Raw genomic sequence first — 112,429 nt, forward strand, 5'->3', positions numbered from 1 at the left:
ACCACCACCACAGACGAGACCACCACAACCGACGAAACAACCACCACCACAGACGAGACCACCACAACCGACGAAACAACCACCACCACAGACGAGACCACCACAACCGACGAAACAACCACCACCACAGACGAGACCACCACAACCGACGAAACAACCACCACCGATCAGACCACCACCACAGACCAGACAACAACCGACCAGACCACCACGACCACCACGGGCCCGACCACCACGACCAACACCGCTCCAATCGTCATACCGCCAGTGATCATTCCCCTTCCGGATATTCCGGGCGTACCACCGGTGATCACGATCCCGCAGATTCCCGGCTTGCCCAATGTTCCAGGAGCACCGGAAGCACCGGGCGCGCCAGGAGCACCAGGTGGGCCAGGAGCACCGGGTGGGCCGGGAGCACCGGGCGGGCCAGGAGCACCAGGAGCGCCGGGCGGACAGATCACGCAGGTACCTCAGGGCCCGGTGGAGACCGGTGATGGAAGTACCGCCGTCCATGCCTCGGCCGACGGCGCGCCCAACGGCACAGCCATCGCGATGGTGGTCACATCTGCCGCCGTCGGTGCCGGGATCCTCGCAATTCGCCGCCGACGCTGATCAACCATGAAGATGACACCACTCAGGCGTAGCGGAAGTCCTGAACGCAGCTCCCACGTGGTGACCCGGTTCAGGGTCACCACGGCGGGGGCTGCGGCCGCGGCGATGCTCATGGTGCCGCTTGTCAGCGGATGTGCGGGTGCACCGGATTCGAGTCCTACGGTGCCGTCGGCGACCTCGCCGACGACCTCACTGAACGAGCAGGCGAGCCCGGGTACTACAGGTGAACTGGGTGCGCCGGCGCTACCTCCCGGCGACGAGGCGCTTGCTCAGCCGAACGGCGAGGCGCTAGCTCAGCCGTACAATGCCGCCGCAGCCGTCCCCGTCGCATCCTCCGTTCCGGTCCGAATCCAGATACCGTCGATCGGGGTCGACTCCGACCTGATGGGGCTCGGGCTGCAATCCGACGGCACAATGGAAGTCCCGCAAGGCGGGTTCCCCGGTGGTTGGTACACCGGCTCACCGACACCTGGCGAACTCGGCCCTTCCATCATTGCGGGCCATGTCGACTGGGGCGGAAGTCCCGGGGTTTTCTACCGACTGCGGGAACTTGCGAGCGGCGACTCCATCACGGTCACCCGCGAGGACGGCAGCGTGACGGTGTTCGTGGCAACCGACATTCGGCAGTATCCGAAGGCCGAGTTCCCGACGCAAACGGTGTACGGCGATATCGATCATGCTGGTTTGCGTTTGATCACGTGTGGGGGCGCCTTCGACAGCAGCGCCTCGAGCTACGACGACAACATCATCGCCTATGCCGCCCTCTCCGAAACGATCATCCCGTAACGCAGCTTACGAACCGGCCTTACACGTCGCCGAATCGATCAGCTAGTTCACGGTTGATCTCGACGAAACGCTCCAGGAAACGGCGCTCGTCCAGTCGTTTCCGGCGCAGCCACGTGGTGACCTCGGCATTGCACTTGCTCGCATTGCACGACGGGCACACCGGAACGACGTTGCCGAGCGTGTAGCGGCCACCGCGCGAGATCGCCTGGACGCAGTCCTTCTGCATCGAACTCGCATCAGCACCGCAGTACGCGCAACCACCCCACGCCTGCTTGATTGCGCCCCATTGAGCGAGAGTGAGGTCATTGTCGGCGGTCGCCACTCGCTTCTTTCGCCGACGATCGGCACGCGCTTTTCGACTTCGAGCGACAACCATGCGGCCACTCTATTCGCGCGATGCCCAGCAAGCCGATCGCGGTAGTAGCCGGCCTCAGTTCGACGGGGCGTCGCGATGGGTCACGGGATGCTGACTGAGGATCGAAATCCGGTTGAACGCGTTGATGATCGACGCCGCATGCAGGAGCACTGCGAGCTGGTCGTCAGAGAGTTGCCCACGGATGCGGGCATAATCCGGATCGGCGAGGTGGTCGGTTGCGACGTTTGTGACGGCCTCGGCGATTTCAAGCGCGGCCCGGTCGATCTCGGAAAACACCTCGGTCTCCCGCCAAGCCGGCAGCACACCGAGTTGCTGAGCGGTGACGCCTTCCTTCACCGCCAACCGGGTATGGAGGTCGAGGCAGAAAGCGCAACCATTGATCTGCGAGGCACGCACATTCACCAGTTCCAGCGTTGCGCGGCTCAGGCCGATCTCGGCAGCCTTCGTACGGCATTCGCGTGCCGCGGCAACGAGCGCCTTGTAGATCTCGGGCTGCTGCTTGTCTGCGTAGATACGACGGTCGTCGCTCACTGGGCCGGCGCTGCGTTGTCGAAGTCGTCGTCGACGAGCACGACGGTCCGGTCCGCGCGGTCGAGGATCGATGCGGCGATCGACGCCCGGTAGCCGGAGGCGCAGTGCACCCAGATTTCGCCTGCCGGTACGTCGCCGACGTGGTGCGGGAGCTGGTGCAGAGGGATGTTGACGGCACCGTCGAGATGCCCGTCGGCGTATTCGGACTCCGCCCTGGTGTCCAGCACTACGATGTCGCGCTCGGCAGTGGCTGCGGCGAGACCGTCGAAGTCGGAGACGCTGTAGGAACGCAACTCTTTGTCGCCGACGAGTGAACGGACGTCGCCGACGGCCGATCCGGATGGGCTGTCGATGCCGATGCGGGCCAGTTCCCTGGTGGCATCCAAGATCTGATCCGCATCCTCGCCGATCAACGTCAGCGGGGCGCCCCATTCGTAGAGCCAGCCGAGGTAGGTGACGAAGCTCTCGGACAGTTCGAATCCGAGGCTGCCGCCTACGTGTCCGGCGGCGAATGCGGTACGAGCACGCAGGTCGACGACCCATTCACCGGCGTCGATCCGGCTGCGAAGAGCCTGCGGGTCCACCGGTTCGGGCATCGACAGGTCGATGGGCCTCGGCCCTGCGGTGTTGATGACACCCATGTGCGCGTAGTAGGCGGGATACGCCCCCAGCCCGGCGATCAGCTCGTCGACGTAACTCTTTTCATCCTGTGTCAGAGCGGGATTCGAGTTCTGTTGTTCGCCGATTGTCGAGGATTCCCCAGTGGTGGGGGTGGCCGAGCAGAAGCTGCCGAACCCGTGGGTGGGGTACACCTCGGTGCCGGATGGCAATTCGTCGGCGATGCGCCGCACGGAGTGGAACTGAGCGTGAGTGAGCTCGTCGGTGTGATCGGATCCCAGCAGATCCGTGCGGCCGGTTGATCCGTAGAGCATGGAACCTCCGGTGAACACCGCGACGGGCTTGTCTGCGGCGTCGCGCAGTACGTAGCTCACATGGTGATGCGTGTGCCCAGGGGTATGCATGACCTGCAGAGAGACCCCGCCCATCGAGACGATGTCACCGTCGGCCACCGCTCGCCGCTCGTACTCCACCGGATCGCCCTCGGGGACGACGTACTGCGCTCCCGTTGCGCGGGAGAGCTGCAGCCCGCCGGTGACGTAGTCGTTGTGGATGTGTGTTTCCAGAACGTGCGTGATCCGGACGTTCTTCTCGCGGGCGAGGGCCTCGATGCGGTCGATGTCTCGTTGCGGGTCGACCACGGCGCCAGCACCATCATGGCTGATCAGGTAGCTGCGATCACCCAGGCTCGACGTCTCGATGATGGCAATGTCAGGTTCCAGTGTGGTCATGGTGGTCCTCTCAGGCGAGAAACTCAGGCCAGTGCGAGGAAGAGCTTCTCGAGTTCTGCTTCGGTCATGGGTTCTTTGCTGTCTGCGGCCTCACCGCTCATGCATTCGCGCAGTCCGGTCGCGACGATCTTGAAGCCCGCTTTGTCCAGCGCATGCGATACCGCGGCGAGCTGGGTGACAACGTCCTTGCAGTCGCGTCCGTTCTCGATCATCCCGATCACACCGGCCAACTGGCCGTGGGCGCGTCGCAAGCGGTTCAGTACGAGTGCAATGCTGTCTTCGTCGCCGATCATGATGTTCTCCTTGTTGTATCCGGAAGTTTGTATCCGGAGCCCCCAGCGTACCCCTGGGGGCATAGTTCTCGTTATCCCAGGAAAATCAGGTCGACGAGGATGTAGCCCGCCACCAAGAAGACCAGGTACGCGAACCATTTCCGCAGCCTGTCTGCGTCGATACGCTCACTGAACCTGCCTGCCAACAGCGACCCCACAACCGCCGCCCCGGCGAACAGACCGGTCAGCAGCCAGTTGCCGCCGAGTCCGTCCGCCTGAGCGATCAGCCCGGCCGCCGAGTTCGCGACGATGATCACCAAGGACGTTCCGATGGCGATGCTCATCTCGATCCCGAGCAGTAGTACCAGCGCCGGGATGATCAAGAACCCGCCGCCGACTCCGAAGAGTCCGGTGAGGATTCCGACGACGAATCCTGTTGGAATGGCCCGCGGTGCGCAGCGTCGCCAATTGATCTTGGACTCCCCTGTAGAGCAGGCTGTTCCGACATTGTCGTTGCTGGTCAACATCCGTACTCCTGCGACGATCATCACCACTGCGAACCCGGCCAGGACGGCCGCGTCGGGCAGCTGGCGACCGATGATGCTGCCGAGGAGCGTTCCCGCGATGCCGGTTACAGCGAAGACGCCCGCGAGCCGCCACTGGATCCGATGTGCCCGCATCTTGGATACGGCGCCGGTGGCCGCTGCGATTCCGACGACGAGGAGCGACGTCGGAACAGCCTCGGACAGGGGAAGATCGAGCGCATAGACCAAGACCGGGACGGCCAGGATCGATCCTCCCCCGCCGAGCAGCCCGAGGAGTACCCCGATGACAGCACCGAACAGCAGCGCCAGCGCCAGAGTCATCAGGAAGCGGAACTAGCCTGGCCACCGAGCGCGTCGATTGCAGCACGCAACTTGGCAGTCGCTTCGTCTGCTACCTGGCGCAGCCCGGGTTCACCGGTGACCTCGACCATGATCTCGGGGTTCATCGCTTCGACGATCACCGCTCCCGGTGTTGCGGTGTCTTCACGGACAACCACATTGCATGGCAGCAACAAGCCGATCTGCGGCATGACGCCGACTGCGCGGTGTGCCAGGTTCGGGTTGCAGGCGCCGAGAATGCGGTACTTCTCCATGTCCTCGCCCAGCTTCGCTTTGAGCGTGGCCTGCATGTCGATCTCGGTGAGAACGCCGAAGCCCTGTTCGGACAAAGCCGCGGTGACCTTCTCGATGGCGGTGTCGAACTCCGTGTCGGCGAGTGTGGTGGACAGTGCGATGTTCATGCTTCTCCTTGGAGTCGGTATTTCAGTGCGCGAACTTGATCGACGGCAGAATCTTGCGCAGCCAGGCTGGGGACCACCATGCCGCGTGCCCCGTCAGACGGAGGAGCACAGGTAGCAGAATCAACCTTACGAGCAGTGCGTCGAGCAGAACCGCGACGCCGAGGATGATGCCCATCTCTTTCGGCGGCAGCGGGTCGGACAGAGCGAAAGTGAAGAACACCGCAACCATCACCGCTGCCGCGGCGAGGATGACGCGTCCCGAGTGCGCAAGTCCGTCCACCTGTGCAATCCTCGCATCCCCGGTGCGTTCGTAATGCTCTTTGGCTGTGGCCAGCAGGAACACCGTGTAGTCCATCGCTATCGCGAAGATCATCGCGAAGAAGAACACCGGTCCCCACCCGTTGAGGAACCCCTGCGGGGTGAAACCGAGCAACGAAGCGCCGTGACCGTCCTGGAAGACGAGCTTGGCGACACCGAATGCTGCTGCGGTGGACAGCAAGCTGACCGACGTTCCCAGGATGGCTATCAGCGGTGCCTGCAATGCCACGAGCAGCAACAGGAACCCGAGCACGAGGATGACTCCGACGACCAGGGGCAGGTAGTCGTTCAGTGCCTGCTGGAGATCGAGGTTCTCCGCGGGTGCACCACCCACCAGCGCTGACTCGGGGAGTTGGGTACGTAGGTCGTTCATGATCGTGCCCATCGACTCGTCCGAGGGATCCACCGTCGGAATTGCCTGCAGCAAGGCGTAGCCCGAGCCGTCGGTAGCGACCTGCGGCGGAGTGACCATAGCGATGCCGTCGACCTGCGATGCGGCCGCCGCGGTGGCGTCGGCATCGGCTGTGGACGAGACGATCTGGAGCGCACCGGGCGCACCGTCGCCGAACTGCGTCTGGACCAGTTCGTATCCCTGACGCACCGGGGCATCCTCCGGCACCACGGAGATCGACGGCATTGCGACCTTCAAGCCGAGCACCGGCAGCGCAAGCACGATCAGAATTCCCACCGAGGCGACCGCGAACGGGACCGGATGCTTGTGCAGCAACTCACCCCAGGCCGCGAACTTCGGTGAACGGTGCGTCTGACGCTTTGCATAGGGCAGGGATACTGCGTTGACTTTGTTTCCGAGGCCACCCAACGCCGCGGGGAGCAACGTCATGGTCGCCAGCAGCACGAAGGTGACGGCCAGCATGATCCCTACGGCCATGGTTCTCACCGCAGGTGCAGGCACCAGAAGCACCGCCGACAGGCTGACCAACACAGTAATTCCGGATAGGACAACGGCTTTGCCCGCCGTATCCATCGTCACGCCCACGGCCGTTCGGGCATCGGCTCTCTTCAAGGCGTCACGGAAACGAGCGACGATGAACAGCGCGTAGTCGATACCCAGCGCCAGGGCGAACATCATCGCGAAGTTCATGGCCCACACCGAAATCGGAGTGACACTGTTGAGAAGAACGAGCCCACCAGCCGATGCGACGAGACCGGCGATGGTCAGCAGCAAAGGCAATCCTGCCGCGACAAGCGAGCCGAACGCGAGAATCATGATGGCCAAAGTGACGGGCCAGGAGACCAACTCGGCAGCGATCATCGCGTCGTGGTTGGCCTTGTTGAAGTCCGACCAGAGCGCCGACGAGCCCGTCGGATAGACCTCGATCCCGTTGCCCGACAATGCCGTCAGCTCGCCCTTGACCTCGTCGACGGCGGCAACCATCTCGTCGGTGGTGCCGTCTGCGCCAGCGATGAGGATGCCGGTCCGACCGTCGGGGCTGATCGTCATGCCCGGTTGCGGCGGAATGATCTCGCCGAAGCGGTCATCGGCGGAGAAGATCGCGGTGGCCTCTGTCAGCGTCTGCTGCACGGCCGGATCATCGATCGTTGTGTTGTCCGCGTGGACCACCACCTGAACGGCAGCCGACGAGTTCCCACCGAAGTGCTCCTGCGCTAGTTCACGCACCTGCACGGACTCGGAGCCATTGGCCTGCCATCCCGCGCCCGCCAGGGACGTGAACACGGACGGGGCGAAGGAGCCCAGCACAACCAGCACGAGCAACCATGTGCCGAACACCCAGCGGCGTCGGTCGACCATGACACCACCGAGGCGACCCAGCAGGCCGGGCGAGGTGACTTCGGCCGGTTTGGGCCGGTCGAGCTGCGTATACATCTATCTCCTTATACGGGCATGGGTATATTGACGAGCAAAAAATTGGGCGCTCAGCGACGAAAGAACGAGCGCTAGGATTCCGCCGGAGCACAGGAGCAGCGCTGCCGCTCCCGAACGTTCAGTCCGCATCCCGACCACGTCGTTCTACCGCATCGATTGCAGGCAACGGCTTGACACATAGCAGACCTCCTTGTCCAGGGCGTGTCCCCACTGTGCCACATACCCTAGGGGGTATGCAAAACGGGCGGTCCTTGATCGTCACAACACCACCTCTTGTTCACACCCGAAGCTTGCGCTGTAAAGAGGTGGACGGGTTGTGACTACCTGGGTGTAGCCGACTTCCTCAGCGCAGCGACGTACCGGTCGGTGAACACTTGCTGGACAATGCGAGCGACCGGACCACCCAGCCGCGTGTACCACCTACCCGGACGCGAGAAAGCAGCGATGACGGCATAGACCCCGTCGTCCGACGGATCGAACTCGACGACGAACAACTCCTCACCCATCTCCGGGTGCCCGGGCAAAGTTCCGTAGGCAAACCCCGACCGATTGTCCTCCGCCACAACGTAAACGACGCGGCACGGAATCTTCACCGGCCCCAGCTTCAACGTCACGGCGGAATCCACCTCAGCAGTCGGCGTCGACGCCTGCACACGCAACCCAGCCCCGCGATGCATGTCCCACCTCGACAACGCCGCCGCGGCCGCGTCGAAGGCAGCGCGCCCGGACGCTATCCGAACCCTGCGCTCGACGTGATGAAACCCTGCCGGAAGCGGGCCGCGAGTGCCACCGACCTCGTTGTACGTGAAGTCCATGGCACCAGCATGCCAGGGGTGGTGCTGGCAGCTCGCTATACGTCCGGGGACCAGCGCTCCATCAGATAGCCGTGCAGGAGCTCGAGCACAGCCTCCGAGCACAAATGCTCCGGATACGTGATCGCCTGCAGCGTCAGACCATCGATGAATGCGTGCAGCTGGGCCGCCGACCGCTCGTCGATTTCAGCACCGAATACCTCCTCCGCCGATCGCGGAAGATCGATGCCTTTCAAGTGCGCCCACGCCACTCTGCACAGGTAGCGTTCGCCGAACCATCCCGCCGTCTTCAACGTTGCAAGGCGATCATCGAAGCGTGCCCGAGTGAGAGCCTCGAGCCACACACTCACCTCGACCGAGCGGTCGTCGTCGAGTGGAAGCATCTCCTCGAGTACCCGCTGGGCGCGCGCGAGCCCATCCCCCTCGTCAGGATGGCTTTCGAGTCTCGCGACTATTCGCGATGTCATGGCCTGAGCTGCAAAGATGAGCAGTTCGCCCTGGTCGGAAAAGTAGTGCCTCAGCGAACTCGGCGAGACGCGTGCCTCGGCGGCCACACTGCGCACTGTCGCGCTGTTCATGCCGGACCGCGAGATCACGCGCCAGACAGCGGCCACTAGCTCGGCCTTCCTGGCGTCGTGATCGACAATTTTCGGCACGTGATGTTCCTAGCACAATCGCTGTTCGTGTTTTATAGTACAGCTGTGCGAAATAGCGCTCGGGGCAGATCACCACACCGTTGTTTGCGGTCGGCCTCGCGCTGAGCGAAGGGAAAATCATGGGCAATTCGGCGATTCGTTCCGTTTCCATCATCACTTTCGGAGCCATCCTGGCTGCCTTCTTCTGGGACCTGGACGTTTTCTGGTTTCAGGGCGGTCCCATCGGACTGTTCCTGATTGTCCTCGGGCTATGGGACCTCTGGGAAGCCCGACCTGGCCGCCCGCCCCGACGGGGAATCTTGCAAGAACTTCGCGACGAGGTAGTTGGGCCGATCCGAAATGATCTGGACGACAATCAAGACCGGCACGATCGGTAGTCCTCGAGCAGGCCCAAGTAGGCATCCAGCTGCGCTGCCCCGTTGAGCAGGTTACGACTACGCGCGGAGAATCGGTCCTGCCACTCGTCAAGGAAGACTGCCAACGCTGCCGCTCCTCCCGCCTCGCGAAGCGAGGAGACGAACTGCGCGATTCGACGCAACGGGTAGCCACCCCGGCGCAACTGACGTGCGACCTCGGCGTCGCGCACGCACTCGGCGTCGTACATGCGGTATCCCGTGACTCGGTCGCGACGAGGGTGCACTATTCCCGCAGATTCCCAGGTGCGCAGGGTGGCAGCGTGCATGCCGAGGCGCCGGCCAAGCTCGCCGACCGTCAGCGACTGACCTGCGGCCGACCGAATTGCGGTGACCGTGAGTCCGCCGAGGGCTGCCGCCGACTCGGCTCTCCTCGCACGTTCGGTGTGCAACTCGACGTGAGCGAGATCGATGAGCCGGTACCCCGCATCGGTGTCGCCGCGGTTGACCGCCCGCAGAATCTCCACTGAGCGCTGATAACCGTGGCCTCGGCGAAGTGCGAGGAAGGTGCGCAATGCTTGGGCGTGGACCGGGGTGTAGCTCCGATAGCCCGACTCGCTCCGCGCTGCCGGCGGGAGGACGCCCGCCTCCTCGTAATTGCGGATCGCCTGCGTCGACAAAGCGTGTCCCCTCGCCAGGTCGACGGGTCTCATAAATCACCTCGGTTTGAAGCTTTTCGGACAGATACCTGTACAACAACCAGAAAGCCCCAATGGAGCACTCAACGATAGCGTCGAAGGCAGCCAGAAGGGAACAATCATGTCAATCTCACTGCTCGACATCGCACGACAGGTCGACAATCCAACGAGCCTCGGCGCTGCCATCGACGAACTCCTCGCCGATCAGCCAGTGAGCCTGCTCGGCCTCGGCGAACCGACCCATGGGGTTGCGGCGTTCCCGTCGCTGCGCAATGAGCTGCTTGCGTGCCTTGTCACCCGGGGATTTCGGTCGGTAGTACTGGAGACCGACAGTTTCGCCGCATCGATCGTCGACGAGTACGTATGCGGTGGCAACGTGCTTCTCGACGAGGTGCTTGCCACTGGGTTCAGCCATGGATTCGGCGCGCTACCGAGCAACCGCGAACTCGTCGAATGGTTGCGCGATCACAACTCCGGTCGGGCTCCTCAAGATCGAGTCCGTTTTCGCGGCTTCGATGCGCCGGTCGAGTATTCGGGTGCGCCGAGTCCGCGGACCGCACTGGAATCACTGATCGGTTGTCTCCCATCAACTCTCCTGCCCGACTCCATCCGCGACCTCGATGCGCTCATCGGAGACGAAGCCGACTGGACCAACCCGGCCGCCATGTACGACGCGTCGGCCTCGATCGGCAGATCCGATCGAGGCCGACAATTGCGCATCATGGTCGACGAGCTAGCCGAGATCCAGATCCACTCGGAACTGGCTGTCCCCGAGGCAGATCAGGTCGTCCGGACCGCACTGGGCTTGCTGGGCTATCACGAGGCGATGGCGACCCCAGGGCCCGATCGCATGGACAGACTGCTCAGCGTGCGCGCCGAGATGATGGCCGAGAATCTCCTCGCCATCGTCGCCAAGGAGGAACGCGGATCCACACTGGTGTTCGCGCACAACGCACATCTGCTGCGCGGACCGGTCGACGGCGGCTGGGTCAGCGCCGGCGCTCTGGTCGGGCAGGAATTGGGTTCGAGCTACATGTTCATCGCAACCGACGCCAACCCCGACAGCAGACCCGGCACGCTCGCAGGATTGCTTTCCGACGCCACCGCCCGCCGCGCTCTGTTCTCGACTCACGCTCTCCTCGAAGTCCTCCCGCCGACGGTGGAGGTGGGCCAGCCGATGCTCCCCGGCCACCTGCCTCTGAAGCCGGCAGACTTGGATGGGGCAGACGCGGTTCTATTTCTCTCGGAAGTCGACGCGCAGCGACACCAGTACTGGTAGTCGAGCAGGGCTGGCCCTTCTATCAACTGCCCAACGCGGGCCACCGGACGGCGGTAATTACCTGCCACAGTGGATCCTCGGGCCCGATGTCGAAGGTGCATTCCTGCGGCCTGGGGTCGGGGACGAATGCCCACAGCAGCGCCCCAGCCGTACCGGCGGAACGTTGGCCCGTGATCTTGGTTTCGATGCTCGTGGCTCGCTCACCGATATCCTTGCATGACCCCGCATTTTCGCCGATCTCGGCGACCAGCAGCGGTTTACCGACGTCCGACGACTGGGCTATGCGTCGCGCAAGACCGTTCCATTGGTCACCGGGCAGCGGAACGCCGTCGGCGCCGTAGTCGTGATACTGCAAAACGTCGACGAATGGCGACTCTGCTAGGTATCCGTATTCGTCGCCCTGACTCCCGCACTGTCCACCACCTGTCAGTCCCGCGGTGATCAGCGTTTGCGAGTCGTGGGCGCGCAGTCCGGCGCCTGCCGAGTCGAAGAAATTGCGCAATATCGCGGCCGCGTCGGGTGTGCAAGTGCGGGTCCACCATGAGCACGCGGCATCTGTGCAGGTACTCGTCTCCGGTTCTCCGATCAACTCCCAGGCGGCCAGCACTGGCGAGTCCTTCCACCGATCGACAGCGGTGTTCATCCACTGTTCGAAACTGAGCAAGGCCGGCGCCGTTGGCGGGGCGGTCCAACCGTCCACGTACCACTGCCGACCCTTGAATACATCGCCTTCGCATGCCCCGTCCTGGGGGGCCAGCACGGGGATCAGCAGTTGATCGTGAGCTTCCGCGGCGGCGAAGACGGCGTCCATGGGTCCGAAGTCGAGTTGCCCGGTGAAGCGGTTGATCGCGAGCGCTTGAAACGCGTTGAACCGCGTCAGCGAGTGAGCCGGCAGAGCGGAGAAGAAGCTGTCGAGATCGACCATGGCCCCGCAGCCGGCGTTGACCGACCAATCCGTGGCCAGTTGATAGGCGTTGAATCCGGTCGGCCACCAGGGCTCCCCGTCCAGAGATAGGCCTGCGGAGTCGGCTGCGACACGGCTGCCCGGGTCGGGCGCGGCCGAGACCGGCGCTGCGGTCGAGAGCACCCCGGTGAGGAGGATCGCCGCAGCTCCAACCACAAGCGATCGCAGAACATGGGTGCGCGTCATTGCATGAGACTAGCTGGGCATGCGGGACCTTGCCGTTCGATCGACGGTTCCGAAAAGCCCTGCACATCAGCGGGAAACAGACCGTGAGCACGCAAAATCGTGCGCTTGCGGGGCGTTCACGTTTCTTTGCCACTCGTTTCAACCGACAACAACGGCAACGACGTCGAATCCGGTGCATCTGAACCAAATTCATCGTCCAGGGAGTCACAGCCGGGCCGGAACATGGGTCATAATCGATCGACACCAGGAACCATCTCCGCTTCGAAGGCCGGGTCTATTCTCCTATGTCGCCATTCACTCGCGTTCGCTCTCGTGGCTTCGTCCGAACAATCGCGGTCTCTGCCCTGATGGCGACAGTGCTGGCACAGTCGGCTCCTGCAATGGCCCAGGATCAGGACGTCGAGATATCACCGTCCGCTGAAGCGACATTCGGCCTCGACCAACTCGGCCTCGGCAGCACAATCGAACTGAGCGCCCTCGGATCACGCACGCAGTTGACGATGCCAGTGCCCGAAGGCACCACTCCTGCGGAACTGACGGCGATCGCGACCGTCCCGGCCTGGCTGAGTCGCGGTTGGATCGACATCGAAGCTGCTGGCAGGCCGCTCTCCCGCATACTCCTCGACAACACTGCGCCGACCATGCCGGTATCGATACCCCTCTTCGGAGCACCCATCGTGGACGGTGCCGTCACCGTCGACTTGTGGTCGACTCTGATTTCGGACGACCTCTACTGTCCCGACTTCGATGCCAATCCAGTACGTCTGTTCGATGCCGTCGTCACATACAACGGCACACCCTCCGTTCCGCGAACCATCTCCGAGTTCCTGCCCCCGCTGCTTCGTCAGCTGACAGTGTTCGTGCCGAGCGAACCCGACCGCGACGTCATCACGGCGGCAATGTCGTTCACCACGTCCGTCGTCTCGTACTACGGCGCACAACCAGTACGCGTCGTGGTTCGTCCGGCGAACGAGTTGCAGGGAGCCGACGTGGACGGCCCATTCGACCGGTCCGTTGTGCTGGCGTCGAACACCGATCCCGGTGCCGAGTTGATCTACCCGGACGATCAGTCGCCACCGCGGTTGTTCGTCACGGGGTCCGGAACGAGGCTGATCGATCAAACACGACTCATCACCAGTGCCATTTCGCAGCTCGCGGTGACCACCTCCGCTCTGGCGGGCGCCTCGGCTCCCTCCCCGATCCTGGCGCCGGACGTCACCACGCTCGACGATCTCGCCATCGGAACGGTGACCGGCATCGGCAGTGGCTCGGCCACCGCATCGATCGCGCTGGATCAAACCCGTCTCGGACGTTCGACGTCCGGGCTTTCCGTCCATCTGATCGGTAGTTACAACCCGGGCCCTGGATCAGTGACTGCTTCTATCGGGGGTACGACGGTCGCCGATTGGGCTGCCGACGACATGGGACGCATCGATCGATGGATCGACATCCCAGATTCCTCCTTGGGCCGCGTCACTACCGTCGACGTCACAGTCACTCACCCCGTCAACGGAGCGCTGGAATGCGGAGCCCTGGTCGGCGCCAAGGTCACCATCGACGGTTCGACGTCGGTACGGTCCACGAAGGCGTCGCCGACGACGACCCTCGGATTCGATTCCATGCCACAGTCTTTGATGCCACGCTTCAACGTCGCGCTGAGCGATTACACGTTCGCCGATACCGTTCGCGCGGTGACGATCCTGAACGGGTTGCAGCGCCTGTCTACCAGGCCTCTTCTGCCGAACGCAGTATCGATCGACGACGCACTCGACAGTTCGGATCCCACCCTGATCATTGCGCCCGGCGGAGACCTGCCCGATTCGATCACGCTGCCGCTCTCGTCCGCCGACGGCGAAACCTTCACGGTCACCGGAACCGAGAACAGCGCCGAGCTATCTGTCGACACGCAGCTGCCCTACGCCGCCCTGCAGGTCGCGGCACGGAACGATGCGGCGCTCATGGTCGCCTCGTCGGCTGACGCACCCGCGGAACTCGACAGGCTGTTGGCCTGGCTGGACTCGGACCCGACGCGATGGTTCGAACTCTCCGGCGACATCTTGTTCTCCGCACCGGAGATCGAGCCGGTTTCTCTGTCCAGCAACGAACTTGCGAGCTCGGAGACGAGTACAGCGACGGACACCGAGGACAACGGAATGGGTCGCGGCGGGCTGATCGCACTCGGGATCGGCGCACTCGTTGTATTGGTTGCCGCCGCGGCCGCACTGCGCTGGAGGCTGCGATCGGATCGAGGCGGTCACCGTCGCGGTGACACACAGGCACCATGACCGCGGCCACGAGCACTGACACGGTTGCAGACCGAGGACCACTCCCGCGGTGGTGGGCTCGTCCCGCCGCGGTAATCGTTTTCCGATGGAGCTTCCTACTGGGATACACGGTGGCGGCGTTCATGCCGACCTGGCTTCGGCTGGCGCGCGAAGCGTCCGATGGCGCTATCACCGCTTACATCTTCGTGTTGCCGCTGCTGGCCGCAGTCGCCGCACAGGGTGTTGCGCGTCGCCGCTATGGAGAGCTCCCGATCCATGATCGTCAGACCGACAACATCGTCGGCGGGTTGGCGTTGATCGTGGCAGTGGCAGTCAAGGCCCTGTGGATGCCGCGCTACGCCGACCAGTATGCACTCGCCCATCTCGATGTGTTGTCGGCACTGGTGTTCTTCTTCGGTGGATCGATCCTGTTGTTCGGGCTTCGGCCAGTGGGCAGGTTCTGGTCCGTATGGCTACTGTTATTGACGTTGAGCCCCTTCATGTATCGGCTGATTGCCATCGGCCTCGGCGGCGGTCGCTTTGCCTACGGGTCGGTCTTGGTGCTGCTGGCAGGACTCGCCGGTGCCATAGCAGTGGGGCGCACCCCTAGGCGCGGTTGGCTCGGCTTCCTGTGCACGACCTTCACCGGACTTGCACTGTTGATCGTCGTCTTGAGGTACTGGCCCACAATCGACATCGTCTGGTTGCAGATCCTCCCGACGGTAGGCGCCGCCGTCGCCACCGGTAGCGCATTCTATGTCGCCGCTCGACGCGGTGTACTCGGTGAACGTCCTCGGCGACGACTTGCGCCGTCGACAGCGAAGTGGTCGCTGAGCTCCTATGCGGTCGTGCTCGCGGCGGCGGTCGTTCTGTACGTGATCCCACTTCCCCCTACGGTGACGGTCTCGAATACAGTCGGCCCGCCCGGATCGACCTCTGTTCCGCTGGCTGCACCGACCGGCTGGACCCGAACCGATATCGAGGAATTCGACTGGGTGCGTGCCTTCTTCGGCCAGAGTTCGACTCTCGTACGCGAACGCATGCGTGCCGACGAGGGAAATCCCACGTGGGACACCCATTCCCGGCCAAGAACAGTGGTCGTCGATGTGCTGTCGACGACCAATCGCGCAAGCCTGGCGGTGTACCCCGAGAGCACGCTGTACCAGTTGTCCGGAACCCGCACGAGTCCGAAAGTCCATGTCGCGCTAGGCCACGACGTCACCGGCCAGCTCTACACCTCTGTCAGCGAGGCATTGCTTCTGAGTTGGACCAAACTCGTCTTCACGTGGGTGCGAGGTGCCGTCACGCAACGGGTGACGATCATCAGCGTCGACAATCACGAGGACGACGCCGAGTTTCCTCAGCCAAGACCGTCGATGACGTCGAATCTTGGCACCAGCATCTCGACCTTTCTGCGCGGAAATGCGATCACCACGGATGCGAATCCCGAATACAAGGACTTCGATCTTCTGACGTCGTTCGCCACCGCGCTCGTCCGGGCTCAATGGCTCGCCAACCCCGAGGCCGAGCAGTGAGTAGACCACGCGTCGGCGAGGAGTCCGAGGAGTTTCGGGCCGCCGCGCTCGACGATGCTGTCAACGGCCTCGCGCGCCGACATCCGCTGGCCTCGGCCGCAGTGGCGTTCGTTCCGTGGCAGAAGTACACGGCAATTTCCGTCGCCGCACTGATCGCCATCAGCGCCGTACTGGCTCCGCTTCCCACTCTCATCACCTTGACCGTGATCTGCATCCTCGGGTACACGGCCATGATGATCGACAGACTGTTGATCTTCTCGCGTGGGCTCGACGCGTCGGCCATCGTCACTGTGACCGACGAACAGGCGCGTGCCGTGCCCGACCGAGACCTGCCCTGTTACACGATTCTCGTTCCGGCCTACAACGAACCCGAGGTAGTCGGCGACCTCATCGCTGCGATGACGAGCCTCGACTACCCGGCCGACAAACTTCAGGTTCTCTTGCTACTGGAGGAAGACGACGACGTCACCATCGAGGCGGCGAAAAACAGCGGCGTCGGAGACGTCGTCGACATCGTCCTGGTACCGGCAGGCGATCCTCGTACCAAGCCCAAGGCCTGCAACTACGGTCTCCATTTCGCCACCGGATCGATCGTGACCATCTTCGACGCGGAGGACCTCCCTGAGAGGCTGCAGCTGCGGCGGGTGGTCGCTGCCTTCGCGTCGCTGCCCGAGACCGTGGCATGCATTCAAGCAAAGCTGGCATTTCACAACGGTTCTCAGAACCTGTTGACCGGCTGGTTCACCGCCGACTACGCGTTGTGGTTCGGCTATCTGCTGCCCGGATTGATGAGAAGCGCCTCACCGATCCCACTCGGCGGAACGTCGAATCATCTGCGCCGAGACGTGATCGAGGAAGTTGGAGCGTGGGACGGCTTCAATGTCACCGAGGATGCTGATCTCGGTGTGCGGATCGCCGCATCTGGCTACTCCACGGCGGTGTTGGATTCTACGACGCTCGAGGAAGCGAACAGCGACCCGATCAACTGGGTGCGCCAACGATCCCGCTGGTACAAGGGCTACCTACAGACATGGCTGGTGCATATGCGTCGACCGCGCGAGACGTTCCGCGCCCTCGGACCGGTCGGAACGTACAGATTCACTCTGCTGCTGGCAGGAACACCGATCACAGCCTGCATCAACATGATCTTCTGGTTCACCACCGCGGCATGGATTCTCGGGCAGCCGGACTTGATAGCAGCTCTGTTTCCGCCCTACATCTACTACTTGTCGCTGGTATCACTGATCTTCGGCAACATCGCCACGATCTACATGTACTTGATCGCCAGCCGGGAGAGCGACAACGCCTATCTACTGGTTCCGAGCCTGACGATGCCGCTGTACTGGGTGATGATGAGCGTCGCTGCGATCAAGGGCTGCTGGCAGCTGATTCGCAACCCGTCCTATTGGGAGAAGACATTTCACGGCCTGTCCGTTCCCGGTTCCACAAAAGAGACGATCGACGAGCCGGCATCATGAGCCGGCGTGAAACCTGGACCGTGTTCGCGGCGTCTCTGGCGGTCTATCTGGGCGTCGGACTGACATTGAGCTTGCGCTACGGATATCTGCTCGGTGACGCACTGGCCCGTACCTCGGCGGCGCAGGCCGTACTGTTCAGCAGAGATCCGCATGTTTCCGCAATCGGGTATATCTTCACGCCGTTGACCGCGCTGGCTCAGCTTCCATTGGTTGCGTTCTCGTCGTGGCTGCCGGCCATCACGCGCTGGAATATCTCCGCGATCGCGGTGTCGGCGTTGTTCATGGCAGGTGCCACCGTGATGATCTACGGCATCTGCCGCGACCGAGGGCTCACGAAACCGTACAGTTCAATTATCGCAGCGGTTTTCGCGCTGAACCCGATGATCGTCTTCTTCGGTGCGAACGGCATGAGCGAAGCGCCGTTCCTGTTCTTCGCGTGCTGGGCAGCACGCCGACTTATCCGCTGGGTGCACACAGACGACGTTCATGACCTCGTTTTTGCAGGAATCGCGCTGGCGCTCGCCTATCTCACGCGGTACGACGCGGTGGCCGCGATCGCCGCGACAACATTTCTGGTAGCAGGCGTGACCGTCATGAGGCAGGGGCGAGCGAAGTGGCGGACAATGCGGCGACGCGCGCTGCTCGACGCAGTGCTCGTGGCGGGACCTGGCTTCAGCGCTTTCGTGGTGTGGACTGCCACGAGCTGGTTGATCACTGGGGAAGCTCTGGCGCAGCTGTCGTCGAACTACGGCAATGCGGCCATCCTGGAACAGTCCGGCGGCGGGGCGACGGGAACGCTCCTCGGCAACACCGCGTTTGTGGTCACCGCCATCGTGGTGCTGGGCCCGACGCTACTGATCGCGGGACCGGTTGCTGCGGTACTCGCGCACCGTCGACGCGACCTGGAGTTCCTGGTGGCGCCGGTCATGTTCGGTAGTGTGCTCGCCTTCCAGGCATTCAGCTACATAACCGGATCCACCTTCGGGTTCCTCCGTTTCTACATCTGCGCGATACCCCTCGCCGCCATCGTGGTGGTCCAGATATTCGCCCCGCAAGGCAACCCCGAAACCCGCCGCACGGGCAAGTTCCATCGCTCGCGGTCCGAACATGCGACGGCAAAAACCGGTGTCAGTGCGGCGCTGGTGGCGCTGTCGGTGGGGGGCATGATGGTGACCGGGTGGGCAATGCTGCAGCCGAGCCTGTCCGCTCAGCAGTACGCACTGCGGTACTTGTTCGACGAAAACCCCTCTGCAGACGCGGACGCCTTGGCAGCACGGCGCATCATCGACTCGTTCTCCACGGAACGAGAACTGGCCGCCTACCTCGACTCTCAGAATCTGCCCGAGGGATCGATCCTCGTCGACACCGTCTACGGCTTCGCCGTCGTCGCGGCGTCCTCGCGACCCGACCAGTTCGTCGTTCCCTCGGATCAGGATTTCACGACGATCCTCAATGATCCAGCCGCCGCGGGCGTGCAGTACCTATTGACCGTTCCCAACAGTGGACGCGGCGAATCGGACGCAATCAACCGCCGCTACCCCAGCATTTACGACAACGGTGCTCTGGAATTCTCGTTCGTATTCGAAGCGCCCAATGACGGTGCAGATCAGCCCGACTGGAGGCTGTACGAGGTGTGATGCGGTGTTGGTGGGAGACCGTCACCGTAGGAACTTCTCGAACAACACCACCTCGAATCTTCCAAGATCTCGAACGCCAACCTCCGAGAAACCGAAGTTGCGGTAGTACCGGCGCAGCGCCGGATTCGTTTCGGCGCAGTCGAGTCGGAGGGTCTCCGCGCCTTCATCGCGCGCATGGCGCGCGGCCCATGTCAACAGGTCGCGTCCCAACCCGACGCCGACAAGACTACGGTCGATGACCAACCCGTGCACGTAGGCCGCCCGGACTGCGCTTTCACCCCAGATCTCGGGATCGGACCAGATCAGCCTCACTGCCCCGATAATCTGAGCAGATCGAGAATTCCGAGCAACGAAAAATTCTCCCCGCAGCACTTGCTTTTCGATCACCGTCAGAGGTACCTCCCGCGGTGTCCATTGATCGATGCCCCGTGCCCGAAGCCAATCCTCGGCGGCGTGCCGAAGCGTCAGTATGGTGACGGCGTCGCGCGCGATTGCGGGATGAATCTCCACGGCAACACCTTCCTGATGATCGGAATTCAGCGGACACCACTCTCGAGGTCTCTGCTTCCTACTCCGAAACGTTGGCGATACGCCGACGGTGTGAGCCCGGTTTCGCGTCGCATCAAAGTTCTCAGTGTCGCGGTGGTTCCCAATCCAGCGGCGCTGGCCACAGCGTTCAGATCCATATCTCCTCGCTCGATAAGACTGCAGGCCAACCGTACTCGCTCGCGATTGAGCCAGGAGTGCGGCGTCGTATTGAGCTGGGCAAGAAACCGTCGATGCAGTGTTGCGGTGCTGACGTGTGCGCGCCGTGCAAGATCGGCGACGGTGATCACTTCACACAGATTCTCGATGGCCCAGTTCGTGGTCGATGCCAGCGACTCGTCGGCGGTCACAGGAACGGCTTGTTCGATGAATTGCTTCTGACCACCGTCGCGGTTGGCGTTGAAAACCAAGCGTCGGCTCACGGAGTTGGCAACCTCTGTGCCGTGATCACGTCGCACCACATGCAAGCCCAGGTCGAGCGCAGCTGCGCTGCCTGCAGCGGTGAGGATGTCGCCGTCGTCGACGAACAACACGGCTTCCTCGAACACGACCGTCGGAAAACGATGCCGGAATGCAGCCGCCCACTGCCAGTGCGCAGTTGCTCGTCGGCCCTCGAGCACCCCTGCTTCTGCGAGTGTGAATGCACCGCTGCAGAATCCGATGAGCCTGGCGCCACGTTCATGGGCCCGCCGAACGGCGGCAAGCACTTCCTCACGACGTGGCACATCGGTGTCTGGACGATTCGGAACGATCACAGTGTCGGCTTCCTCCACTGCGGTGAGATCCTCGACGCCGGAGAGCGTGAAGAATCCTTCGCGCATCCTGGTGTGCGTCTCCGGCGCGCACAGCCGAAAGTCGTACAGCCTCCCTCCGAGTTCGGGTCGGTCGATTCCGAACACCTCGGTAGCGCAGCCCAGTTCGAATGGGTTGGAGTTGTCGTCGACGATCACCACCACTCGGTGGAGGCCATTCCCGCCGCCAGCCTGAGAGGTTTCTTTCGACACATGCAATTTATAGCCCTCACGGCACGGGCGCGGCTGGCATGAGGATAGTAGCCATGACTTCGAACCCGGTCGATCTACACCGCGCCTTTGCTTCTTTCGATACCGAATGGAGCCCGCACATAGTCACGCGCGTCAACGACTTCGACGTCCGCATCGTCAAGATTCGCGGCGAGTTCGTCTGGCATCGCCATGTCGACACCGACGAGTTCTTTCATGTGATCAGCGGCGACGTCGACATCGCGCTGCGGGACGACGACGGTCGCGAACGCGTCGTGAACCTCACCGAAGGTTCGGTGTTCACCGTTCCGCGAGGGACCGAGCACAAGCCATCATCGATTTCCGGCGCGCACGTTCTGCTGTTCGAACCGTCGGACACCGTGAACACCGGCGACGAGCACGACGACATCCCCAGTCACATCTCCTCTACAACCGGACGCGTCATGTCGGCAGGGTGACGCGGAGTGCGATGGAGATCCACGAGAATTGCTACTTCGGTACGTCGTAGACGAGACAGTATCGCCAGAACAGGCGACGCCGGATGCGGGCACCGGGGAGTATCCGTTGCACCTCGCCCACTATCTCTGACAAGCTCTCGCGCGGCTCGAGCGTGGGTGCTGATACGTCGGACGGCAAAGTTCCCGCCCTGCGGTGATTCTTGATGAACCCGAGGATGGGGTTCGAGACCACAGAGATCAGGCCGAAGGCTGCATCGACCGGACCGGCTTGCCGGTAGCAACCGATGACCACGACTCGACCACCGGGGTTGGTCAGCTCACGGAGTCGCGCCAGCGCCGACGTCAACGGTAGGTGATGTAGAACGGCGACAAGAACGACGGCGTCTGCCCTGAGGTTTCCGTTCACCTGATCGAAGCTACGCTGCTGGATGGTCACTGCTTCATCTTGTGCAAAGCGGTGAGCGGCGTAGCGCGCACAGTGCGCGTCGGGCTCGATGCCGATCACGCGATCAACTCGATGTCTCATGAGGTCGACAAGATTGCCGGTCCCGCATCCGATGTCCAGCACAGTCCGCGCGTTCGATTCAGCGACCTTGTTCGCGACCCATGGTCCGTAGAAGTCGTTGTGACTCCACGGGTAGCGCTGGTTCAGCTTGTCCAGCCAAAGCAGTAGCGACACCGCGCTAGTCCTCCGAGCTCCGCCGCAGAAGTTCGAGTATCTCCTCGTTCTGCCGCTTGATGTGCGCGATGCCGTCGACGAGGGTGCGTGTGGGCACGTCACTGGTGGGGCCGTCGCCGAGCTGTTCCCACCCTTCGAAATTGGGTCCGCCACCGAGCTGAGCGAGGATGACCGAAACCGCCTCGGCGAGGAATCGATTGCGGCTCGGGTCGGTCTCGACGGCCCGTCCGAGGATCTCGAGCCCCCTACCTTCGGGGCCGAACAGTTGCCCTGCGATGGCTGCTGCTTCGTCTGCCATATCGAATCGCTCCTCGGGGTACTCATCTCCGAACAATGCAGCAAGTTTGCGGTCGTTGCCGCGGAATGCGTTGACGTCGATCAACTGTCCGGCAACAACACCGGACTCCGAAAACTGCAGAATCTCCACTGGTCGACCGCCCATGTCGGCCCATCCTCCGCGCCCCCCTCCGCTCCCGCGCAACGGCGCCCAGTCATCACCCGGGTACAACCGGGACGCGTAGTCACTGCCGCTGACATAGTCGCTGTTCCAGATCCCCATGGGGAGACGATCGAGCGGAGCGCGGCCCATTCGACTTTCCCAGAACCAGCGAGGCAGATACACGGGGAGGAAGCGCTCAAAACCGACGGCTCGATACGCGTCGATTCTGCGCAGCAGATCGTCCACCGAGCCGCCGTTGACGGTGTCCTCGTAGTCGACCTGCAGTGGAAAGTCCGCGGAGCCTGCATGCTCGCGAAGAACGCGGGCTTCACTGGCCGGATCGGTGTTGGTTCGGCAGTAAACGTACCCGCCCCAGCGTCCGGGAAAATGGCGCTCCATCTCACCGCGCGCCCTCGGCCAGTACGAGTCACGGTAGCCGCTGCCCTCCGAGATCTTATGAGTGGCAAACGAGAATCCCTCGCGTCGAGCAGCAGCAAAGTCGAAGTTCCCCTGGTGATTGCTGACGTCGATGCCGAACAGGGTCATGGCCAAAGCCTAGCGCTGCCGTCCGACCGCCCCCAGCTTCTTCCACGATGGAGGTCGGTATGCTTTACTCATTCCACTAACACACTAGTGGAATGAGTAGACCATGATCGCGTATCGGATCGACCGGCATTCCGGCATCCCTGCGTACGTGCAATTGGTGCTGCAGACCAAGCAGGCACTGCGCATCGGTGACCTTGTCGTCGGCGATCAACTGCCGACCGCCAAGGATGTCGTCGGCGCACTGGCGATCAACCCGAACACCGTGCTCAAGGCTTACCGAGAACTCGAGCGCGATGGCCTGGTCGAACCCCGGCCAGGTCTTGGAACCTTCGTCATTGCCTCCTTGGCCAAGCCTGGAATGGCCGAAAAGACCGCACTGACCAACGAACTGGACCGCTGGGTTGCACACGGCATCGCGGCCGGTTTGGACAGGTCCGACCTCGAGGCACTCATCGCCTCCGCGCTGGACGCTCGATACCACGACACAGGAGATATCGAACGATGACCGACACCGTCCTGTCCATGACAGACGTCGGAAAATCATTCCGACGCAACAAGGTTCTCGAAAACTGCACCTTCGACATCGAACGAGGCAGCGTCACAGCTCTTGTCGGATCCAACGGCGCAGGCAAGTCGACGCTGATGTCGCTCGTCGTCGGGTTGCTTTCCCCTGACACCGGACAGATTTCGGTGCTGGGAAATCAGGTCGGCCAACGCGGCATCGCGTCGGGCTTGTCGTACCTGGCACAACACAAACCGCTGTACCCGCGCTTCACAGTCGGGGAAATGCTCCGCTTCGGACGCAGCACCAACGACCACTGGGACGACGCCTATGCCTCCGAGCTCGTCGACGCGGCCGGCGTCTCCACATCCGCTCGGGTCAAGTCGCTGTCGCCGGGCCACCGCACTCGCGTCGCCCTGGCCCTTGCGCTCGGTAGACGCCCCGAGGTGCTTCTGCTCGACGAACCACTCGCCGATCTCGACCCCGTCGCGCGACGCGAAGTCGCGCAGACACTGATGCGCGACGCCGCCGAACACGGCACCACGATCGTGATGTCCTCGCACGTGCTGTCGGAGTTGGCCGATATCGCAGACACGTTGATGTTGCTGCGTAGAGGTCGCATTCAGCTATCGGGTGCGCTCGACGACATCACTTCCGAGCACTACGTCCTGATCGGCGAAGGTGATCCATCACAAGCGGTCGGCGACGGCAGCGTCGTCTCCGAGGCCATCGGTTCGGGCGGAAAGTCATTCGTCGTCCGCGGAAACCGGCCGGCGTCGGCGCCAGGCTGGCAGGTCGACAACGCGACTCTCGACGACGTCGTATTGGCGTATCTCAGTGATCGGAGCGCGGCATGATCTGGGTGACCTGGCGCCAGTTCCGCGGCACGATCCTCACAGGCATATTGACGCCGCTACTGATCTCCGCAGTCATGATGGCCACGACGCTGGTGCTCGACGGAGTTCGCTCCTTCGGAACCGTATTCTTCTACTGCTTCGGCTACCCCACCACCGAGTGCGTGGCGGAAACAGCGCTCACGACAGCATCTCTCGCGACGATCGCGCTACCGGTTCTGCTGGGCGTATTCGTCGGCGTCACCGTATTTTCCCGGGACATCGAACGCCGCAGCCATGTACTCGGTCTGACTCAGGCAGTCAGCCGTCGGCGATGGTACTGGACCCGCATTCTCGTCGTGTTCGGTCCCATTGTCCTCGCCATGGGAGTCCTCGGTCTGGTGTCGTACTGGGTGCGGTTCCGCTCGTTCTCGGGCGCCTATGCCTTCGTCGGGTACTTCGATTCACGCCTTTCATTCCCGCTGTTCGGCGCGGCAGGCATTGCGCCTGCGGCGTACACCGCACTGGGCCTTGCCGTCGGCAGCGCACTAGCACTGTTACTCCGCAACACAATTGGCGCAATGATTCTAACGCTCGTAGCCATGGCCGCTGTACTGCTGGTGTTACCGACGGCCATCCGCGAGCACTATGCGTCGCCCGAAATCGAGAAGATCGAGTTGGCGGACAACTTCTACGGTGGCGATTCCGCGACGTACTCCTCCAGCCCAGACGCACTGTCGCAGCGTTGGCTCATCGGATCCGATTACATCGATCTGAACGGCGATCCCGTCACCGTCGCCTGGGACACCTGCCCGCCCAATCACGACAGTTGGCCGGAGGCCCGCCCCGAGGAGACCACCGCCGAATTCGATGCCCGCGTATCCGCTTACGACCGAGGCGTAGCGGCCGAACGGATCGACTGCCTCCGCGGCCTGGGTATCGACCACTTCGAGAACCGCTACCACCCCGACAGCCTGTTCTGGCGCTTCCAACTCACAGAGGCTGCGCTGTGCCTGCTGCTGGCAGCGCTTCTCGCCGGCGTCGCTGCCCGACTGACGAGGCGGTTGCAGCCGTGATGTGGGCAGTCTGGCGCCAGAACCGCCGGAGCCTGATAGCAACTCTGACGCTCATAGTCCTTCTCACTGCGGTGACCGTGGCTGCCGCAGTCGTTGTCGAACAGAACGATTCGACGTGGACTTTCGGACAGATTTGTTCACGTTGGAATGATGTCGGCCAGTGCCGACCCGAGACGGCCCTGACGTTGACGACGCTGTTCGCCCTCCTCCTGCCGCTGGCGCTGGGTTTGTTCGTCGGCGTTACTGCGTTCTCCCGCGATATCGAGCAGCGGACGCACGTGCTGGGGATGACGCAGTCCGTCAGCCGCCTGCGCTGGTATTTCGCCCGGGTAGTCGTAGTCTTCGTGCCTATCACTGCTGCGATGGTATGTCTCGGTCTGAGCCTGCGGTGGGCTGCGACCGCGGGTGGCAATGCTCGCGCGTTCGCCGAAGACGGCGCGATGACGGGTATCGCGTTTTCGCTCTACGACTTCCCGTACTTCGAGACGACTGGCATAGCCATCGGTGGGTACACCCTGCTCGCAATGCTGGTCGGGGGTACCGCCGCGATCTTCCTCCGATCGACGGTCGGCGCGATGGTGACCACCGTCGTCGTGTTCTTGTTCGTTCCGGTCGCCTTGACCTTGATTGTGCGGGAGGACTACGGAGACCCGCAGATCGAAGTCGAACCGATCAGCGGCTACGCTCGCGCAACGGAATACGCACCGAATCCGTACTTCACCACCGATGGGACGTGGGTTGTCGCGGCCGGCTACGTCGACAGCGATGGCACACGGGTCAGTCCCGACGAATCCCGTTGCGCCCCTGTGGCTGAACCAGACGACCGTGCCAGGCGTCCCGACGAGACCGACGATGAGTACACCGAGAGAAGACAGATTCGACAGGAAGCGACGTACGCGACCTACGACACGTGCCTACGAAATCAGGGTGTCGACAGGTACGAGATCGCCTTCCACACCGAGGACGACTACTGGCGCTTCCAAGTCACCGAAACCGGTCTGACGCTTCTCCTGAGCGGGACCGCCTCGCTCGTCGGCATGTGGGGTGTCAGGCGACTCGGCCCCTGATCGAGATCAGCCCGTCGACACCAATTCCACCGACAGCGCATACGACACCACGTGGTGCGCCGGCGGGATGTACCCCACGGGCTGAAGCACTTTCGGCCCTTCGTAGGTGACGCTGAACCAACCTGGATGACTCGTCGGCGCCTGTGTTGCTCGCTGCGTCACTGGATGACGAGAGATGACTGTGGCTCGCCCCGACGGGCGAGTGCGGTAGTCGATCCAGAGGTACCGATCCCAGACGAGGCATCCGTTCAACGTGACGAGTCCGTTCCCCTGGATGTGTGCCGGAAGTAGCGTGGTGAAGCCGTGCGCGAGGTGCGCTACCCGTTCAACTCCAAGATCGGTGACCACCTCCTCTACCTCGGCACTGACTTCGCACGAGAGTTCGGCCGACAGCCCGACATCGGCTGGTGCCGCCCAATAAGTGGTCGGTGAACACATATCTCCGACCGCCGGGGCGTCCGGGAACGGCTCGAGATCCTCGATCATCCACAGGACGTTCGACCGCACGCTCACAGCACTACGGTGACGTTGATCCGGCAAACAACGAGCCTCATCACAGGTTCTTGATCTTCTCGAGCGGATAGCCCCCGACGATCACAGCCAGAAAGACGTAGGCAGCCAAACCGATCAACTCCCAGACGCTTCTGTAGCGATGGAAGTCCGAGAAGATCCAGGCTATCGGCGCCACAAGCAGCATTGCGGCGGCAAGGCACCACACCTTGAATGCTCTGTTCGCCTCTGCGCGCAGCAATGGATCGGCCTTCACTCGGTCGGATACCGGTTCGCCGTAGTAGTCGAGGTACAGCGCTTTACCGCGAAAGCCCACGCTGGCAGCGTATGTGAACGCGATGACGCCCGCGAGCAGCAGAAGAACTAGCAGTGTGTTTTCCATAGTTCAACTCCGCTCGCGCCGTAGGCAAGGACCACGAGCAACGCCCCTCTCATCGGTGTCGCCACGATAGTCAACTCTCTCATGCAGCGGAGCGATACGCCTGTTCAGCTGCAGGCTCATTCAGGCCGCGAGTCAGTCGGCTACCAGCTGGGGAGATTCGAAACCGCCGAATCCGCGCTCACGTTGGCGTCCGATGACGTAGCGCCCCGGTGCTATTCCGGTCGCCCCGTGCTCCGGGTGGATGAGGTATGCCGTCACCTCGGTGTCGAGGATGCCCAGCGCGAGGCGTCGGGTGTCCTGCACGCCGGTCGACCAAGTGCACAAGCCTTCGTCGGCGACGAGAGAGTGCGGGTTGCCTCCAGCCGCGCTGCGCAGCAGCTCGATTCCGGAGAGCGGGACGTGGACGTACCGTGACCACGACACCGTTCTGACCGAATCCGCCAGCAGAATGTGCGGCACGACGATGAGGTCGCCTTGCGCTTGCATACCGTCGATCACGGGTACGGACACTTCCTGGTCGAGATAGTCGAACACGTCGAGGCCGGTAAGGGTGGTGAGAGCAGACAGTGTCATGGTCGAATTCATGGAGTTCACCTTGATTGAGGTAGGAGTCGATGGGCGGTGTTCAGGTGCGACGAGCGAGCCGGGCGTAGTCGTGCCCTCGGATGCCGTAGGTCCAACCGGCGGCGTCGAGCGACGACGAGATCCACCGTGGTACATGCAGACCGTAGCGGCGGCGGTGTCCGTCTCGTTCGAGTGATCCGTTGACGGTCAGTAGGATTCGACTGTTGTTGCGCCACTGCTGCGGCGCGTCGAAGAGTTGCAGTTCGCAACCGGGGTTCCCTGGGTCGTCGGAACGATCGACCATCTTCAACCCGGCCATGTCGATATAGGCGTCCCAGCCGATGCGTTCGATGGCGGTACGGCGGACCTCGACGTTGCGTTCCTGTGCAATGCGCTCGACGGTGGGGTCGAGGACAACCCATTCTGGGACGATTGCTCCGTGCTGCACGTAAACAGCTGCGCCGTCAGCGAATTGAAGAGCTGGAGCGTCGGCGCTGTGCAACCTGCGTTCATTGTGGGTGCCTCCGGGCGTCGGCTCCGTGTCCAGGATGACAGGTCGCTCCGACATGACGCAGACCTCGTCGAACGTCCACCACCAACCGGTCGAGCCGACGAGAGCAGCGAGGATGTCCAGCATGTTTTCGTCGTTCGAACGAAATGTGGCCAGGCCGGTTGAGCGGTAGAACTCGTAGAACGCAACCCGGTGCGCTTCCTGCTGCCCGTACCAGGGCAGCCCTCCACTGACCGGCGGCAGTAGCGTCCGAATCGATGCTGCCACGCCATCGAAGAGGCTGGTGCGCAACGAGTCCCACAGTGTAGCTTTCACGATGGCCGGCCGGCGGTGTATGCGCTGGTCCATCCGCGTACGTGAGTTGACGATGTCTCCGGCGATGCGGACCGGCGGGCTGTGGATACGGTCGCAGCCGAGAGGCATCGGTGTCGCCAAACCAGTGGCGACGAAGTATTCCGCCACAGCGGGCGGCGAGGGCAACCAGATGAATTCCGGTTCTCGGAACCCGCTGCGCCGATAGAGCTCTGCTACAGCAGATTCGGCGGTGGTTCGATCGGAAGGCTGTGCACACAGCCCCTGGGCGAGCCATCGGTCACGCTCGGCTGAAAGCCCGAGCAGAAGGTCATCGATCTCATGAATGCTGCCCCGAATTGGATACTTCGGGGCAGTCGATACGGCGCTCACGCGAGAAGGGCGGAGTCAGCCTTTCCTGTTGTCATGTATTCGAGGATGACACGTCAGTTGCGCGAACGCAAGGACAACCCACTCTGGAGATCAGGAGTGGCCTGCGTCGACATGGACCGCATTGCCCCCGGATTGTTTCGCGGTGTACATCGCAGCATCTGCCCTGTTGCAGGCGTCTTCGATGCCGATCTCGCTCAGAACTGCCCCATCCGTGTGACACATCCCGATGCTCACAGTCGCACTTGTCCCGTCGTGTGACGCCAGCCGAACTCGCAGAGCATGAGCCCGTTCGATCGCCCTCACCGGGTCTCCAGGGGTGACGATGACGAACTCCTCGCCCCCGGTGCGAGCAGTGACCGCCGGCGGTACGAAGAACTCGTTGATCGTCGCCGCGATGTCACGGAGAACGATGTCGCCGTGTGCGTGGCCGAAGCGGTCGTTGACGAGCTTGAAGTTGTCCAGGTCCACCACCATGACGGTCACCGTCTTGCCTGCTTTGTCACCTTCGGCGACGGCGGCGTCCAATCCCCGTCGGTTGTGCAGCCCGGTCAGGGGGTCGTAGAAAGACGACACGGCATCGCCGCGCAGCAGCAGAAGGAGCGCCTGGGTGAGCACCGGTCCGGAGAACAACACCAGGGCCACCACGATTGCGTAGAGACTGTCGAGAACAAAGTCTGTGTCGGGGCGTCCGATGGCAAGGACGAACAGTGTCCCTACAATCAAAACGGACCAGAACTGATGGAGGACGAACAGTTTCTGCCCGTGAAATGTACCGATGTAGCTTCCGCACACTCCCAGTGCCGCCGCACACGGCAGCGCCACCAGCGGATCCGCGAGAAGCAGCAACGTGGCGGCCACGCTGATCTCCAAGAACGCAACGAATGCGCGCGACCAGTTCTCGTCGGGCCATGGCCCACGGATCCACATGCCCCCGACCACCGCAGCTACGACGGCGAGGACCAGCGCGAAAGTGCGACCTACACCGTCGGGAAGTCCCGCGGGCGTGAACGTCAAGAGGACGCACAGTATCGAATACAACAAGCACCACGCACCCACCGCGTAGTGCGCGTGCCGCAACAGCGGGTCGACGCGGTGATAGGCCGCAGTCCGCGCATAGTCGGTGGGGTGCGTCCACCATCGACGGATCAAGTGCATACCGGTGAACGCCTTCTGTGCATGTTGCTGTCACCGCAGCCCGATATGACTATCGGGCCGACCCCAACACGCGGTGACCTTGACTATTCAAGCAGAATTCGGACATGCCGACACGACAATTGAACCGTTTTGTCAGCCGCAAGCTACTACCGCAATCCGATACGTTGGGACGATGAAGACGCTGATCGCGACGTCGTGGATCTCGGTGTTGTGCGCTGCCTCCATCGGGCTCTTCGCCGTGCCGCAGCTGGTGGGCAACGGCGTCGTAGAAACGGGTCCGCTGATGGAGGTGATGGTGTTGCTTCCGACGCCCATCGGTTTGTTCGCATCACTCGTCGGGGTTGTGTCCGGTATCGAGGTAGTCGCCCGCAGCGCCGAACCGTCTCGGTCACCGATAGTCCTGACGATCGGTCACGTGCTCACCTGTGGCCTTGCCGTCGCGATCGTCGTCTGGGCCATCAACGGCTCTACCGGCTGGGAGCTGATAGTGCTCCCGACGTCGCTCATCGTTGGGCAGCTCGTGGTGCTGACCGGCCTGCTCACGTTCTGGTGGCGCCTGCGTACCCCAGCACGATAGTCACTGGGCGAGCGTGCCTGGTAAGAAGTAGTCATGAAACTCATCAAGTCCACGAAAGGCCTGTGAGCGCCCACAGCTCTCGCAGGTTCGTACCCGGTCAGCTCGCCGGCCACGGGTCCGACCTCTGGATTCTCGATACAGGAAGACCGTGCTTGCTCAGACGAGCGCACGACGGATCGACGACGGCGCACACCGTCCCCGGCGTCAACCGCGGCTCGGGGATCGTCGGCCACGTGCCACGGTGGCTGCATGCCGACGACTCGGGGTGCTGGGTCATCGGCGCCGACGGCATATCCCACTGCGACCACCGCGGTTCCGTCACCATCGTCGAACCTGACCCGATATCCACTTCCGCATTGTCCGACGGTGTACTCGCCACGGCCAGACCACTCGGTGACTCACTGATTCTGCGCACTCTCGGCGCGGGTATCCACGCGACCGTGGAGTTACCCGCCGAAGTCGAGGCAGTCAATCCCACCGACGGCGGGTTTCTCGTGTTCATGCGCACGGGACACTATTCGAGCACTGCGCCGCAGTTCGGAAGGGGGCCATGGTGCGCGCGGGTCGGTCACGATGGGACGTTGACGCTCGGCACCGCATGGGACGTCGATGCCTGGCGGGGAATGACCACGGTGGTCGATATGGGCGGCCCCGTCGCCCTCGGTAGACGCGTGAAGCATGCACAGGTACTCGACGGCGAACTGAAACCCGCTTTCGCGCTGCCGCTTACGTCCGACTTTCCGCCCTGGTCGACTTCATCGGGGGTCTGGATGGTGATGCGAACATCAACTCTCGTTCACGCACTGCGCGATTCGACATACGCCGTTCAGCCGACTTTGCATGAGCCGAACTTCACCTACTTCCGACTCGGCAAAGCGCTGTTGACACCTGATCAATGGGCCGCGGCGCCCGGCTTTCCGGTGGGATTGGCACTGGTACCAGATCTCGAGCAGCTATGGATTTCGACGAGCACGGGCACTTTCGTCGGCGAAATGACTTTCGGTGCCCTCACACTCCAGGAGGCCGAACTGGACCACCTACCAGAGGTTCCTGTGACCCCACCTCTCGAGCTCGGCGATCCTGACGAATGGACCGAACGGCAACGCCTGCGTCTGCTCGACGAGAATCGAGCAGCTGGCATGCTCGACATCGAGATCGACGGCTGGTTCCCGACCACATGGTTGCACTTGATCTTCCGAGTTCGAGAGATCCAAGGAGTGACTTTCGCTCGGGCGATGTCGGTGTTCGACCGAGACGGCCAACCGCGCATCTGGACGGGTGCGCCGACGCTGATGGAGTGGATTTCCCTCGACATCATGGAATCGGGCGGACTCGAGCGTCTGAAGAAGAAGGAGCCCGGCCGCTTCGGCTACGTGTGGATCTAGCGTGGGCGCGCCGAAACGCAGACAGGGCCCCGTGGTCTGGACAGCCAAGGAGGAGCGGAGCAGTAGCGGAGAAACGCTCCTGCTCCGCGTCGGTGTCACACAGACGCGCGGTCGTAGTCCGGTCGAACCACCTGTGGCTCCTCAGCCGAACAAGAGCGCCTACGATCGATGACCGTCAGCGCAAGTGCGGCCACAAGGGACACTCCGCTCAATACGTACAACAGCGTCGGGCCACGAGAAGTGAGCCAGGTCAGCTTGTTTGCGCCATCGCGTGCGGAAGCGAGTTGCTCGGCGCGTCCATCTTCATCGAGTGACAGGTTGCCGCGGAATATGGTCAGCTCGGGGACCTGCGGATCTCTGGCGAAATACTGGTAGGGCGTTTCCTTACCCCACACCAGGCTTCCGCTCATCGGCTCGATGTAGATGTCGCGAACATTCGAGTACCACCGCTTCATCGTGATCGAGTCCTCGCCGTCACCGACTCCCCACTTCGATGCCGGCAGGGTGACCGAATTGATCGGCGACTGTGTGGTGGTCGACAAATCGAATCCATCTACGACCGAACGGAAGTGGTAGATGGTCAAGCCGTCCATGTCCATCTGCTCGACGAATTTCGCAGGGAAACTGGTCCACGCCGTGGCGTCGTACACCGTGTAGTCGATCTGCTGAGTATCGAACGGAAAGCGGTGCTGCAGGCCAACGCGTGGGAGCGGAATAGCAGGTGCGTCGACATTGGTCTGCAACGAGCCTGCTGGTTCGACGGGCAATCCCGTACGCCGGTCACTCGTAACCCTGTCGACCGAGGCAGTCAGCAAAGCGGAATCGCCTTCGCGATCGCCACGGCGGACCGTCGCTCCCGCCTGAAATGTCAGACGATCTGCGTCCGAGGGCTCCTCGATCGTGATGAACCGCTGCAGAATCAGAGGGACGTTGTCTGCAACCTCCAGGGGCCCGGGCGCGGCGATCGTCGTGGCGTCCAACACCTCACCGCCTTCACCGGGCGCAGTGGTTGCCACAGTGGTGGTGCGGATGTCCAGGGGGGTTACGGCCAATCGGTCGTACACGAAAGTCGGCAGAAGAATCGCGACCACCAATGCAAACGATGCCATACCTACCAAGACGCACGACACAGCTCGCATCGCTGACATTCACCTTCGACTTCCACACTCGGCCGGTCCCGGACACGGGACCGCATCCTGACAGACCATGATGCCGGGCACATCCCCAGAAATGGCGGCAATGGCTTAGTGAGATGTCCGAACTTTCTACAACACTTTTGGGGGGTTTGCCCGATATTCCGACGGTCCCAATTGGGCCTCGAGCACCTTACGCTTGCCGCCGGACAGTCGGATGATTTGAGGAGCGGCGCCACATGACGAGCGATATCGACCAGAAGAGTGCGACGCCTCGTTCGGCGCGATGGCGAACCATCGGCACCCTACGGACCGGCCCAGGATCGTCGACGCTCCCCTTCGGCTGGGCACCTGCGATCGTCTTGATCCTCGTCGCGTTCGTCGATCGAATCGAATTCAGTCTCGTCGCCGCGGTTCTTCCGCAGTTGCAGGCCGAATGGGGCTTCGGGGACGCTGTGGCTGGATCCTTGCCCACTGCATCCGCCATCGCGGCAGGAATTCTGGCGATACCGGCGGCGTATATCGCCGACCGTCACGACCGCGGAAAGATTGTCACGATCGTCGTAATCCTTTGGTCGATAGCTACGTTGGGTTCCGCCCTTGCGCCTACCTTCCTCATCTTTTATCTGGTACGCGTCGGCCTGGCTGCCGCGGAGGCGATCGACAACCCAGCCAGCGCAAGCCTTCTCGCCGACTTCTACCCACCAGCCACCCGTTCCACCGCATTCGGTTGGTGGCGAACATCGGCGTACCTCGGCGGCGCGGGCATCGTGCTGGGAGGAATTCTCGCGGAATGGCTCGGCTGGCGAGGAGCTTTCGTCGTCATGACCATCCCCGGGATTCTGGTCGCCATTCTCGTCTCCCGCCTTCGCGAGCCCGAACGCGGGTTTGCGGACCGATTGGCATCCGACGCCGATCCGATCCGAAATACTCCTACTCAGACCGCGCCGCTTCGGGCGCAGATCTTTCGGGTCCTTCGGATCAGAACACTCTGGTACACCGGTGCGGCGTTGACCGTCATGAGTATCTCCATCGGCGGCCTCACGTTCTGGATTCCGAGCCTGCTACAGCGCGAGTTCGGATTGTCGGAAGCGGCCGCCGCAACGTTGGGTGGCGGACTCACGCTGCTGGGAATCGTCCTCGGCACCTTGGTCGCCGCGCGCGTAACCCGGCGCGCCGTCGTAGGAACACTTGCCCGCTGGCGAGTGTTGCTCGGCGGCATCGGAATTCTTGTCGGGAGCATCTTCATGACCGGCGCATTGACCGTCGAGACGACCGTAGTGTTCGTCGCCCTGCTGACGCTCTTCGCGTTCTTCTCAGTGTTCGCGCTTCCGACCCTCACTGCGTGCGTCGCCGACGTGGTCCCGGCACGTGACAGAGGACTCGGTTTCGGGCTGCTACAGATCGCCGCGACGGTCGGCGGAGCCGTCGGGCCATTGCTGGTCGGTGTCGTCTCCGAGGCTGCCGGCTCCCTCAAGACCGGAATGGTTCCCCTGCTTCCGCTGCTGGTCGTCGGCGGCATCCTTGCATTGCGGGCCTACTCGCACGTCGACCACGATTCACAGAGAGTGCTGGTCGCGGCGGCGGCGGAGGACTGATCGCTGTAAACATCGCTTGGTCATCTGAGCGGACGATACCAATGGGTGTGGGTGTTGCCCGCACACAGGTCATCGTTGGGGTATAGCTTTCGAATGTGAAGCTCACTGGGACTGCCGTTGTCGACCACCACCAGTTCGTTATCGGATCGCCGATGTCCGAGACCTACGAGCCGTCGGAAACCGGCAGTGTCATTGAGGTCGGGGCAAACTTCGTCACCATCAAGACCGGCATCGCGTACGGCCCCGCAGCCTTGGCACTCGAAGTGCTCGACCGCGAACCTGCCGGACTCGACACCTCCGCCGAATGGGAAGTCGTCGAGGAAGCGACGATCGAAATCAGCAAGCCGATCAGGGTGGTCACGCTCGACGGACGATTGTCGACTGACTTCGATCGAGTACCGATCACCAAAGGGCTCCACACATTCCGTGTGTCCGCTCAGGGGCGGGACACCAACTGGGACTCGCCTGCCACTGAACCCACCGAGTCGTACTTCGTTCAGATATGGAAGGCTACGCAGCCCGCAAGCATGCGCAGACTGCACAAGACCGATACCGCGTGGGACGACGAGATCGTCACACACAAGGTGCGAAACTTCTGGGATCCCGATCCGGCGGGCGACGCAACGCTCTACGTGAAATACGGATACGAGCAGATGGCGATCTGGGCCAAGGAGGAAGCCATCCGGTGGGGCGGGCGGCCACCGACCGACAAGCTCCGAAAGCAGAGCTACGCACAGGAATTCGCAACCCACGACCGGATGCTCGTGGACGCGATCGCCCGTTGCCGCGCGCCGAAGCTCAGACTCATCGCAGCTTGGGCTGCTCGTCGTGCCTACTCGATCGCCAACATTGCGGAGATCGACTGGATTCGAGACGGCCTCGAGGCGTTGGAGCGGGGCGAGCAGCTGCCGTTCCCATTCGACGATCGGTCCGGATCACACGTACGGGACGCCTTCGACGCCGAACCTCGAATCGAACTGTGGACAACAGACGACGTGAGCGGGGCGCGAGCAGCAACGCCCGCACAGGATGCCATCCACGCCTTGACCGACGCCAGCAACGAAGAACCGCTCACGGCGGTCTTCAGGTCCCTCCGGATCGCTGCACTTACTGATGGATCCGACTATCTGCAGCTCATCACTGACCTTCGCCGTAGGTTCTTTCCCAAACTCGCGCCGGCCGATCAGTATGAGCGCTGGATTGGCCACAGCATCTGAATGCCTTGCGATCTTCATCCGAGGTTGACGTAGCAACGGTGACTGACGCGCACAATCACCAGAGATAGACCGGGTACGCCGTCTTGTTCACGCGGTGCGCGGACGCTCCGACGATCACCAGTAGCAGCGCTGATACGGCTACAAGGACGACGAACTCCCAACCAGCAACAGCCGTTCCGGTGGTGCCGATGACTGCGGTCGCTGCAGCTGGGGAATGCGCCATCCGCGCAAGCATCATTGCGCCCAGTGCGAGGGCACCCGACAGCGCCCCCGCCCACAGGGCACTGCCTACCGCGAGGCCCACAAGGACGCCCACGAGTGCGGAGATCACCTGTCCCCCGATCACGTTCCGTGGCTGCGAGAGTGGCAGCTGCGGCGCTCCCGCGACCAGCGCCATACTCGCGGCGAGCGGGGGAATCAAGAATGGCTCGGACGTCAGTTCTGTCAGTCCTGCCAGGACCAACAACGCTACCGCACTCGCGGCAGTGGCAACCGCGACGGCTTGCGTGCTACTCCGCGGCGGAGCAGAACTCGCCACCAAGGCGCGTAGCCGACCAGTGCCCGACTTTGCGGTGACTTCAGTGCGCATGCAGACTCCCGAGTTGTCGACTAATGGTCATGGCATTAGTTCACCACAGGCGTAGGCTAACGGCAAACCAATTAGCATCGTTCACATCGCGGAGGCGCACCAGCCGATGACCCGAGCCCAAGAAATCGACGACGGCGTCCTCCTCCGACCGTTCGAGTCACTTGCAACCAATTTCCTCAGCAGCCGCTACTACAACGGCCGTCAGATCGTCGACCTCCTCGACACAGCGGAGCAGGCAGAACACTGGATGCGCGTCCTGCGGGCGGCACTCAGCGGGCCCAGCCCATTCTTGCCGGACAAGACACAGTTGGATAACCTGCGAGTCAACCGGTTTCAGATCGAAGCTCTCTACGAGAAGACGGTCAACGAAACACTGGACGATCCGGATGTCGTCGCCTTCAACGACACCCTCGGCGCCCTGCACTTCTCCCCGCGCCTACGCGTCGGTGGAACCGGTAGCGTCGACATCTCGTGGCTACGCAGCGACACCGCCGACATTGCATCCGACCTGATCGCCGCGGTTTCGGTCGCGGCGATCGACACAATCACCGGGCCACGATCGCGGCTACTTCGCAGATGCCACGCCCCCCGCTGCGTGCTGTACTTCACCCAATTCGACTCACGGCAGCATTGGTGCAGCAATGTTTGCGGGAATCGCGCGAGAGTCGCTCGCGCATCGGAGAACAAGCGACGTTCGACGTGACAGTTGCCGCGTTTCCGCTAGCCCGAACAGCCGCCCGGTGTCGTGTCTGCGGCCACCCGGGTGATCGGCACTCTTTGATGACCAAGACGACAGGGAAGGATCGGGGCTACGTTGGGCCCATGAAGGTGGTGTCGGTTAATGCCTGGGGTGGCGCGATGTTCGATGCACTGATCCCTTGGCTGAGAGAGGTCGATGCGGACATCGTGTGCCTGCAGGAGGTGACTCGCACCTCCGGCGCATCTGGTTGGGCGACGTTCACCGATGGTGAGCGGACGCTTCCGCAGCGGTTGAATCTACTTCGCGACGTCTCGTCCGCATTTGCCGGCTATCAGCCGTACTTCGTGGCGAACGATGCAGGCCCAGTCACCGATGACGACGGCGTTGAGTGGCGGCAGGACTTCGGAATTGCGACATGGGTCCGCGATGACATCCCAGTGGTTGGCATCGATGCGCGAAATGTTCACTCCACGTTCGTCGATCATTCGGAATGGGGCATCGATGACCGCCCACGCTCTGCGCTGACCCTAACCGTGCGAGATCGCCTCGGTGACAGAAACGTATCAGTGATTCAACTTCACGGACTTCGCGACTCTGCCGGCAAGCAGGACACACCTGCACGTTTCGATCAAGCAAAACGACTGGCGCAAGTTGTCGAGCACGTTCGGTCGGATAGCGAGATCGTCGTGCTGTGCGGCGACCTCAACCTCCTGCCGAGTAGCGAAACGTTCGCCGTGTTAGGGGAACTAGGAATGGTCGATCTGGTCGGACACGCCGACACTCGGGCGTCGAGCTACCGCAAGCCTGTTCGCAGCGCCAGCTACTTGCTCGTTTCGTCGACGGACGTGGTTCGCAGCTTCGAGGTTGTCACGGAGCCCGAGGTGTCGGATCACCGCGCGCTCCTGCTGGAGCTGCACAAACGTGAACGTTGACATCCGCCCCAGCTCGCCTCATGACCCCGACGCTGTGCAACTTGTTCACAAGTACATGACGGAGGTCGCTTCTCGCTGGTACGGGCGGCCTGCAGAGGACCATGAAGTGGCTCGCGCGCTTTCCGAAGAGCCCGCAACCGATTTGGAGGATCCCACTGGCTGCTTCGCGGTGACGTATGTCAGGGGCACTCCGGTTGGTGTCGGTGGGGTGCGCTTCGTCGATGAGCATATTGCAGAATTGACGAAAGTGTTCACCGTCCCCTCAGTACGTGGCCTGGGTATCGGAACGGCGATGCTCAACCACCTCGAGCGCGTAGCGGTCGCGAAAGGACGCCGGACGATCCGACTCGACACGAGATCTGATCTCTCGGAGGCATGCCAGTTGTACGAACGGCGAGGATACGAGAGAGTCGCACCGTTCAACGATGCGCAGTACTCGGATCGTTGGTACCTGCGTCGCTACGGGGAATGAGAAGTTTCCGAGCGCTCGACGAGTGATGACATGCTGGCGGTTGAAAGGCCGGAGCAAGGTGTACGGCCGACGGTGCCCAGGAGAGTCGCTGAGGTTGCACTTGCAGTGCCCGCGACATGCGAATCACGGAACTGGAACGGCCGTGTTCTGGCCGCACGCGATGAGCCACTGCCCCTCGCGTCGGCACCAGATATAGCTGGGAAGTCCTTCTTGGCGCGGCAACAACGGATCACCACTTGCGTTCAGGTACTCCTGGTGCACCGCGGTCAGAGCGATATTCGGGGCAATGAACCTGACGTGTTCCACGTCGTAGCGCACGGTGCCGTCGGCGAATGCTCCCGGCAGTACCTTCCTCGTGAACGCAGCGATGGCTGCCCGGCCAATGAGCCGCACACCCCCGGCACTCACCCACACCGCATCGGCGTCGAACAGAGCCAGGAAGCCGTCGACGTCCTCCATCCGTTGGACGTGCTCGAGCTCCGCCACACGCTCGACTAACTCCTGCACATCGTCGTTGAACTGACCTTCGGGTGTGATCGATATCGTCATGCTGACATTGCAATTCATCAAGTGCACTCGAGGTCAAGCGTCCGGCAAGTGGCTAGAGTTTCGAGTATGACGCTCGCCGACGCGTGGAACGCGTACATGTCATTGCTGCACGACCGTGCACCCGCAACCGCGGCCTCTATCCGTCCACCACGCGCCATCGCCGACCGGACGGCTGCCGAGGCGGCAACTACACCGTGGACCGCGGAGCTCCGCGAATTCTTTGCACTGCATGACGGCCAGAACGATTCGAACGGGCCAGACGACTACGTAGGCACAGTATTTCCCGATCTGACTCTGATGTCCCTCGAGGAGGTGCTGTACAAACACAAGCTTTGCCGCGAGAACCTCCATCCGATCGACGATCTGGGCGACGACTGGCCAGAGGTCGTTCGCACCCAATCGGCCGGCGAAACGGCTGAGATGTTTCTCGACTTCTACGTGCCTTTCGCCGAAGACGGCGCGGGCGACTTTTTCTACGTCGACACTCGACCGGGAGACCTGCAGGGATGCGTCCGCTACTTCGCTGCCGAAGCCGCCGACCAGGGCCAAGCAGCCTACGACTCCCTGACGGACTATCTGACCGCGGTTCGTGTCGCCGTCGAGAAGGGGTCGGACCTGTACGGCTTGGTCCCAACTGTTCGAGATGGAGCGCTGATCTGGGAGTTTCAGCTGCCTGAGCGACATGATCCAGTGCCGAACTTGGTGAACGCTGTTCTTAACCTACCGTTCACCCCCATCGATTTTCTACCTTCGCAGGTGTCTGATGCAGACGATCTGATCGATCTGAACGTTGTGAAGCGGAAGGTGATGGACACTGCGCGATCGATGCACCCCGGAGCGATCGTGGACGACGCACAGACGGTCTACCAGCGTGTACCTCGGCAACGCGGAGCGAACATGAACTGGTGGGTTCGGATCAATGGAGCTGAGGCCGTCTACACGACGTTCGTGACCGGAGACGCGGATGAAGTGATCGTGGTCGAGACACCCCTCGGAGGGTACGAAATAATGATCGGTGAACAACAATGAAGACGTCGGGCTCGATCCCCCATTGCCGCGCACACTTGAGACGCCCCCTGTCAGGAATAGCGGTAGCGTCAGATTCTGTCGATAGGGCTGGGTAGTGGAGTCATCTGATTTGCTGGGGCTGACGATCTCGCTGACTCTGTCGATGCTCCTCATCGCGTTCGTCGCTGGTCTCATGCCGCGTCTCGTCGGTGACGAACCGAATTCCGTTGTGGGCATTCGCACGAAGGCGACGACGTCGAGTCCCGAAGCGTGGCAGTTGGCCCATCAGGTTGCGCGGCCGTTTCTGCTCCGGACGGTGTGGACAGCCGTTGCGGGATTGTGCATGCAAGTCGTGATCGGCGTCGTGGCAGGTTTCGGATCCGTGGCGTCAGCCGTCACTGCCACGGCCGTTTTTCTAGCAGTGTGCATCGTCCTGATCTACGCAGGGCTGAAGGGCAACACCGCAGCGAAGTCCTTGCGGTGTTGATCCAGTCCTTCCCCAACACTCTCCAATCCTGTCCGATGTCGACTGATTCTGTTCGCTGGGATGACTCACGAATAGGCTCACTGCATGCGATCAGGCAAGGCACGAGAGGCACGAGGATCGGCTGACGCGCAGTCGGTGCATAGGCCGGCCAAAGCGCCCGGCCCGATCCTCTTGGTGTTGACCACAGTGACCGTCGCCGTGTGGCTCTGCCTGCACTACAATTTCTGGCCATCGCCGTTCGGCCGACATACCTGGGCGGATCCGCTACTGGCGGCACTAGCGGCCGTCGCGACGTTCGTCGTCCTGGCTACAGTCTGGGCGATCAAGACTCTCTACGTCGTCGGGCAAGATCAACGCTGGTCGTGGTGGATTCTTCCCGCACCGGTGGTGGTCGCAGCGGCAGCTGCGAGCATGATCTTGGCTCCTCCCCCGACATTCTCCGATGTGCGCGACGAGTTCGAGGTGGTAGCGCGCGAACTCAGCGACACACCCGAAAGCTCTGTCGAAAAATTCGAGATCGGTCCTTTCGACATCCGCTCCGCGCGGTCGACTTCTTCGGGCTCGGTCTACTTCTTCGACAACGACAGCATGTTCAACACCACATCAGGCTGGGTGTATTCACCGGACGGTCGACCATCGGGTTTCGACGACTCCACTGCAACACACCTCGACGGGCCGTGGTACCAGTTCAAGACCGTGTGGCGCGACTGAACGACCAGTCGGCGCAATAGTAGTCAATCTGGACGATATCCGCGGCTCGGCCCCTACCGTGTACATCGACGGATACAACCTGGCCATCGACGGCCTCCTTCGCCTTCCGGAAATCGAAGCCTGGCCAGCACACGCCGATCAAGTAGTGTCCGTCGCCATCACTCCCCAGACTTCCGAACACGATCCGGGCCGTCGCCGCCGGGCTCGGCCAGCCGGACCTCGAGTGGATAGACAACGACGAGACCGTGGAGCGCTCGTAGTCGTGGTCGCGGCCAAGCGCGGCGAGTTCGGCACATTCTCGCGCGGGGGCACGGCCTACGAGAGCTGGCAGCACTAGCCGACGGCGAAGGGCAGGGCCCGCTTCTCGTGAAGAGGAGATGCGAGATGCGACCTCCGAAGGAGCGCTAGGCTGCGGCAATGACGGCCTGGATCGAAGTCCTCAAAGCCCTGACCGATGGACCGAATCTACCGGTCCGAGGCAGCATCTACGAAGTGCGAGCCGAAGGTACTCCAGAGTCGTTTGGACACGAACCGGGCCACAGCGGCGGAGGTTCGATGCTGGCGGTGCCGGACACCGGGTGTCGTGTCTGGCTGCAGGGGCGTCGAGTTCGTGTCGAGAACGTCGATGGCAACCCCATCTTCATCAGCGATGGTAGTCGCGCCTGGGACTTCACCGGCCATGTCGACCGACCCCGTGTCGGTTCGCTCGCTCGGGTTGTCTATCTCGGCCCCAGCCAGTTCCTACTGCAACGTCGAAGCACGGCCGAATGGACCGGCAGTGATTTTGCTCAACCCGTGGACCAGGTCGAGACGACAGATTTTGCTGGCCGTCGTTGTTGGACCGTGCGACTCGCACCGCCAACCGGGAAGCCGCATCCACTACGCATCTGGGTCGACATCGAATCCGGCCAGATGCTCGCGAACCGCCTCGAGGAGACCGGAGTGGGTTCAGAGTTCGTAGACTTGGTGGTCGGTGAGCCCTTGGATGAGACGCTGTTCGTCTGGGACGGCCCCGCCTACACGTCCGAGCAGTATCAACAGATTCTCCGAGACGAGCGTAGGGAACATCAACTACAGCAGGCGCAATGGTTCGCCGAGAATGTAACGGCGACGGCGTTGACTACCCGCGTACCGATCGACTTCACCCCGGTCGACGCTCGCGAAACCGACCCGGACACGGGCGGATTCGATGCACAGAACCGCAGTACGATGCTATCTCGCCGCCGTCGCCGCACGGAGGGTTGGGACCCGAAATGGGGAATACTGCACTATGCATGGTCCACACCGGAGTGGGATTGGGCCGCAGGAGCGAGAGAAGTCGATCTTGACGACGCTGCCGTCGACGAACTTCAACAGAGGCTGCACCCCAGTGAACCCGTGGACCGTGTGCGAAGAATCGATCCCGCGGGACGACCGCGTCGTCGGTGAGCAGTAAGCGCTCGAAGACAAGATGTCGCTCCTCTGGCGATCTGGCGGCATTCCGGGGACAAGGATGCGCTGGATCTGTGGAAGTTGTTGAAAACAACGCACATTCCGTCGAAAATTAGTTCGCTTCAACCGTGCAAATGACGGACGATGGAGCGATGTCGACCAAACTGACCAAGGATTTCGGGTCGCCACTTCCGATTGGGTGGACTGCGCTCGATCACAGTGCGCAAACGAAGCACTGGACCACCTTCGAAAGCAAGTACGGCTTCCGGCCCGGAACGAAACCAGCATCGTGGCCGGCCATCGCTGAACCGACCCCCTCGATGACATTCGACCTCGACTGGCACAGCTTCTCCACACTGGCATCCTCGGCCGCGCGAGTCGACGCCGTAAACGCCGAAGCCCTCCGCTGCTTTGTTACCGAATTCGCCGACGACCCCGCTTTCGTGGTGCTCGACTGGCAACACACCTGTTACAGCTTCAACGCAGAAGCACACGCCAGCGCCGCCGAGGATGCCGAGTGGCGCGTTCCTGTCTACCCGAACGGCGACTACTACATATTCGCTCGCGACGGGTTCGATGAAGGAACATTCGGCCACCCGTGGGAACGCACGCTATGCATCTTCGGACCGCGGATGGTTGCAACCTTGGGCCGCACGCTGGCGACCTGGCTTCCTACAGTCCGTATCGACGGCTGCATGGTCGAATAGCGGGCCAGATGGAGCGGTAATTCTCACGTTGTCCGGTGATCGACGCAAAATGACCTCCCACTTGCCGGTACGCCTCACCGATCCCTCTACCGGCGTGCCTCTTTCGCAGCTCGGACCGCTCAGCTCGTCACCGAGATGGCCCTGTACCGAGCGCCGTCCTGGCTTTCGTCAGGGCACTTCGCGCTCGACGCCATCGCCATCGAGTCGGAACACTCGATTTCGCCACAGATGCACCCAGTGACCGTCGTAGTCTTGCCTGCATGCATCGGCAACGGGCGCGTCGAAGATTCGGTGTTTTAGCAGTGGTCCTGGTGTTGGCGATCGTTGGTTGCTCGTCGGTGTTGAGCTTCAGGGAAAGCATGAAGGACTCCTTCCCCGACGATGCAGTAATTGTCGACCATCCAGATTGCTGGCTCCCAGACATCCGCGCCCAGCTGGAGGAGTTAACCGAATGGAACACCGGTAGTCCACCGCCTACGGTGCCGCGCGGGTATCCGCCCTCAGCGTTCGGCACAGTGGCAGTCGTTCGGTGCGAACGCGGTCAAGACGTCTCTGGATCCCTGACTATCGATACTGTCCGACTCGGCGGCGATATCGCCGCCGTCGTCGATGCGTTCCGGACTCCGTCGAGGCGATTCACAGACGAAAATACGACGGTGAGTTGCGCCATCCGTGAGTGGTCACCTGCAGGCCTGTGGTTCGTCGACGCCACCGGGCGGGCGATCCGTCCGCAATGGCCGCTGCATCCATGCGGCTTCTTGCCTGACCCGTCAGCGCCACTTGCCGCTTTGAACGAGATCGCACGAACCAAGGAACCCGTCGAAGGTGTGTCTGCTGACAACCCCGGACGCTGCCAGCCGTCATACGGTCCGCCTTTCACCGTCACCTCACAGGAAGATGTCGATGGGGCAGCGGCGAGGGAAGATCAACGCCCGGAATTCGTTCCGGGCCAAAGCGCATTGGCCACCCCGATTGCCAACGTCGGGCGGCTACAGGTGTGCCGTATCGAATCCTCACCCGAGGGCTTCGTCGAAGAGTCGCGTACGCGGTTGACGTTGACAGACAGCAGACAGCTCATGCGGGCCGTAGCAGAGAGCTCAATTGCGCCTCCCTGCAACGAGGTTGCCAGCCGCATCGCCGAGGTCGAACTGCGCCGACCCGACGGATCCGGGGGCACACCCCTATCGGCCGAACTCGACGGTTGCCGCCGAGTCGCATTTGGCGGATACCGAGCGATTCCGGTCGAGATGACCAACCTGTTGATCTCCGCTGAGTGACCGCGACTTGTGCCTGGTTCGAAGCAGCAACGTGCAAACCTACTGCGCGTTTGACGGGCGTCCACTTCTGAAGACCAGCAACGAGATCGCCACGACAGTGATACCCAGAACCAGCAGCAGTGTTGCCGTCCAGTCCACGACGAACGTAGTGCTTCTCTCGCCGGTCTCCGCCCACTCGATGGTGCATCTAGCGGTGGGTAGAGGCAGGGGTGCTCGGCTGGAATCCAAGGTCGCCGACGAGGCGTAGGAGGGTTCGCGGTCTGCGCACAAGTTCGCAGGCGCGATGAGAATAAACGCGAAAAAGCAGATCACTGACCCCACCAAGACGCCTAGGAAGCTCTCGATCCATCGCATTGGGCCAACGCCTTTCAGGTTGCGGTCATGTGCGATCTGCCGCGCACCAAGCCAAGATGGCAGCAACGAACCGCATGAGCAGTAGGCGAGAAGTCCTCCGTCATCGAACCATAGTCGCTCGCCGAATGGGCCTGGCTGCATCACCGATACGTCGAAGTTGCGGCTCTCGCGGCACGGTGGTCCCTACCCTCTGGCAAACAGGTGGCCCACCTCTCCAAGTCCGGCAACTCAGCACGGAGCATCAGACACGGTCGCTATTCTCTCTTGCTGACTACCGGTACTCAGTGTTACTTTGTACCGGTAGTCAGCGTCACAGACTAGACCGAAGGTGAGTGATGGGCAATCAGACGACGGAGATGCTCAAGGGCACCCTCGAGGGGATCGTCCTTGCAATTCTTGCCAAGCAGCCGGCATACGGCTACGAAATCACGGCAATGTTGCGGGAGCGGGGGTTCTCGGATCTGGCCGAAGGCACCGTCTACGCCTTGCTCGTCCGAGTCGAGCAGCGGGGCTTCGTGGATGTGGAGAAGGTCCCCTCGGAGAAGGGGCCGCCACGGAAAGTGTTCTCGATCAACAGGCAAGGGCGCGAACAACTCGACGAGTTCTGGAGGACATGGAGCTTCCTCGCAGAACGTATCGAACAGCTCCACGAAGGAGAGAAGTGATGGTACCCAACTGGATCGAGACTTTCACCGGATCGTTCGAACAGAAGAAGCAATACAAGCAGTACCAAGCACGCATCGATGCCCTTCCAGAACCGTACGCCGCCACCGCGAAAGCGCTTCAGCGCTATCTCATGTACTACGGCAGCCTCACGAACGGTGCGACCCTCGTCACGATGACGGGCGATTTGGTCGACCTGTGGGAGCGAGCCGCCGTAGACGGCACTCCGGTACGCAAGATCGTAGGCGAGGACCCGGTCGATTTCGCCGAGACGTTCGCCCAGGCGTATAGCGGCGCGCAGTGGATCGACAAAGAACGCGTCCGCCTGACCAAGGCCATCGAGGACGCGGAACGAGGGCAGCAATGACAACGGGTGTAGCGATCCGGGTGCAGGGCTTGGAGAAGTCGTACAAAGACCTTCCGGTCCTGCGCGGCGTCGACTTCGACGTGGCGTCGGGCAGCATCTTTGCCCTGCTCGGTTCGAACGGATCCGGCAAGACCACAGTAGTGAAGATCCTCGCCACCCTGCTCAGACAGGACGCCGGAACAGCCACCATCAACGAGTTCGACCTCGTCACACAACCCCAGCATGTGCGCGAATCAATCGGTCTCACTGGACAATTCGCAGCCGTCGACGAGATCCTCAGTGGGCGAGAGAATCTCGTACTGATCGCACAGCTACGACACCAAAAGCACCCGGGCAAGATCGCCGACGAGCTGCTCGATCGCTTCGCATTGACCGAGGCCGGTGACCGGAAAGCGTCGACCTACTCGGGTGGAATGCGCCGTCGTCTCGACATTGCGATGAGTCTGATCGGGAATCCCCCGGTGATATTCCTCGACGAACCGACCACCGGACTCGACCCCCAGGGGCGCATCGAGGTGTGGCAGACGGTGAAGGAACTCGCCGACAACGGAACAACAGTGCTGCTGACGACACAGCACTTGGAAGAGGCCGAGCAACTCGCCGACCGGATCGCGATCCTCCACCAGGGCCGAATAGTCGTGAACGGCACCCTCGCCGAACTCTCGGCCTTGCTGCCGCCCGCGAAAGTGGAGTACGTAGAGAAGAAGCCCACCCTCGAAGAAATCTTCCTCGCAATCGTCAGCGACGACAGCGCAGGTAACACCACGAACAGCGAGGGAAGGTCATGACGACGACGTATACGTACGCGGACACCGTGGTCCTGACGAGGCGTTCGCTGCGCCACGTCCTGCGCAGCCCCGACACCATCACCACCACGGCGATCACCCCCGTCGCGCTCATGTTGCTGTTCGTCTACGTTTTCGGCGGCGCGATCGACACCGGATCGGAGTCGAATCTGAACTTCATGCTGCCCGGCATCCTGCTCATCACGATCGCATCGGGCATCGCCTACACCTCCTACCGGCTCTTCATGGACATGCAGGGCGGGATCTTCGAGCGATTCCAGTCCATGCCCATCACCCGATCCAGCGCGCTGTGGGCGCACGTACTGACCTCGCTGGTCGCAAACGCGACCTCGATGGTAATCGTCATCGGCGTCGCCCTCATCATGGGCTTCCGCACAGGTGCCAGTGTTCTGGCGTGGCTCGCGGTCGCAGGCATCCTGATCATGTTCACCCTGGCCCTGACATGGGTCGCGGTGATTGCCGGACTCTCTGCGAAAAACATTGACGGTGCATGCGGTTTCGCTTATCCGCTCATCTTCCTACCGTTCGTCAGCTCCGCGTTCGTACCCACCGACACCATGCCCGGCCCGGTTTCGTGGTTCGCCGAGAACCAGCCCGTGACCTCCATCGTCGACACGATCCGCGCGCTGTTCGCACAGCAGCCAGTGGGCAACGACATCTGGATCGCCCTCGGCTGGTGCATCGGCATTCTCGCCGTCGCCTACGCCGCAGCGACGGCCATCTACAAGAGCAAGATCAGCTAGCCAGGTCGCTCCGTCAGCTTGCACCATCGGACGCCTGCAGAATTTGTTCACCCTCTCCGCTCGCAAGGAATTCTTCCCCGACGACATCCCAATCGGTGCTGCCCGGCCAGCTCGTCAACGCTCTCGCGGATGCCGATCGAACAACCTCGGCTGATCCTGGATCAATCCCGGCTTCGCGGCTCGAGGTGACTATGTGCTCCAGAAATGACAGGCACATGGAAAGCGCGGTGGCGTGCAGGTGTGCGTAAACTGCCTGCGCCGGTGCCGGATCAGCACCGCGCCCGCCCCCACCACCCCAGCTACGACGAGAACCACGCCAGCGGCCACACTGGCCACGCGACCGGGCCACGGCATGATCGTAGGAACGCTGAACATGTCCAGATAGAACGGCTCGAGCATCGCCCCGGCGGGGACGACGAGACTCGCAAGCAATCCCCATGGTCCACTGCGTCGCGCTGCAGCCCCAATCAGACCCAATGGGCCGCCCGCGACAAGCGCTAGCGCGAACCACATTTGGTTCCCCGCCCACACGGTGGCATCGAACATCCCGAACAGCCGACCGACACCGTAATGCACCAGCAGAGCCATCAGACTCGCCACGATGCCCGCCGCAAATGCTTGCAGCGGACGGCGGACGAGCCAGCCGGCCAGGATCGGGAGTCCAGCCCACACGGCCCCTGAATTCGCCAACTTGCTGATTATCGAGCGCACAGCCAACAGTGTGTTGGACTCAGCAGACAACTGGCTTACGCTCGTGACGTTCGAGGCCAGCGACACAAGGGCCACGGCAACCGCAGCTGCCACGACAAGCCCCCACCACCGTCGCGCCACAAGCGGATGTTACACAGGTATCGTTACATTCGCTCAGGACATCGAGACCTCGCCGCGAGTAGGGCGAGCCGCAATTGGCGATTCATCGCTGCGGCTGCGCGCTGGCATTCGACGCCTGGATTGCATTCCGCATCATCACAGGCCGCTTCCTCCGCGGAAATACCGTTCATTTGTCGAACCTGACCCCCACCTCGCACGTCAACCGCAAGACATCGGAGAAAACACATGCTCGGCAAGACACTCACAACTGGCCCCGAACGCGCAATCATCGAAAACATGCTGGACCACAATCGTGAAGCTCTCATCGAGACAGTACGCGGCTTATCCGAAGCCGACGCCCATCGACGACTCGTCGCGTCGCTCACAACACCGATATCGTTGATCAAGCACGCTGCGGCTGCCGAACGCATTTGGTTTCAACGGTTTTGGGCTGGACTCAGCGAATCCGACTGCGACGGGTATTCGCGCCGCGACGAGGGCACCTTCGCCGTCACCGACGACGAGTCGCTGGCCGACGTCATCGTCGAGTTCGAAAGCGCCAGTCAGCGATCACGCGAGATCGCAGCGCGTTTCGAACTCGACGACACCACGCACGATGCCCAACAGGGAACCTTCAGCATGCGATGGACCCTGCTACTCATGATTCAAGAATTCGCCAGGCACGCGGGGCACGGTGACATTCTGCGCGAGCAGATCGATCAACCGCTGGACCGCTGATCCCATCAACCAAGCGCGACTGGGAGCAAGCCTCGAGGCGTGCGCGAGGCACCGAATTGCAGCACACGTTCAACAAAGCGGGGGCAGATCACATGACGGCGGTTCCTTCGAGCTCGACCATCTGGCCGGGGATGGCGAGCCTGACTACCCCGAGCATCGTGGTGGTGGGGGCCACTCCGGCGGCCCCGATACGCGCCGCCAACACCCCGTAATGAGGGAAGAGCGCATCGACGTCGGTGGTGTAAACATTCAGCCGGACGAGGTTCGCCAGGCCCATTCCGGCCTGGCCGAGCACTGCCTCCATGTTGTCGAGACTCAACGCCAACTGTGCGGCCATATCGCCATCGTACTGCGGCCGACCGTCACTGCTCATTGCTGTCTGACCCGAGATGAAGAGCGTTCGAGTATGACCCGAGACGACCTCGCCCTGGTTGAAGCCCATCTCCGCCGACCAGTCCACCGGATTGACTGCAGTTCGTTCCATAACGACTCGATCCCTTCTTTTGGTTGATGAGACGAGCTTGTCAGCGAATCACGACACCTTGTGTCATGTTTTTCGGATAGAATTTCTCAGGTGCGCGCCGATCGGCTGGTTTCGCTTGTCCTCCTGCTGCGCCAACGTGGCAAAATGTCTGCGGACGCGCTGGCCCGCGAGCTCGATGTATCGACTCGAACGGTGCTGCGTGACATCGAGGCCTTGTCGACCGCAGGGGTTCCGGTCCATGCCGAACGCGGTCGACACGGTGGTTTCGCGCTGCTGCCGGGCTTCCGCACCGAGCTCACCGGTTTGAACCACGACGAGGCTTTGGCCCTGCTGACCGCGGGATCGAGCCAACAGATCTTCGGTCTCAGCGCAGCCCTGGCGTCAGCCCTGCGCAAGGTGGTCGACGCGCTGCCTGACAGCAATCGCCTCTCAGCGCACGACGCCGCGCAGCGATTGCTCATCGAACCCGAGACGGACCTGCTCTCACGTCGGCAGACCAACGAGGAAATCCCGGCCGCGATACTGAACGAGGTCCGAAACGCAGTGCTCGCCGGGCGCAAGCTGCGCATCCTGTACGCGTCACCGGACCGAGACCCGACCTGGCGCACAGTGGATCCACTCGGCCTGGTCACCGTGCGCGGCAAGGGCTACCTGCTGACCACGACGGATGGCGCAGATCGAACCTATCGCCTGTCACGAATTGCGGATGCCGAGGAGCTCGCCGAACCTGCCGAGCGAACGGGCACCGTCGACCTGGAACAACTATGGCAACAACGCAGTACACGATTTCGATCCGGCGGCGATCAAGTGGCGGTGGGGCTTCGACTGAACCCGGCGCGGAGGGAGGAACTGTTGGCAACCGCGTTGGCCGTACTCGCCGAGGCAGTCGACGCCGAGGGGTGGCTGCGGATGGAGGTGACTTTCCAAGACTCCAGGCATGCCGAATGGGCGCTCTGGCAACTCGGTCTCGACGCGGAGGCACTGTCCCCGAAGTCGTTGCGTACCGCCATGTTCGAGCGGGCGAGCAAGATTGCTCAACGCTACGAAGATTCGTCATGACAGCTGGAAAGACATCGTTGATGTTGACGAGTGCGGTTGGGCGTGGTGCGATTTGCGAACTGCCGTCCCCGAGTCCTTCGTGTCCGACACCGTACTCGGAGAACCGAATTCGACTGATATCTGCGCAGCAGCTGACTAGCAAGCACTGTCGGAACTCCACCCCGAGGCGTGCAACCGTTCGACGCCGTCGAGCCACAGGTCGAGGGCGAACTCGAACTCGAGTTGGTCGTCGCACCCGGGTCCGACAACGGTGTCACTGTTGTGTGCGGCTGCGGCCGCAACCTCGGCGAGGCCGGGGTAGTGCTCGGCCAGACCCTCCGGGATCGCCGCGGCGGAGTCAGGTCCGGGCGGAGGCGCGGGAAACACATCGTGGGTGAATCCCCACATGCGACTACCCAGTGCGTGCAACGCGTGGTGAACCAGATCGGCAGACAATCCTCCGGCGAGCAACGCGGTGGCGAGAGCGTCGATGTGCATCAGCGCCGACGCCGGCGGCGCGGTCCTGGACTCGATAGCCGCCGCAGCCCACGGATGTTCCAGCAAGGACCGGCGAGCGGCCAGAACTTGCGCCCGCACGTCGTTCTTCCAGCCGTCCGGGGTGACAGGCCTGTCGATCGCCTCCAGAATCAGCTCGACCATCCCATCCAAGACTGCATCGCGATTGGCTACGTGCCGGTATAGGGCCATCGGAGCGACGCCGAGGTGCGCCGCGAGGCGCCGCATCGACACGCCGTCGAGGCCGTCTCGGTCAGCAACATCCACCGCGGCACGGAGGACACGGCTGCGACTCAGACCCACACTCGCCCCAACCGGCCTCGTTGACATGTGTACAGCGTACGCCTATCTTGTGTGTACACCGTACGCACGATGAGGAGTCACGCTATGAGTCGACCGAACGAACGGCTGGCAGGAGTCCTCCTTCTCGCCGGAATCATCACTGCGCTTGCCTCGACTGCACTCTCCCAAGGTCATACCGCGCCACCCGACGGCCTCGCCGGGATCGCTGACAACCGCGGGCGGTTGCTCCTGGCCGCCACGCTGCAAGTCGCCACGGCCATGGGCGCTGTCGGCATCGCGTTGGCGCTCTACCCAGCCATCCGGCGGCACTACCCGACTCTTGGAGTCAGCTCTGTTGCCTTCCGAGGTGTCGAAGCGACCTTTCACGCGGTGGCCGCACTCGGTCTGATGGTGCTGGTCGGCCTCAGCCATCCCGGCGCTGGCCTACTTGCATCGGACTCGGCAATGGCGTTGGGCGCATTGGAGATTGCTCGGAACGCAGCCACCTACGTGATCTCGGTGATCGCTTTCGCGATCGGCTCGATGTTGTACTACGTCGCGATGTACCGAGCCCGACTCGTGCCGCGCTGGCTGGCTGGCTGGCTGGGGGATTGGCGGGAGCATAGCCATCCTCGTCACCGCTGGCGGAGTCTGCGTCTTGTCCGACGACTTCGCCCTCCGAGGTGCCGGGCAGCTCCTTGCATTACCGATTGCCTTGCAGGAAATCGTGCTCGCAGCCTGGCTCCTCGTCCGCGGGCTCAGGCACGACGGCGGTTGAGTAGCAGGGAGCTTCCGATGTCGGACCGATCAGTCGATGCCCGGGATGAACCCCGGAAGGCAAAGTGTCCCGGTCCGCCGCCGGGGAGTCCGGCAGTCGTCGAACCCGGGTGTTCAGGTCCAGTTCGACCAGCTTGTGGGGGTTGCCATCGCTGTCCGCCTGCCAACATTCGAGCAACACTCCGTGAAATCCGGTGCAGACCATCCAAGTACTGTTGCCGTACAGCGAGGTCAATCGGTTCTCACTGACGAACGGGTACGCGCTAACGGCGATCGCGCTCGAGTAGTCGATTCAGGAAATCTGCAGCCTGTTCGGAGTTGCGAGCGGTAATCACCGTCCGCCTTCCACCCTTCCTGTTGATACTCAATCCCGCGCCTGAGCGCAGTACTACAGCCGAGTCACCCATACCGTTGAACCGAAGTCCCCATCCGGCCCAATCCCGCAGAGGACGGACGTCGACCACCGCCGCGCTATCAATATCCGCTGTCGCAACCGATATCCGAGGCCAAGCATATGTAGAGCGTATTTCCACTTCGTGTTCGTTGATCTCGACAAACCAGAATGATAGCGATCCTGCTATGGCCATCGCGACGACGAGTCCAATCAACGGCCAGTTGCTTTCCAGAACAACGAAAACAGCAACTGCGATAGTCAGCACCGAAAGAACTGCCGCCAACTTTCGGCTTCCGGCGCTCCCGCGCCAGTACTCACCCTCGCCGTGGGCAGCGGACCTCTTGCTCACTTCACGGCCTCGACATGTCGAACCGGTGCAACTGTCGCGGCGGTTGCGTCAGCGATGAATGCCGGCTTCGCGACGAGCTCGGCGTCGACGTCCGCACGAGCCAGCGGAGTCAACCTGCACGCAGCGTTGACGAAGTCTACTCCGGTGTACTCGAGCACAACCCGAAGCGATTCGTGCGCACCCGAGGCTTGCGTAGCATTCGACGAAACACCGAGCCAAGCAACGGGTTTGTCGACCGTTTCCATTCCGCCGACGGTCCAGTCGAACAGGTTCTTGATGGACCCAGGTAGCGCACCGGCATACAAACCCTCAGCCTCGACGTCGGGGTTGAAATGACGCAGGTCGTTCATTCCCCGATATATCTCCGCACACCAACCCGCGGGTAGAGCCGTCGCGGCTGTGTTGATCGCAGCCGTGTTACTGGATCCGTTCCGGAGGGAGCCTGACAGCAGGAGCAGAGACTTGCCGAACATGAGACCCTTTCGACGAATGAAACGGAGCATAGAGCGCGTTCGAGTTCAACTCTGCGCGATACGAACCCTGGCCGTCAATGACACCTGGCCAGAATCAGACGATCTTCACGCTGCGAGGAGCGAGATGCGCACGACAACGATGGGCACAGCAGGCTGGACGGTACCTGTTCAAGGGCTGGGATGCATGCGGATGGGCGAGCATGACAGACCCGAGGGCGACGCGGAGGCGGCCGACGCGTCGAGGAAATGATCCCCGTATGCGCCGAACGTGGGTGGGAGTTGACCCCTATTCTCTTCAGGCACAAGGACTCCTGAACGCACCCAAGGCGCAGTCCCAACTAGCCCGGATCTCCCCGGCCTACGCCACACTGCCTGGGCTGCTGGCGGAAGTCGGCCGCAAACACCGCGCATGGCCGGGCCAGATCGCGCTTGCCTGGGTGCAGCAGCGAGCCCAGGTGTAGGGCAGCTCGGTGACCCCCATTCCGGGAACCACGCGGATGCTGCACCTCGAAGAGAACATCGCCGCTCTCGACATCACTTTGGACGCCAAGGACCTCGATCGACTCGACGTGCGCACCATTGGCGGGAATGGTTGGAGACTCTGAATCGGCTGCTGACTCACTGGATTCGAATTGAGGTCCGTAACTGACCGCAATTGCAGCGAGGCTGGCGTCATGACCATCTCCGACGCGATCGACCCATACCGCATCGCCATCAACGAAAACCTCCTCGACGATCTACACGAGCGTCTCCGACGTTCCCGGTTTCCCGAGCCGCTGCCCGCCGACGATTGGAACACTGGCGTCCCCAGTACTTATCTGCGCCAACTGGTCGACTACTGGCTCAACGAATTCGACTGGCGCGAAGCCGAAGCCGAGCTCAACGACATCCCTCAGTACCGCACCCTGATCGACGGAACTCCGATCCACTTCCTGCACGTACGCTCACCCGAAACCGGACGCGTTGCCGCTTGTCCTCACCCATGGATGGCCAGGATCGTTCGTAGAATTCGTCGATCTTCTTGGGCCGTTGAGCGATCCACGACGGTTCGGGGGCGATCCGGCCGACGCCTTTCACGTTGTCGTGCCGACGCTTCCAGGTTTCGGCTTCTCCACCCCACTTGGTGACGAAGGTTGGGACACTGACCGCATAGCTCGCTGCTGGATCGAACTGATGAACCGACTCGGCTACCACAAGTTCGGTGTCCAGGGCGGAGACATCGGTGCGAGCGTATCGCCGGCAATCGGTCGTGCAGCGCCAGACCGGGTGGTCGGAGTCCACGTCAACGGTAGCATCGGGATGCCCGTCGAAGAGGTGTCCGACGAGGAACTCAGTTCCATGACGGACCTCGAACGTGACCGTGTGAATCGTGTCCAGGCCTTCATGCGCGACGAGTTCGGATACATCGCCATCCAAGCGACACGACCCAGCAACGATCGGGGCATCGTTGGTCGATTCTCCCGTCGGTCTCCTCGCCTGGATCGTCGAAAAGTTCAAAGCGTGGACGCACCCACCCGAGGCCCTACCAGACGAGATCATCGGGCGAGATCGATTGTTGACCAACGTAATGCTGTATTGGGCCACCGCTTCCGCGGGTTCGGCCGCGTACGTCGGGTATGCCCAGAACGTTTGGGAACCGACCCCACAGTCGTCAGGCACACCGACAGGGGTCGTCATGTTCGCGCACGATGTCGGAATCCGGCAAATCGCTGAGCGCGGAAACAACATCACGATGTGGACAGATGTTCCAGATCGAGGCGGACACTTCGCGGCCCTCGAAGAACCCAGTATCCTGACAGGACACATCCGCGAGTTCTTCCGAACAGTTCGTGCCCAAGGAGGATCGTCGGGACAGGTCGGTGGACCGCATTGAACGGGGTCCGGTCAGATCACCAGCTGCGACATCCGACCACCTTCGGCAACGGGCATTCGCCCCGACATCCTGAGTGCACAATGCCAAATCGCGTCGACATCCCCGAGCGGAGACTGCAACATCGACTCGACGATCCGTCGGGCTACATCCGAAGCCGGTTGGTAGGAGAATCCCATTGCGCTCGCTAAATCCCAAGTATGAAGAACTGTTTCGTTCACCTGATTCTCATACACAGCACCAACCGTGACGTCGACGTCGTCCATATTGATGCGCAACTCGGCGTCGGAAACGGACGCAAAGGCGTACTCCATCCGTCGAGCCGCCTGGCGGTATCGCTCTTCGAACCCGCCCCCGTACAGGTTTGCTGACGCATCAAGATCCGATCTCGCTATCGCGTCAGCCCGCAGAGGGTCGAGAACTACCGATTCTTGAGCAACAGCTGCAGCGATGTCGGAGTTTCGGCCGATGAGATGCAGATACAGGTCGCCGACATCCCAGGCAGGCACTGGCGTTGACTGGCGAAGATCGCCTTGGGTCACCTCGGACAAGAATTCGGCGAGGGTTTCAGTAGCGGCGTGGAGGGTGGAGACGTCCATGGAGTGACCCTTCCGGCACAGCCAGCACGACTCACCCGACTGCCCGGCGCGGGTGTCGTCGAGATACGAAGAACTGGCTAGGTGTGAATTAACGTGAAAGCGCAAACTGACAACGGGACTATCCTCTACCGCCGTAGATGAATTATCCGTCTACTACGGTAGACGATTTGTGGAAGGCTGTCCATGACTGGTTCCCGAAATGCCCCGGGCGACGAGCCCGACCTCGCCGCTCTCATCTTCCGTGTGCTGCCGCGCCTCGGAGCGTTGGAGGAGCCCGTCCTACGCGACGCAGGCCTTTCGATGTGGGAGTACGCGATTCTGACCGAGGTCGCCTCGGGCGCCGCTGTGTCCCAAAAGGAGCTCTCGCGCCGGACACGCCGTGATCCCACCCGGTTGGGTCGGCATCTGGACGAGTTGGTTTCGCGAGGGCTCGTTGGTCGAGAACGTTCGCAAGACCAACGCCAGCGCACCGTCGAGATAACCGACACCGGACAGTCGCTGCTCGATACGGTCCGCGGGCGAATCAGAACAGTCGAGGACGAGCTTCTCCACACAGCCTTGCCAGAAAGCGATGCAACGCGCCTCCGGGACCTCCTGGCTAAGCTTGCCGCTGCTTGCGAATGAGGGCGGATGACGCCGCCAGCCGATTTCGCGTCGGCGGCGTTTGCTTCCCCAGACGACTGACGGTGGGCGCCGGCGTATTCAATCAAACGCGCTCGGAGAAGTCGAGACCGAATCCCGCTGGCGCGCTAGCATTATCGATGACGCAGAACCGGTTTCCTCCAGTGTCGGCCAGAACCACGAGGTCCGCTCCCTCCGGGTAGTCCCATTCGAGGCTGCGCACGCCTAACGGGATCAAGCGGTCGACCTCAGCTTGCTAGCCTGCGGCACGCATACGAGCGACTCACGGCACCGCGACGCTCATGCCCGCGAGCAGAGCGTCAAGAATCGCACGGGCATGCTCTAGTCGCGCTGAGCTAGGTAGAATTCTGCAGGTTGTACGTCTCCCGTCATACCACCCCAAGTGAGTTTTGGCGGCACGCCGACGATACGGACCAGCAAGTGCGCGCCGCCGCCCACGAGACTCGCCTATTCGGGCTCCAGGGGTGGGACGGGCAGGTCATGGTAGGCGACTGGGAATGGCAGAACGAACGATTGATGACGGCCGGTCTCGCACACGGCACCCCTGACGATGACATCTCGGTCCAGATCCTCACCGTCGCCGGGGACCCTCACCCTGAAGCTGTGCGAAGTATCAGTCGAGCAACTGGGGTCTCGCCACTGGAGCCAGGCTACGAATCCAAACGTGAAGCAATCCGCGATGCCCCCGGTGACGTACTCTCGATTTTGGTCGACGGTGCCCCTGTCGAGTTCACAATGTGGGGAGGCCCAAGCAGATGGTGGGCCGCCGGTGACGTCAACGACGCCGGCGTCATGATCGAAAGCCGCGACATCCGATCGAACGGGTTCATCTGATCGAGATCGCCGATGTCGAGGCGTACCTTTCGGAAAGGCATCAATACCTCCGCGCCTGCCGCGGAGAAGACCCGTAGAGGGCTTCGCTCGTGGTGGATCGCGGCACCATTGACACCAACACCGATCGGGTCCGAACCGGCGACTGGTGCAACCCTCGCGCAGTCGCAGCACATCCGGGCGTCACACCTCGAAGAACCGGTCCATGGCCCGAGTCAATCCCTCGACATCTAAGCCGTTCGCCCGATCATGTTCGCGCACAGTGCCATATCGACGACGCTCCCCGGCCTCCACTCCGATGCCCGACACACGGGTTCGCATACCGGCCAACGCCCGATTCACCTGAAGTACAGATATTCCAGCGAGGTAGGGCTCGACCAGCATGACGTCGGGCGTCGTCAGAGTGCTGCGCAGGGTATCGGCGTCGAACGGCCTGATGGTCGACGCGTGCAATACGGTCACATCGCGTCCACGGGCGGCGGCCAGCACCCGGTCCGTCATCGGACCAACCGACACGACCGTGCCCGACTTGCCCTGCTGCAGAACACTGAAGCCGACCTCACGCGCGTAGGGCCGTTCGTTCGATATCCCATCGAGCCGGATGTAGACACGATCGTCACCGGCCACCGCGCTGTGCAACATCCAGTCGACCTCGTCTACGTGCCCGGGAACATGCACGGTCCACCCGTCGAGCGTGTCGAGCAGGGCCACGTCACGCTGACCGAAGTGCGTCTCACCTCCCTGCGGCCACCCGTACGATCCACCCGAACTGACGAGGACCGCGCCGACTCCCTGATGCCCCAGATCCAGCTTCACCTGTTCGAAGGGCCGCTCGATCAGGAAAGGTGGGAACGTGTGCACGATCGGTCGCATTCCCGCCAAAGCCATTCCGCCCGCCACCCCGATCATCGCTTGCTCGCGTATTCCGACGTTGACCACACGCGGACGCACCTCCGGTGCGATGTGCGGTTCGAGGTAAGCGGCGCCGATTTCTGCTATTACCAACGCCAATCGTTCGTCGTCGGCCAACAACTGCGGTACCAGACGGTAGAAGATCTCGCGCTGGTCGAGGCTCTTCTCCACGGTGATGCTCATCAGTTCTCCTTCTTCTCGACATGGGCGACGACCACATGAGGGGCTCGACCGCGTTCACCGCGAAAAGCTCGCCGCAGCATGTCGTGATCGCGACCGTCGACATCAGACGTCGACCACCCTTCGACAGCGAAACGCGACGCGATCCCACCTGGCCACCCCAGCCCTGCCGAATCGTTGTCGATGACAATCGCGGTGAGGTTCGATAGTTCGCAACGCCCCGCGAACTGGATTGCCTCCATGTTGCTGCCCTCGTCGAGTTCGGCGTCACCGATCAGCACGTAAACATGCGCGAGTCTTCCCTGAATGCGCAGTGCAACAGCAGTTCCAGCGGCTAGGCCGAGTCCGTGCCCGAGAGACCCCGACCCGATGTCGACTCCGCGGGCCAGCGTCCGATCCGGGTGACTTCCCAGAGGTGAGTCATATGCTCCGAATGTTCGAAGTTCCTCGCTCGTCAGAAATCCGCGGGCTCCGAGGACTGCGTAGTACGCCATCGGGCCGTGCCCCTTGGACAGGTAGAACCGGTCGCGGTCTGGGTCGTCAGGATTCGCCGTATCGACCCGAAGGATGTCGGAATACAGCACCCACAGCACATCGAGAGTCGAAGTGGCACTGGGGCTGTGTTTCTCGTCGCCGGTCATCAGCGTCAAGAGATGAGGAAGCTCGTCGTAGGTCGTGTGCATAGTTCCACCATGCAACCTCGAGTTATATTGAGGTCAAGCGTCGATCGTGCCGGGCAGTCAGGACCGACGGCGATCGAGGACCCAAAAGGTTCCTTCGAAGAGGACCACAACGACCACGGAGATTCCGGCGGCCCACCAGTACGAGAGACCGGATTCGATCACCAGCACGACTTGAACGACGAACATGACGCAGAAAGTGATCCGCCACCAGATGTCCTTGCGACGCGCGCGTGGGTCGACGGGCACCTCGGTGACCTCGACCGGCCTCATGGGTTCCACTGTGTCACCGTCTCACAAGTCCGACGTCAGCTCACATCACGGCGCGACCAAGCAGATCGGTCCGACGGAGATTGCCGGGTTGACCGTCACGGTGGCGACCGGACCGCCTGCCGAGGTTTCGTATGCCATCAGGGAATGCACACCGGGCGCGGTGGGTGTCCACAGTGACACTTTGTGACCGAGGACCACGGGCGAGCTCCAGTACCCGTCGAATTGCCACATGAACTCCTCGATCGGCATGACCGCGTCGTAGCCGCCCGGTGAAATGCCGACACGTGGACCCGACAAGTCCGCCGTACGAGCCACTGCAACATATGTGCATCCGACGCCGAAGGGAGTGGTCGGCCCGAAACTCAGTCCCGGCAGAATGTCGAGGTCGACGACCTCGGCCGACGCGGAAGGGGCGGCGAGTAGCGCAACACCGGCACAGGAGACGAGGGCGGTTGCGAGGCGGGTGAACGGCGACAGGTTCATGCCAGTTGGTCGGTTTTGTGCTCGTCGGCGTTACAGCGTCAGGTTCCGGAATCGCACCGCCGGGCAAGCGCCGTCCTCATACGTACAACACTCCGTCGACTGCCTGCGATGCGGGCGGATACGCGGTCACCCCATCCTGCTCCATCAGCAATTGTGGAATGTACTTCATGATGTCTTCGAGTCGCTCCCCTTGCTCGTCGTACATGTTCAGTCGTGCGACCAGGGTCAACGTCGGGAATCGCTCGTGGCTGAACGACAGGTGCATTCGCCCATCAGGCCACTGCCCGACGTATCGCGCTCGCACATTGCTCACCGCATCAGAGAAGGTGTAACCGTCCAAGCGCCGCACGCAGTATCGGACGTACGACTCGTGATCCAACGGCTCAGGTCCGATCGGCCAACAATGCAAAGAAATGTCGACATCGTGGACTGTCTCGACCCGCCTGACAGTGGCGTCGTCGATGTCGCAGCTCAACAGCTGACGGTCCCCGCCCCCGATTGCCTCCGGCGCTGCAATCAACCACAACTTGCCGCCGCCCGCGGCACCGCCGGCAACCCGGTAGCCATCGAGTTCGAGGACACGCGACGGGACGATTGCATCACGACGGAACGCCTTGATCACCGTCGTGCTGCTGTGAAAGTTGCGCTCTCCCCAGTACCAACTCACTCCGTCACTCAACGCTCTCTTGCGTCGATGAGCCTGGTTGTACGAAACATCTGCGTATTCACTTGTTTGCCAGCTTGTTCCGACGTCGGGCGCGGGCCGTGAGGATAGATACTTCTGACGGGTGATCACGTCGGGAATGGGCTGATCGAAGGGCACTCGCAACCACGACCTGCTGTATTGCAGGACGTACTCGTCGGGGACGATCTTGCCTCGATCCGAGGTGCGTGGCACTCGCGTCCAGGGTGCGTGCTCGACGCCGAGTATCAGCTGCTTCGTCGAAATCCACTGCAGCCAATACATCCTCGACCCGGAAGAGTCGGACGCCGCCCCCAGGTGGGGCCAGTAGCAATTCCGGCCGAGGCACAGGATTCCGCTGCGGTCGAGTGTCTCGCGTTCGCGCGACGTCGTTGCGCTTGTGGGGTAAGGACACGGCCCAGGCGCCGGTCGGTCCCGCACACAAGAGAACGTGATGCTCGGTATATTCAGCGTGCTCGATGCCATTGGGCGTTACCCGAACGAGCGGGCCTTCGGAGTGACTCTGAACCCACAACCCGTGGTCGTCGGAAACGATTTCGCCTGCTCGCGTGCCGGGTGGCCTCGCCGGGAGCGCGGACCACTCGACGATTTTTTGAACCTCGTAAGTGTCTGGCTCGAGGAGTGCGGCAACCGGCTGAGTTTCGTCGACGATCCACAGGTAGTTCGCGGCGAAATGTACATGGCGGGGGCGCAGCGCTCTGCGCACCGTCGTGGCGGCTGTCATGCGCCTTTCTGCATTGTCATATCGGCAACGATACCGTCGAGATTGCACAGAATCCCACCAGGCCGCCCCCAGCCAGGTATGCGAAAGTGACCGGGTGACAAAGGACAAGATTCGACTGACGGCATTGACTACCGCGTTCGGGGCGCTGCTGGGACTGGTCGCCGCGGGCGTATGGGCGATGAACGAGCCAGACCTCCCCGGGGAAGCGCTTTACGTCTCCGACTCGGAGGGTGAACTACCGGGTCCGCTCTTTCCGTCGGACGTGCCGGCGACGTTCAGCGGTGCCGGTTTCTGGGACTTATCACCCGTGCCCGACGATCGACTCCCTGTCTCCCTGTGGGTGGCGCTGCCGCTCGCGACGGCAGTGGTCGGCGGCGTTGTTGGCGCGGTCGGATCGGCAGCAGGAGTGAGAGTCTCACGCGGCTGAGCAGGCGAAAGCAGGTACGCGAGAACGTAGGTCACCAGCACGACTACTGTGAAGAACAACCACGGCGTCCATCGAGTATCCGACGAATACGTAGGGCGCGTGGACATCGCCCATCCGAGCAACGACGCCCACACCAAAGCGACTGTTGCCGCGTTGCACAAGGCAAATCGGTGGCGCCAGCGAGTCACCGAACGCGGAGGCCACGACCGCGCGGTGACTTGCGCATACCATCCACCCACGACGGCGACGGCGCCGATGAGCCAACCCCCCAGCGCCCCCAAGAAGCCACCGAAATACAGGACCCCCCATGCGCCGGCACCTGCTGCTGGGAACGCCACCGCAACACCGGTGCACATTCCCAGCAGGATCGCCAGCAACAGTTCTTTACCGACCCAGTTCATATGGACTCACCCCTGGGGCGAGGATACCTGCCACTGCATCCGGGGCGAACCAGCCGGGAGCTTCGGCCAAGAAGTCTGCGCGGTCCATGGCCTCTACCTTCTCCGGCAGCCGCCCAATCAACGGCGCACCCGTGACCACACTCAGCTGATCGAGGTTGGTTCGTGCCGCGAGATCTGGCTCGGTAGACCAGGATCCGATGATCAGTCCGGCACACGCGAGCCCGGCCGAGGCCAAGGCGAGGGTGGTCAACGCAGCATGGTTGAGCGTGCCGAGCCCAGCCGCACAAACGACGACCACGGGCGCATCCAGCTCACGTGCGACATCGACCAGGGTGAACCCGTCCTCGCCTAGTCGTACGAGCAGACCGCCTGCTCCTTCCACGAGCACCAGATCGGCCGTCAGAGAACGAATATCGTCGACAACCGTCTCGAGAGTGAGCAGCGGCATCGACGCACGACGCGCCGCCACATCGGGTGCAAGTGGGTCGGGGTAGCGCGCCGACTCTCGCACATCGACGACGCCAGCCAAACGCTGGATCTCGGCGAGGTCGCCCGGTTCACCGTCGGCGACACCTGTCTGCACAGGTTTGGCCACCGCTACCGTCGCACCCATCTTCATGGCTGCCGCGGCGAGTGCTGCTGTCGCGATTGTCTTTCCGACGTCGGTGGACGTGCCCGTCACGACGAGTATGGTCACGCGGGGACGCCTCGAAGGATGGATCCGAGCACGTCTTCGACCGTCTCGAGATCGCGCTCGGTCAACGTGGCTCGGGCGGTGAGCCGCAGTCTGGACGTACCCTGCGGCACCGACGGCGGACGGAAGCAGCCCACATGGAGCCCCCGCCGAAACGCTTCCTGCGCAGCGTTGTACGCGCGTTCGGCGTCGCCGAGAACGACCGAGACGACGGCCGACTCAGGCTTGTCGACGCCGACGATCGAGGCGAGGCGAGCGGCGTTGTCACGCACCGCCTGTGCACGCTCGGGTTCCCTTTCGAGCACGGCCAACGCGGCACGGGCAGCACCCACCGCGGCAGGAGCAAGACCGGTGTCAAAGATGAAAGGGCGAGCGGTATCGATCAGATGATCGCGCACGACGCTCGGGCCCAGGACTACCCCACCCTGCGCTGCAAGGGATTTGGACAGGGTCGCGGTGATCAGGATGTCAGGCTCACCAGCCAAGCCCAGTTCGTGCACGAGTCCGCGACCACCCGCGCCTCGGACGCCGACACCGTGCGCTTCGTCGACTACGAGGAGCGCGGAGTGGCGCCGACACAGCATGTGCAGTTCGCGCAGCGGCGCGAGATCTCCGTCGGCACTGAATACCGAGTCGGTGACGACGATCGCGCGTTCCTGGGTCCGTGTGCTCAGGAGCCGGGAGACCGAGGCGAGATCCCGCCGGTCGTAGACCTCGACGTCGGCGCGAGAGAGCCTGCAGGCGTCCACGAGTGAGGCATGGGAGGCCGAATCGGACAGCACGAGGGACCCGCGACCTGACATCGCGGCCACGACACCGAGATTGGCGGTGTAGCCGGAGGAGAACACCAGACCCGATTCTGCGCCGACGAAGGTCGCCAGTTCCGACTCCAGCGCGAGGTGCAGTTCGGTGGTCCCGGTGACGAGCCTGGACCCCGTCGCGCCGACACCCCATCCGCGGACGGCAGCGCAGGCGGCGTCCTGCACCTCCGGGTTGCCACCCAGCCCAAGGTAGTCGTTGGAGGCGAGGTCGATGACCGCGTTCGATCGACTGCGCAGCGTTCGGTGCAGTCCGCGAGCAGCGCGCTGTTCCGCGGCATCGGTCAACCAGTCGAGAGTGTGCACGCACACGACCCTACTTGAACGGTGTTCAAGTCTGCGATGCGACTGCTCTCATCGCCGCGACGATTCGGTCGAGGTCCTGGTCAGAGCAGATGTAGGGCGGCATCGCGTACACCAATTTCCCGAACGGACGCAGCCAGACACCCTCGCCGACGGCCGCGTCGGTGGCCCGTTGCATGTCGACGGGCTGCTCCATCTCGACGACGCCGATGCCGCCCAACACCCGCACATCGGCGACACCCGGCAACGACTCGACCCCGGCCAAACCGTCGCGCAGCCGTCGTTCGATGTTTGCCACTTCACCCTGCCAATCGCGGCTGAGCAGGAGCTCGATCGCTGCGACCGCAACCGCGCAAGCCAGCGGATTGCCCATGAACGTGGGGCCGTGCATGAGACCGCCGCCGGCCCCCGCACTGATCACCTCGGCGACCTGCGAGGTACACAACGTGGCGGCGAGGGTCATGTAGCCGCCGGTCAGCGCCTTCCCGACGCACATCACGTCCGGGGTGACGCCGGCATGATCGGAGGCGAACAACGCGCCTGTGCGGCCGAAGCCGGTCGCGATCTCGTCGAACACCAGCAGCACGTCGTGCGCGTCGGCCATCCGGCGCAGCTCGGTGAGATAGGCGGCGTCGTGGAATCGCATTCCGCCCGCGCCCTGAACGATGGGTTCGACGACGATTGCTGCGATCTCATCGGCGTGCGCCGCGAGAATGTCCTCGAAGTCCCGCACATAGTCGGCGTCGAAATCTCGGGGAGGCGCCGGCGCAAAGATCTGACGAGTCAACACCTCTGACCACAGCGAGTGCATTCCGCCATCGGGATCGCAGATGCTCATCGGCGCGAACGTGTCACCGTGATAACCGCCCCGCCACGTCAACAACCGGCTCTTACCTGGCTTCCCCCTGCTGCGCCAGTACTGAATGCTCATCTTGATGGCGACTTCCACCGAGACCGATCCGGAATCGGCGAAGAAGACCTTGTCGAGGCCGTCGGGTGTGATCTGCACGAGGAGCTCGGCAAGGCGCGCGGCAGGTTCGTGGGTGAGTCCGCCGAACATGACGTGACTCATCCGCCCGAGCTGCGTGTGCGCCGCGGCGTCGAGCACGGGGTGCCGGTAGCCGTGGATCGCGGCCCACCACGAGCTCATGCCGTCGACGAGCTCACGCCCGTCGGACAGCGTCAGCCGGACGCCTTGGGCACTATCCACGACCAGCGGCGATGTCGTCGAGGGGAAGCCCCCGTACGGATGCCAGACGTGACGGGAGTCGATGAGGTGGATCTGTGAGGTGTCGATGCGGGAGACCATAACCAAGGGATCCGCCCCGCGTCGACCAGCCCTCCCTGCGGACAGCGCGGACCCCAGCGCACAGAATCGTTCGATTGCGACGGGATTCCGTCGACCGGATGCGACTTCGTGCAACCCAGTCCGCGCGGGCCCCGCCGCTTGGTTATTCGAAGCTAGCGGTCAAGTCGGTAGCGAGCCAACCAGAGCCGGTCGACGATTTCTTCATCCCGGACATGCATGAATCCCAGCGACTCGTACAGCGCGCGAGCCGGCTTGTTCTCGCGACCGGTGGCTACCGCGAAACGTGACTCGGCGGTGGCGTCGAGTAGCGCAGTGACCAGTCCTCTCCCGATGCCTTGGCGGTGCATGAGCGGAGAAACGACGAGACGCGCTGCGTTGAATGGCTAGCAGCTTTGCGGCGAGTGCGTGATGGAGATCGGGCCTTGCGGAAACGATGCGTATCTGCGACCTCATTCACGCCCCACTTGATCCATCCCGTTGGACGTAAGCGAAGTTGATTCGACGCGGCGCGTTGGTGTCTCGCGGCGGGATCTTCTGCGCCTCGAAGGCCGCGGCCAACCAACCACCGGAGGGAATTTCGATCTCAGGCGTTGTGCGATTGTCGATATCGATCTGCTGGGCAGTCGCCGGGTCGACCTCGTCCCACAGCCAGGTCACCTGGTCGACAGCTGACGCGAACGGGCTCGCGTCGAGCACTAGTCTCGTCTCGTCGATACCGAAATGCGGCCAGGCGAAATAGACGTGCAGCTCTCCCTCCGGCGGTACCGGGGACAGGATGAGGCCAGTCCTGTGGTGCGTTCCGCTTCCACTGCTGCCGTTGGCGCCCAACCCTGTTCGCCTACCGGGCAGATTCGTCGATCGAGTCCCTTCCGCATCTTCGAACCCGAGGAGCATCGGAGGGGTGCGCCCCGACTCCGGTTTGCCGAAGCCGTACATTCCCAGAAATCGATCGGTAGATCGCACGCTCGATTCCACCGAGAACGTCATGCACGTGCTGTAAACGGAGGCGCCCGTCAGCCATATCGCTATGGCGTCGGTACGAGCGAGAACCAGACGCAAAGGAACGACAACCGGGATTTCATTGGTAGGGACGCCTCGAAAGCGAGGTGCTGCCGGACCTGTGCGTTCATTGTTCACGGAGACCACTCTCCACCGGCTCGCGAGGTATCCGCAACACTTCGGCAGTGACTGCCGTCAATCCGAGATAGCGAACTCTCCGGTGGTGCGAGCGGGGTCGCCTCTCGTCTGCACAGCCACCGAGGGTGATGGACTTTGCAGCGTCGACCGATTCCATGTGCGGCAAATGGTTGCCCGCACTCAACGCGTCGTTGCCCAGTTGCGGATCGCGGCGATGAACTCCTCGGGCGCGTCGGACTCCACGTAAGTGCCTGCGCCCTCGACGATCACGGTCTTGTGGTCGGTGAATATCTCTTCCAGTCGCTCGCGCTCCTGGGGACGGAAGGCGATGTCGGCGTCGCCCCATACGATCAGTGTCGGCAGGTGGGCGAGCTCGGCAAGGCCGGCCTCGACCTCGGCGAAGAAGGCCCGACTGGCGAGGATTCGACCAGGAAGCACGGCGGAGGCCTGTCGTCGCTCAGGGGTGTCCAGCGCCCGCCGGTAGTGGTTCATCTCAGCGGAAGTCGGCGTTCGCCTTCGGTGGCCGGTGGGGATGAAGGCGTTGACGAGGAGGTTGAGCCGCCGGACCAAGAAGCGGATCGGAAGCCCGCCGATGATACGAGAGAAGGCCTCGAAATGGAGAGTGCCGTTGACCGGCCAGGCCCAGGTGTTGACCAGCACCAGCCGATCGAAAACACCCGGCCTCCGCTGCACAGCCGCAAGGCCGATCGGGCCGCCCCAATCCTGCCCGACCAGCGTGACGCCCGCGAGGCCGAGGGCGTCGACAAATTCGGTGACCACTGCGGCGTGCTCTTCGGGGTAGTAACGGTAACCGGGCCTCGGCGTGGAGAGCCCGAAACCCGGGTAGTCGAGGGCGATACATCGGAAGTCAGCTCGGAGTGCGCTGATCACGTCGCGCCAAAGAAACGACCAAGTTGGATTGCCATGTAGAAGTAGCAGGGTTGGGCCGGATCCCTCGTCGACGTAGTGCACGGTGTGACCGTCGATGTAGACGAAGCGACTCTCGAACGGGAACAAATCGTCGTCCACCCAGGTGGGCCGTACTCTCCCAGCCACATCATCCATGACGCCCCCTTTCGACTCAGGCTTGCGGTAAGCTTGAGTTTGTCACGTGCACTTTAATTTATCAAGCGGATGGAACAATGCGAAGCTACGGCCAGTACTGCGGGCTTGCCCGCTCCCTAGAGGTCGTCGGAGACCGTTGGAACCTGCTCATCGTCCGTCAACTCCTCATCGCCCCCGCTCGCTACCGTGACCTGATCGACGGCCTACCGGGCATCGCGACCAACCTGCTCGCCAACCGACTCCGCGACCTCGAGGCATCGGGGGTGGTCGAGCGTCGACTGACCAGCGAGGGCAGCGCAGTCGAGTATGTCCTGACGCCGTGGGGCGCCGAATTACGCCAGCCGATCGAAAGCTTGATCCGCTGGTCAACGCCACTGATGGTCCGCGGCCCAGAAGGCGACTCGTTCCGCGTCGAGTGGCTCGCCCTCGCCGTCCCTGCGCTACTGGATGCAAGGGTCAAGGTTCGGCCCTCCGCGACGGTCGGCCTCGAAATGGGCAACGAAACATTCCAGCTCCTTGCGACGAGCTCCGGCTTCGAGATCGGCCCACACGACGGCCGAGAACTCGACGCCACCGTCCGAGCAGATCCCAGCTACGTTCTCGGGCTTGCCGCAGGCGCCCTCACTCTCAGTGACGCCCGCACCCTCGGCCTGATCGAGATCGACGGCGACGAGTCTGTCGTCCGTGCCGTGTTTACCGCCTGACCTGCCGCCTGCCTTCAGATGTAGCTGGCCGTCGACACCGCGACCCGAGATTTGCGAACGAATTACAGACGTCTCCGCACTATCAGAGCGGTGCCGATGCCGCCAACGAGTACGACTGCGACAACAGCACCGATGGCCAGATTCCGCCCACCGTTCCCATCACTTCCGTCGGCAAGGGTGGGGACGGCAGAGGGAGATGGGTCAGCGGTGGGCGAGACGCCGGAACTGGCGGGCCACTGGTCGGTGAAGGTTGAACTCAGCTCATCGAGAGGTGCAGTCGGACTGCACGCACCGTCGGCATAAGGAGCCAGCTTCGCGAGATCCACACCAAACGTGGAATCTCGATCGGACGTCGATGGCGCCAGGAAGTACCGTCGATCTATCTCGAAGGTACGAGAAATCGAGCTCCCCTGTGCCGCAGCAATCTTTACAGTGTCACCGGCCGCTACTCCCTGAATCCCGGTATCGATGGTGAAGGTGTACACGCTGACCGCGGCACCTCCGGACAAGGGCCGCGGATAGTTCTCGATCGCTGTCGGAGTTCCAAGCGCCACCAGTGCCGCCCGATCACGAGCGGTGTCGACCCTCTCTTTTTCCGAGCCGTAACCCACGCAGTCCGCGGACGCGGTGGGAGCCACCAGCAGACAAAACGGCACCATCAGCAGCGCTGTCACCGCGGCCCTGCGCACCCACGACACAATTGCCCGGCAAGGCGACAAACGCAATCCCGACCGGCCGAGACCTTCGTCGAGCACTCTCACTGCACCCCCGTCACCAGTGGCTCACCGACTGAGACCTTACCCACCGGAGCACCCCTCAGGACTCGATGTTGATCGGTCCGGGCGTCCACAGGCCTGATCGGGTGGTCGTACTGGTGACGATTTCAGCTGGTTCCGCTGCGCTGTCGATGGGAACGAACTGCTCGATCGAGCCCCAGTCCCTGTCCCAGTCGTCCTGCAGGTAGGACGGTATCGTCCGAGCACCGAGGAGCAGTTGCGTCCACCCGAGCGGGCCGCCTCCGTAGTGGTCCTGCCACAACCCCGTGACCACGGCGAGCGGGCGGTCCGGCGAGATCCGATACGCGGGGATCTCTGAGACGCCGTTGCTGTGCAACATCAGGTGCTGGCACGGAAAATTCAGGCCTACAGCCCAATCCAAGAGCACCGAAGTGTCGCGGCCGACCACTTCTTGCAGCGTCCGAGTTTGCGGCACACGAGGCGGCGTGAAGGCTACCCACTGACCGACGCTGATGTCCGCATCCTCGGCAACGACGCGGACCACGTCCGCTTCAGCCGGCAACTCCCCCAGCGGCACACGCAGATTGCGCCACGACGGCGTTGGTCCGATGTCGATGGGCACTATCGAACCCAACGTCGTAAAAGCCTCGCTGCCTGAACTGGTGCCGTATTCGAGTTCGAGCTTCTGGCCGTAGGTTTCGATGCCGTCGGAGTCGATGGAACGAATACGACCAGCCGCCGAGATCGACACAATATCTCCACGTGAGCCCGTCGAATCAGGTTCGGGTAGTCGGAACCAATCGCTTGTGGCCGAGGCTGCGCCGGGCGCGTCGAAGCTTCCCACTACCGGTGTCGTGGCGGGGTCGAGTCCGAAGGGAAGCGCGACCGTGCTGCCGTTGACGCCCTCCCCGCCCACTCCGCCGCCAGTGCCTGCTGTGCCACCCGAAAAATTCTGGCCCGGATTGGTGGTATCGACAGTGTTTGCGGTGCCGGAGGCGACGTCTTCCTCGTCTGGAGTCAGATCCGCTGCAACGCCATTGGGACTGAAGTCTGATGCGCCACCTGCGGTCAGTGCATCGGAGAGGGGCGCCGACATCGGCTGCAACATCGAAGCATTGGGATCTGTTTCCAGGAGAACGTCGTTGGCGAGACCACACGTCGATCCGGTGAGAGCATCGATGTTCGAGCGGGCGATCGAGTACGCGGGATACTGAGCGACCGCCCCCTTTGCGAGCGACAACACTTCGAGGACAACCATCACGCCCGCGGCGATGGTGAGCGGCGGAACACGCCACAGACGCGACGGCGGATCCGTTCGAACGGAGGCCACCGGATGGATATGGAAGAACGCCGCTACAGCCAACAGCAACCCGGCCACGGCGAGGAGCGCCACCCCGAATCCGTTCCCGGCGATCGACGGGGCTTTGTCCCACCACGGCACGCCCCAGCTCGAAACGTACCAATATCCGTTCCGTCCAACGAAAGACATTGCCACGACGCCCATCACGGCCGCGGCGAACAACGCTCTGTTGCGGCGCGAACGTAGAACACTCGGCGTGACAGCGACAGCCGCCACCACCGCGAGGGAACCTGCCAGTCCTGCGTAGATGCCGAAGTGATGCGTCCACTTGGTCGGCACGAACATCATCAACACCATCGCACCCAGCGTGATCCCGACGATTCTCCCGATCGGCCCCCGTGCGGTGCCCGGTATCTGGCCGCGCCGCAGCATCGTCAGCGATACCGCGAGCAGGCACAGAATCATGGTGAACACCGCGAAACGTCTTGCCAGCGAACCGTCGACCGAGTCCTGGAACAGCCATTGGTAGCGCATGTACTCGTTGAACCATGGCTCGCTGGGTGAGATGACGTGAACGCGCTGCATCTCGCGAACAGCAGCCAACGTCTGATCCGCGAAAACAGCAACAAGTACGACGAGACCCGCAGACAACATCGGGAGCAGCGAAGCGGCGTACCCGGTGACCCGCGCGCGATCGGCGATGGTCTTGGCGATGGGGCGCGCACCGGCAATCAAGGCGGCAAAGCAGATGATGCCCGACGGTCCGGCCGTAACAGTGACCGCACCGATGAGAATGGCTGCAGCGGCCGGCAGCAGTCGACGGGTTGCGATCGCACGTTCCACCGAGCACCACGTCAACAAGACCCCGGCCGCGACGACCGGTTCGGGACGCAAACCGTTGTTGAACGGCAACCAGAAGGCCAAAAAGACAAAAGCACCCGTCCACAGCGGAAGCGAGGAACGACGGGCGGCGACGCCGACGCGTGGGGCTACCTCGCGGCTCAGCAGCCACCACGTCAGCAAACCAGCCGCGAGCGCGGGGAGACGCATCCAGACGCTGGCCGTCGAAACGTGCGTCATAGCAGCGAGAAAGTCGTAGAACGGCGTCCCGAACGGCGCCTCGGGCACTCCGAACCAGCGGTAGAAGTTGGACATGTACCCGGCTTCGCCTGCGGCGCGGGCCATACCGAGCTGGTAGCCGTCGTCGGAGGTGTTGGCGCCGATCATGTGCCACAGCCCGAGGACGCCAACGACCACCGCGTCGATCCGTGTGAACGACCACCACGAGGCTGGCAGCATTCTGCGCGAACGGCGACCGTCGGCGGTATCGAGTCGGTGCAGTGCCCACAGAGCCACCGCCGTCCCGAGGACAGCCGTCACCATCGCGACCAACTTCAGTGGCGTCGGCGAGGTCGTGAAACGGGTGTCGAGTGTGGCGTCGAGACGCAGGCCCTCCGGGGTCGCGCCGGTGAGGTCGGAGAACACGCCGACCATCTGTGGACGCAGGTCGCGATCGAAGACTTGCTCGACGTCGTTTCTGGTGCTTCCGGTGATCGCGGCGGTCGTCTGCGCAGGGTCCGACGACACTGTCACGGCGCAAACTCCGCCGTCCAGGCCCGTGACTGGCGCGCTCAGGAGAACTGTGTTTCGAACGGTCACGTCGACACGGTCGCCTGTCACCCGCGCGGACAGCGCCCAACGATCCGGTTCGGCGGCACCGATAGGCGCCGTCGATACCAATGCGCCACCGCCCGATTCGGCCAAGTCCCCGATGGCCGAGCAGGGGATCGTGAGCTCGAATTCGGTCGGTGTGTACGACACCAGAGGCGCAGTCACCGCTGCGATCGCGCCGCCCTCGGGCCACGAGATGCGCGCCTCTGTTTGCTGAACCGGCAAAAACGGAATCGCCAGAGCTGAGAGGATCGCGCCCAGCGCGGCCACCATCGCCAACAGCCGATATCGACCGAGGCTCTCGTCAACGTACCGTTTGGTGTCCTTCACGGCTCGCGACCCTACCAAGCGACTCTTACCGTCCGTGATTCGCGACGAGCCGGTCCATGGCTGCCGGCAATCGCGCTACTGCCCACCGCCGACGCTGGGCATCTGGGCACTGATCGACCGCGGCGTCAGCCGTTTCTGATCGGACCCGTCAGGCGCCATCGTTGCTAGTTCTGGGCTGCTGGGAGTGCTGATGTCGGTGACCAACTCCCCGGCCAGCGTCGTTGCCCTGGTGTAAACGATGCGGGAGCCGTCGGGCGTGAACGCCGGATGCACGGAGTACGTTTCGGTCAACGGTGTGATCTCGCCACCACCGGCAGGCATCGAGTAGGTTTCGGACCCGTTGCTGCCGCCTCGATTGCTCGAGAACAGCAGGGTGGACCCGTCGGGCGAGTACCCCGGGTCGGCGTTCCAGAATTCGTCCCGCAACAGCACCTCCGATTCGCCGCCCGTGACCGGCACTTCGAGGATGTAGCCGCCGACGGTGTAGAGCACTCGCGATCCGTCTGGCGAGGAAGCCTCCATCAACGCTGCTTCCTCCTGCGCGATTACCCGAACGTCGGACCCATCGGTGTTCATGAGGCTGATGCTGCCGCCGCTCATGAACGCAATGGTGGACCCATCCGGCGGGTAGACGGGCTGGGATGCGCCGCCCTCATACATGATTCGCGTTTCGTCTGTGTCGAGATCCAGAACGGCGATCGAGGCACCTCGGATGTACGCCAATTGCTTTCCATCCGTCTTGAAACGAGACGATCGCGGGGTCGGGGACCGGTGGCGAAGTGTCCGAGCACCCCGTCAATACGCCAATAACGATGAGTACAAACAACAACCGGGCGCGGCGCATCTACTGATCCCTGCAGACGGCAAAGGAGTACAGCAGGCGACCCGAGGCATCCGCGACGCCTGCTGCTGTGTGAAGCGCCATTCATCAAGGGAATTCGATCGTTTCGGCACGGACAGCACGGTTGTGCGCAACGCTGACCACCAGGGCGGGAAGCAGTACCGCCGTCCCACTCGCAAGCCCGGCGAAAAGCATGCGATGCACAAGTTCGAGGTCCCACGGCCCATCCATCAGGACGGCAGCGCCCATTCCTGCGCACCCCGCACCGGCCCCTCGATACGCCATCACCCGCATCGACGGTTTTACCGCATAGCGGGCAGTGAACACCGGCAGCTTGTGTCCTCGATTCAAGGCGGACAACCGAACTGCACACACCAGATTCAAGCCCACGGCAGCGAGGAGCAGTGCAACTGCGACCCCGATTCGCACGCTCATTCTCAAAGCGTACCTTCTGGTCCGCTGTCGAAGGCTGGGCGATCCGCGTCGACCAGCCCTCCTCGAGGACCGCGCGGAACCCAGTGCACAGAATCGTTCGATTGCGACGGCATTCCGTCGATCGGATGCGACGTCGTGCAACCCGGTCCGTTGCAAACGCCTACCCCTGCGGCTGAAGCTTCCGGTTGTGGACAATGGTGATGAACAGGCTCGGCGCCCCATTGACTACGACAATGACAGCAATCGCAATTCCCATACTGAGCCACGGTTGGGTCAGCCAGAAAGAATCGGCGATTCTCAATGCTGCGTAGATGCTCAGCAGCCACCCAGCGGTCTGCGCTTGGCGTGCCCGCTTGGCCGGCCTGACTCGATACGGGCCCGTCACGTGCGGCAAGATGCTGCCGTCGTTCTGCCGCGCTGCGCTACGGGCCGCTTGGGTGTGGAACACGAGAGCAAGCAGAAGCGCAAGCACTGCGTAGGTCATTCTCGATCTCCCCACTGCCCGCGGCCATCCGGCGCTTCTCAGCGTATGTACCAACGGTACGACACGTACGCTATCCGGCCACGTCGGGCAGATCCGACCTCACATGTCGGTGCTCATTCGAGTGTCGCCCGACTCAAGCCTGTTCTCCCGGCTCTTGGGAGAGGCTGAACTCTACGCCCTGATCATCGACACAGTGAGCGAACGCTCCGGACGGAATTGCCACGGGATCCTCAGCGATACCACCTAGTTCGCGCACCCGCGCTACAGCGGCGTGGATGTCTTCCACGGCGAAGTAGATCCGTGGGTGCCGCGACGAATCCTCGTGGGGCGCCTTACCCATCGGCGTAGGACCGTCGATCATCGAGTAGCCCGGAAGGTTGCCCCCGCGGAAGGTCCAGCCGAACAGCGAACCCCAGAACCGCTGGGTCGCTTCGATATCGCTACTGGGGACCTCGAAATACGTGACGTTGCCGACCATAACCCTACCTCCTGATGTCAGTGTGTTGACATCGAATGTATGTCAAACTGCTGACATGAATCAAGAGCCAGTCGGGGAACTGGAGCTCTCAGTGGGCTACGTCCTCAAGCAGGTGCATGCCTCGCTGCGCACTGCGATGGACGAGACACTGCGCCCCCTGGACCTGACCGTCCCCCAGTACGCCTGCCTCGAACTGCTCGGGCAAGACCCTGGACTGTCCAACTCCGAACTGGCCCGCCGCGCCTTCGTGACCCGACAGTCCATGAACCTGGTCCTGCGCCGACTACAGGAGCGCGGCCTGCTCACCCGGCCCGATCAGGCCCCTTACGGGCGCGCGCTACCGAGCGAACTCACCCAGGACGGGCTGGATATCCTGCGCCAGGCCAGCATCGCGGTCCGTGCCGTGGAGAAGCAACTGTTCGCTCCCTTGGCCCCAGAACAGCAACGTCGCCTACGCGAGGACCTCGCAGCGTGCCTCCCCTCCACGGAGAGCAACTGAACCCGCGCCTGATCGACCCACTCGCTCGCCAAACTGGTGCCGATACCGTCCTGGCGAGCTACGGCCCCGCAGCTCCCCCGTAGGTAGCGATTTTGTACTCGGTCGCCACCAGGGACAGTTGCAGTTCGCGGATCCGCAGTCGGACGGTGTCGCGATGCTCGATCAGCAAGTCAAGCCTTTCGGGTACGGTTCCCTCGCCGCGGTCGACGAGTTCGACGTAGTGCTGTAGATCGCGCATCGGCATGCCAGACAATCGCATTCGCGTAAGGAAGACCAAGCGTCGCACAGCTGCGGCGTCGTAACGTCGGTGATCGTTCACGTCTCGGGCGACGGTGATCAGTCCGCATCTCTCGTAGTAGCGCAGAGTATGCGGGGAGACGTCGAGCAGTTCGGCGACTTCGGAAATCCCGAGCGGCTCGGTCACCTCACCTGGATCGAGCAGGCTATGGACGACGTCGGTCACCGAAGCATCGAGGTCGGTCAACGCTGCCAGCGCCTTAGCCATCAAATCAACGGTAGCCATGAATAGACGGTAGTCCTCTCAGCTGGTTCAGACCGGACGGACAGACTCCGGAAGACCTGGAAAGTCCGCGCCAGCGCTCACATCTGCGTACTGCTCGAGCTCGGCGAGGCTTCGTCGGTAGGAATCGCGCAGACGTCGTACGGCTTCGCGCCCGAGTGGAATTCGTAGCGGCGCAGTATCGGCGGTGATCAGATCTCGAATGATCTCGGCCGCACGTACCGGATCGCCCTCCTGCTTCCCATCGACCGCGAGCATGTCGGCCCGAAGTGCCGAGAGCATGTCCGCATATGCGTCGATCGGTGCCGCGACTTGGAGCACGTCGGCACCGTTGAACCCTGTCCGGAAGCGGCTCGGTTCGACGACGAGTACGCGTATCCCAAACGGTGCGACCTCCCCCGCCAACGCTTCCGACCACCCCTCCAGCGCAAACTTGCCCGCCGAGTACGAACCTGCGCCGGGGAACGAGATGCGTCCGCCTTGGCTGCTGACCTGCACGATCGTCCCCCGACCCCGCTGCCGCATCCCGGGCAACACTGCCCTCGTGAGCGCAGCGGGTCCAAGCAGATGCTGCTCGAGCATATTTCGCAGTCCGGCGTCGTCGACTTCCTCGGCGGCTCCGATCTGCCCGACGCCACCGTTGTTGACGAGAACGTCGACCGGGCCGAACCGGTCGATCGCCGCACCGATAAGCCCTGACGCTTCGGCCGTGCCACGGACATCGAACGCGACGGGCAGGATCGTGCGGGGATAGGCGTCGAGCAGGTCGTCGATCCTCTCCGGCCGGCGCATGGCGGCGACGACGGTGTCCCCCGCGGCCAGCGCTGCCTCGGTCAGTGCCCTACCCAATCCGGACGACGCGCCTGTGATGATCCAGCTTCGTTGTTCCATGCCCGCAAAGCTATGGCTTCGAGTGCGCTCGAACGCAAACACTCATCTGAAGCCAGAGACAATGGTGATCCCGTCGGTGCCGAAGGTGTACGACAGACGCCTGGCTCCCAAACAGAAGACCATCTATTTGTGCTCGACCACAACGGGATTGAATCTGCGAGCCCTGATGCGGACTCGGTCCTCGGACAGATCACGAGGTACTCCCCGCCCGCGCCGATCGCTGTATTCTCGGCGCGTGTTGAGCTACGGTCTTCGGCAGGGGTGAGGTCGACCTGCCGATGCGCGGGTCCGGATTTTTGGGGGAGTATCAGTTGACGAAGCAATGGGTTCGAGCTGCCGTGGTGTCTGCGCTGGCTATCGCGCTGTGTCCGATCGGATCAGGATCCGCAGCACCGGCACCCGCGCCTGCACCGGCGACCATCATGGGGTCCATCGACAACGGCCCGGGCAGCTTCAGCGTCTTCCGAACCGTCGACAGCGGGCTGCGACCCACCGACGCCGACAACGCCGCGTGCAACGACTACTTCGGATCTCCGCGCTCGCTCACCGTGGTCGAGCGACTCGACGCGCGGATGTACACATTCACCAACGATCCGTCGACGGGCTTCCTGCAGAACTCCACCGCACAGAACGTCGGACCAATCTACGTATGCGACGGGCTGACCATCGACGGCCAGGCGTTCCTCGATCAGTGGAGCACACTCACGGCACCTGGCCTGGGTCAGCTGTCGATGTACGGGCCATGTGGGCTCGAGTTCATGATCGGCTTGCCCGGACGTGCGGCGGTCGATTGTGTGATGCGCGTGAACCCCAACGCTTCGGGCGTCACCGACGGTGTCGCGACGAGCAACTCGATCGCCAACCCAGCGCGTCTGCCCGACGGCCGCACCGGTTCGCTGTGGACCCTCTACACACTCGGTGAGGGCACCGCACCGGTGAACGAGCCCGTACCAGGCACGCCCCAGCCGACCGGGTCGGTGAAATACAGCGTCGGACGCGAGGTGAACTCGGTGTCGACGGGTGCCACCCACGCCTGCCCGGGTGGTGTGCGCACCACCGAGATCCACGCAGTCGCCGTCGACCCGGTCACCGGTGCAGCTTCCACCGAGCCGTCCGAGGACGTCGCAGCCACCGCATCGATCTGCTACCAGAACCCGTCGTCCCCGGACTTCGGTGCGTCCCTGAGCATCACGTCGTTCGGGGTCACACCTGCGCTCACGGCCACGTCCACCGGACAGTGCCGTCGTACCGATCTGGACATCGAGCCCGGCACGGTCCAGCAGTCCTGTGGCTTCACGTTGCCACCGCAGCCCGGTGTCGGTCTCAGCGGCGGTCAGGTGACGCTCAACGGACTGGTCCCGACGAACGATGCTGCAGGATCGGCCAACTCGTCCATCTGGACCACGTCGTTCCTCGGTTCGATCACGCCTCGATGAGTGGTCGCGGGGTTGCGCGGGCCCGAAAGAGGAAATACTAGACAACGAGTCCGCGCAGTCCTGTTCCTCCACAGCTCAGGTGACTGACTCTCACCACCTCACGACCGGCCGCGGACGGGTGATCGTTTGGCCGTGCACGACGCCACGCACCATCGGCCTCGTCAAGAACTCGTGGGGGAAACCCAGGTCGATCGCGCTCACGGCATCGAGTCGCTCGACGTGCTCGGGACCCAGTTCGAGATCCAGGGCCGCCAGGTCCTCGTGTAGCTGTTCCGGTGTCCGCGCGCCCACAAGGGGGCTCACCACCGCCGGGTTCTGCAAGGTCCACGCAAGCGCGACGTGTGATGGCCGTACACCCAATTCCTGAGCGACACCCACGACGACATCGGCGATCGACAAGCCGCGTTCAGTGAGGGTTCGGTTGACAAGCGCGTGATCCCGGCGCGAACCACCGGGCCGGTCGGCGTCCGGTGCGTCGAGGTCGGCCGCCGAGTACTTGCCGGTGAGGACGCCCCCTCCAAGCGGCGCCCACGGCACAACCCCGAGGCCGAGTTCGGCTGCCATGGGGATCAGGTCGCGCTCGGTTGTACGCTCGATCAGGCTGTACTCGACCTGCAGTGCCACCAGCGGCGCCCAGCCACGGAATTCAGCGATGGTCTGCATTCTGGCGACCTGCCACGCAGGGGCGTCCGAAATGCCCAGATACAGCACCTTTCCCGTGCGAACCAGGTCGCCGAGGGCCGCGATGATCTCCTCACCCGAGGTCAATCCGTCCCAGGCATGAACGTAGAGCAGATCGATGTAGTCAGTTCTCAGATTCCGCAGGCTCGCTTCCACCGAGGCGACAAGGCTCTTGCGGTTGGTGCCACCGGCGTTGGGGTCGGTGGGGTTGCGGGTGCCCGAGTACTTCGTCGCGATGACCATCGATTCACGACGTGCACCCAGAAACTCGCCGAGGAATTGCTCGGACTGGCCGTCGGTGTAAATGTTCGCGGTGTCGACCATGTTGCCGCCTGCGTCGAGATAGCTTTCGAAGATCTCGCGGGCGGTGTCCTTGTCCGCGCCCCACCCCCAGGCGTCGCCGAACGTCATGGCACCCAACGACAGCGGTGATACACGCAGCCCAGACCGCCCCAGCAGTCGGTATTCGTCGAGACTCGTCATTGCATTCTCCTTCGTCACCGAGCACAAGTTCGTGCACATCGACAATGCATCGCCTGACGCAGGTGAGGCAGTCCGAACTCAACCTGGGACAGGCTGTACCAGGCTGATCCCCGCCCACTGGCTTAACCTCGAGGAGTGAGTGACGCGACATCGACGGCCCGTCGGGAACTGGCGGCACTACTACGCACCCGACGCGAGGCGCTGCAGCCGGCCCAGGTCGGGCTACCCCCACGCGTGGGAGCGTCGAGAACCCCTGGTCTGCGACGGGAAGAAGTCGCCGCGCTGGCCGGAGTCAGCGTCGACTATCTGACCCGACTGGAACAGGCGCGAGACGCGCGTCCATCTCCCGGCGTCGCCGCCGCGCTTGCGGCTGCCCTTCGACTCGACGACGACCAACGCGAATACCTCTTTACCCTCGCGGGCCATCGTGCGCCGCAGCGCACCGTCCGCACTGAGCTGCCGGAAAGTCTGGCCCAGTTGGTGCAGGACGTACATCCGCGGCCTGCAATGATCCTGAACCACCGCCTCGATATCTTGGCCTGGAACGATGCCATGAGTGCCCTGCTGCTGGACTTGGATGAGCGCACGGCCCACATGCGAAATGTGCTGCGGATGTGTTTCCTCGACGATCGGTTCCGGGGCTTCTACTTGGACCGTGACGAGGTAGTTCGAAGCGCGGTCGCCGATCTCAGGGCAGCGTGGGCATCACACGCCACCGATGTGCAGCTCGCTCGGCTCATCGACGAGCTCGAGCAGAACAGCCCCGAGTTCTCGGAATACTGGCGATCACGCGCGGTAGCCATCCGAGCTCGGGGCCTCAAACCGATGAACCACCCCGCTGTCGGTCGCGTCACCGTGTCGTTCGACGTTCTCAATCCCCTCGGCGACAACGATTTACGGCTGATCATCTACCGAGCAGCCGACGCGCAGTCGCAAGCGGCGCTGGACGAACTCACTCGACCTGGCACGCGAGCTCCAGACCGACACCTGCGCGTGCTCTGACAACCGCCAGTCTCAGCCAGTCTTTCGAAACTCTTCGCTACCGAGGCACGTGTCCGCAAGCCCGTCCAGTGACAGTGGCAGTACGCGAGCCAGTGCGGCGACCGTGGTGAACGCGGGAGTAGGTAGGCGTCCAGTCTCGATCTTGCGCAGGGTCTCCGGGGAGATACCTGCAGCTCGGGCCACCTCGACGAGGGAGCGATCACCTCTGGCCTGGCGTAGTTGCTCGCCGAGCCGTTTACCGGCGGTGAGCTGCTCCGCAGTGAGTGGGTTACGAACCATGCCGCCCATACTAGCTTCCACCGGTATAAAAATCCCGGTCCTGCGCTAGGGTGGTATTTAAATACCGATTCGAGAGAGGCCTAGTACATGCTCGAACTGAAAACGCCCCGCGAGATCGCGGCGATGGACGTCACCGGCTCGTTCATCGCCGAACTTCTCGACGATCTCACCGAGCGCGCGAAACCCGGAGTCAATCTGCTGGATCTCGAGATGCGTGCCCGGGAGCTGGTCGAGCAGCGCGGCGCGACATCCTGCTACTGGGACTACTCGCCGTCGTTCGGTCGCGGTCCGTTTCGCAACGTCATCTGCCTGTCCGTCAACGACGCTGTGCTGCACGGTTTGCCGCACGACTATGTACTGCGTGACAGCGATGTGCTGACGATGGACATCGCGGTCTCCATCGACGGGTGGGTTGCCGATTCCGCGCGCACCATCATCATCGGCAGAGCACGTCCGGAAGACGAGCGGCTCGTCGAAAGCACACAGAAGGCGCTCGAGGCTGCCATTGCAGCCGCGGTGCCCGGGAACAGGCTCGGCGACATCTCAGCAGCCATCGGCGCTGTGGCAGCCGACTTCGGCTACCCCGTCAACACCCAGTTCGGCGGCCACGGCCTCGGCCGCACCATGCACGAGGACCCGCACGTGGCCAACACCGGGCGCGCAGGCAAAGGACTGAAACTGCGCCCCGGTCTGACACTGGCACTCGAACCATGGTTCGCCGCCGGCACCGACAGGATCGTCTTCGACGCCGACGGCTGGACCATCCGATCCGCAGACGGCTCACGCACCGCACACAGCGAGCACACCATCGCCATCACCGAGGACGGGCCGCTCGTGCTGACCAACCGCGAACGCGTCACGTAGGGAAGGGCGGTCGAGCGGTGGTGGTCGATTCGTGCTTCACGAAATGACTTCGGAGACCGCCAGCGCGATGGACTGCAAGAGCACCTCGTCGACGGTGCCGCCCTTCATACTCACCAGCACCAGCGTCCCTGACGGCTTGACCAACGTCACGTCCGTGATCGGCTGTCCATCGAGTGACCAACCGCCGGAACCGGCAGCGCTGCTACGAAATTCCGAACCGTCGGGCAACCTCAGGACGTCCATCTCGCTGGACGGCATCGAATACCCGGCATCGGCCACGCTGACCGTGAGAGTTCCGTCGCCCGCCATGACGGCACCGCATGCATTTGCAGTGCCGGAGGACGCAATGCGCATCGAACCCAACGGACGATCCAGCACAACGGGCTGATCGATCGCCTGCCAGAAACCGTCGAGTGCGGCGTTGATTCGCCGCACAGTCGCAGCAGTGAACTGACCGTCGCTGAATCCGGCTCTGTTACATGAAATCGGCAGCAGCGGGTACCCGTCCGGGACCCGTGTCGACCACTTCAGATCGTCGAGCATCACGATGGTGCGCAGCTCTTCCATCGACAGCGGAATCATTCCGGTCGGAACGAAGTCATCGTCCTGATCCGATGAGGACGCGCGGATGCGCGTGCCGTCCACCGCGTAGAGGCGCACCGAGTTGGTGTAGACGCGTTTCCCGTCGTACTCATTCCAGCCGTTGTAGGTATCGACAATAGTTCCGTCGGAGAGTGTTTCGCGGGCGTCGAGCCGGCCTGCACGGCACGGTTCAGGTCCGTCGTAGAGACGGGACACGTTCACACGAACTGATCCTGCCACGCCGTTCCGAACGACAGTGGCGTCCGCGGACGTGCCTGGATCGAACTCGGACATGTCCATATCCGGAACGGGCTGGAAGACGAACGGCTCGCCGCTGAAGGGGCCACGCGATCCGACCACGATCTCGACATCTGCCGGCAACGCATCCTGGATTGCCAAAGACATCGCGTTCGCCTTGGACGACGTCAGCCAGGGGTACGCCGGGTTGTCGTAATCCACCATCCCGGTGGTCGCGTACCCGTAGAAGACAGTGTCCTGCGGCGGTTCGACCGTCTTGCACCCCGGGATGTCCACCGGATACTCGACAGGTTGGCTGACGTAACCCACCGCGGCGTCAGGCTCCACCGGGTCGTTCGTCACCCAGGCGGCACCGATGCCTGCAACCAGGATCGATCCGATTACCACAACGTCGGTCCACGGTGAGTTCTTGTTCATCGCTGGTTTCTTCGCGCAAACTTCGTTTTTTGTTACCCCCTCGACAGCACCTCGAAGGCTGTCCACATCCTCACTCGGGCTTTCAGTTTCGCCAGCACATGTACTCGTATGTCATCAGCGGCCGTGTTCCTCCATTCCCTACGCGACTCGGGCACCGACACATCCGACTCCGAGCAGAACTACGGACTCCTGCGTAGCGACTTCAGCCGGAAACCGTCGTTCGCTGCCGTTGCGGGCTCCTGACGACCGCCGTAAACACGCCGACCACCAACGCCGCCGCGGCGGCAGTCCACCCGACCGTCGCGTTGTCCAACTCACCCGCGAGCCGCCCCTGCGCTATCCACATCAGCCCCCAGACGACAGCGAGACCTGGAGCGATCGCGCCGCGGGAATACGTGGCAAGCCCGACGCCGACCAACGCGGCAACAACGACAACTGCGACAGCCCAGAACGTCGCCCCCGTGGAGTAACCGAGATCCACAAGCCATGCGGTGACGTTGGCAATCGTCGCGACGCAGACCCACCCGAGGTACAGCCCCATCGTGCCGTCGGTGACCACTGCATCGAGCGTGCTCTCCGGCCTGGTGCGCTGCGTCAGAACGAAGACTCTCACGAGGACAGCCAGCAGAGCGAAAATGGTCACCACACTCAACCACAGCAGGCCTGCCTGAATCGACAGAATCCACGCCGCGTTGAGCAGCATCGACACCGCGATGGGCAAACGCAACGCTTCTTGCCGCTGACCCGCGAAGAATTGCCACACGGCATATGCGATGAAGCCGACATAGATGACCGTCCAGATCGAGAAAGCCGACCCAGACGGTGCCACCAGAGTCGACGTCGCGCTGAGGGCACCACCCGCGGCCTCCGCGATGGGCGTGCCGACCCATGCCCCCGAACCGATGAACGAGCCGATCACTGCTGCGACAGCGCATACGAACACCGCGACCTTCATGAACCGGTGAATGCCCCGCTTCGGGAATTTGCAAACAGTGCACGCGGGGAGACGGTTTTTGTCAGTGGTGGGTTGTACCTTCCCCGGCATGGAAGAAGTTGGGGGCTTCACCACAGCACACACGCTGTCCGACCAGGACATCGTGACCGCACTCGCGCGCATCCACACCACCGAAACCAGCATGGCCGCATCCCGACTCGCCCTACTCGCCGAAGCCGAACGCCGAGGACTCGCCCTCAAACTCGGACACTCCTCCATCAAACGCTGGTACAGCAACGCCGTCCGCATCCCCGAAGGCAACGCCGCCCACCAAATCGCCCTCGGCTACTGGCTCGGAGCCCACCCATCCGTCGCACATGCACTCTCCAACGGCACCATCCACATCCTGCACGCCAAAGCCGTCGCCGACGGACACTCCACCATCCTCACCGCCGACCCCACCCTCACCGACACACACCAAGCTGATGCTGTAACAGTACTGCTCGACATCGCCACCCGATCCCTGCCCAGAACAGTCACCGACCGCGCCCACGAACTCGCCCACCAAGCCGCTTGCGATGCCCGAGCCCGGCACGAAACCGAACGACGACGCCGCGAAGAAGAACAACGCCACAAGGCCTCTGACAAGAACTCCCGTCCCGACAGCAAGCCCGGCGACCAACCACCTGCGCCACCTTCCTCACCACCTGTGCCGCCGCCCGGCCCACCTATGCCGCCGCCCGTGCCGGTCGCCGAGAACACCGCCCTCAACACCCTCGGCATCTACCCACTCGCCAACGGCCGCAGCAAAATCGACGGCAACCTCGACAAACTCACCACCGAAAAACTCAAAACAGCCCTCTCACCCCTGACCGCACCCACGCCAGCACCCGACGGCACCCGCGACCCCCGAACCCCCAACAAACGCAACGCCGACGGACTCGCCGAACTCCTCGACCGCTACCTGAGCGGACACCACAACACCGGACCCAGTCGTACCGATGTGAAGCTGATCGTCCCGCTCACAGAGTTGATGGAAAAGCCGCCACACCGCCGGCCCGACGAGAATCACTCCGGGAACGGACAGGACGGCGGAGGAAGAGGCAACGGCGGCGGAGACGGCGGCGGCAACGGCAACCGCGGTGGCGGTGGAGGGAACAGCGGTGGCGGAGGCGACCGGGCTGCTGGTGACCGGGCCGCTGGTGAACGCACGGCCGGTGACCGCGCGGGTGACCCGCCGACACCCGACGACCCGCGCTGGCCGTTCCACCTCGACTGGACCGGCCCCATCAGCCGCCACCTCGCCGAACTACTCACCTGCGACGCCGACCTCACACCCATCATCGTCGACGCACACGGCGTCCCACTCGCACTCGGACGCACCATCCGACTCGCCACACCAGCCCAACGCGAGGCCGTCATCATCCGGGACCACTGCTGCGTCATGTGCGGGCGCCCAGCGCAATGGTGCGAAATCCACCACATCACGTATTGGCAGAACGGCGGCGCGACAGACCTGAACAACCTCGCCCTCCTCTGCAGCGAATGCCACCGGCAGATCCACAACACAGACTGGCAACTCGCGATGGGAGAAGACGGCCACCCGCAGGTCATCCCACCCGCCGAAACCGATCCCGAACAACAACCCATCCCCAGCTACCACCGAAGACGAAAACACCGAGTACGAAAACACAGCGCCTAGAGCCGGCCGACGCGCCACACTCGCCCACGCGAGTCACACACCGCACCCGGGCCGCGGTCCACCATCTGCACCGGGAGTCAACTGACGTGCGAGAACCGAGTGCCAGGTCATGCGACGGCACAGAGCTCTCCGACCTGTTGGCGGCAGCGACGCCACACAGTCCGGTCACCGCATCACCTGGGCCAGTTCGCGGCAGCGGCGAGACACCCAGCCGTTGGCACCGGGGATCACCCGCTACCCAAACCCCCTGCACACCTCGGCGGCCAGGGACGCCGACCCTGTCAGGCCAGCTGAACCGTCGCCGTCGCGCGGTGACCGAAGATGCGCTTTCCCTCGAACGTTGCGCTGAGCGCGATGACAGCGGTACGCGCCTCGGTGTCGAGCGACTTGATCTTGCCCCCGAATTCGATTTCGGCTGCCCTGTGCGTGTCGACAGGAATCGGCGCAGTGAATCGCACCGTGTAGTCCTTCACCGCGCCCGGATCACCCAGCCACTCCGTGATGTAGCCGCCGCCCAGTCCCATCGTGAGCATGCCATGGGCGAGAACATTGTCCAGATCGATGAGTTTGGCGAACTTTTCGCTCCAGTGAATGGGGTTGGCGTCGCCGGCAACACCCGCGTAGTTGACGAGGTCGCCGCGCGTGAGGCGGAACGTCTTACCCGGCAGGGTATCTCCGACAGATACGTCCTCGAACTTCACCGACGGTGACGAGCGGTGGTCCACGGTCACCAGAGGTGGGTGCTCGACCTGCTCCTCGTCGTCATGGTCCGATGCACTCGCTCGCGCGGCCATCGTGGTCGCGCCATGCATGACGAGGCTCTCGGCGGCCTCGATGATCCCTTTGTCGACATCGCCGTCCCGGCCGATCAGCAGCGTGGTGTACGTGATCTCGACCAGCTCGTTGCGCTGGTTGGACACGATGTTCTTGGTGACCATCATGTCCTTGCCCATCACTTCCCGGTAGGAATCGAGGGAGACATCGCAGTACAGCTGGTCGCCGGCAACGATCGGCTGGTAGAACTCGAGGATCTGATCCGTCTGCAACATCTGGCTGAGGTCGAACCCGACGGCGATCTTTTCCAGCAGGCGTCGCTGCGCGAGCGTTCCAACGAGCGACATGAAGGTGAGCGGAGCGATCACATTGCTATGGCCGAGGGCTTTGGCCGCGTCGCCGTCCCAGTGCAGCGGGTTGAAGTCCTGCACCGCCCGCGCGTATTCGCGAACCTTCTCGCGGCCGACCTCGTAGTAGTCGGCGGTGCGGTAGTGACGGCCGATCATGGCCCGAACATGCTCGGCCGGGTCGAAGTTCTCGGTTGCTGCCACGTTCTCACTCATTCGTGGCAACCTACCGGTCGGGACGTCCCGAGTACATGCGCACCCTCGAGCTTGTGCAACGTCATAGGCATGCCTCTGTAAGTCTGGGCGAGGACCATAGTGTTCAGGCGCTGCTGCGATGGCGGGCCATCGGGCCGTACGTCGGGGTGTCGTAGGTGGTCGGCGGAACTTCGATCGTCTTGACCGACACGAGCGGGCGACGCGTCCGGCGCCGTGCTGCGTCGGATGCGAGCAACGCCGCCCCGTGTGCGGTGAGCGACTCGGGCATGTTGGGAACGAGCACCGGCAGCCTGAGATCTCGTCTGAGGACGCGACGCAATATCGGCAGGTGCGCGCACCCACCGACCATCACGAGCGCGTTCATGGACTGGGGCGCGTCGACGATGACGCTGGCGGTCCAGCCCTCTATGTAGCGGACCGCTGACTCGACGATCTCGTCGAAAGAGCTACGCCACAACCGAACAGCGCCAGCGACGAACGGCCCGGGGATCTCGGCCACGCGTAGGCTCGATAATTGTTCGCGCGCGAGACCGATCGCCACCATGAGTGCGTCGACTCCGCTGCTCGACACCAGCTCGTCGGCCCCGTACGTCGACAGCAGATAGTCGCGGACGGCGTTGTCGCACACCTTTCCGCCGAACAGTGTTGTCCGTCGAGAGATCAGGACGCGGCCCGTCGCGGGTTCAGCGAGGGACACCGTCGTGCCCGAAGCCCCGATATCGCACACGGCGACGGTGCGGATTCCATCAAGTTGACCGGTGCCGCGAAGGAAGCGTAGTTGCGCACCCAGTTCCGACACCACGGTGAACCGTTCGGCCTCGTGCATCGCGTAGGCCGAGCGCTTCGCGCGTCCAGCGGGGTCGTCGGGGACGGCAATGACACGGTCGGCGGGGACGACGTGTTGGGCTGCGGCCGTCGTTTCGAGGAGTTGGACTGCTGCGGCGACCTGGCCGGCTGCCCCGAAGGATCGGACGACTCCAGCCGAGCACACTGATTCGTCGGCGATCGCGAGGGCGGCAGCTCGAGCTGTGGTGGAGCCGACAGAGACTCCCAACACCGTTTTCATGGCTTCCTCGGCTTCGACAGCAGGCATTCCGACCGTCGGATCGTATCGTCATCACCCACCCTTGGGTAGGATAATGGGCCAATTTACAATCCTCAGGTTTGTTTGAGCTATCGGGTGACTACTCGGCCTCTGTCGTCGATTCGGGCGCTTCGACGGTGGGCTCGGCAGGGACCTCGTCCGACGGTTCGGGCTCCTCGGTGGCGCTCTCCGTCGGATCCGTTGTCGGATCCGTTGTCGGATCCGTTGTCGGATCCGTTGTCGGATCAGGCGTCGGATCAGGTTTGGGATCAGGTTTGGGATCGACCGGACCTGACCCACCACCAGGAGTCGTGGGGTCGCTGGTCGCGGTGGGGGGCTTCACGGGACTGCCTGGCGTCGTCGAAAAGGGCGATCCGACGGTCGGCTCGACCACCGGCGGCACCAGCACGGCACCGGCGCCCGACGGGTAACCGGGGACGACGTCGGCACCGAGCCCTTCGGGTTCGGCCGGATCAATAGGGGCCGGCGCGGGCTCGGGCGCGACCACACGCTCCGGGTCGGCCGTCGCCCCGGCTGCGCCCGACGGGTAGACCATTTCGTTGGTCGGGGTCGACTCGCTTGCCGGTTGCGAGGTCATCGCCCACGCGGTGACGCCGCCCAGCGTGGCCAGCACACAGGCCCCCACCGCGGCGACGGGCCATGTGCTGCGGTGTTCCACGCGCGAAGGCGGGGGAGCAGCGAGCGGCTGCACCTCACCGACAAGCAGGGCAGCGCTGACATCCGGGGTGAACGCATCCGACAAACTCTCGTGAAAAATATCGACGACGAGCGGTGGCGTCGACTCGGTCTCGGCCAACGCGTCGGCGATGATTTCGCGTTGCAGCGCGTTTTCGCAGACCACAGCAGCGCCGTCCACGTGCAGGTCGTTCTGCATCGCCTGTACTCGCATGAATCCGAGAGCGGCGGAGACCGCGCCGCCGATTCCACCGGGCGCAGTGGCCACAGGGACGATCCGACTGGCGACGGGGCCAAGCTCGGGGAGCGAGGTGTCGACGAGCGACGCCGTCACCTCGTACGTGCTGACGTGCACGCCCAATGCAATACGCATGGCTGTTGCACTCCCCCGGTTTCGTCGGACACCGCCCCCCGCAAAGAATGCGGACAATCAGTCGGTTTGTTCGGCGATGAGGTTACCCCGTACCGAGGAAATCCGTAATTCCTAGAGATCGAACGCAGCGATTTCGGCCCTGGCGTCGCTGGCGGCCTGCAGTTCTCTCGCGTAGAGCAGGCCGAACGAGAAACCGTTCTCACCCGGCGTCACACCTGCTGTGCGTCCGAGTTCGAGCAGTGCCGCGGCCGCGACCACTGCGTCCTGGTGCTCTCCGAGAATCTCCTGCACGGACGTGAACCGCTCGATTCGCGTCTTCGCCGCCTTCTTCCCGACGATGGGCTTGACCAGTTCCGCGGCGTAGCGGGCGCGTTTTGCCGCTTTGCGGGCCCGATGCATCGCCTCTACCTCGCCGCCGTCGATGGCCTGTGCGACGCGCTTGGCGGCCTTCTTTTCCGCCTTCCGCGCCATCTTGTCGAGATCGCCTTCAGTTGTCTTCGAGGCGCCCTCGTCGAGGGGTAGCCCACGAGAGTACTCACGCAGCTGCGCGAGCAAGGCCCGATAGCGATCTCCGTCGAGTTCGGTGGCAATCGCTTCACGGGCTCGAATCTGCGCGGCCAGCAAGTCGTTCTCGATTCGGGCGGCGACTGGGCCGAGCAGCAGATGATCCGGCATGTCGTGCACGGACTCGGAGAATCGGGCGCGCAAGACCTGGCGGTCGCGAACCTCACCGAGCACGCTCGCGTACCAGGTCAGTTCGGCATCGAGTTGGACGGCGCGATCCTCGTCGAAGACGTCACCGAAGACGCGGAGCGTACTGCGGTAGCGGCGAATCGCCACGCGAGTCGAGTGGATGGGATCCATGCCGCGGCGAAGGTAGACGTCCCCGGCGAAGATGGCTTGTGTTTGCTGGTCGAGGTACTCCGCGACGACGCCCAACGCTCCGGTGTGGGCGGGCTCGGAATCGGATTTGAGGGCGCGATGCAGTTTGGACGAGTGCGCGCTGCGCACTGCCCCGGCGGCGACGAGCGCTTTGCCCACGCGCTTCAATGTCGACTCCGACCCGGCCGGTCCGAGTTCGACTTCCCATTCACGCCAGCCGTGACCGTCGGCTCCGGCGAGATCGACGGTGACTGTGTCGTCGGCGATCTCGGCGACCACGGACCCGTCTCGATCGAGCAGGCGGTGCGCGCGTCGCAGCGATGTCAGCGTCGCCACCCGAGCCAACGGCTTGCCGAGTGCGGCCCCGACGAGAAGGCTTTCCATTTCGTGCGGGACGGACGAATCCTCACCTGTTCCGAGTGGCAGTCGAATTTCGGTGCGCGCCTTGTCTGCTGGGACTTTCGCGTGCCATCCGGTGTCGGTGTCTCCGCGCCGACGCCGCACCGTGATACCGCGAGCAAGGAGGTCGAGTTCCTCGGTGTCGAAGTACGTGCTGATCAACTGCACTTCCGAGGTCTCCACGGACCCGCCCTCGGGAATCACTTTCTCCAGCGAAGGTAGGACGAGTTCTGAGTCCGCGTCGAATTTGTCCTCGCGTTCGGTCTGTATCGAAGCCATGAGAGGAGTGTGCCGGAAAAATGTGAACAACCGCCAGCAATCATCGCCTTCGCGTCGTGATCGGCGCTGCGGTGGTAGCGGTCGTCGTCTTCGTGGTAACAGGAGGGGTGGTCGTGATCGGATCGCTCTCACGCGTCCGGGTTTCGCGCGTGGTGGTCTCCGGCGACGAGGTCGTCGTGGGGGTGCTCGTTTCGCGCTGCCGCCGAACTGTCGTGGTCACGTCCACGGTGGGCTCGTCCCGTTCGGTGCTGGACTCCCGATACGAGGGAGCTGCGGGAATGTCGCTGACAGGTGAGGAGGGCAGCACGGTTGGCGTCACCGACACTGCATCGGACGAGGGTGCGGCCGGCGGCAGCGCTGGGGACGTCTCGACTTCGGAGACGGTGATCACAGGAGTGAATTCGACCACCGGGGACGCGTCGGGCCCATTCGACGTGGTCCCCGCCGCCCCGGCGACACCACCCGCGGCCATCGCGATGACGGCCCCGCCGAGGTAGCGAGAACGTCGCAGCCGCGTGATTCGTCGTGACGAGGTGTCACTGTGCCGGGGTCGGTCCGAGGAGCCCCGGGGGTGGCCGGCAGCGGGCACGGCTGCGAACCCCCGCGCCAGTCCGACGGCTCCGCGGGCGGCGAGCATTTCCGGTCGGCGTGGCACGAAGATCGGTACTTCGATCGTGTCGAACAAGATCTGCCGGACGATCTGCATGTTGGCGCCCCCGCCGACCGCATACAGTGCGTCCACGCGTGGGCTGTCCGCGAACACCGAACGTGCCAGGGCGACGGCGCCGCGCACGTTCTCGCGGATGAGTGAGTCGAGTTCCGACCGATGCAGAACCACACTTCCACCGGGGAACGGCCCGGGCAGCTCGACGGCGGTGACGGAGGAGAGCTGTTCTTTGGCCGCGCACACTGCCTCGATCATCGAGGTCCGCTCCTCGGACCGGTCCGGTTCGGTACCGAGGAGGAACGTGCTGATCGCGGCGTCGCAGGCATCCCCGGACAGCACGGCGCTGCGTCGACTTGCGTGGACGCGACCGGACTCGACGTCGACGACGGAGACGGTGACGCCACCGGCACCGACGTCGAACAGTGCGACCGTGCGTTCACTGACGATCTCACCCAGTTCTTGCAGCGCGCCGATCTGCGATCCGATATCGGTGACGAGCGCCAGACCGTCGGAGTATTCGACGCCATAGGCCTCGGTGGGGTCCTTCTCGCGCAGCGCGAGGACAGCGGTGGTGGAAGCGTTCTGCTCACGCGCAAGTCGGTGCACGGACCAGGTGACCGAACCCCATGGGTCCTCGGGCGACTGCGCTGGCTGCAAAAAAGACTCGGTGCTATGCGGTTGCTCCGCAGACAGGTGCTGGGACACGGACAGGTGCTGGGATACGGACAGGTGCTGGGACACCGCACGCAGCCCCGCCACTCCGAGGGATGCGCCCAGTACGGCAGACATCGAAACCCCGCTCCGGTAGGTCCCGACCCACTTCGGCAAGTGCCAAGGCTACCGCCAAAACCGGGAACGCACCATGTTGCGGGCTCCGGAAAAGACCTTTCGACGGCTCAGTCGGTGGGTGACCGAACGAAGTTCAGGTATGCCTTCGACGGTGTCGGGCCCCGTTGCCCCTGGTACTTCGACCCCACCGAGGCGCTTCCGTACGGGTGCTCGGACGGACTCGACAACCGGAACAGGCACAGCTGACCAATCTTCATCCCTGGCCACAGGGTGATCGGCAGGTTCGCCACATTGGACAGCTCGAGGGTGATGTGGCCGCTGAATCCCGGGTCGATGAATCCGGCCGTCGAGTGCGTCAGCAGGCCGAGTCGCCCGAGTGAGCTCTTGCCCTCGAGCCGGCCGGCCAGGTAGTCGGGAAGCGTGGTGAGCTCGAGTGTCGACCCGAGTACGAACTCCCCGGGGTGCAGCACGAACGGTTCACCCTCGGCCGGTTCGACGAGAGAGGTCAGCTCGTCCTGCTGTTTCGACGGATCGATGTGGGTGTATCGGGTGTTGTTGAAGACGCGAAAGAGCTTGTCGAGCCGCACGTCGACGCTCGACGGCTGAACCATCGAGGCGTCGAACGGGTCGATGCCCAGGTTGCCGGCGGATACTTCGGCTCGGATGTCGCGGTCGGAAAGCAGCACAGCGGAAGGTTAACGTCTGCACTGGTGGATGGCCGGACCGGCCGCGCGACCACACCGTTCAGGGCACCCGGGGGCGGTGCTAAAGTAGTCCGGCGCAGGGCCCCGGCTCTGCCCGCGCCGGTGTAGTTCATTGGTAGAATGCGACCTTCCCAAGGTTGAGAGGCGGGTTCGATTCCCGTCACCGGCTCTCCCCGCTCGGCCCTTCACGGTCCGATCCTTGCCAACACGAAACAAACCGCTACTCGGCAGTCGGCAGCGGAATCGGAAATACTGACCGTAAATTCCCAAGCGTTTCCCACCGTGCCGATGCACAATTGTTTCTTCTTGTCTTTCCGATCATTGATTGCATTGACTTCGTGCTAGACCTTTCTCATGCATTTGTTCCTCCACAATTGACATGACAGGAATACGCTCATGAAGTGGATCGCGCTCGCAATGGCACCGGTCATTTTGGCTGCCCCCTACACATATCCGTTCAACCCGCCGCCGCCTCGCCCGACCGTTTCATTTCCTCGCCTGGAGAATCCCTTTTATCCCCGTCCGACCACACCACCTACCCCCACCACGACACTCACGACGACGCAGCCGCCGGTGACCACTCCGCCGGCGCCGACGACGCTGCTCTGGGAGGACCAGTTCAACGGCAACGGAGCGGTCGATCCCAGCAATTGGGGATTCCAAATAGGCCGGTGGGGAGCAACTTCGGGTGAACAGCAGTACTACACCGATTCAACCAACAACGCATCGGTCAATGGCGGGTCGTTGAACATCACCGCGCGCAAGGAAAGACCACCGGACAGGAAAGGTACACCCAACAACTTCACCAGCGCCCGGGTCGTCAGCATCGGAAAACAATCCGTAACCCCGCCGGTGCGCCTGGAAGCATCCATCAGGATGCCGCAGCAGGCGGGGCTGCTCCCCGCATTCTGGTTATTGGGCCTGGAACCGGGCCATGAATACAGTTGGCCGCGTCAGGGCGAAATAGATATCGTGGAAATTCCAGGAACATACGGACCGTCCTTCAATATTCATGGGCCCGCAGTAAACAATTCGAATACAGATATCAAGACCGGTAGCGACATCCCCCCACTTTCCGACGGATTTCACACATATCGGGTCGATTGGTACCCGGATCGAATTACGTGGTTCGTCGACGGCACCGCGCACTATACGGTGACGAAGGCCCAGTACGAAGCAATGGGCGGGAACTGGACTCCATTCTCCGGCGCCTGGCCGCACTACGTGTTGTTCAACCTGGCCGTCGGCAATGATTGGGTCGGCAAAGTTCCGGCCTCTACGCGGTTCCCGCAGACGATGAGCGTGGACTGGGTCAAAGCGAGTCGCATCAACTGACTCGCGTCAGGTGCGGGCGCACAGCTGGTGCGCCCGCAACCCGACGAACAACTCCGAGGCCTGAATCGGGTCGAGGAAGTCGCGGCCGGTCAGCTCGCCGATCCGCCGGAGCCGGTACAACACCGTGTTGCGGTGGTAGTGCAGCTGGGCGGCAGCGTCGCTCGTCGACCCCCTGGATCGAAACCACACGTCCAAGGTAGTGAGAAGACTGCTTCGCTCCTCCTCGGGCAGGGCGAGGAGCCCGCCGAGGATCTGTCGCGACGCGATGCGGGCAGCGACGCGATTGCCTACGAGCAGCAGCGGTATCGGGACCGATTCGTAGCGGGTAGAGGCCCCGTCGTCGACGACGGCACATGCGCGCGCCAGCCGAGCCTGCTCGACAGCCCTGGGTATTGCGGATGATGACCCGAACACCGCACTGATGCCGATGTTTCCAGTTCCGTCCGCGATACCGTCGATAACGGCGTCCAGCGCTGCGTCCGTTTGGGCGAAGAACAGTCCGACCACTCCGTCGACCGCGGTATCCCAGACCGTCTCGACGCCGGGAGCGGAGATCTCGGCGCATCGACTTCTCGCGCACCGCGCATCCGCGAACACGACGACGAAGCTGCCGCGTTCGGGTATGCGGAAGGTTCGCAGCGCGTCGGCAACGGACGCTGAGTTGGCTCCCTCGGCGAACAATGCACGCACCAGCCGGCGCCTACTGTCGGCATCCTGCTCGGCGCGGGTGTCGACGCTGATCCGGTAGGCTTCGGCGGCTGCATCGGAGCAGACGTCGACCAGTGCCCACACTTGAGCGGCCATCCCGAGCAGGGTGCGCGAGGCGTCGCCGTCGGAGCGCGTCATGCGTTCTTCCCAGATGAGGCGACCGCCCAATCGAAACGCGTGCAACAGCGCGGCGAGCGGCACTCCCTGCTCGGCTTTGAGTCGCCCCGCGGCTCTCGCGGCGTCGAGGTCGACCGGTCGTTCGCCTGCCAGATCGCCGATCATCTCGGTGATATTCGCCAGGCAGGCGCCGCGAAGTTGATCGGTGCTCAACAGCGTGGATTCAGCGTAGGCGTGCTCGGCGGACAGTATGCGGCGGACCAATTCGTCGGCCATTTCCTCCACGGCGTCCAACAGGGGCGCGGCCAGCTCGCAGGCGCTGGGTGCGATGACCGAGTTCGTGTTCGCCATCGGCCCAGACTAGCCCGCCTACTGTGCTCCGCGCCACACCCAGCTTGTGCCATCGCACAACAAGATCATCGAGCTGAGCTGCGGGCGCCTATGGCGCCGCAACGACCGAGGAGACGACAATCACAGGCACCTGCGACGCCGGACCGAACGAGACGAGTGAGCCGAAGTGACCGATCGAACCGACAGCCATCTGCACGTCGCCGAAGCCTCCGACGCCGAGACCCGCACCGGGATCGACTCGGCACTCGAGGACTTGCACGGCGGTGAAAAGACCTGGGCTTCGCTGTCGTTGCGCAAGCGACGCGAGCTGATCGAGCGTGTCCGTGACCTCACCGTGCGGCACGCGGCGGAATGGGTCGCTGCTGCGGTCGCCATCAAGGGACTCGATGACTCGTCGCCGTTGGTGGGTGAGGAATGGATATCGGGACCGTATGCCTTCGCCGGCGGCACGGCCACCATCGCGCAGACGCTTCGCGCGCTCGACGAAGGAAACAGCCCGCTCGAGGGTGCCGAGTTCGGTTCTGCCCCCGGAGGCCGCACGACGGTAGAGGTACTCCCGCGAGGAGTCTTCGACAAACTCCTGCTCAACGGTTTCAGCGCGCAGGTCTGGCTCGAACCCGGAGTCGACGCCGACACCGCGAAGCAGACAGCGGGTCTCGCGCAGCTCACACCCTCGGACACACAGGGCATCGGGGTCGTACTCGGAGCGGGCAACATCATGTCGATCGCTCCGCTCGACACGCTGTACGAACTGGTCGCCAACAACCGGGTCGTGGCGTTGAAGCTCAACCCGATCACCGACCCGATGCTGCCGGTGCTGACCAAGATACTGGCTCCGCTGATCGCTGTCGGAGCTGTTCGAATACTGACGGGCGGAGCAGAGCTCGGCACCTATCTCGTCGGTCATCATCTCGTCGATCACGTTCACATGACCGGCAGTGCCGTCACGCACGACGCGATCGTGTTCGGGCCGGGTGAGACCGGTGCCGCACGCAAGGCCGTCGGCGATCCGCTGCTGACCAAGCCGATGACCAGCGAACTGGGGGGAGTCTCGCCGACGATCGTACTGCCCGGCGAATGGAGCAGCGCGGACATCAAGTATCAAGCCGAACATGTAGCCACACAACGACTTCACAACGGTGGATACAATTGCGTGGCTTCGCAGGTCGTCGTGGTTTCGTCCGGGTGGAAGCAGCGCGACGAGTTCGTCGCCGCAGTGCGCCGCGCACTCGCGGCGGCGCCGGAGCGCCGCGCCTACTACCCGGGCAGCAACGGACGCGTGGAGTCGGCGGTGGACAGCTACCCCAGCGCTCACCGACTTGCCGGCGGCCGCATTCTCATCGAGGACCTCGATCCCGGCGAGGAGACCACCCTGCTCAACACGGAGTACTTCGCGCCCGTGCTGGGGATCGTTGAACTTCCCTACGAGGGAGACCAATTCGCCCGTCAGGCCGTCGCCACGGTGAACGAGCAGTTCATCGGAACGCTGGGTGTGAACGTGATCGCACATCCGAAGACAATCGCCGAGATGGGTTCTCGGTTCGAGAACATGCTCGCAGACCTGCGCTACGGTTCGATCGCCGTCAACGCGTGGACCGGTCTGGCATTCCTCAGTCCCGCCGCGACGTGGGGGGCGTTCCCCGGGCACACCATCGAGGACATCCAGAGCGGAATCGGCATCGTGCACAACGCTCTTCTCATCGACGGGGCCGAGCGAACGGTTGTGCGGGGACCATTCCGTCCGTCGCCACGCTCGTTGCTCAACCAGGAGTGGACCATCTCACCGAAGCCGCCGTGGTTCGTCACCAATCGCACGGCAGCGACGACCGGGCGCTTGCTGACCGCTTTCGCCGGAAGTCCGTCCTGGGCGAAATTGCCCGCCATTTTCGCGTCCGCGCTGCGGGGGTGAGGAGAACCATGTCCGATCAGGCGATAGCTGACTACGTGGTGGTCGGGGCTGGATCGTCCGGCGCCGTGCTGGCCAATCGGTTGAGCGCAGACCCGCGCAACTCCGTCGTCCTCCTCGAGGCCGGCCCCGAGGACAAGAACAAGTTCGCGCACATTCCTGCCGCGTTCTCGAAGCTGTTCCGCAGCGACGTCGACTGGAACTACGACTGCGAGCCGCAGCCGGAACTGAAGGGACGCAGCATCTTCTGGCCGCGCGGCAAGATGCTCGGCGGATCGTCTTCGATGAACGCGATGATGTGGGTGCGCGGCTTCGCCGCCGACTACGACGAATGGGCATCGCTGTCGGACTCGACATGGTCCTTCGAGAACGTGGTGCCGTACTTCCGCAAGATCGAGAGCATCGAGAACACCACGGCCCTCGACGCCGGGCAGGCGGGGCCGTTGGTGGTGTCCAACCAGCGAAGCCCGCGCGCATTGACACAGTCCTTCCTCGAAGCCGCCCAGCAGGCAGGCTTTCCCGTGGAGGAGGCGAATCTACCGGAGCCGAAGGGCTTCTCGCAGACCATGGTGAACCAGAAGCGCGGTGCGCGGTGGAGTACCGCCGATGCGTATCTGAAGCCGATCCGCAAACGATCGAATCTCACGGTGCTGACCGAAGCCCATGTAACGCGGGTAATTTTCGACGGATCCGCCGCCGTCGGCGTCGAGTACGTCCGCTCCGGTGTCACGAGAACCGCCCGGGCCGCCAAGGAAGTAGTGCTGGCCGGCGGTGCTGTCAACACACCTATGCTGTTGATGCACTCCGGGATCGGCGACCGAGAGCAACTGGCTGCGCACGGCATCACCGTCAAGCATCATGCACCGCAGGTCGGCAAGAACCTCACCGATCACCTGTGCGCACTGATCGGCTGGAGTGTCGAGCGCGACTCGCTGTTCTTCGCCGAGAAGATCCCGCAGCTGATCAACTACCTCGTTCGGCGCCGCGGAATGCTCACCTCGAACGTTGGCGAGGCCTACGGCTTCATGCGAAGTCGCGACGGTCTGACGTTGCCGGACGTCGAATTGATCTACGCACCTGCGCCGTTCTTCGACGAGGGTCTCATCGCCCCCGATGCGCATGCTGCCGTAATCGGATCGATTTTGCTCAAGCCGGAGAGCCGCGGTGAGATCAGCCTCCGATCCGCGGATCCGACAGCCAAACCGATCATCGAACCCAACTACCTCAGCGATCCCGAGGGCGCCGACCGGGCCGCGATGATCGGGGGCTTGCGCATGTGCACCTACATCGCAACGCAACCGGCGCTGAAAGGGCTGCTGGGCAACATCGTTCGCCCGAGCGGAGACCCGGATGATCTGCTCACCGAGGCGTTGGAGCAGAACGCACACACGCTGTACCACCCGGTGAGTACATGCCGGATGGGCAACGATTCGACGAGTGTCGTCGCGCCCGATCTCCGAGTTCGCGGCGTCGACAAGCTTCGAGTGGCCGACGCGTCGATAATGCCGACCATCATCCGAGGCCACACCCACGCACCTGCCGTCCTCATCGGGGAGAAGGCCTCGGACCTCATTCTGAGGGGTTGAATTCTGGGGGACCGAAGCGCTCCGGGCCTGTCGCGACCGGGCGCTTCGGGTCGTTCGACCACTGCGACCACGACCCCGGGTAGAGCGCGGCGTCGACGCCGATCATGGCAAGAGCTGCGATTTCGTGTGCCGCGTTCACCCCGGAGCCGCAGTAGACGCCCACCGGTCCATCGAGATCAGCGAATCGTTCACTCAGGGCGGCGGGGCCGAAGAACAGTCCGTCCAGGTCGAGGTTGCCCGCGGTCGGGGCACTGACGGCGCCCGGGATGTGCCCTGCTCGCGGGTCGATCGGTTCGGTGATGCCGCGGTAGCGCTCGACGGCTCGGGCATCGAGCAGGGTGCCGGACTCGGCCCGCGCTGCTGCCTCGTCGGCGGTGAGCGTCGGTAGGTGGCCCTCGCCCAGTTCGATGTCTCCCTCTACGAGGGCATACTCCTGACCCGCAGCCGTCTCGTAGCCGGCGGCCGTCCAGGCACCGAGTCCGCCGTCGAGCATGGTCACGTCCTTCAGCCCGGCCCACCGCAGCAGCCACCAGGCCCGCGCGGCGGCGAGGTTGCCGGCGTCGTCGTAGACCACCACCGGTACTCGCGAACTGATGCCCCACCTGCGTGCCGCAGCCTGCAAGGTATCCACCGACGGCAGCGGGTGGCGTCCGAGTTCGGGTGTCCCGGGTGCGGCGAGCTCGGTGGGCAGGTCGACGTACACCGCGCCGGGGATGTGCGCGTCGAGGTAGTGGCGGTGCCCGTCGGGATCGCCCAACGCCCAGCGCACATCGAGCAGAACGGGAGGTGCCAGGCTGCCGAGCGCTGCCTTCAGCTCGTCGACGTCGCGCGTGACTGTCATTGATTGCCTTCCGAAGACCGATCCGATGGCTCTGAAGCGTATCGATTCGTTGTCGCGGGAGGCATATTCGAGCCCCTCGCGCGCGTTGAATAACGGTTCCATATCGGGCCGGTCTCGAACACGACACGGGCCTACTACGAGTAGCGAAATCGGACATTCCGTACACATAAGACCCGAAAACCGTGGCAACCTGGTTTTACGGAGGCAATCAGCTGCACCCTTCGACATAAGAACGACGACTCACGACCCTGAGCTTCGCGGGCTCAGCACACGCGAATCGCCGCACTGAGCGGCAGTTGTCGGATACAACCCATCCAACCCGGCCGCAGCGGCGAATAACCCATAACGCTCAAGACGTGAGCAAACGAAAGGTAGAAACGACATGATCTCCATCCGTAAAGTCATGGCCGCCACCGCAGTTGGTGCAATGACCCTCGTACCTCTCGCTGCCTGCTCGAGTGACGACGCAGAATCGCCAGCGGCAGAAACAACTTCGGCAGTCACGTCCGAGGACAGCATGACCGAGACCGAAGACATGGTCGAGCCTGTAGCCGAGGTCGACGACCTCAGCAACGGCGTCGACACCGCCGTGGCACTCGACATGGGCTTCACCGATGCGCTGACCACCCTCGGCCTGACCCCGGGCACCGTCGGAACCGCGGCTCTCACCGACGGATCCCTCATCTTCCCGATCACCGGTGGTGAGGTCACCTACTACGAGCCCGGTTCCATCGATGGCCCCTACGTTCAGGGCGAGATCATGCACGACGGAAGCGGACTGTCCCTCACCGCAGGCGAGACCGTCGTCCAGCTCACCGACTTCGTCATCGACCCGGGCACATCGGAGCTCATGGGCACCGCCACCGTCAACGGCGAGGTCGCAGCCGAGGACGCCGTCATCTTCGACCTCGACGGCGCAACCCTGCAGCCGCTGCGGACCGAAGGCGACAACGCAATTCTGCAGGGCACCCAGGTCTTGATCTCCGAGACCGCGGCCGGCCTGCTGAACGACACGTTCGAGACCGACGCTGTCACCCCCGGCCTGCTGGTCGGTACAGCGACGATCACCATCGCCACCGCGTAAAGTGTCGAACATGCCCGGGCGCGAGCGTCACCGAAAGTGACCACTCGCGCCCGGGCGCGTTCTGCCCGCTTTCGCAGCCCTCTCCGGGGTCCATGGTTCACCTCGATCCTCGGCGCCGTACTGCTCGTGGGTCTTCCCATCGTCACGGTCACCGGCCTGCTGTCCTACATCGCGTACGGTCCGCAGTTCGGCCAAGCCATGCCTGCCGACGTCGGTTGGTTGCGACTCCCGCAATTCGATTGGCCCACAGACCCAGCGTGGCTCTATCGCCTCACCCAGGGACTACACGTCGGCCTCGGACTCGTGCTGATTCCGATCGTGCTGGCCAAGCTCTGGTCGGTCATCCCGAAACTGTTCAGCACGCCGCCGGTTCGATCGCCGGCGCAGGCTCTCGAACGCCTGACGTTGATCGCTCTGGTCGGCGGCATTCTGTTCGAGATCGTCACCGGCATACTCAACATTCAGTACGACTACATCTTCGGCTTCAGCTTCTACACCGCCCACTACTGGGGCGCCTGGGTTTTCATTGCCGGGTTCGTCAGCCACGCTTGCCTGAAAACACCGTTGATGATTCGCACTCTGCGCGGTCGCTCGTTGATGCAAGTACTGCAGGAGAAGCAGTTCGAGCAGGAGAGCGGCACCTCGGACCTCATCGCCGACGATCCGTCGGAGCCGACGATCAGCCGCAGAGGGGCGTTGGCACTCGTCGGAGGAGGTGCACTGTTCGTCGGGATCCTCACCGTCGGGCAGACCACCGGAGGTTTCCTCCGCAATGCCGCCCTTCTGCTACCCCGAGGTAGATCTTACGGCGACGGCCCCAACGACTTTCAGGTCAACAGGACAGCCGTGGCCGCGCAGATCTCCGAGAAGGACACCGGCGCAGACTGGACGCTCGACCTCACCGGCGGCTCCACCCCGACCATCCTCAGCCGCGAGGAACTGCTACGCATGCCTCAGCACACCGCTGTACTTCCCATCGCCTGCGTCGAAGGATGGTCGACGACGCAGACCTGGACCGGCGTTCGACTTCGTGACCTCGCCTCGCTGGCCGGCGTCGCGAATCTCGTTTCGGCACAGGTGACCTCGATCGAGGAGAACGGCCCCTTCCGCCAGGGTGAGCTGCAGTCCAACCAGGTACTACACCCCGATTCACTGTTGGCATTGAAGGTCAACGGCGTCGACCTCTCGGCCGACCACGGCTACCCGGCGCGGATCATCGTTCCCGCGCTTCCAGGTGTCCGCAACACGAAGTGGGTCCGTTCCATCGAGTTCAGGCGGGTGTGATGAGAGCTTTCGCCCGGTTCTACGGTGCACACCCTTTGCACCTGCTCACCATGGGCTTCGCCTTCGCACTGGTGGGATACGTGGTGCACGTGGCCGGCATACAGACCTTCTGGAATCGCGATGTGTGGTGGCAGTCCATCGGAGTCTGGTTCGTCGGAGCCGTCCTCGTCCACGACCTACTTCTCTTCCCTCTCTACGCCCTTGCGGACCGATCGCTGAAGACCGGGCTGATCGCTGTCCGCGGACGCGTACCCCAGCTGCAAGCATCGATATCCCCGCTCAACTACATTCGTGTTCCCGCCCTGGGAACGGCACTGACCTTCGCGCTGTTCTTCCCCGGCATCATCGGTCAGGGGGAGGTAACATTCACCGCGGCAACGGGACTGACGCAAGATCCATACCTCGGCCGGTGGCTCGCGCTCACGGCATGCCTGTTCGGGGTCAGCGCGCTCATCTACGCTGCCCGCCTTTCACTGCTCAGGAGACGGACATGACCGTGACGGCCGACGAGATGTTCCGCCGCGCCTCCGCCGGACTCCCCTGCTGGATGGGTCACGCCGACGGGTCCCGCGAAGCTCTCCCCATCGCCCGGTGGATGGGCGGCGAGGCGTCGAGCATCGAAGATCGTGCTGTCGATGCGTCCCTGCTCGGCCACTGTTCGGGCTCCACCCTCGACCTCGGTTGCGGCCCCGGCCGTCTCACCGAAGGACTCGTACGACGCGGCATCTCAGCACTGGGCGTCGACACCTCACGCGAGGCGGTCGACATGACGGTCGGTCGCGGCGGCAGAGCGGTACTTCGGGATCTGTTCGAACCACTGCCCAACGCCGGAGAATGGGAATGCGTGTTGCTCGCCGACGGCAATATCGGCATCGGCGGCGATCCGGTTCGGCTCCTGCGCCGAGCAGCCGAACTCATTCGCCCCGACGGCGCGGTCATCGCCGAAGTCGACGGCCCGGGGACTGCACTGGTGCAGCCCAAGACCGTGCGCTGGGAGACCGAGACCATGGCAGGTGACTGGTTTGCGTGGGCCAGCGTCAGCGTCGACGCGACAGCCGACCTGGCCCGCGCCGCCGGCCTCACCGTCGTCGACATCGTTCCCCTGCACGGCAGGTACTTTGCGCGCATGGAGAACGCGGCGCTCACCAGTTCGTGAACAGCAGATGATTGATCGCCAGCGCCGCCGTCACTTGCAGAGCGATCCAGAACCTGTGGGTGCGCTCGGGCAACACCGCGGGCGCGAGCAGCATCCACATCGCGAACGGCAACCAGATTCGCTCCACCTCGGCCTTACTCAGCTGACTCAGATCCGCGGCAGCGACGGCAGCGATGGCGCCGATCACCAACAGGTTGATCGGCGCACTCCGGGTGAAGATGCGCGGGAACGCGGCGGGTACAGCGACACCGACCGCGCAGAAAAGAGCCGCGATGTTGGCCCAACCCCAGTATGCGAACGGCCGATCCGTCGCGATGCCCTGGTAGTACCGCTCCTTGACCAACTCGTAGCCGTCGAACCACCAGAACCCGTACGCGGAGAAGATCGCGGTGACGATCAGAGCGCCGATGACGGCCCCGATCATCGGTTTCGCCGTGCGAGCAGCGATCAGCACCGCCACCGCCGGCAGCCCCATCAGCACGAGCCCGTAGTTGAGGTGGATTCCGAAACCGAGCAGCACCCCCGCCCCGATCGACGCCGGCCACAGGTACTTGGTCGTCGAGACCGCGAGCAGCGCGATACCCCAGGCCACGACTCCCATGAAGAACGCATCTGCCGAGGCAGCGATCCAGATCGCCGTCGGTGCCAACGTGACGAACGGCGCTGCTCGACGGGCCATGCTCTCGTCGCCGAGAGCCCGGACCGCGACGAGGACCGCGGCTGCGGCGCTGGAGCCGACGAGCACGGACAGTCCCGACGCCCAGGCTCCCCCGCCGAGGCCGATTCGATCGAGCCACACGAACGTCAGCAGGGCGCCAGGTGGGTGACCGGAGACGTGCGTGGTCCACGAATCGGGTTGGAAGTCGAGGATTCTGCTGGAGAACTCGCTCAGGGTCGCCGGGATGTCGGTGATGCTCGGGACCTCGTGCAGGTACTCGTCGTTGGAGGTCAACCGGTCGACGAATCCGCGTCGCCACCCGTCGACCATCGCCAGCGACATCGCCCAAGCAGCGGACGTCGCCCACACCACCAGCAGCAACCGTCGCCACGGCAACCTGCGTGCCAACTCGGGCCCCCACAGCACACCGGCCACGGCGATGAGGACCGCGAACGGGGTGCCCCAGCCGAAGTGAATCTCACGGAACCCGAAAAGCGGTGCAGCGTCGGCAAAATCACGCACCTGCTGCGGTGTCCTGTTGATGATGGGGGTGATCAGCTCGTTGCCCAGGTACGGCACGACGAACGCGACCGCCACGAGGGCCACAGCCAATACGGCAGCGAGAGACTCTCTCCAATAGCGGATAGCGTTCACCTAACGTCGAAACGATTGTGACGATGCTCAGCATAGAAGAGGGCGGAACAATGCAGGCCATGACAACGCAACACCGAGCCGATGTCGCCGTGATCGGGGGCAGCGGCTTCTACTCGTTCTTCTCCGCCGATGCCCGAACTGTCTCGCTCGAGACTCCATATGGACCCACCAGTGGCGACATCACTATCGGCGACGTCAACGGTCGCAGCGTCGCATTCCTGCCTCGGCACGGCGCCCGGCACGAGTATTCGCCGCACACCCTTCCATACCGCGCCAACATGTGGGCGCTTCGGATGCTCGGTGTGCAACGGGTTTTCGCTCCCTGTGCGGTCGGCAGTCTCGTACCCGAGTACGGTCCGGGCACCGTGGTGATCCCGGATCAGCTCGTGGACCGCACCAGCGGACGCAATCAGACGTACTTCGAAGAAGGCGGCGTGCACGTAGAATTCGCCGATCCCTACTGTCACGAGCTTCGCGGGGCGGCCCTGCAGGACGGCGTCGTCGACGGTGGGACGATGGTGGTGGTCGAAGGCCCACGCTTCTCGACCCGCGCGGAAAGCCAATGGTTCGCCCGGCAGGGCTGGACGTTGGTGAACATGACCGGTCACCCCGAGGCCGTCCTGGCCCGCGAGCTCGAGCTCTGCTACACCCCGATCGCACTCGTCACCGACCTCGACGCCGGAATCGAGGCCGGTCAGGGTGTACGCGCCGTGGACGTGTTCGCTGAGTTCCAGAAGAACATCGAGCCACTGAAAGCGCTCGTTCGCGCGGCCATCGACGCCGCCCTCATGGGACCGTGCGAGTCGTGCCGGGTGCACGAGGGCATCGATCTCCCGATCGAGCTACCCTGATGCGCATACTCCTCACCGGCGCAGCGGGATTCATCGGCCGCCATATCCACTCGGCCCTATCGCCCGACCACGAGGTGATCGGCCTCGACGCGCTTCTCGATTCCGCCCACGGTCCGATCGACGCCATGGACGGGATCATCCGAGCCGACGTCCGCGATCACGACGCGCTCGTCCAACTCCTCGGCGGCGTCGACGTGGTCTGTCATCAGGCGGCCGTGGTCGGGGCAGGTGTCGATGCCGCCGACGCACCGGCCTATGCCAGCCACAACGATTTCGGCACGGCCGTGCTGTTGGCGGCGATGGCCGAAACCGGGTGCCGACGGCTGGTGTTGGCCTCGTCGATGGTGGTCTACGGCGAAGGTAGGTACCGAAACACCGCCGGCGACATCGTCGTTCCCGGCCCCCGGACCGGTCTCGCCGAGGGCCGCTTCGACAACACCGATCCGGAAACCGGGGAGGCCCTGGAGTGGACGCTGGTCGAGGAGGACTCTCCGCTGCAACCGCGAAGCACCTACGCGGCAAGCAAACTGGCACAGGAGAATTACGCTCTCGCATGGTCCTTGGCCACCGGCGGATCGGTGACTGCATTGCGGTACCACAATGTGTACGGTCCGCACATGCCACGCAACACACCGTATTCCGGGGTGGCCGCGATGTTCCGGTCATCACTGAAATGCGGGTTGGCTCCGCAGGTGTACGAGGACGGCAAGCAGGCCCGTGATTTCGTGCATGTGCAGGACATCGCCGCCGCCAACGTCCAGTCCATCGAAGCCAACTTGCCCGGATTCACTGCCCTGAATGTCTCGTCCGGACACCCGATCACCATCGGTGAGGTAGCCGCCACCCTGTCCGAGGCGTGCAACGGACCTGCCCCCGAGATCACCGGGAAGTACCGCTCCGGCGACGTACGACACATCGTCGCGAGCCCCGAACGTGCCCACGCAGTGCTGGGATTTCGTGCGACCATCGGTCCGGTCGAGGGACTTCGCGACTTCGCTACCGCACCACTGCGCGACGCCGAGGGCACCGGTGCGCCCCGTGTATGAACCGCGCCCCGTGTTTGAACCGAATGCGGTCACGGTCGTCCTTCCGTGCATGAACGAGGCCGGGTCGCTGCCCGGCGTACTTGCTCGCGTGCCCGAGGGCTACCGCGTGATCGTCGTGGACAACAACTCCACGGACGAGACAGCTGCGGTGGCAACGCAGCTCGGAGTAGCCGTGATTCGAGAGGAGACCCCCGGGTACGGTTCGGCGGTCCACGCCGGGGTGGTCGCGGCCGACACGGAGGTGGTCTGCGTCCTCGATGGCGACGGTTCGATGGACCCGCAGGACCTACCGCGTCTGGTCGCCGCCCTCACCGACGCAGATCTTGCGGTGGGCCGACGCGCGCGGGGACACTCACCGCTCCACGCACGCATCGGCAATGCGATTCTGTCGATGCGCCTGCGCACCAAATACGGCCTGCCAGTGCACGACCTCGGCGCCGTGCGCGCTGTACGCAGGCAGCCGCTCCTGGATCTGGGCGTGGCGGACCGTCGGTCCGGTTACCCGCTGGAACTGTTGGTTCTCGCCGCGCGAGCCGGGTGGACGGTGGTCGAACTCGACGTCTCCTACAACCCCCGAACCGCGGGCGTGTCCAAGGTGTCCGGCTCGGTCAGGGGAACCGTCGTCGCCGTCCGAGACTTCTGGAAGGTTCTGTCGTGAACGTGACTGCCCTCGTCGTCGCGAAAGCCCCTGTGCCCGGTCTGGCCAAGACCCGACTCGCGGCGACGCTGGGCGACGCGGCCGCCGCGGATATCGCCGCCGCTGCGCTGTTGGACACCCTCGACGCGGTGGCTGCGGCCGAGTTCTCGGCTCGGATCATCGCCCTGACGGGTGACTTCGCCCAGGCGAGCAGGCGTGAGGAACTGCAGGCGGCATTCGCGTCGTACACCGTGGTGGAGCAGCGCGGCGACGGGTTCGCGGAGCGGCTGGTGCATGCGCACGCCGATGCCGCGGGTGCGCCCGTGTTCCAGATCGGCATGGACACGCCGCAAGTGACGCCCGCGCTGCTCGATTTCTCCGCTGCCGCCCTCTCCGGCGGGGGTTCCGTGCTGGGCATGGCCGAGGACGGCGGCTGGTGGGGCCTCGGCTTGACGGACTCGGAACTCGCCCGCGCACTGCTCGATGTTCCGATGTCGACGCCCGATACCGGCGCAAAGACGAGGGCTGCGCTCGAAGCCCTCGGCGCCGAGATCCGGTTGCTGCCCGTCCTCCGCGACGTCGATCACGCCGAGGACCTGCAGCCGGTGGCGGAGAAGTGCGCGTCGGGCAGTCGTTTTCGCCGGGCCGTGCAGCGGTACATCTGAGCCGACCGTTTCCGATCGGTTACCTTTCCAGCGTTGTATTGCAACAATCGAAAAAACCGTTTTCGCAGCTTTTTCACAGGGCTGAGTGCTAAAAACGTTTTGTGACCGTACTACTGATAGGCGCAGCGATCTGGATGGTGATGGCATTGCTGGTTGCCGTCGTCCTCGGCCGCGTCTCCAGGCGTGCCGACACCGAGGAACTGGGCTCCACTCGGTGCTGGGACACCAGTGAGATCGACGAGACTCTCCAACACGACCGATAGGCTCACTCGACCCGTTCGACGATCGAGTTCACGATGTCGGCAGCTCGGGCCAGGGTTTCACGCTGCTGTGGTGTGAGCGCACCCAATTGATCGGCCAATAACAGCTCCCGTTCGGCGATGTCCTCGCTCGCCATGATTCGACCTCTCTCCGTCAACGTCAGCAGCACCTGGCGCCGGTCGGTGGCATGCGAAACCCGTTCCAGCAGGCCCATCTGCGCCAGCGCATGTGACGACCTAGAGATCGAGGGCGGCTTGATCCGCTCTCGCATCGCGAGTTCGCCGGTGGTCATCGGACCGTCCCGAAGGATCGCCGTCAGAATCGACAGCTGTGCCACGGGAACGGTGTCGCCGGCGTGCGGCAGACGGAGTCGTCGGACCAGTCGCATCGCCGACACCGCCAGGTCCCTGGCCAGGTGCATGTCCGATTTGTCGCTCACCCGCACAGGCTATCGTGCGCCCGAAGCCGCATACTCGAACCATGGACGCCGAAGCGTGGGATACGAAGTACTCGGCACACGATCTCGTCTACGGCGCACCTCCGAATCAGGTTCTGGTCGAGTTCGCAACGGCACTGCCGCGTGGACGGGCGCTGGATCTCGCGTCGGGCGAGGGTCGGAACGCGCTGTGGCTGGCGACTCGAGGCTGGGAGGTCACGGCAGTGGACTTCTCCGCCGTGGGCTTGAGAAAAGGGCACCGCATTGCCGAGCGCGCCCCGAAATCGGTACGCGACCGGTTGACCTGGGTGCACGCCGATGTGACCCAGATTGCACCCGATCCGCAGTACGACCTCGCACTGGTGCTCTACCTCCACCTACCCGCCGAGCAACGCCGAACTGTGATTCGCGCCGCAGTCAGCGCCCTCAAACCTGACGGAATCCTCATGATTCTCGGTCACCACACCGCCAACATCACGAAAGGGGTGGGTGGCCCGCAGGACCCCGAAATCCTCTACACACCAGATGATTTGGCTGCAGACGTAGGAGATTTCGTCGACATTCGCGTGTGCGAACAGCGCGTCCGACAGCTCGAGAGCGGAAACGCTATCGATTCGTTACTACTCGCCAGTAGGTCCCGCCTTGGCAGCGGGAATGAACGAGGGTAATATCCAAATATGTTACCGACGAGTAGCTAACTTGGGCGGTACTCACGAGACCGCACCACCGACTGGAGAGCGAACGCGCAATGGGCCATTACAAGAGCAACCTTCGGGACCTCGAGTTCAACCTCTTCGAGCTGTTCGGGCTCGACGAATCCCTCTCGGGCGACAACTTCGGCGATCTGGACGGTGAGGCCGCCCGCGACATGCTTCGCGAGGTGGTGCGACTGGCAGAGGGACCACTTGCCGAGTCGTTCGCCGAGTCGGATCGCGTCCCCCCTGTGTTCGATCCCGAGACACACACCGTCAAACTGCCGGACGCCTTCAAGAAGTCGTTCAAGGCGCTTTACGACGGCGAATGGTGGCGTGTCGGCCTCGACGAGGAGGTCGGCGGCATTCCTGCCCCTCGCACTCTCGGCTGGGCCCTCAACGAGCTACTGCTCGGCGCCAATCCGGCAGCGTTCATGTATTCCGCCGGGCCGGGCTTCGCCAACGTGCTGTTTCACAACGGCACCGATGAGCAGAAGGAGTGGGCCAAGGTCATCGTCGAGCGCAAGTGGGCAGCCACGATGGTTCTCACCGAGCCCGACGCCGGATCCGACGTCGGCGCAGGGCGCACCAAGGCGATCAAGCAGGAGGACGGCTCCTGGCACATCGAGGGCGTCAAGCGCTTCATCACCTCGGCCGTGTCCGACGACCTCTTCGAGAACACCATGCACCTCGTGCTCGCGCGCCCCGAAGGTGCCGGACCCGGCACCAAGGGCCTGAGCCTGTTCTACGTACCCAACACGCACTTCGACTTCGAGACCGGCGAAATGGGCGAGCGGAACGGCGTTTTCGTCACCGGCGTCGAGCACAAGATGGGCCTCAAGGCCTCGACCACCTGCGAGCTCACCTTCGGTGGACACGGCATTCCGGCACAGGGCTGGCTCGTCGGCGAGGTCCACAAGGGCATCGCGCAGATGTTCGACGTCATCGAGCACGCTCGCATGATGGTCGGCACCAAGGCAATCGCCACGCTCTCCACCGGCTACCTCAACGCACTCGACTACGCCAAGGAGCGCGTCCAGGGCGCCGACCTGACGCAGATGACCGACAAGAGCGCCCCGCGCGTCACCATCACGCATCACCCCGACGTGCGTCGCAGCCTCATGACGCAGAAGGCGTACGCCGAGGGCCTGCGCGCGGTGTACCTGTACACCGCAGCTCACCAGGATCCCATCACCGCCAAGCAGGTCTCCGACGCAGACGAGGACATCGCCTACCGCGTCAACGATCTGCTGCTCCCCATCGTCAAGGGTGTCGGCTCCGAGATCGCCTACCGTCAGCTGGCCGAGAGCCTGCAGACGCTCGGTGGTTCCGGCTTCCTGCAGGACTACCCCATCGAGCAGTACATCCGCGACTCCAAGATCGACTCGCTCTACGAGGGCACCACGGCCATCCAGGCCCAGGATTTCTTCTTCCGCAAGATCGCTCGGGACCGCGGCGTTGCGCTCGCACACGTTGCGGGACAGATCAAGTCGTTCATCGACAGCGAAGCCGGCAACGGACGCCTCAAGGCCGAGCGTGCGCTGCTCGCGACGGCACTCGAGGACGTACAGGCCATCGTCACCACGATGACTCAGCACCTCATGGGCGCGCAGGAACAGCCCACCGAACTGTACAAGGTCGGGCTCGCATCGGTGCGTTTCCTCATGGCGTTCGGCGACCTGCTCATCGGCTGGTTGCTGCTCCGCCAGGCCGAGATCGCGATTGCCGCACTCGACAACGGTGCAGAAGGCAAGGACAAGCCGTTCTACGAGGGCAAGGTCGCCGTGGCATCGTTCTTCGCCAAGAACGTTCTGCCCGAGCTCACTGCAACCCGCGGCATCCTGAGCAACATCGATCTCGACGTCATGGAACTGGACGAAGCTGCGTTCTGATTCCCGTCAAGTTCTTCGACCGAACAACGGCCGCACCCCGCTCGGGGGTGCGGCCGTTGTCGGCGGCGGGGTTCGGCGTCTTCGAGACGCGTTACGCCTGCAGTTTGCGAAACTTGCTGGCGTGGAAGATGATCGGATCGATTTCGCTCTGCACTTCGAGCGAGTGAATACGCAGCAATGCGATGACGTGATCTCCTGCGGGCACCTGCTGATCGATGGTGGTGTCGAGCCACGCCGTCGCACCGCCGATGAACACGGCGCCCTGCTCGGTGGTCTGCAGATCGAGGCCGGCGAATCGATCACCAGTCTTGGCCGCCAGCGTGCGGACGGCCTCGTTGTGCGCCTCACCGAGGACACTGACGCCGATGCTGCGCAGCCCCTCGAGCCTGGGCCACGTCGTCGATGTGTTCTGGATGCACACCGCTACCAGTGGTGGATCGATCGACACGGCGACGAAGCTGCTCGCGGCGAGGCCCACGGGCACACCGTCGACCTCGGCGGCGATAGCGACCACTCCGCTAGGGAACTGCGCATACGCCTGACGAAGAGTCGCCTGGTCGAGATCGGTGTGCGTGAGCGTCATGGAGAAGCTCCCTTTCCTGCGATCGCTGGCAGTGCGGCGACAGGCCGAGGCCACCGCACTGCGTCCACGATACGAGTTTCCGCGGCGCAATGCGGCACCGATCTCGTAGCGCCTGCGACAAGGGCTATTCCTCGTCGTCCCCGGGATCGCTCGCCGGTTCGTCGGCCGGTTCAGGTGCGGGTTCGGGTGCGGGATCAGGCTCCGGGGAGATGCAACGGACGATCGGGATCGGGTCGTACTTGACAGTTCTGGTGTTGCGCGAGATCTCGCTGCCCGTCTCGATGTCGGTGATCACCCGGGTGTTGCTGGCCGTGAATCCGGGACCACCACCAGAGGGCACGCATCCACTGCCCGCGGGCAGCGTGATGGTGTTGGGGCTCGTCGGATTGCTGCGGGGCCCCGTGATCGACTCCACCTCGACCGTCTTGGTGCCCCACAACCGGACAGTGACGTTCGAACTGGTGCCGAACGACTCGATGACCACACCGGTCTCGGCCGTATTGGTGAACTGCAGATCGATGGCGCCCTCGAACACGGTCGCTTCACGCGCCTCCGGATACCGGCTGATGTAGTAGCTGTGCTCGGTATGGCCGGCATCCTCCATGCCCGCGAAGTACGCCGCGTTGTACAGCGTGGTCGCGAACTGACTGATGCCACCACCGACCGCACGATCGGGCCGACCGTTGTCGATGATGCCCGATTCGACGAAACCCTGCGCGTAGCCCCGGGGGCCGGTGTACCCGTTGAGCGAGAACGTCTCTCCCGGCTCGACCAGGGCTCCGTTCACGATGTCGGCGGTGAGCCTGATGTTCACTCCCGACGCGTACTCGAATCCTCCCGTCGTGTACTCACCGATGACTTCCTTGATGCCGAGTGCCTCTGCCCGCTCGGTGGTCAGCTCGGGCGGCGCCGGCTCGTAGACCGCCTCCGCGGTGCGCGCATCGGTGGACGCGAGCAGCACCGGGAGCTGCTCGAGCGTCCTCGGCCACTGCACGAGATCGCCTACGACTCCGGGTACGACAGTCGGCACACCGCCACCGAGCGCGAACGACGCGTCCTTGGGCGGTGTCTCCGTCGACGCCAGCTGCGGGGCGAGTACACCGATGGCAGCGTCGACGTCGTAGCGCGGTATCAGCGCGC

Annotated in this window: 119 protein-coding genes, 1 tRNA gene and 5 pseudogenes (1 of these 125 cut by a window edge); 62 read left to right on the forward strand and 63 right to left on the reverse strand. The window is 63.3% G+C overall.

The features are described from left to right. Together KVY23_RS13395 and KVY23_RS13400 are read left to right on the forward strand one after the other, a co-directional pair. Positions 1-612: pseudogene (locus KVY23_RS13395) on the forward strand (hypothetical protein); the annotation flags it as partial. Between the two features lie 6 nt (positions 613-618). Next, positions 619-1,398 (forward strand): class F sortase, encoded by a 780-nt coding sequence (locus KVY23_RS13400; RefSeq protein ID WP_230556898.1) that lies wholly within the window; start codon positions 619-621, stop codon positions 1,396-1,398. 19 nt (positions 1,399-1,417) lie between these two features. Here the strand turns inward: KVY23_RS13400 and KVY23_RS13405 are convergent, their stop codons facing one another. The 10 genes from KVY23_RS13405 to KVY23_RS13450 all read right to left on the reverse strand — a co-directional run bounded on the left by KVY23_RS13405 (position 1,418) and on the right by KVY23_RS13450 (position 9,909). Next, complete coding sequence (locus KVY23_RS13405; RefSeq protein WP_075838119.1) at positions 1,418-1,774, reverse strand: HNH endonuclease; 357 nt, start codon at positions 1,772-1,774, stop codon at positions 1,418-1,420. Between the two features lie 54 nt (positions 1,775-1,828). Further along, positions 1,829-2,305 carry a carboxymuconolactone decarboxylase family protein gene (locus tag KVY23_RS13410; RefSeq protein WP_230556900.1) on the reverse strand — a complete coding sequence of 159 codons (477 nt, stop codon included), beginning with the start codon at positions 2,303-2,305 and terminating at the stop codon, positions 1,829-1,831. After that, positions 2,302-3,654 carry a rhodanese-like domain-containing protein gene (locus tag KVY23_RS13415; protein ID WP_230556902.1) on the reverse strand — a complete coding sequence of 451 codons (1,353 nt, stop codon included), beginning with the start codon at positions 3,652-3,654 and terminating at the stop codon, positions 2,302-2,304. The genes KVY23_RS13410 and KVY23_RS13415 overlap by 4 nt, the downstream gene beginning before the upstream one ends. A 23-nt stretch (positions 3,655-3,677) precedes the next feature. After that, positions 3,678-3,947: a metal-sensitive transcriptional regulator gene (locus KVY23_RS13420; protein ID WP_230556904.1), complete on the reverse strand. Its 270-nt coding sequence runs from the start codon at positions 3,945-3,947 to the stop codon at positions 3,678-3,680. Positions 3,948-4,018: 71 nt separating this feature from the next. After that, a complete protein-coding gene (locus tag KVY23_RS13425) occupies positions 4,019-4,792 on the reverse strand; it encodes a sulfite exporter TauE/SafE family protein (protein WP_075838117.1) in 774 nt (257 codons plus the stop codon). Then, positions 4,792-5,211 (reverse strand): DUF302 domain-containing protein, encoded by a 420-nt coding sequence (locus KVY23_RS13430; RefSeq protein WP_206511606.1) that lies wholly within the window; start codon positions 5,209-5,211, stop codon positions 4,792-4,794. The genes KVY23_RS13425 and KVY23_RS13430 overlap by 1 nt, the downstream gene beginning before the upstream one ends. 22 nt (positions 5,212-5,233) lie before the next feature. Further along, a complete protein-coding gene (locus KVY23_RS13435) occupies positions 5,234-7,375 on the reverse strand; it encodes an MMPL family transporter (RefSeq protein WP_230556905.1) in 2,142 nt (713 codons plus the stop codon). A gap of 320 nt (positions 7,376-7,695) precedes the next feature. Next, positions 7,696-8,190 (reverse strand): DUF1990 family protein, encoded by a 495-nt coding sequence (locus tag KVY23_RS13440; protein ID WP_230556906.1) that lies wholly within the window; start codon positions 8,188-8,190, stop codon positions 7,696-7,698. Between the two features lie 35 nt (positions 8,191-8,225). Then, positions 8,226-8,843 carry a TetR/AcrR family transcriptional regulator gene (locus KVY23_RS13445; protein WP_230556907.1) on the reverse strand — a complete coding sequence of 206 codons (618 nt, stop codon included), beginning with the start codon at positions 8,841-8,843 and terminating at the stop codon, positions 8,226-8,228. Between the two features lie 355 nt (positions 8,844-9,198). Beyond that, complete coding sequence (locus KVY23_RS13450) at positions 9,199-9,909, reverse strand: MerR family transcriptional regulator (RefSeq protein ID WP_230556910.1); 711 nt, start codon at positions 9,907-9,909, stop codon at positions 9,199-9,201. A 106-nt stretch (positions 9,910-10,015) separates the two neighbouring features. On the opposite strand from KVY23_RS13450, the gene KVY23_RS13455 reads away from it, so the two are divergent. After that, a complete protein-coding gene (locus KVY23_RS13455) occupies positions 10,016-11,173 on the forward strand; it encodes an erythromycin esterase family protein (protein ID WP_230556912.1) in 1,158 nt (385 codons plus the stop codon). 22 nt (positions 11,174-11,195) lie between these two features. On the opposite strand, the gene KVY23_RS13460 is transcribed toward KVY23_RS13455, so the two are convergent. Beyond that, entirely contained in the window at positions 11,196-12,323 is a 1,128-nt protein-coding gene (locus KVY23_RS13460; RefSeq protein ID WP_230556914.1) for a beta-mannosidase, read from the reverse strand. A gap of 347 nt (positions 12,324-12,670) precedes the next feature. Between KVY23_RS13460 and KVY23_RS13465 the strand changes: the two genes are divergently transcribed. The 4 genes from KVY23_RS13465 to KVY23_RS13480 are packed head-to-tail and all read left to right on the forward strand — an operon-like array spanning position 12,671 to position 19,237. Beyond that, positions 12,671-14,608 carry a hypothetical protein gene (locus KVY23_RS13465; RefSeq protein WP_230556916.1) on the forward strand — a complete coding sequence of 646 codons (1,938 nt, stop codon included), beginning with the start codon at positions 12,671-12,673 and terminating at the stop codon, positions 14,606-14,608. Then, positions 14,605-16,122 carry a hypothetical protein gene (locus KVY23_RS13470; protein WP_230556918.1) on the forward strand — a complete coding sequence of 506 codons (1,518 nt, stop codon included), beginning with the start codon at positions 14,605-14,607 and terminating at the stop codon, positions 16,120-16,122. Before KVY23_RS13465 ends, KVY23_RS13470 begins: the two co-directional genes overlap by 4 nt. After that, positions 16,092-17,600: a glycosyltransferase gene (locus KVY23_RS13475; RefSeq protein WP_230556920.1), complete on the forward strand. Its 1,509-nt coding sequence runs from the start codon at positions 16,092-16,094 to the stop codon at positions 17,598-17,600. The genes KVY23_RS13470 and KVY23_RS13475 overlap by 31 nt, the downstream gene beginning before the upstream one ends. Next, entirely contained in the window at positions 17,597-19,237 is a 1,641-nt protein-coding gene (locus KVY23_RS13480; protein WP_230556922.1) for a glycosyltransferase family 39 protein, read from the forward strand. Before KVY23_RS13475 ends, KVY23_RS13480 begins: the two co-directional genes overlap by 4 nt. A gap of 21 nt (positions 19,238-19,258) precedes the next feature. On the opposite strand, the gene KVY23_RS13485 is transcribed toward KVY23_RS13480, so the two are convergent. Continuing rightward, positions 19,259-19,747, reverse strand: a complete 489-nt coding sequence (locus KVY23_RS13485; protein ID WP_230556924.1) for a GNAT family N-acetyltransferase — start codon at positions 19,745-19,747, stop codon at positions 19,259-19,261. 26 nt (positions 19,748-19,773) lie between these two features. Next, the gene (locus KVY23_RS13490) at positions 19,774-20,787 is read right to left on the reverse strand and encodes a GlxA family transcriptional regulator (RefSeq protein ID WP_230556926.1); all 1,014 of its coding nucleotides are present in this window, start codon (positions 20,785-20,787) and stop codon (positions 19,774-19,776) included. 53 nt (positions 20,788-20,840) lie between these two features. Between KVY23_RS13490 and KVY23_RS13495 the strand changes: the two genes are divergently transcribed. Beyond that, positions 20,841-21,242 (forward strand): cupin domain-containing protein, encoded by a 402-nt coding sequence (locus KVY23_RS13495; RefSeq protein WP_230556928.1) that lies wholly within the window; start codon positions 20,841-20,843, stop codon positions 21,240-21,242. A gap of 31 nt (positions 21,243-21,273) precedes the next feature. Here the strand turns inward: KVY23_RS13495 and KVY23_RS13500 are convergent, their stop codons facing one another. After that, positions 21,274-21,921, reverse strand: a complete 648-nt coding sequence (locus KVY23_RS13500) for a bifunctional 2-polyprenyl-6-hydroxyphenol methylase/3-demethylubiquinol 3-O-methyltransferase UbiG (protein ID WP_230556930.1) — start codon at positions 21,919-21,921, stop codon at positions 21,274-21,276. Positions 21,922-21,925: 4 nt separating this feature from the next. After that, the gene (locus KVY23_RS13505) at positions 21,926-22,906 is read right to left on the reverse strand and encodes a glycoside hydrolase family 25 protein (RefSeq protein ID WP_230556931.1); all 981 of its coding nucleotides are present in this window, start codon (positions 22,904-22,906) and stop codon (positions 21,926-21,928) included. A gap of 103 nt (positions 22,907-23,009) precedes the next feature. Here KVY23_RS13505 and KVY23_RS13510 point away from each other — a divergent pair, with 103 nt between their 5' ends. Genes KVY23_RS13510 through KVY23_RS13525 form a run of 4 tightly spaced genes read left to right on the forward strand, consistent with a single transcriptional unit; the run spans position 23,010 to position 26,384 of the window. Further along, entirely contained in the window at positions 23,010-23,411 is a 402-nt protein-coding gene (locus KVY23_RS13510) for a GntR family transcriptional regulator (RefSeq protein ID WP_075838105.1), read from the forward strand. Next, positions 23,408-24,265 carry an ABC transporter ATP-binding protein gene (locus tag KVY23_RS13515; protein WP_230556933.1) on the forward strand — a complete coding sequence of 286 codons (858 nt, stop codon included), beginning with the start codon at positions 23,408-23,410 and terminating at the stop codon, positions 24,263-24,265. Before KVY23_RS13510 ends, KVY23_RS13515 begins: the two co-directional genes overlap by 4 nt. Further along, on the forward strand, positions 24,262-25,317 hold the full coding sequence (locus tag KVY23_RS13520) for an ABC transporter permease (RefSeq protein WP_230556935.1): 1,056 nt from the start codon (positions 24,262-24,264) through the stop codon (positions 25,315-25,317). The genes KVY23_RS13515 and KVY23_RS13520 overlap by 4 nt, the downstream gene beginning before the upstream one ends. Continuing rightward, positions 25,314-26,384, forward strand: a complete 1,071-nt coding sequence (locus KVY23_RS13525; RefSeq protein WP_230556937.1) for a hypothetical protein — start codon at positions 25,314-25,316, stop codon at positions 26,382-26,384. Before KVY23_RS13520 ends, KVY23_RS13525 begins: the two co-directional genes overlap by 4 nt. A gap of 6 nt (positions 26,385-26,390) precedes the next feature. Here KVY23_RS13525 and KVY23_RS13530 read toward each other — a convergent pair whose 3' ends face one another. The 5 genes from KVY23_RS13530 to KVY23_RS13550 form a co-directional block, all read right to left on the reverse strand. Next, positions 26,391-26,897 (reverse strand): hypothetical protein, encoded by a 507-nt coding sequence (locus KVY23_RS13530; protein WP_230556939.1) that lies wholly within the window; start codon positions 26,895-26,897, stop codon positions 26,391-26,393. A 40-nt stretch (positions 26,898-26,937) separates the two neighbouring features. After that, a complete protein-coding gene (locus KVY23_RS13535; RefSeq protein ID WP_230556941.1) occupies positions 26,938-27,276 on the reverse strand; it encodes a hypothetical protein in 339 nt (112 codons plus the stop codon). A 132-nt stretch (positions 27,277-27,408) separates the two neighbouring features. Continuing rightward, positions 27,409-27,861 (reverse strand): hypothetical protein, encoded by a 453-nt coding sequence (locus KVY23_RS13540; RefSeq protein WP_230556943.1) that lies wholly within the window; start codon positions 27,859-27,861, stop codon positions 27,409-27,411. A gap of 40 nt (positions 27,862-27,901) precedes the next feature. Further along, positions 27,902-29,035 (reverse strand): DUF6745 domain-containing protein, encoded by a 1,134-nt coding sequence (locus tag KVY23_RS13545; protein ID WP_230556944.1) that lies wholly within the window; start codon positions 29,033-29,035, stop codon positions 27,902-27,904. 90 nt (positions 29,036-29,125) lie between these two features. Continuing rightward, a complete protein-coding gene (locus tag KVY23_RS13550) occupies positions 29,126-30,190 on the reverse strand; it encodes a GGDEF domain-containing protein (RefSeq protein WP_230556946.1) in 1,065 nt (354 codons plus the stop codon). 172 nt (positions 30,191-30,362) lie between these two features. On the opposite strand from KVY23_RS13550, the gene KVY23_RS13555 reads away from it, so the two are divergent. Both KVY23_RS13555 and KVY23_RS13560 read left to right on the forward strand, forming a co-directional pair. Next, the gene (locus KVY23_RS13555; protein WP_075838099.1) at positions 30,363-30,767 is read left to right on the forward strand and encodes a hypothetical protein; all 405 of its coding nucleotides are present in this window, start codon (positions 30,363-30,365) and stop codon (positions 30,765-30,767) included. 62 nt (positions 30,768-30,829) lie between these two features. Next, entirely contained in the window at positions 30,830-32,152 is a 1,323-nt protein-coding gene (locus tag KVY23_RS13560; protein WP_230556947.1) for a hypothetical protein, read from the forward strand. Positions 32,153-32,247: 95 nt separating this feature from the next. Here KVY23_RS13560 and KVY23_RS13565 read toward each other — a convergent pair whose 3' ends face one another. After that, positions 32,248-33,300 carry a DUF3068 domain-containing protein gene (locus KVY23_RS13565; RefSeq protein ID WP_308070886.1) on the reverse strand — a complete coding sequence of 351 codons (1,053 nt, stop codon included), beginning with the start codon at positions 33,298-33,300 and terminating at the stop codon, positions 32,248-32,250. Positions 33,301-33,524: 224 nt separating this feature from the next. On the opposite strand from KVY23_RS13565, the gene KVY23_RS13570 reads away from it, so the two are divergent. After that, positions 33,525-34,883 (forward strand): MFS transporter, encoded by a 1,359-nt coding sequence (locus KVY23_RS13570; RefSeq protein WP_230556949.1) that lies wholly within the window; start codon positions 33,525-33,527, stop codon positions 34,881-34,883. 95 nt (positions 34,884-34,978) lie between these two features. Further along, positions 34,979-36,100, forward strand: a complete 1,122-nt coding sequence (locus KVY23_RS13575) for a transposase (RefSeq protein ID WP_230556951.1) — start codon at positions 34,979-34,981, stop codon at positions 36,098-36,100. A 55-nt stretch (positions 36,101-36,155) separates the two neighbouring features. On the opposite strand, the gene KVY23_RS13580 is transcribed toward KVY23_RS13575, so the two are convergent. Beyond that, positions 36,156-36,689 (reverse strand): HPP family protein, encoded by a 534-nt coding sequence (locus KVY23_RS13580; protein WP_230556959.1) that lies wholly within the window; start codon positions 36,687-36,689, stop codon positions 36,156-36,158. A 106-nt stretch (positions 36,690-36,795) separates the two neighbouring features. On the opposite strand from KVY23_RS13580, the gene KVY23_RS13585 reads away from it, so the two are divergent. The 3 genes from KVY23_RS13585 to KVY23_RS13595 all read left to right on the forward strand — a co-directional run bounded on the left by KVY23_RS13585 (position 36,796) and on the right by KVY23_RS13595 (position 38,793). Then, positions 36,796-37,392, forward strand: a complete 597-nt coding sequence (locus KVY23_RS13585; RefSeq protein WP_230556963.1) for an ABATE domain-containing protein — start codon at positions 36,796-36,798, stop codon at positions 37,390-37,392. A 119-nt stretch (positions 37,393-37,511) separates the two neighbouring features. Then, entirely contained in the window at positions 37,512-38,321 is an 810-nt protein-coding gene (locus tag KVY23_RS13590) for an endonuclease/exonuclease/phosphatase family protein (protein WP_230556965.1), read from the forward strand. A 55-nt stretch (positions 38,322-38,376) separates the two neighbouring features. Next, positions 38,377-38,793 (forward strand): GNAT family N-acetyltransferase, encoded by a 417-nt coding sequence (locus KVY23_RS13595; protein ID WP_268995111.1) that lies wholly within the window; start codon positions 38,377-38,379, stop codon positions 38,791-38,793. A 123-nt stretch (positions 38,794-38,916) separates the two neighbouring features. Here the strand turns inward: KVY23_RS13595 and KVY23_RS13600 are convergent, their stop codons facing one another. After that, positions 38,917-39,342, reverse strand: coding sequence for an SgcJ/EcaC family oxidoreductase (locus KVY23_RS13600; RefSeq protein ID WP_230556973.1), 426 nt, complete (start codon positions 39,340-39,342; stop codon positions 38,917-38,919). Between the two features lie 66 nt (positions 39,343-39,408). On the opposite strand from KVY23_RS13600, the gene KVY23_RS13605 reads away from it, so the two are divergent. The 10 genes from KVY23_RS13605 (at position 39,409) to KVY23_RS13650 (ending at position 47,896) form a co-directional block, all read left to right on the forward strand. Next, positions 39,409-40,371 (forward strand): SMI1/KNR4 family protein, encoded by a 963-nt coding sequence (locus KVY23_RS13605; protein WP_230556975.1) that lies wholly within the window; start codon positions 39,409-39,411, stop codon positions 40,369-40,371. A 94-nt stretch (positions 40,372-40,465) separates the two neighbouring features. Continuing rightward, the gene (locus KVY23_RS13610) at positions 40,466-40,837 is read left to right on the forward strand and encodes an SdpI family protein (RefSeq protein WP_230556977.1); all 372 of its coding nucleotides are present in this window, start codon (positions 40,466-40,468) and stop codon (positions 40,835-40,837) included. Between the two features lie 84 nt (positions 40,838-40,921). Then, positions 40,922-41,548: a DUF1109 domain-containing protein gene (locus KVY23_RS13615; protein ID WP_230556979.1), complete on the forward strand. Its 627-nt coding sequence runs from the start codon at positions 40,922-40,924 to the stop codon at positions 41,546-41,548. A gap of 417 nt (positions 41,549-41,965) precedes the next feature. Next, positions 41,966-42,976 carry a hypothetical protein gene (locus tag KVY23_RS13620; protein WP_230556982.1) on the forward strand — a complete coding sequence of 337 codons (1,011 nt, stop codon included), beginning with the start codon at positions 41,966-41,968 and terminating at the stop codon, positions 42,974-42,976. Positions 42,977-43,131: 155 nt separating this feature from the next. Beyond that, positions 43,132-43,686: a DUF2716 domain-containing protein gene (locus tag KVY23_RS13625; RefSeq protein WP_230556984.1), complete on the forward strand. Its 555-nt coding sequence runs from the start codon at positions 43,132-43,134 to the stop codon at positions 43,684-43,686. Positions 43,687-43,946: 260 nt separating this feature from the next. After that, the gene (locus tag KVY23_RS13630; protein WP_230556987.1) at positions 43,947-44,963 is read left to right on the forward strand and encodes a hypothetical protein; all 1,017 of its coding nucleotides are present in this window, start codon (positions 43,947-43,949) and stop codon (positions 44,961-44,963) included. Between the two features lie 689 nt (positions 44,964-45,652). Further along, positions 45,653-45,982: a PadR family transcriptional regulator gene (locus KVY23_RS13635; RefSeq protein ID WP_230556989.1), complete on the forward strand. Its 330-nt coding sequence runs from the start codon at positions 45,653-45,655 to the stop codon at positions 45,980-45,982. Continuing rightward, on the forward strand, positions 45,982-46,347 hold the full coding sequence (locus tag KVY23_RS13640) for a DUF1048 domain-containing protein (protein WP_230557103.1): 366 nt from the start codon (positions 45,982-45,984) through the stop codon (positions 46,345-46,347). Before KVY23_RS13635 ends, KVY23_RS13640 begins: the two co-directional genes overlap by 1 nt. Beyond that, a complete protein-coding gene (locus KVY23_RS13645; RefSeq protein ID WP_075838088.1) occupies positions 46,344-47,135 on the forward strand; it encodes an ABC transporter ATP-binding protein in 792 nt (263 codons plus the stop codon). Before KVY23_RS13640 ends, KVY23_RS13645 begins: the two co-directional genes overlap by 4 nt. Next, positions 47,132-47,896: an ABC transporter permease gene (locus KVY23_RS13650; protein WP_230556991.1), complete on the forward strand. Its 765-nt coding sequence runs from the start codon at positions 47,132-47,134 to the stop codon at positions 47,894-47,896. Before KVY23_RS13645 ends, KVY23_RS13650 begins: the two co-directional genes overlap by 4 nt. Before the next feature lie 189 nt (positions 47,897-48,085). Here KVY23_RS13650 and KVY23_RS13655 read toward each other — a convergent pair whose 3' ends face one another. Then, entirely contained in the window at positions 48,086-48,727 is a 642-nt protein-coding gene (locus tag KVY23_RS13655) for a DUF6518 family protein (RefSeq protein ID WP_230556992.1), read from the reverse strand. Positions 48,728-48,952: 225 nt separating this feature from the next. Between KVY23_RS13655 and KVY23_RS13660 the strand changes: the two genes are divergently transcribed. Beyond that, a complete protein-coding gene (locus KVY23_RS13660; RefSeq protein ID WP_230556994.1) occupies positions 48,953-49,444 on the forward strand; it encodes a DinB family protein in 492 nt (163 codons plus the stop codon). A gap of 88 nt (positions 49,445-49,532) precedes the next feature. On the opposite strand, the gene KVY23_RS13665 is transcribed toward KVY23_RS13660, so the two are convergent. Continuing rightward, a complete protein-coding gene (locus tag KVY23_RS13665; protein WP_230556995.1) occupies positions 49,533-49,928 on the reverse strand; it encodes a RidA family protein in 396 nt (131 codons plus the stop codon). Positions 49,929-50,018: 90 nt separating this feature from the next. Here KVY23_RS13665 and KVY23_RS13670 point away from each other — a divergent pair, with 90 nt between their 5' ends. After that, positions 50,019-50,987 (forward strand): YafY family protein, encoded by a 969-nt coding sequence (locus KVY23_RS13670; protein WP_230556996.1) that lies wholly within the window; start codon positions 50,019-50,021, stop codon positions 50,985-50,987. Between the two features lie 135 nt (positions 50,988-51,122). On the opposite strand, the gene KVY23_RS13675 is transcribed toward KVY23_RS13670, so the two are convergent. Further along, positions 51,123-51,812 (reverse strand): TetR/AcrR family transcriptional regulator, encoded by a 690-nt coding sequence (locus KVY23_RS13675; protein WP_230556997.1) that lies wholly within the window; start codon positions 51,810-51,812, stop codon positions 51,123-51,125. Between the two features lie 57 nt (positions 51,813-51,869). Here KVY23_RS13675 and KVY23_RS25280 point away from each other — a divergent pair. Both KVY23_RS25280 and KVY23_RS25285 read left to right on the forward strand, forming a co-directional pair. Then, positions 51,870-52,340, forward strand: a pseudogene (locus KVY23_RS25280) (DUF4386 domain-containing protein); the annotation flags it as partial. Positions 52,341-52,359: 19 nt separating this feature from the next. Further along, complete coding sequence (locus KVY23_RS25285; RefSeq protein ID WP_363324682.1) at positions 52,360-52,542, forward strand: hypothetical protein; 183 nt, start codon at positions 52,360-52,362, stop codon at positions 52,540-52,542. Positions 52,543-53,280: 738 nt separating this feature from the next. Here the strand turns inward: KVY23_RS25285 and KVY23_RS13680 are convergent. After that, the gene (locus KVY23_RS13680) at positions 53,281-53,634 is read right to left on the reverse strand and encodes an NADPH-dependent FMN reductase (RefSeq protein ID WP_230556998.1); all 354 of its coding nucleotides are present in this window, start codon (positions 53,632-53,634) and stop codon (positions 53,281-53,283) included. A 247-nt stretch (positions 53,635-53,881) separates the two neighbouring features. Between KVY23_RS13680 and KVY23_RS24925 the strand changes: the two genes are divergently transcribed. The 5 genes and pseudogenes from KVY23_RS24925 to KVY23_RS25120 all read left to right on the forward strand — a co-directional run bounded on the left by KVY23_RS24925 (position 53,882) and on the right by KVY23_RS25120 (position 55,630). Continuing rightward, positions 53,882-54,007, forward strand: coding sequence for a hypothetical protein (locus KVY23_RS24925; RefSeq protein ID WP_268995094.1), 126 nt, complete (start codon positions 53,882-53,884; stop codon positions 54,005-54,007). Between the two features lie 220 nt (positions 54,008-54,227). Then, complete coding sequence (locus tag KVY23_RS24930) at positions 54,228-54,362, forward strand: hypothetical protein (RefSeq protein ID WP_268995095.1); 135 nt, start codon at positions 54,228-54,230, stop codon at positions 54,360-54,362. A gap of 69 nt (positions 54,363-54,431) precedes the next feature. Beyond that, positions 54,432-54,644: pseudogene (locus KVY23_RS24935) on the forward strand (epoxide hydrolase N-terminal domain-containing protein); the annotation flags it as partial. Positions 54,645-54,720: 76 nt separating this feature from the next. Beyond that, positions 54,721-55,092: pseudogene (locus KVY23_RS25115) on the forward strand (alpha/beta fold hydrolase); the annotation flags it as partial. Between the two features lie 34 nt (positions 55,093-55,126). Next, a complete protein-coding gene (locus tag KVY23_RS25120; protein ID WP_230557110.1) occupies positions 55,127-55,630 on the forward strand; it encodes a hypothetical protein in 504 nt (167 codons plus the stop codon). An 11-nt stretch (positions 55,631-55,641) separates the two neighbouring features. Here the strand turns inward: KVY23_RS25120 and KVY23_RS13695 are convergent, their stop codons facing one another. Continuing rightward, complete coding sequence (locus tag KVY23_RS13695) at positions 55,642-56,226, reverse strand: maleylpyruvate isomerase family mycothiol-dependent enzyme (RefSeq protein WP_230556999.1); 585 nt, start codon at positions 56,224-56,226, stop codon at positions 55,642-55,644. Positions 56,227-56,409: 183 nt separating this feature from the next. On the opposite strand from KVY23_RS13695, the gene KVY23_RS13700 reads away from it, so the two are divergent. Both KVY23_RS13700 and KVY23_RS13705 read left to right on the forward strand, forming a co-directional pair. Further along, on the forward strand, positions 56,410-56,850 hold the full coding sequence (locus KVY23_RS13700; protein ID WP_230557000.1) for a MarR family winged helix-turn-helix transcriptional regulator: 441 nt from the start codon (positions 56,410-56,412) through the stop codon (positions 56,848-56,850). A 438-nt stretch (positions 56,851-57,288) separates the two neighbouring features. Then, positions 57,289-57,702 (forward strand): hypothetical protein, encoded by a 414-nt coding sequence (locus KVY23_RS13705; protein ID WP_230557001.1) that lies wholly within the window; start codon positions 57,289-57,291, stop codon positions 57,700-57,702. A gap of 180 nt (positions 57,703-57,882) precedes the next feature. Here the strand turns inward: KVY23_RS13705 and KVY23_RS13710 are convergent, their stop codons facing one another. The 5 genes from KVY23_RS13710 to KVY23_RS13730 all read right to left on the reverse strand — a co-directional run bounded on the left by KVY23_RS13710 (position 57,883) and on the right by KVY23_RS13730 (position 61,194). Then, positions 57,883-58,794: a transketolase family protein gene (locus tag KVY23_RS13710; RefSeq protein WP_230557002.1), complete on the reverse strand. Its 912-nt coding sequence runs from the start codon at positions 58,792-58,794 to the stop codon at positions 57,883-57,885. Next, positions 58,794-59,474, reverse strand: a complete 681-nt coding sequence (locus tag KVY23_RS13715; protein WP_230557004.1) for a transketolase — start codon at positions 59,472-59,474, stop codon at positions 58,794-58,796. The genes KVY23_RS13710 and KVY23_RS13715 overlap by 1 nt, the downstream gene beginning before the upstream one ends. A gap of 57 nt (positions 59,475-59,531) precedes the next feature. Then, complete coding sequence (locus KVY23_RS13720) at positions 59,532-59,744, reverse strand: hypothetical protein (RefSeq protein ID WP_230557005.1); 213 nt, start codon at positions 59,742-59,744, stop codon at positions 59,532-59,534. A gap of 45 nt (positions 59,745-59,789) precedes the next feature. Then, positions 59,790-60,227 (reverse strand): hypothetical protein, encoded by a 438-nt coding sequence (locus tag KVY23_RS13725; protein ID WP_230557008.1) that lies wholly within the window; start codon positions 60,225-60,227, stop codon positions 59,790-59,792. A 76-nt stretch (positions 60,228-60,303) separates the two neighbouring features. Further along, positions 60,304-61,194: a hypothetical protein gene (locus KVY23_RS13730; protein ID WP_230557009.1), complete on the reverse strand. Its 891-nt coding sequence runs from the start codon at positions 61,192-61,194 to the stop codon at positions 60,304-60,306. A 554-nt stretch (positions 61,195-61,748) separates the two neighbouring features. On the opposite strand from KVY23_RS13730, the gene KVY23_RS13735 reads away from it, so the two are divergent. Beyond that, positions 61,749-62,081: a hypothetical protein gene (locus KVY23_RS13735; protein WP_230557011.1), complete on the forward strand. Its 333-nt coding sequence runs from the start codon at positions 61,749-61,751 to the stop codon at positions 62,079-62,081. A gap of 384 nt (positions 62,082-62,465) precedes the next feature. Here the strand turns inward: KVY23_RS13735 and bioD are convergent, their stop codons facing one another. From bioD to KVY23_RS13765, 6 genes and pseudogenes are all read right to left on the reverse strand, one after another. Continuing rightward, a complete protein-coding gene (gene bioD, locus KVY23_RS13740) occupies positions 62,466-63,179 on the reverse strand; it encodes a dethiobiotin synthase (protein ID WP_230557013.1) in 714 nt (237 codons plus the stop codon). Then, entirely contained in the window at positions 63,176-64,300 is a 1,125-nt protein-coding gene (locus KVY23_RS13745; protein ID WP_230557015.1) for an 8-amino-7-oxononanoate synthase, read from the reverse strand. The genes bioD and KVY23_RS13745 overlap by 4 nt, the downstream gene beginning before the upstream one ends. 25 nt (positions 64,301-64,325) lie before the next feature. After that, complete coding sequence (locus KVY23_RS13750; protein WP_230557017.1) at positions 64,326-65,606, reverse strand: adenosylmethionine--8-amino-7-oxononanoate transaminase; 1,281 nt, start codon at positions 65,604-65,606, stop codon at positions 64,326-64,328. 152 nt (positions 65,607-65,758) lie between these two features. Continuing rightward, positions 65,759-65,965: pseudogene (locus tag KVY23_RS13755) on the reverse strand (N-acetyltransferase family protein); the annotation flags it as partial. 94 nt (positions 65,966-66,059) lie between these two features. Beyond that, positions 66,060-66,593: a hypothetical protein gene (locus KVY23_RS13760; RefSeq protein WP_230557020.1), complete on the reverse strand. Its 534-nt coding sequence runs from the start codon at positions 66,591-66,593 to the stop codon at positions 66,060-66,062. Positions 66,594-66,923: 330 nt separating this feature from the next. Continuing rightward, entirely contained in the window at positions 66,924-67,808 is an 885-nt protein-coding gene (locus KVY23_RS13765; RefSeq protein ID WP_230557021.1) for an alpha/beta fold hydrolase, read from the reverse strand. Between the two features lie 77 nt (positions 67,809-67,885). Between KVY23_RS13765 and KVY23_RS13770 the strand changes: the two genes are divergently transcribed. Then, the gene (locus tag KVY23_RS13770) at positions 67,886-68,512 is read left to right on the forward strand and encodes a helix-turn-helix domain-containing protein (RefSeq protein ID WP_230557022.1); all 627 of its coding nucleotides are present in this window, start codon (positions 67,886-67,888) and stop codon (positions 68,510-68,512) included. Positions 68,513-68,574: 62 nt separating this feature from the next. On the opposite strand, the gene KVY23_RS13775 is transcribed toward KVY23_RS13770, so the two are convergent. The 6 genes from KVY23_RS13775 to KVY23_RS13800 all read right to left on the reverse strand — a co-directional run bounded on the left by KVY23_RS13775 (position 68,575) and on the right by KVY23_RS13800 (position 74,788). Beyond that, entirely contained in the window at positions 68,575-69,201 is a 627-nt protein-coding gene (locus KVY23_RS13775) for a hypothetical protein (protein WP_230557024.1), read from the reverse strand. A 127-nt stretch (positions 69,202-69,328) separates the two neighbouring features. Next, positions 69,329-72,493: an arabinosyltransferase domain-containing protein gene (locus KVY23_RS13780; protein WP_230557105.1), complete on the reverse strand. Its 3,165-nt coding sequence runs from the start codon at positions 72,491-72,493 to the stop codon at positions 69,329-69,331. Positions 72,494-72,625: 132 nt separating this feature from the next. After that, entirely contained in the window at positions 72,626-73,273 is a 648-nt protein-coding gene (locus tag KVY23_RS13785) for a hypothetical protein (protein WP_230557025.1), read from the reverse strand. Between the two features lie 205 nt (positions 73,274-73,478). After that, a complete protein-coding gene (locus KVY23_RS13790; RefSeq protein WP_206511676.1) occupies positions 73,479-73,826 on the reverse strand; it encodes a hypothetical protein in 348 nt (115 codons plus the stop codon). Between the two features lie 160 nt (positions 73,827-73,986). Further along, positions 73,987-74,310: a hypothetical protein gene (locus KVY23_RS13795; RefSeq protein WP_206511675.1), complete on the reverse strand. Its 324-nt coding sequence runs from the start codon at positions 74,308-74,310 to the stop codon at positions 73,987-73,989. 133 nt (positions 74,311-74,443) lie between these two features. Beyond that, positions 74,444-74,788: a VOC family protein gene (locus KVY23_RS13800; RefSeq protein WP_230557027.1), complete on the reverse strand. Its 345-nt coding sequence runs from the start codon at positions 74,786-74,788 to the stop codon at positions 74,444-74,446. A gap of 55 nt (positions 74,789-74,843) precedes the next feature. On the opposite strand from KVY23_RS13800, the gene KVY23_RS13805 reads away from it, so the two are divergent. Continuing rightward, positions 74,844-75,287, forward strand: coding sequence for a MarR family winged helix-turn-helix transcriptional regulator (locus KVY23_RS13805; RefSeq protein WP_206511672.1), 444 nt, complete (start codon positions 74,844-74,846; stop codon positions 75,285-75,287). 58 nt (positions 75,288-75,345) lie between these two features. Here KVY23_RS13805 and KVY23_RS13810 read toward each other — a convergent pair whose 3' ends face one another. Then, on the reverse strand, positions 75,346-75,810 hold the full coding sequence (locus tag KVY23_RS13810) for a MerR family transcriptional regulator (protein WP_075838068.1): 465 nt from the start codon (positions 75,808-75,810) through the stop codon (positions 75,346-75,348). A 27-nt stretch (positions 75,811-75,837) separates the two neighbouring features. Continuing rightward, positions 75,838-76,698, reverse strand: coding sequence for an SDR family NAD(P)-dependent oxidoreductase (locus KVY23_RS13815; protein WP_230557029.1), 861 nt, complete (start codon positions 76,696-76,698; stop codon positions 75,838-75,840). Between the two features lie 311 nt (positions 76,699-77,009). Between KVY23_RS13815 and KVY23_RS13820 the strand changes: the two genes are divergently transcribed. Further along, positions 77,010-78,134, forward strand: a complete 1,125-nt coding sequence (locus KVY23_RS13820) for a hypothetical protein (RefSeq protein WP_230557031.1) — start codon at positions 77,010-77,012, stop codon at positions 78,132-78,134. Between the two features lie 90 nt (positions 78,135-78,224). On the opposite strand, the gene KVY23_RS13825 is transcribed toward KVY23_RS13820, so the two are convergent. Further along, positions 78,225-79,298, reverse strand: coding sequence for an aldo/keto reductase (locus KVY23_RS13825; RefSeq protein ID WP_230557032.1), 1,074 nt, complete (start codon positions 79,296-79,298; stop codon positions 78,225-78,227). Positions 79,299-79,433: 135 nt separating this feature from the next. Here KVY23_RS13825 and KVY23_RS13830 point away from each other — a divergent pair, with 135 nt between their 5' ends. Beyond that, positions 79,434-80,300: a helix-turn-helix transcriptional regulator gene (locus tag KVY23_RS13830; RefSeq protein ID WP_230557034.1), complete on the forward strand. Its 867-nt coding sequence runs from the start codon at positions 79,434-79,436 to the stop codon at positions 80,298-80,300. A gap of 12 nt (positions 80,301-80,312) precedes the next feature. Here KVY23_RS13830 and KVY23_RS13835 read toward each other — a convergent pair whose 3' ends face one another. Beyond that, positions 80,313-80,579, reverse strand: a complete 267-nt coding sequence (locus KVY23_RS13835) for a helix-turn-helix domain-containing protein (protein ID WP_075838161.1) — start codon at positions 80,577-80,579, stop codon at positions 80,313-80,315. 87 nt (positions 80,580-80,666) lie between these two features. Between KVY23_RS13835 and map the strand changes: the two genes are divergently transcribed. Continuing rightward, positions 80,667-81,443 carry a type I methionyl aminopeptidase gene (map, locus tag KVY23_RS13840; RefSeq protein ID WP_230557036.1) on the forward strand — a complete coding sequence of 259 codons (777 nt, stop codon included), beginning with the start codon at positions 80,667-80,669 and terminating at the stop codon, positions 81,441-81,443. Between the two features lie 36 nt (positions 81,444-81,479). Here map and KVY23_RS13845 read toward each other — a convergent pair whose 3' ends face one another. Together KVY23_RS13845 and KVY23_RS13850 are read right to left on the reverse strand one after the other, a co-directional pair. Then, on the reverse strand, positions 81,480-82,700 hold the full coding sequence (locus KVY23_RS13845) for a hypothetical protein (RefSeq protein ID WP_230557037.1): 1,221 nt from the start codon (positions 82,698-82,700) through the stop codon (positions 81,480-81,482). Positions 82,701-82,902: 202 nt separating this feature from the next. After that, positions 82,903-83,655, reverse strand: coding sequence for a TspO/MBR family protein (locus KVY23_RS13850; protein ID WP_230557039.1), 753 nt, complete (start codon positions 83,653-83,655; stop codon positions 82,903-82,905). Positions 83,656-83,743: 88 nt separating this feature from the next. Here KVY23_RS13850 and KVY23_RS13855 point away from each other — a divergent pair, with 88 nt between their 5' ends. Beyond that, positions 83,744-85,336, forward strand: a complete 1,593-nt coding sequence (locus KVY23_RS13855) for an HNH endonuclease signature motif containing protein (protein ID WP_230557041.1) — start codon at positions 83,744-83,746, stop codon at positions 85,334-85,336. Positions 85,337-85,617: 281 nt separating this feature from the next. On the opposite strand, the gene KVY23_RS13860 is transcribed toward KVY23_RS13855, so the two are convergent. The 6 genes from KVY23_RS13860 to dcd all read right to left on the reverse strand — a co-directional run bounded on the left by KVY23_RS13860 (position 85,618) and on the right by dcd (position 92,528). Beyond that, entirely contained in the window at positions 85,618-86,673 is a 1,056-nt protein-coding gene (locus tag KVY23_RS13860; protein ID WP_075840347.1) for a fused (3R)-hydroxyacyl-ACP dehydratase subunits HadA/HadB, read from the reverse strand. Between the two features lie 103 nt (positions 86,674-86,776). Beyond that, positions 86,777-87,766, reverse strand: a complete 990-nt coding sequence (locus KVY23_RS13865) for an Hsp70 family protein (protein WP_230557043.1) — start codon at positions 87,764-87,766, stop codon at positions 86,777-86,779. Between the two features lie 91 nt (positions 87,767-87,857). Beyond that, entirely contained in the window at positions 87,858-88,826 is a 969-nt protein-coding gene (locus KVY23_RS13870) for a hypothetical protein (RefSeq protein ID WP_230557044.1), read from the reverse strand. A gap of 111 nt (positions 88,827-88,937) precedes the next feature. After that, positions 88,938-90,386 carry a CYTH and CHAD domain-containing protein gene (locus tag KVY23_RS13875; RefSeq protein WP_230557046.1) on the reverse strand — a complete coding sequence of 483 codons (1,449 nt, stop codon included), beginning with the start codon at positions 90,384-90,386 and terminating at the stop codon, positions 88,938-88,940. A 40-nt stretch (positions 90,387-90,426) separates the two neighbouring features. Further along, on the reverse strand, positions 90,427-91,842 hold the full coding sequence (locus KVY23_RS13880) for an Hsp70 family protein (RefSeq protein ID WP_230557048.1): 1,416 nt from the start codon (positions 91,840-91,842) through the stop codon (positions 90,427-90,429). Positions 91,843-91,949: 107 nt separating this feature from the next. Beyond that, positions 91,950-92,528: a dCTP deaminase gene (gene dcd / locus KVY23_RS13885; protein ID WP_206510542.1), complete on the reverse strand. Its 579-nt coding sequence runs from the start codon at positions 92,526-92,528 to the stop codon at positions 91,950-91,952. Between the two features lie 116 nt (positions 92,529-92,644). Between dcd and KVY23_RS13890 the strand changes: the two genes are divergently transcribed. Together KVY23_RS13890 and KVY23_RS13895 are read left to right on the forward strand one after the other, a co-directional pair. Beyond that, positions 92,645-92,715, forward strand: a tRNA-Gly gene (locus tag KVY23_RS13890). A 227-nt stretch (positions 92,716-92,942) separates the two neighbouring features. Next, the gene (locus tag KVY23_RS13895) at positions 92,943-93,881 is read left to right on the forward strand and encodes a glycoside hydrolase family 16 protein (protein ID WP_230557050.1); all 939 of its coding nucleotides are present in this window, start codon (positions 92,943-92,945) and stop codon (positions 93,879-93,881) included. Positions 93,882-93,887: 6 nt separating this feature from the next. Here the strand turns inward: KVY23_RS13895 and KVY23_RS13900 are convergent, their stop codons facing one another. Beyond that, entirely contained in the window at positions 93,888-95,057 is a 1,170-nt protein-coding gene (locus KVY23_RS13900) for a CdaR family transcriptional regulator (protein ID WP_230557052.1), read from the reverse strand. A 190-nt stretch (positions 95,058-95,247) separates the two neighbouring features. Between KVY23_RS13900 and KVY23_RS13905 the strand changes: the two genes are divergently transcribed. Together KVY23_RS13905 and KVY23_RS13910 are read left to right on the forward strand one after the other, a co-directional pair. After that, the gene (locus KVY23_RS13905; protein WP_230557106.1) at positions 95,248-96,966 is read left to right on the forward strand and encodes an aldehyde dehydrogenase family protein; all 1,719 of its coding nucleotides are present in this window, start codon (positions 95,248-95,250) and stop codon (positions 96,964-96,966) included. Between the two features lie 8 nt (positions 96,967-96,974). After that, positions 96,975-98,549: a GMC family oxidoreductase gene (locus tag KVY23_RS13910; RefSeq protein ID WP_230557054.1), complete on the forward strand. Its 1,575-nt coding sequence runs from the start codon at positions 96,975-96,977 to the stop codon at positions 98,547-98,549. Here the strand turns inward: KVY23_RS13910 and KVY23_RS13915 are convergent. Beyond that, positions 98,533-99,390, reverse strand: a complete 858-nt coding sequence (locus KVY23_RS13915; protein WP_230557055.1) for a sulfurtransferase — start codon at positions 99,388-99,390, stop codon at positions 98,533-98,535. The genes KVY23_RS13910 and KVY23_RS13915 overlap by 17 nt on opposite strands. A 382-nt stretch (positions 99,391-99,772) precedes the next feature. Here KVY23_RS13915 and KVY23_RS13920 point away from each other — a divergent pair, with 382 nt between their 5' ends. The 4 genes from KVY23_RS13920 to KVY23_RS13935 are packed head-to-tail and all read left to right on the forward strand — an operon-like array spanning position 99,773 to position 102,914. Continuing rightward, positions 99,773-100,474, forward strand: a complete 702-nt coding sequence (locus KVY23_RS13920) for a hypothetical protein (RefSeq protein ID WP_230557056.1) — start codon at positions 99,773-99,775, stop codon at positions 100,472-100,474. Positions 100,475-100,510: 36 nt separating this feature from the next. Next, entirely contained in the window at positions 100,511-101,758 is a 1,248-nt protein-coding gene (locus KVY23_RS13925; protein WP_230557058.1) for a molybdopterin-dependent oxidoreductase, read from the forward strand. Further along, on the forward strand, positions 101,758-102,252 hold the full coding sequence (locus KVY23_RS13930) for a hypothetical protein (protein ID WP_230557060.1): 495 nt from the start codon (positions 101,758-101,760) through the stop codon (positions 102,250-102,252). Before KVY23_RS13925 ends, KVY23_RS13930 begins: the two co-directional genes overlap by 1 nt. Continuing rightward, on the forward strand, positions 102,249-102,914 hold the full coding sequence (locus KVY23_RS13935) for a methyltransferase domain-containing protein (RefSeq protein ID WP_230557063.1): 666 nt from the start codon (positions 102,249-102,251) through the stop codon (positions 102,912-102,914). Before KVY23_RS13930 ends, KVY23_RS13935 begins: the two co-directional genes overlap by 4 nt. Here KVY23_RS13935 and KVY23_RS13940 read toward each other — a convergent pair. Next, positions 102,901-104,226: a hypothetical protein gene (locus KVY23_RS13940; RefSeq protein WP_294638615.1), complete on the reverse strand. Its 1,326-nt coding sequence runs from the start codon at positions 104,224-104,226 to the stop codon at positions 102,901-102,903. The two genes, KVY23_RS13935 and KVY23_RS13940, sit on opposite strands and share 14 nt — an antisense overlap. Before the next feature lie 59 nt (positions 104,227-104,285). Between KVY23_RS13940 and KVY23_RS13945 the strand changes: the two genes are divergently transcribed. The 5 genes from KVY23_RS13945 to KVY23_RS13965 all read left to right on the forward strand — a co-directional run bounded on the left by KVY23_RS13945 (position 104,286) and on the right by KVY23_RS13965 (position 107,688). Continuing rightward, positions 104,286-105,077, forward strand: a complete 792-nt coding sequence (locus KVY23_RS13945; RefSeq protein ID WP_371829801.1) for an S-methyl-5'-thioadenosine phosphorylase — start codon at positions 104,286-104,288, stop codon at positions 105,075-105,077. Further along, complete coding sequence (locus tag KVY23_RS13950; protein WP_230557065.1) at positions 105,077-106,123, forward strand: NAD(P)-dependent oxidoreductase; 1,047 nt, start codon at positions 105,077-105,079, stop codon at positions 106,121-106,123. The genes KVY23_RS13945 and KVY23_RS13950 overlap by 1 nt, the downstream gene beginning before the upstream one ends. 10 nt (positions 106,124-106,133) lie before the next feature. Then, positions 106,134-106,781 (forward strand): glycosyltransferase family 2 protein, encoded by a 648-nt coding sequence (locus KVY23_RS13955; protein ID WP_294638619.1) that lies wholly within the window; start codon positions 106,134-106,136, stop codon positions 106,779-106,781. Continuing rightward, a complete protein-coding gene (locus tag KVY23_RS13960; protein ID WP_230557069.1) occupies positions 106,778-107,425 on the forward strand; it encodes a DUF2064 domain-containing protein in 648 nt (215 codons plus the stop codon). The genes KVY23_RS13955 and KVY23_RS13960 overlap by 4 nt, the downstream gene beginning before the upstream one ends. Positions 107,426-107,526: 101 nt before the next feature. Further along, positions 107,527-107,688 carry a hypothetical protein gene (locus tag KVY23_RS13965; RefSeq protein WP_187346816.1) on the forward strand — a complete coding sequence of 54 codons (162 nt, stop codon included), beginning with the start codon at positions 107,527-107,529 and terminating at the stop codon, positions 107,686-107,688. Between the two features lie 2 nt (positions 107,689-107,690). Here the strand turns inward: KVY23_RS13965 and KVY23_RS13970 are convergent, their stop codons facing one another. After that, positions 107,691-108,125: a MarR family winged helix-turn-helix transcriptional regulator gene (locus KVY23_RS13970; protein WP_230557070.1), complete on the reverse strand. Its 435-nt coding sequence runs from the start codon at positions 108,123-108,125 to the stop codon at positions 107,691-107,693. A gap of 41 nt (positions 108,126-108,166) precedes the next feature. Between KVY23_RS13970 and KVY23_RS13975 the strand changes: the two genes are divergently transcribed. Both KVY23_RS13975 and KVY23_RS13980 read left to right on the forward strand, forming a co-directional pair. Then, complete coding sequence (locus KVY23_RS13975; protein WP_230557072.1) at positions 108,167-108,790, forward strand: bifunctional 2-polyprenyl-6-hydroxyphenol methylase/3-demethylubiquinol 3-O-methyltransferase UbiG; 624 nt, start codon at positions 108,167-108,169, stop codon at positions 108,788-108,790. Positions 108,791-108,870: 80 nt separating this feature from the next. Beyond that, positions 108,871-110,706, forward strand: a complete 1,836-nt coding sequence (locus tag KVY23_RS13980) for an acyl-CoA dehydrogenase (protein WP_230557073.1) — start codon at positions 108,871-108,873, stop codon at positions 110,704-110,706. 91 nt (positions 110,707-110,797) lie between these two features. Here KVY23_RS13980 and KVY23_RS13985 read toward each other — a convergent pair whose 3' ends face one another. Next, a complete protein-coding gene (locus KVY23_RS13985) occupies positions 110,798-111,289 on the reverse strand; it encodes a flavin reductase family protein (RefSeq protein ID WP_075840363.1) in 492 nt (163 codons plus the stop codon). Positions 111,290-111,413: 124 nt separating this feature from the next. After that, a protein-coding gene (locus KVY23_RS13990) for a VanW family protein (protein WP_230557075.1) crosses the window boundary here: on the reverse strand, positions 111,414-112,429 show its 3' end. 1,294 nt of this gene lie beyond the right edge of the window; only the last 1,016 of its 2,310 coding nucleotides appear in the window; the start codon falls outside the window, past its right edge; the stop codon is at positions 111,414-111,416.

It is taken from the genome of Rhodococcus sp. I2R (assembly GCF_020889545.1).
Taxonomy (GTDB): domain Bacteria; phylum Actinomycetota; class Actinomycetes; order Mycobacteriales; family Mycobacteriaceae; genus Rhodococcoides.

Coding starts and splice junctions, on each gene's coding strand:
- KVY23_RS13780 (WP_230557105.1), bottom strand. CDS start 72,493: ATGGTGGCCGCGCTGGGCGCGATCCTCTCAGCTCTGGCGATTCCGTTT.
- KVY23_RS13455 (WP_230556912.1), top strand. CDS start 10,016: ATGTCAATCTCACTGCTCGACATCGCACGACAGGTCGACAATCCAACG.
- KVY23_RS13505 (WP_230556931.1), bottom strand. CDS start 22,906: ATGACCCTGTTCGGCATCGACGTCAGCAATCACCAGGGGAACTTCGAC.
- KVY23_RS13870 (WP_230557044.1), bottom strand. CDS start 88,826: ATGCGTATTGCATTGGGCGTGCACGTCAGCACGTACGAGGTGACGGCG.
- KVY23_RS13400 (WP_230556898.1), top strand. CDS start 619: ATGAAGATGACACCACTCAGGCGTAGCGGAAGTCCTGAACGCAGCTCC.
- KVY23_RS13600 (WP_230556973.1), bottom strand. CDS start 39,342: ATGACGATATCGATCACACCCGAAGGTCAGTTCAACGACGATGTGCAG.
- KVY23_RS13910 (WP_230557054.1), top strand. CDS start 96,975: ATGTCCGATCAGGCGATAGCTGACTACGTGGTGGTCGGGGCTGGATCG.
- KVY23_RS13700 (WP_230557000.1), top strand. CDS start 56,410: ATGACTGGTTCCCGAAATGCCCCGGGCGACGAGCCCGACCTCGCCGCT.
- KVY23_RS13750 (WP_230557017.1), bottom strand. CDS start 65,606: ATGGTCTCCCGCATCGACACCTCACAGATCCACCTCATCGACTCCCGT.
- KVY23_RS13625 (WP_230556984.1), top strand. CDS start 43,132: ATGTCGACCAAACTGACCAAGGATTTCGGGTCGCCACTTCCGATTGGG.
- KVY23_RS13865 (WP_230557043.1), bottom strand. CDS start 87,766: ATGCCTGCTGTCGAAGCCGAGGAAGCCATGAAAACGGTGTTGGGAGTC.
- KVY23_RS13430 (WP_206511606.1), bottom strand. CDS start 5,211: ATGAACATCGCACTGTCCACCACACTCGCCGACACGGAGTTCGACACC.
- KVY23_RS13850 (WP_230557039.1), bottom strand. CDS start 83,655: ATGAAGGTCGCGGTGTTCGTATGCGCTGTCGCAGCAGTGATCGGCTCG.
- KVY23_RS13605 (WP_230556975.1), top strand. CDS start 39,409: ATGACGCTCGCCGACGCGTGGAACGCGTACATGTCATTGCTGCACGAC.
- KVY23_RS13765 (WP_230557021.1), bottom strand. CDS start 67,808: ATGGATGATGTGGCTGGGAGAGTACGGCCCACCTGGGTGGACGACGAT.
- KVY23_RS13920 (WP_230557056.1), top strand. CDS start 99,773: ATGATCTCCATCCGTAAAGTCATGGCCGCCACCGCAGTTGGTGCAATG.
- KVY23_RS13465 (WP_230556916.1), top strand. CDS start 12,671: ATGGCGACAGTGCTGGCACAGTCGGCTCCTGCAATGGCCCAGGATCAG.
- KVY23_RS13495 (WP_230556928.1), top strand. CDS start 20,841: ATGACTTCGAACCCGGTCGATCTACACCGCGCCTTTGCTTCTTTCGAT.
- KVY23_RS13770 (WP_230557022.1), top strand. CDS start 67,886: ATGCGAAGCTACGGCCAGTACTGCGGGCTTGCCCGCTCCCTAGAGGTC.
- KVY23_RS13790 (WP_206511676.1), bottom strand. CDS start 73,826: ATGAGCGTGCGAATCGGGGTCGCAGTTGCACTGCTCCTCGCTGCCGTG.
- KVY23_RS13760 (WP_230557020.1), bottom strand. CDS start 66,593: ATGACGTTCTCGGTGGAATCGAGCGTGCGATCTACCGATCGATTTCTG.
- KVY23_RS13825 (WP_230557032.1), bottom strand. CDS start 79,298: ATGACGAGTCTCGACGAATACCGACTGCTGGGGCGGTCTGGGCTGCGT.
- KVY23_RS13550 (WP_230556946.1), bottom strand. CDS start 30,190: ATGCACTTGATCCGTCGATGGTGGACGCACCCCACCGACTATGCGCGG.
- KVY23_RS13585 (WP_230556963.1), top strand. CDS start 36,796: ATGACCCGAGCCCAAGAAATCGACGACGGCGTCCTCCTCCGACCGTTC.
- KVY23_RS13595 (WP_268995111.1), top strand. CDS start 38,377: ATGACGGAGGTCGCTTCTCGCTGGTACGGGCGGCCTGCAGAGGACCAT.
- KVY23_RS13660 (WP_230556994.1), top strand. CDS start 48,953: ATGCTCGGCAAGACACTCACAACTGGCCCCGAACGCGCAATCATCGAA.
- KVY23_RS13835 (WP_075838161.1), bottom strand. CDS start 80,579: ATGGTTCGTAACCCACTCACTGCGGAGCAGCTCACCGCCGGTAAACGG.
- KVY23_RS13510 (WP_075838105.1), top strand. CDS start 23,010: ATGATCGCGTATCGGATCGACCGGCATTCCGGCATCCCTGCGTACGTG.
- KVY23_RS13935 (WP_230557063.1), top strand. CDS start 102,249: ATGACCGTGACGGCCGACGAGATGTTCCGCCGCGCCTCCGCCGGACTC.
- KVY23_RS13460 (WP_230556914.1), bottom strand. CDS start 12,323: ATGACGCGCACCCATGTTCTGCGATCGCTTGTGGTTGGAGCTGCGGCG.
- KVY23_RS13725 (WP_230557008.1), bottom strand. CDS start 60,227: ATGAACCTGTCGCCGTTCACCCGCCTCGCAACCGCCCTCGTCTCCTGT.
- KVY23_RS13450 (WP_230556910.1), bottom strand. CDS start 9,909: ATGAGACCCGTCGACCTGGCGAGGGGACACGCTTTGTCGACGCAGGCG.
- KVY23_RS13855 (WP_230557041.1), top strand. CDS start 83,744: ATGGAAGAAGTTGGGGGCTTCACCACAGCACACACGCTGTCCGACCAG.
- KVY23_RS13645 (WP_075838088.1), top strand. CDS start 46,344: ATGACAACGGGTGTAGCGATCCGGGTGCAGGGCTTGGAGAAGTCGTAC.
- KVY23_RS13810 (WP_075838068.1), bottom strand. CDS start 75,810: ATGGCTACCGTTGATTTGATGGCTAAGGCGCTGGCAGCGTTGACCGAC.
- KVY23_RS13650 (WP_230556991.1), top strand. CDS start 47,132: ATGACGACGACGTATACGTACGCGGACACCGTGGTCCTGACGAGGCGT.
- KVY23_RS13420 (WP_230556904.1), bottom strand. CDS start 3,947: ATGATCGGCGACGAAGACAGCATTGCACTCGTACTGAACCGCTTGCGA.
- KVY23_RS13730 (WP_230557009.1), bottom strand. CDS start 61,194: ATGTATTGGCTGCAGTGGATTTCGACGAAGCAGCTGATACTCGGCGTC.
- KVY23_RS13425 (WP_075838117.1), bottom strand. CDS start 4,792: ATGACTCTGGCGCTGGCGCTGCTGTTCGGTGCTGTCATCGGGGTACTC.
- KVY23_RS13980 (WP_230557073.1), top strand. CDS start 108,871: ATGGGCCATTACAAGAGCAACCTTCGGGACCTCGAGTTCAACCTCTTC.
- KVY23_RS13710 (WP_230557002.1), bottom strand. CDS start 58,794: ATGAGCATCACCGTGGAGAAGAGCCTCGACCAGCGCGAGATCTTCTAC.
- KVY23_RS13555 (WP_075838099.1), top strand. CDS start 30,363: ATGAAGACGCTGATCGCGACGTCGTGGATCTCGGTGTTGTGCGCTGCC.
- KVY23_RS13520 (WP_230556935.1), top strand. CDS start 24,262: ATGATCTGGGTGACCTGGCGCCAGTTCCGCGGCACGATCCTCACAGGC.
- KVY23_RS13930 (WP_230557060.1), top strand. CDS start 101,758: ATGAGAGCTTTCGCCCGGTTCTACGGTGCACACCCTTTGCACCTGCTC.
- KVY23_RS13975 (WP_230557072.1), top strand. CDS start 108,167: ATGGACGCCGAAGCGTGGGATACGAAGTACTCGGCACACGATCTCGTC.
- KVY23_RS13480 (WP_230556922.1), top strand. CDS start 17,597: ATGAGCCGGCGTGAAACCTGGACCGTGTTCGCGGCGTCTCTGGCGGTC.
- KVY23_RS13895 (WP_230557050.1), top strand. CDS start 92,943: ATGAAGTGGATCGCGCTCGCAATGGCACCGGTCATTTTGGCTGCCCCC.
- KVY23_RS13800 (WP_230557027.1), bottom strand. CDS start 74,788: ATGGTCGGCAACGTCACGTATTTCGAGGTCCCCAGTAGCGATATCGAA.
- KVY23_RS13590 (WP_230556965.1), top strand. CDS start 37,512: ATGAAGGTGGTGTCGGTTAATGCCTGGGGTGGCGCGATGTTCGATGCA.
- KVY23_RS13795 (WP_206511675.1), bottom strand. CDS start 74,310: ATGACCTACGCAGTGCTTGCGCTTCTGCTTGCTCTCGTGTTCCACACC.
- KVY23_RS13815 (WP_230557029.1), bottom strand. CDS start 76,698: ATGGAACAACGAAGCTGGATCATCACAGGCGCGTCGTCCGGATTGGGT.
- KVY23_RS13695 (WP_230556999.1), bottom strand. CDS start 56,226: ATGGACGTCTCCACCCTCCACGCCGCTACTGAAACCCTCGCCGAATTC.
- KVY23_RS13405 (WP_075838119.1), bottom strand. CDS start 1,774: ATGGTTGTCGCTCGAAGTCGAAAAGCGCGTGCCGATCGTCGGCGAAAG.
- KVY23_RS13715 (WP_230557004.1), bottom strand. CDS start 59,474: ATGCACACGACCTACGACGAGCTTCCTCATCTCTTGACGCTGATGACC.
- KVY23_RS13435 (WP_230556905.1), bottom strand. CDS start 7,375: ATGTATACGCAGCTCGACCGGCCCAAACCGGCCGAAGTCACCTCGCCC.
- KVY23_RS13570 (WP_230556949.1), top strand. CDS start 33,525: ATGACGAGCGATATCGACCAGAAGAGTGCGACGCCTCGTTCGGCGCGA.
- KVY23_RS13915 (WP_230557055.1), bottom strand. CDS start 99,390: ATGACAGTCACGCGCGACGTCGACGAGCTGAAGGCAGCGCTCGGCAGC.
- KVY23_RS13675 (WP_230556997.1), bottom strand. CDS start 51,812: ATGTCAACGAGGCCGGTTGGGGCGAGTGTGGGTCTGAGTCGCAGCCGT.
- KVY23_RS24925 (WP_268995094.1), top strand. CDS start 53,882: ATGCGCACGACAACGATGGGCACAGCAGGCTGGACGGTACCTGTTCAA.
- KVY23_RS13475 (WP_230556920.1), top strand. CDS start 16,092: ATGGCTCGCCAACCCCGAGGCCGAGCAGTGAGTAGACCACGCGTCGGC.
- KVY23_RS13985 (WP_075840363.1), bottom strand. CDS start 111,289: ATGACGCTCACGCACACCGATCTCGACCAGGCGACTCTTCGTCAGGCG.
- KVY23_RS13535 (WP_230556941.1), bottom strand. CDS start 27,276: ATGGAAAACACACTGCTAGTTCTTCTGCTGCTCGCGGGCGTCATCGCG.
- KVY23_RS13640 (WP_230557103.1), top strand. CDS start 45,982: ATGGTACCCAACTGGATCGAGACTTTCACCGGATCGTTCGAACAGAAG.
- KVY23_RS13845 (WP_230557037.1), bottom strand. CDS start 82,700: ATGAACAAGAACTCACCGTGGACCGACGTTGTGGTAATCGGATCGATC.
- KVY23_RS13805 (WP_206511672.1), top strand. CDS start 74,844: ATGAATCAAGAGCCAGTCGGGGAACTGGAGCTCTCAGTGGGCTACGTC.
- KVY23_RS13720 (WP_230557005.1), bottom strand. CDS start 59,744: ATGAGGCCGGTCGAGGTCACCGAGGTGCCCGTCGACCCACGCGCGCGT.
- KVY23_RS13900 (WP_230557052.1), bottom strand. CDS start 95,057: ATGGCGAACACGAACTCGGTCATCGCACCCAGCGCCTGCGAGCTGGCC.
- KVY23_RS13945 (WP_371829801.1), top strand. CDS start 104,286: ATGACAACGCAACACCGAGCCGATGTCGCCGTGATCGGGGGCAGCGGC.
- KVY23_RS13635 (WP_230556989.1), top strand. CDS start 45,653: ATGGGCAATCAGACGACGGAGATGCTCAAGGGCACCCTCGAGGGGATC.
- KVY23_RS13615 (WP_230556979.1), top strand. CDS start 40,922: ATGCGATCAGGCAAGGCACGAGAGGCACGAGGATCGGCTGACGCGCAG.
- KVY23_RS13580 (WP_230556959.1), bottom strand. CDS start 36,689: ATGCGCACTGAAGTCACCGCAAAGTCGGGCACTGGTCGGCTACGCGCC.
- KVY23_RS13415 (WP_230556902.1), bottom strand. CDS start 3,654: ATGACCACACTGGAACCTGACATTGCCATCATCGAGACGTCGAGCCTG.
- KVY23_RS13470 (WP_230556918.1), top strand. CDS start 14,605: ATGACCGCGGCCACGAGCACTGACACGGTTGCAGACCGAGGACCACTC.
- KVY23_RS13440 (WP_230556906.1), bottom strand. CDS start 8,190: ATGGACTTCACGTACAACGAGGTCGGTGGCACTCGCGGCCCGCTTCCG.
- KVY23_RS13680 (WP_230556998.1), bottom strand. CDS start 53,634: ATGAACGACCTGCGTCATTTCAACCCCGACGTCGAGGCTGAGGGTTTG.
- KVY23_RS13875 (WP_230557046.1), bottom strand. CDS start 90,386: ATGGCTTCGATACAGACCGAACGCGAGGACAAATTCGACGCGGACTCA.
- map (WP_230557036.1), top strand. CDS start 80,667: ATGCTCGAACTGAAAACGCCCCGCGAGATCGCGGCGATGGACGTCACC.
- KVY23_RS13515 (WP_230556933.1), top strand. CDS start 23,408: ATGACCGACACCGTCCTGTCCATGACAGACGTCGGAAAATCATTCCGA.
- KVY23_RS13950 (WP_230557065.1), top strand. CDS start 105,077: ATGCGCATACTCCTCACCGGCGCAGCGGGATTCATCGGCCGCCATATC.
- KVY23_RS13630 (WP_230556987.1), top strand. CDS start 43,947: ATGCATCGGCAACGGGCGCGTCGAAGATTCGGTGTTTTAGCAGTGGTC.
- KVY23_RS13565 (WP_308070886.1), bottom strand. CDS start 33,300: ATGTCAGCGATGCGAGCTGTGTCGTGCGTCTTGGTAGGTATGGCATCG.
- KVY23_RS13860 (WP_075840347.1), bottom strand. CDS start 86,673: ATGAGTGAGAACGTGGCAGCAACCGAGAACTTCGACCCGGCCGAGCAT.
- KVY23_RS13880 (WP_230557048.1), bottom strand. CDS start 91,842: ATGTCTGCCGTACTGGGCGCATCCCTCGGAGTGGCGGGGCTGCGTGCG.
- KVY23_RS13620 (WP_230556982.1), top strand. CDS start 41,966: ATGACGGCCTGGATCGAAGTCCTCAAAGCCCTGACCGATGGACCGAAT.
- KVY23_RS13540 (WP_230556943.1), bottom strand. CDS start 27,861: ATGAATTCGACCATGACACTGTCTGCTCTCACCACCCTTACCGGCCTC.
- KVY23_RS13665 (WP_230556995.1), bottom strand. CDS start 49,928: ATGGAACGAACTGCAGTCAATCCGGTGGACTGGTCGGCGGAGATGGGC.